At 70.4% G+C, this 98,424-nt stretch carries 80 protein-coding genes and 8 pseudogenes; 52 read left to right on the forward strand and 36 right to left on the reverse strand.

What is annotated here, in order from left to right:
* Positions 1 to 179: 179 nt before the first annotated feature.
* The 3 genes and pseudogenes from ACWGR4_RS41450 to ACWGR4_RS41460 all read left to right on the forward strand — a co-directional run.
* Positions 180 to 455, forward strand: a pseudogene (locus tag ACWGR4_RS41450) (ATP/GTP-binding protein); the annotation flags it as partial.
* A gap of 112 nt (positions 456 to 567) precedes the next feature.
* A complete protein-coding gene (locus ACWGR4_RS41455; RefSeq protein WP_452129839.1) occupies positions 568 to 1,251 on the forward strand; it encodes a hypothetical protein in 684 nt (227 codons plus the stop codon).
* A 90-nt stretch (positions 1,252 to 1,341) separates the two neighbouring features.
* Entirely contained in the window at positions 1,342 to 1,848 is a 507-nt protein-coding gene (locus ACWGR4_RS41460) for a SigE family RNA polymerase sigma factor (protein WP_395797756.1), read from the forward strand.
* On the opposite strand, the gene ACWGR4_RS41465 is transcribed toward ACWGR4_RS41460, so the two are convergent.
* Entirely contained in the window at positions 1,829 to 2,299 is a 471-nt protein-coding gene (locus ACWGR4_RS41465) for a hypothetical protein (protein ID WP_452134315.1), read from the reverse strand. The two genes, ACWGR4_RS41460 and ACWGR4_RS41465, sit on opposite strands and share 20 nt — an antisense overlap.
* Before the next feature lie 106 nt (positions 2,300 to 2,405).
* Here ACWGR4_RS41465 and ACWGR4_RS41470 point away from each other — a divergent pair, with 106 nt between their 5' ends.
* Entirely contained in the window at positions 2,406 to 3,560 is a 1,155-nt protein-coding gene (locus ACWGR4_RS41470; protein WP_452129830.1) for a hypothetical protein, read from the forward strand.
* 1,771 nt (positions 3,561 to 5,331) lie between these two features.
* On the opposite strand, the gene ACWGR4_RS41475 is transcribed toward ACWGR4_RS41470, so the two are convergent.
* On the reverse strand, positions 5,332 to 6,384 hold the full coding sequence (locus ACWGR4_RS41475) for a hypothetical protein (RefSeq protein ID WP_452129829.1): 1,053 nt from the start codon (positions 6,382 to 6,384) through the stop codon (positions 5,332 to 5,334).
* The gene (locus ACWGR4_RS41480; RefSeq protein WP_452129828.1) at positions 6,381 to 7,004 is read right to left on the reverse strand and encodes an RNA polymerase sigma factor; all 624 of its coding nucleotides are present in this window, start codon (positions 7,002 to 7,004) and stop codon (positions 6,381 to 6,383) included. The genes ACWGR4_RS41475 and ACWGR4_RS41480 overlap by 4 nt, the downstream gene beginning before the upstream one ends.
* A gap of 39 nt (positions 7,005 to 7,043) precedes the next feature.
* Between ACWGR4_RS41480 and ACWGR4_RS41485 the strand changes: the two genes are divergently transcribed.
* Both ACWGR4_RS41485 and ACWGR4_RS41490 read left to right on the forward strand, forming a co-directional pair.
* Entirely contained in the window at positions 7,044 to 7,529 is a 486-nt protein-coding gene (locus tag ACWGR4_RS41485) for a hypothetical protein (protein ID WP_452129827.1), read from the forward strand.
* A 202-nt stretch (positions 7,530 to 7,731) separates the two neighbouring features.
* On the forward strand, positions 7,732 to 8,049 hold the full coding sequence (locus ACWGR4_RS41490; protein ID WP_452129826.1) for a helicase associated domain-containing protein: 318 nt from the start codon (positions 7,732 to 7,734) through the stop codon (positions 8,047 to 8,049).
* On the opposite strand, the gene ACWGR4_RS41495 is transcribed toward ACWGR4_RS41490, so the two are convergent.
* The gene (locus ACWGR4_RS41495) at positions 8,024 to 8,896 is read right to left on the reverse strand and encodes an AAA family ATPase (protein WP_452129825.1); all 873 of its coding nucleotides are present in this window, start codon (positions 8,894 to 8,896) and stop codon (positions 8,024 to 8,026) included. The two genes, ACWGR4_RS41490 and ACWGR4_RS41495, sit on opposite strands and share 26 nt — an antisense overlap.
* Before the next feature lie 494 nt (positions 8,897 to 9,390).
* On the opposite strand from ACWGR4_RS41495, the gene ACWGR4_RS41500 reads away from it, so the two are divergent.
* The 4 genes from ACWGR4_RS41500 (at position 9,391) to ACWGR4_RS41515 (ending at position 11,691) form a co-directional block, all read left to right on the forward strand.
* Complete coding sequence (locus ACWGR4_RS41500; protein ID WP_452129824.1) at positions 9,391 to 9,741, forward strand: hypothetical protein; 351 nt, start codon at positions 9,391 to 9,393, stop codon at positions 9,739 to 9,741.
* The gene (locus ACWGR4_RS41505) at positions 9,738 to 9,998 is read left to right on the forward strand and encodes a hypothetical protein (protein WP_391588453.1); all 261 of its coding nucleotides are present in this window, start codon (positions 9,738 to 9,740) and stop codon (positions 9,996 to 9,998) included. Before ACWGR4_RS41500 ends, ACWGR4_RS41505 begins: the two co-directional genes overlap by 4 nt.
* Positions 9,999 to 11,020: 1,022 nt before the next feature.
* Complete coding sequence (locus ACWGR4_RS41510) at positions 11,021 to 11,296, forward strand: hypothetical protein (protein ID WP_452129823.1); 276 nt, start codon at positions 11,021 to 11,023, stop codon at positions 11,294 to 11,296.
* Entirely contained in the window at positions 11,293 to 11,691 is a 399-nt protein-coding gene (locus ACWGR4_RS41515) for a hypothetical protein (protein ID WP_452129822.1), read from the forward strand. The genes ACWGR4_RS41510 and ACWGR4_RS41515 overlap by 4 nt, the downstream gene beginning before the upstream one ends.
* 405 nt (positions 11,692 to 12,096) lie before the next feature.
* Here ACWGR4_RS41515 and ACWGR4_RS41520 read toward each other — a convergent pair.
* Positions 12,097 to 13,107: pseudogene (locus ACWGR4_RS41520) on the reverse strand (ATP-binding protein); the annotation flags it as partial.
* Positions 13,108 to 13,321: 214 nt separating this feature from the next.
* Between ACWGR4_RS41520 and ACWGR4_RS41525 the strand changes: the two are divergent.
* Positions 13,322 to 13,987 (forward strand): annotated as a pseudogene (locus ACWGR4_RS41525) (transposase); the annotation flags it as partial.
* Positions 13,988 to 14,285: 298 nt separating this feature from the next.
* On the opposite strand, the gene ACWGR4_RS41530 reads toward ACWGR4_RS41525, so the two are convergent.
* Positions 14,286 to 15,614 (reverse strand): NADH-quinone oxidoreductase subunit D, encoded by a 1,329-nt coding sequence (locus tag ACWGR4_RS41530; RefSeq protein WP_452129837.1) that lies wholly within the window; start codon positions 15,612 to 15,614, stop codon positions 14,286 to 14,288.
* Positions 15,615 to 16,374: 760 nt separating this feature from the next.
* On the opposite strand from ACWGR4_RS41530, the gene ACWGR4_RS41535 reads away from it, so the two are divergent.
* Entirely contained in the window at positions 16,375 to 16,719 is a 345-nt protein-coding gene (locus ACWGR4_RS41535) for a hypothetical protein (RefSeq protein WP_452129821.1), read from the forward strand.
* An 869-nt stretch (positions 16,720 to 17,588) separates the two neighbouring features.
* Here the strand turns inward: ACWGR4_RS41535 and ACWGR4_RS41540 are convergent.
* Genes ACWGR4_RS41540 through ACWGR4_RS41550 form a run of 3 tightly spaced genes read right to left on the reverse strand, consistent with a single transcriptional unit; the run spans position 17,589 to position 19,521 of the window.
* Positions 17,589 to 18,326, reverse strand: a complete 738-nt coding sequence (locus ACWGR4_RS41540; protein WP_452129820.1) for a hypothetical protein — start codon at positions 18,324 to 18,326, stop codon at positions 17,589 to 17,591.
* A 2-nt stretch (positions 18,327 to 18,328) separates the two neighbouring features.
* Positions 18,329 to 19,306, reverse strand: coding sequence for a hypothetical protein (locus ACWGR4_RS41545; RefSeq protein ID WP_452129819.1), 978 nt, complete (start codon positions 19,304 to 19,306; stop codon positions 18,329 to 18,331).
* Positions 19,306 to 19,521 (reverse strand): hypothetical protein, encoded by a 216-nt coding sequence (locus ACWGR4_RS41550; protein ID WP_452129818.1) that lies wholly within the window; start codon positions 19,519 to 19,521, stop codon positions 19,306 to 19,308. The genes ACWGR4_RS41545 and ACWGR4_RS41550 overlap by 1 nt, the downstream gene beginning before the upstream one ends.
* 182 nt (positions 19,522 to 19,703) lie before the next feature.
* Between ACWGR4_RS41550 and ACWGR4_RS41555 the strand changes: the two genes are divergently transcribed.
* On the forward strand, positions 19,704 to 21,008 hold the full coding sequence (locus tag ACWGR4_RS41555; protein ID WP_452129817.1) for a helix-turn-helix domain-containing protein: 1,305 nt from the start codon (positions 19,704 to 19,706) through the stop codon (positions 21,006 to 21,008).
* Between the two features lie 64 nt (positions 21,009 to 21,072).
* Here ACWGR4_RS41555 and ACWGR4_RS41560 read toward each other — a convergent pair whose 3' ends face one another.
* A complete protein-coding gene (locus ACWGR4_RS41560) occupies positions 21,073 to 21,273 on the reverse strand; it encodes a hypothetical protein (protein WP_452129816.1) in 201 nt (66 codons plus the stop codon).
* A gap of 449 nt (positions 21,274 to 21,722) precedes the next feature.
* Between ACWGR4_RS41560 and ACWGR4_RS41565 the strand changes: the two genes are divergently transcribed.
* Positions 21,723 to 24,422 carry an NACHT domain-containing protein gene (locus ACWGR4_RS41565; protein WP_452134316.1) on the forward strand — a complete coding sequence of 900 codons (2,700 nt, stop codon included), beginning with the start codon at positions 21,723 to 21,725 and terminating at the stop codon, positions 24,420 to 24,422.
* On the opposite strand, the gene ACWGR4_RS41570 is transcribed toward ACWGR4_RS41565, so the two are convergent.
* On the reverse strand, positions 24,399 to 24,836 hold the full coding sequence (locus ACWGR4_RS41570) for a hypothetical protein (RefSeq protein ID WP_452129814.1): 438 nt from the start codon (positions 24,834 to 24,836) through the stop codon (positions 24,399 to 24,401). The genes ACWGR4_RS41565 and ACWGR4_RS41570 overlap by 24 nt on opposite strands.
* A 131-nt stretch (positions 24,837 to 24,967) precedes the next feature.
* Between ACWGR4_RS41570 and ACWGR4_RS41575 the strand changes: the two genes are divergently transcribed.
* Together ACWGR4_RS41575 and ACWGR4_RS41580 are read left to right on the forward strand one after the other, a co-directional pair.
* On the forward strand, positions 24,968 to 25,195 hold the full coding sequence (locus tag ACWGR4_RS41575; protein WP_452129813.1) for a hypothetical protein: 228 nt from the start codon (positions 24,968 to 24,970) through the stop codon (positions 25,193 to 25,195).
* 118 nt (positions 25,196 to 25,313) lie between these two features.
* On the forward strand, positions 25,314 to 25,817 hold the full coding sequence (locus ACWGR4_RS41580) for a DUF6461 domain-containing protein (RefSeq protein ID WP_452129812.1): 504 nt from the start codon (positions 25,314 to 25,316) through the stop codon (positions 25,815 to 25,817).
* Positions 25,818 to 27,180: 1,363 nt separating this feature from the next.
* Here ACWGR4_RS41580 and ACWGR4_RS41585 read toward each other — a convergent pair.
* Positions 27,181 to 27,669: a MarR family winged helix-turn-helix transcriptional regulator gene (locus ACWGR4_RS41585; RefSeq protein WP_380001988.1), complete on the reverse strand. Its 489-nt coding sequence runs from the start codon at positions 27,667 to 27,669 to the stop codon at positions 27,181 to 27,183.
* Positions 27,670 to 27,863: 194 nt separating this feature from the next.
* On the opposite strand from ACWGR4_RS41585, the gene ACWGR4_RS41590 reads away from it, so the two are divergent.
* The 7 genes and pseudogenes from ACWGR4_RS41590 (at position 27,864) to ACWGR4_RS41620 (ending at position 33,163) form a co-directional block, all read left to right on the forward strand.
* Positions 27,864 to 29,084: an MFS transporter gene (locus tag ACWGR4_RS41590; protein ID WP_452129811.1), complete on the forward strand. Its 1,221-nt coding sequence runs from the start codon at positions 27,864 to 27,866 to the stop codon at positions 29,082 to 29,084.
* Between the two features lie 33 nt (positions 29,085 to 29,117).
* Complete coding sequence (locus ACWGR4_RS41595; RefSeq protein ID WP_452129810.1) at positions 29,118 to 29,540, forward strand: GlcG/HbpS family heme-binding protein; 423 nt, start codon at positions 29,118 to 29,120, stop codon at positions 29,538 to 29,540.
* Positions 29,537 to 29,686, forward strand: coding sequence for a hypothetical protein (locus ACWGR4_RS41600; RefSeq protein ID WP_452129809.1), 150 nt, complete (start codon positions 29,537 to 29,539; stop codon positions 29,684 to 29,686). Before ACWGR4_RS41595 ends, ACWGR4_RS41600 begins: the two co-directional genes overlap by 4 nt.
* Positions 29,687 to 29,719: 33 nt before the next feature.
* Positions 29,720 to 30,547, forward strand: a pseudogene (locus ACWGR4_RS41605) (aldo/keto reductase).
* Between the two features lie 132 nt (positions 30,548 to 30,679).
* On the forward strand, positions 30,680 to 31,690 hold the full coding sequence (locus tag ACWGR4_RS41610; protein ID WP_452129808.1) for an aldo/keto reductase: 1,011 nt from the start codon (positions 30,680 to 30,682) through the stop codon (positions 31,688 to 31,690).
* An 87-nt stretch (positions 31,691 to 31,777) separates the two neighbouring features.
* A complete protein-coding gene (locus ACWGR4_RS41615; protein ID WP_452129807.1) occupies positions 31,778 to 32,197 on the forward strand; it encodes an SRPBCC family protein in 420 nt (139 codons plus the stop codon).
* Positions 32,198 to 32,353: 156 nt separating this feature from the next.
* Positions 32,354 to 33,163, forward strand: coding sequence for a ferritin-like domain-containing protein (locus tag ACWGR4_RS41620; RefSeq protein WP_452129806.1), 810 nt, complete (start codon positions 32,354 to 32,356; stop codon positions 33,161 to 33,163).
* 267 nt (positions 33,164 to 33,430) lie between these two features.
* Here the strand turns inward: ACWGR4_RS41620 and ACWGR4_RS41625 are convergent, their stop codons facing one another.
* The 3 genes and pseudogenes from ACWGR4_RS41625 to ACWGR4_RS41635 form a co-directional block, all read right to left on the reverse strand.
* A complete protein-coding gene (locus ACWGR4_RS41625) occupies positions 33,431 to 35,251 on the reverse strand; it encodes a hypothetical protein (RefSeq protein WP_380001972.1) in 1,821 nt (606 codons plus the stop codon).
* A gap of 735 nt (positions 35,252 to 35,986) precedes the next feature.
* Positions 35,987 to 36,193, reverse strand: a pseudogene (locus tag ACWGR4_RS41630) (fused response regulator/thioredoxin-disulfide reductase); the annotation flags it as partial.
* A 168-nt stretch (positions 36,194 to 36,361) separates the two neighbouring features.
* A pseudogene (locus ACWGR4_RS41635) lies at positions 36,362 to 36,547 on the reverse strand (transposase); the annotation flags it as partial.
* Positions 36,548 to 36,932: 385 nt separating this feature from the next.
* On the opposite strand from ACWGR4_RS41635, the gene ACWGR4_RS41640 reads away from it, so the two are divergent.
* The 3 genes from ACWGR4_RS41640 (at position 36,933) to ACWGR4_RS41650 (ending at position 40,468) form a co-directional block, all read left to right on the forward strand.
* The gene (locus ACWGR4_RS41640; RefSeq protein ID WP_452129805.1) at positions 36,933 to 37,418 is read left to right on the forward strand and encodes an SHOCT domain-containing protein; all 486 of its coding nucleotides are present in this window, start codon (positions 36,933 to 36,935) and stop codon (positions 37,416 to 37,418) included.
* 464 nt (positions 37,419 to 37,882) lie between these two features.
* Positions 37,883 to 39,763: a serine/threonine-protein kinase gene (locus ACWGR4_RS41645; protein WP_452129804.1), complete on the forward strand. Its 1,881-nt coding sequence runs from the start codon at positions 37,883 to 37,885 to the stop codon at positions 39,761 to 39,763.
* Between the two features lie 42 nt (positions 39,764 to 39,805).
* On the forward strand, positions 39,806 to 40,468 hold the full coding sequence (locus tag ACWGR4_RS41650; RefSeq protein ID WP_452129803.1) for a hypothetical protein: 663 nt from the start codon (positions 39,806 to 39,808) through the stop codon (positions 40,466 to 40,468).
* Here ACWGR4_RS41650 and ACWGR4_RS41655 read toward each other — a convergent pair.
* Positions 40,449 to 43,865: a BTAD domain-containing putative transcriptional regulator gene (locus ACWGR4_RS41655; RefSeq protein WP_452129802.1), complete on the reverse strand. Its 3,417-nt coding sequence runs from the start codon at positions 43,863 to 43,865 to the stop codon at positions 40,449 to 40,451. The genes ACWGR4_RS41650 and ACWGR4_RS41655 overlap by 20 nt on opposite strands.
* A gap of 1,106 nt (positions 43,866 to 44,971) precedes the next feature.
* Between ACWGR4_RS41655 and ACWGR4_RS41660 the strand changes: the two genes are divergently transcribed.
* From ACWGR4_RS41660 to ACWGR4_RS41685, 6 genes are all read left to right on the forward strand, one after another.
* Entirely contained in the window at positions 44,972 to 45,601 is a 630-nt protein-coding gene (locus tag ACWGR4_RS41660; protein ID WP_452129801.1) for a maleylpyruvate isomerase N-terminal domain-containing protein, read from the forward strand.
* Positions 45,602 to 46,433: 832 nt separating this feature from the next.
* Entirely contained in the window at positions 46,434 to 46,877 is a 444-nt protein-coding gene (locus tag ACWGR4_RS41665; protein ID WP_452129800.1) for a hypothetical protein, read from the forward strand.
* A 305-nt stretch (positions 46,878 to 47,182) separates the two neighbouring features.
* On the forward strand, positions 47,183 to 47,626 hold the full coding sequence (locus ACWGR4_RS41670; RefSeq protein ID WP_380001958.1) for a DUF6325 family protein: 444 nt from the start codon (positions 47,183 to 47,185) through the stop codon (positions 47,624 to 47,626).
* A 47-nt stretch (positions 47,627 to 47,673) separates the two neighbouring features.
* On the forward strand, positions 47,674 to 47,958 hold the full coding sequence (locus ACWGR4_RS41675) for an SHOCT domain-containing protein (protein ID WP_380001956.1): 285 nt from the start codon (positions 47,674 to 47,676) through the stop codon (positions 47,956 to 47,958).
* A 305-nt stretch (positions 47,959 to 48,263) separates the two neighbouring features.
* Positions 48,264 to 49,508: a hypothetical protein gene (locus tag ACWGR4_RS41680; protein WP_452129799.1), complete on the forward strand. Its 1,245-nt coding sequence runs from the start codon at positions 48,264 to 48,266 to the stop codon at positions 49,506 to 49,508.
* 411 nt (positions 49,509 to 49,919) lie between these two features.
* Complete coding sequence (locus ACWGR4_RS41685; protein ID WP_380001952.1) at positions 49,920 to 50,303, forward strand: SHOCT domain-containing protein; 384 nt, start codon at positions 49,920 to 49,922, stop codon at positions 50,301 to 50,303.
* Between the two features lie 65 nt (positions 50,304 to 50,368).
* Here ACWGR4_RS41685 and ACWGR4_RS41690 read toward each other — a convergent pair whose 3' ends face one another.
* Positions 50,369 to 51,985, reverse strand: coding sequence for an MFS transporter (locus tag ACWGR4_RS41690; protein ID WP_452129798.1), 1,617 nt, complete (start codon positions 51,983 to 51,985; stop codon positions 50,369 to 50,371).
* A gap of 175 nt (positions 51,986 to 52,160) precedes the next feature.
* On the opposite strand from ACWGR4_RS41690, the gene ACWGR4_RS41695 reads away from it, so the two are divergent.
* Positions 52,161 to 52,814 (forward strand): GAP family protein, encoded by a 654-nt coding sequence (locus tag ACWGR4_RS41695; RefSeq protein WP_452129797.1) that lies wholly within the window; start codon positions 52,161 to 52,163, stop codon positions 52,812 to 52,814.
* Positions 52,815 to 52,853: 39 nt separating this feature from the next.
* Here the strand turns inward: ACWGR4_RS41695 and ACWGR4_RS41700 are convergent, their stop codons facing one another.
* Positions 52,854 to 53,435: a TetR/AcrR family transcriptional regulator gene (locus ACWGR4_RS41700; protein WP_380001946.1), complete on the reverse strand. Its 582-nt coding sequence runs from the start codon at positions 53,433 to 53,435 to the stop codon at positions 52,854 to 52,856.
* A gap of 77 nt (positions 53,436 to 53,512) precedes the next feature.
* Between ACWGR4_RS41700 and ACWGR4_RS41705 the strand changes: the two genes are divergently transcribed.
* From ACWGR4_RS41705 to ACWGR4_RS41730, 6 genes are all read left to right on the forward strand, one after another.
* Complete coding sequence (locus ACWGR4_RS41705) at positions 53,513 to 54,379, forward strand: NmrA family NAD(P)-binding protein (protein WP_452129796.1); 867 nt, start codon at positions 53,513 to 53,515, stop codon at positions 54,377 to 54,379.
* A 132-nt stretch (positions 54,380 to 54,511) separates the two neighbouring features.
* Positions 54,512 to 54,787: a hypothetical protein gene (locus ACWGR4_RS41710; protein ID WP_380001942.1), complete on the forward strand. Its 276-nt coding sequence runs from the start codon at positions 54,512 to 54,514 to the stop codon at positions 54,785 to 54,787.
* 41 nt (positions 54,788 to 54,828) lie between these two features.
* Positions 54,829 to 55,128 carry a hypothetical protein gene (locus tag ACWGR4_RS41715; RefSeq protein WP_452129795.1) on the forward strand — a complete coding sequence of 100 codons (300 nt, stop codon included), beginning with the start codon at positions 54,829 to 54,831 and terminating at the stop codon, positions 55,126 to 55,128.
* Between the two features lie 324 nt (positions 55,129 to 55,452).
* Positions 55,453 to 55,869: a phage holin family protein gene (locus tag ACWGR4_RS41720; RefSeq protein ID WP_452129836.1), complete on the forward strand. Its 417-nt coding sequence runs from the start codon at positions 55,453 to 55,455 to the stop codon at positions 55,867 to 55,869.
* On the forward strand, positions 55,866 to 56,333 hold the full coding sequence (locus ACWGR4_RS41725; protein ID WP_452129794.1) for a DUF3618 domain-containing protein: 468 nt from the start codon (positions 55,866 to 55,868) through the stop codon (positions 56,331 to 56,333). Before ACWGR4_RS41720 ends, ACWGR4_RS41725 begins: the two co-directional genes overlap by 4 nt.
* Positions 56,330 to 56,596 (forward strand): DUF4235 domain-containing protein, encoded by a 267-nt coding sequence (locus tag ACWGR4_RS41730; RefSeq protein WP_452129793.1) that lies wholly within the window; start codon positions 56,330 to 56,332, stop codon positions 56,594 to 56,596. Before ACWGR4_RS41725 ends, ACWGR4_RS41730 begins: the two co-directional genes overlap by 4 nt.
* 17 nt (positions 56,597 to 56,613) lie before the next feature.
* On the opposite strand, the gene ACWGR4_RS41735 is transcribed toward ACWGR4_RS41730, so the two are convergent.
* Together ACWGR4_RS41735 and ACWGR4_RS41740 are read right to left on the reverse strand one after the other, a co-directional pair.
* Positions 56,614 to 57,384 (reverse strand): phosphotransferase, encoded by a 771-nt coding sequence (locus ACWGR4_RS41735; RefSeq protein ID WP_452129792.1) that lies wholly within the window; start codon positions 57,382 to 57,384, stop codon positions 56,614 to 56,616.
* Positions 57,385 to 57,586: 202 nt separating this feature from the next.
* Positions 57,587 to 59,251 (reverse strand): aspartyl protease family protein, encoded by a 1,665-nt coding sequence (locus tag ACWGR4_RS41740; protein WP_452129791.1) that lies wholly within the window; start codon positions 59,249 to 59,251, stop codon positions 57,587 to 57,589.
* A gap of 320 nt (positions 59,252 to 59,571) precedes the next feature.
* Here ACWGR4_RS41740 and ACWGR4_RS41745 point away from each other — a divergent pair.
* The 3 genes and pseudogenes from ACWGR4_RS41745 to ACWGR4_RS41755 all read left to right on the forward strand — a co-directional run.
* Positions 59,572 to 60,134: pseudogene (locus ACWGR4_RS41745) on the forward strand (response regulator transcription factor); the annotation flags it as partial.
* A 40-nt stretch (positions 60,135 to 60,174) separates the two neighbouring features.
* Positions 60,175 to 60,549, forward strand: coding sequence for a hypothetical protein (locus tag ACWGR4_RS41750; protein WP_452129838.1), 375 nt, complete (start codon positions 60,175 to 60,177; stop codon positions 60,547 to 60,549).
* Positions 60,550 to 60,714: 165 nt separating this feature from the next.
* Entirely contained in the window at positions 60,715 to 61,320 is a 606-nt protein-coding gene (locus ACWGR4_RS41755; RefSeq protein ID WP_452129790.1) for a hypothetical protein, read from the forward strand.
* A 730-nt stretch (positions 61,321 to 62,050) separates the two neighbouring features.
* Here ACWGR4_RS41755 and ACWGR4_RS41760 read toward each other — a convergent pair.
* The 7 genes from ACWGR4_RS41760 to ACWGR4_RS41790 form a co-directional block, all read right to left on the reverse strand.
* On the reverse strand, positions 62,051 to 62,557 hold the full coding sequence (locus ACWGR4_RS41760; protein ID WP_452129789.1) for a peptidase inhibitor family I36 protein: 507 nt from the start codon (positions 62,555 to 62,557) through the stop codon (positions 62,051 to 62,053).
* A 674-nt stretch (positions 62,558 to 63,231) separates the two neighbouring features.
* Entirely contained in the window at positions 63,232 to 64,302 is a 1,071-nt protein-coding gene (locus ACWGR4_RS41765) for a ferritin-like domain-containing protein (protein ID WP_452130561.1), read from the reverse strand.
* Positions 64,299 to 64,478: a hypothetical protein gene (locus ACWGR4_RS41770; RefSeq protein ID WP_452130562.1), complete on the reverse strand. Its 180-nt coding sequence runs from the start codon at positions 64,476 to 64,478 to the stop codon at positions 64,299 to 64,301. The genes ACWGR4_RS41765 and ACWGR4_RS41770 overlap by 4 nt, the downstream gene beginning before the upstream one ends.
* 412 nt (positions 64,479 to 64,890) lie before the next feature.
* Positions 64,891 to 65,640 carry an SDR family oxidoreductase gene (locus ACWGR4_RS41775; protein ID WP_452130563.1) on the reverse strand — a complete coding sequence of 250 codons (750 nt, stop codon included), beginning with the start codon at positions 65,638 to 65,640 and terminating at the stop codon, positions 64,891 to 64,893.
* A 34-nt stretch (positions 65,641 to 65,674) separates the two neighbouring features.
* A complete protein-coding gene (locus ACWGR4_RS41780; RefSeq protein ID WP_452130564.1) occupies positions 65,675 to 66,454 on the reverse strand; it encodes a sigma-70 family RNA polymerase sigma factor in 780 nt (259 codons plus the stop codon).
* Between the two features lie 705 nt (positions 66,455 to 67,159).
* Positions 67,160 to 68,422: a PP2C family protein-serine/threonine phosphatase gene (locus tag ACWGR4_RS41785; RefSeq protein WP_452130565.1), complete on the reverse strand. Its 1,263-nt coding sequence runs from the start codon at positions 68,420 to 68,422 to the stop codon at positions 67,160 to 67,162.
* Between the two features lie 191 nt (positions 68,423 to 68,613).
* The gene (locus ACWGR4_RS41790) at positions 68,614 to 70,302 is read right to left on the reverse strand and encodes an FAD-binding protein (protein WP_452130566.1); all 1,689 of its coding nucleotides are present in this window, start codon (positions 70,300 to 70,302) and stop codon (positions 68,614 to 68,616) included.
* Between the two features lie 214 nt (positions 70,303 to 70,516).
* On the opposite strand from ACWGR4_RS41790, the gene ACWGR4_RS41795 reads away from it, so the two are divergent.
* Positions 70,517 to 73,372 carry a helix-turn-helix transcriptional regulator gene (locus tag ACWGR4_RS41795; protein ID WP_452130567.1) on the forward strand — a complete coding sequence of 952 codons (2,856 nt, stop codon included), beginning with the start codon at positions 70,517 to 70,519 and terminating at the stop codon, positions 73,370 to 73,372.
* 570 nt (positions 73,373 to 73,942) lie between these two features.
* Here the strand turns inward: ACWGR4_RS41795 and ACWGR4_RS41800 are convergent.
* Both ACWGR4_RS41800 and ACWGR4_RS41805 read right to left on the reverse strand, forming a co-directional pair.
* The gene (locus tag ACWGR4_RS41800) at positions 73,943 to 74,728 is read right to left on the reverse strand and encodes a DUF427 domain-containing protein (protein ID WP_380001909.1); all 786 of its coding nucleotides are present in this window, start codon (positions 74,726 to 74,728) and stop codon (positions 73,943 to 73,945) included.
* A 112-nt stretch (positions 74,729 to 74,840) separates the two neighbouring features.
* Positions 74,841 to 75,455, reverse strand: a pseudogene (locus ACWGR4_RS41805) (alpha/beta hydrolase); the annotation flags it as partial.
* Positions 75,456 to 75,800: 345 nt separating this feature from the next.
* Here ACWGR4_RS41805 and ACWGR4_RS41810 point away from each other — a divergent pair.
* Complete coding sequence (locus tag ACWGR4_RS41810; RefSeq protein WP_452130568.1) at positions 75,801 to 76,274, forward strand: carboxymuconolactone decarboxylase family protein; 474 nt, start codon at positions 75,801 to 75,803, stop codon at positions 76,272 to 76,274.
* A 75-nt stretch (positions 76,275 to 76,349) separates the two neighbouring features.
* On the opposite strand, the gene ACWGR4_RS41815 is transcribed toward ACWGR4_RS41810, so the two are convergent.
* A complete protein-coding gene (locus ACWGR4_RS41815; RefSeq protein ID WP_380002082.1) occupies positions 76,350 to 76,754 on the reverse strand; it encodes a cupin domain-containing protein in 405 nt (134 codons plus the stop codon).
* A 294-nt stretch (positions 76,755 to 77,048) separates the two neighbouring features.
* Here ACWGR4_RS41815 and ACWGR4_RS41820 point away from each other — a divergent pair, with 294 nt between their 5' ends.
* The 4 genes from ACWGR4_RS41820 (at position 77,049) to ACWGR4_RS41835 (ending at position 80,933) form a co-directional block, all read left to right on the forward strand.
* Positions 77,049 to 77,945 (forward strand): RNA polymerase sigma-70 factor, encoded by an 897-nt coding sequence (locus ACWGR4_RS41820; RefSeq protein ID WP_452130569.1) that lies wholly within the window; start codon positions 77,049 to 77,051, stop codon positions 77,943 to 77,945.
* A 238-nt stretch (positions 77,946 to 78,183) separates the two neighbouring features.
* Positions 78,184 to 79,914 (forward strand): L-aspartate oxidase, encoded by a 1,731-nt coding sequence (locus ACWGR4_RS41825; RefSeq protein WP_452130570.1) that lies wholly within the window; start codon positions 78,184 to 78,186, stop codon positions 79,912 to 79,914.
* 67 nt (positions 79,915 to 79,981) lie between these two features.
* A complete protein-coding gene (locus ACWGR4_RS41830; RefSeq protein ID WP_452130571.1) occupies positions 79,982 to 80,170 on the forward strand; it encodes a hypothetical protein in 189 nt (62 codons plus the stop codon).
* Positions 80,171 to 80,357: 187 nt separating this feature from the next.
* Positions 80,358 to 80,933: a hypothetical protein gene (locus ACWGR4_RS41835; protein ID WP_380001899.1), complete on the forward strand. Its 576-nt coding sequence runs from the start codon at positions 80,358 to 80,360 to the stop codon at positions 80,931 to 80,933.
* 114 nt (positions 80,934 to 81,047) lie between these two features.
* Here the strand turns inward: ACWGR4_RS41835 and ACWGR4_RS41840 are convergent, their stop codons facing one another.
* Positions 81,048 to 82,394 carry an NAD(P)/FAD-dependent oxidoreductase gene (locus ACWGR4_RS41840; protein ID WP_452130572.1) on the reverse strand — a complete coding sequence of 449 codons (1,347 nt, stop codon included), beginning with the start codon at positions 82,392 to 82,394 and terminating at the stop codon, positions 81,048 to 81,050.
* A 75-nt stretch (positions 82,395 to 82,469) separates the two neighbouring features.
* The gene (locus ACWGR4_RS41845) at positions 82,470 to 82,808 is read right to left on the reverse strand and encodes a low temperature requirement protein A (RefSeq protein WP_452130573.1); all 339 of its coding nucleotides are present in this window, start codon (positions 82,806 to 82,808) and stop codon (positions 82,470 to 82,472) included.
* Positions 82,809 to 83,028: 220 nt separating this feature from the next.
* Here ACWGR4_RS41845 and ACWGR4_RS41850 point away from each other — a divergent pair, with 220 nt between their 5' ends.
* Positions 83,029 to 83,901, forward strand: coding sequence for a class I SAM-dependent methyltransferase (locus tag ACWGR4_RS41850; protein ID WP_452130574.1), 873 nt, complete (start codon positions 83,029 to 83,031; stop codon positions 83,899 to 83,901).
* 29 nt (positions 83,902 to 83,930) lie between these two features.
* Here ACWGR4_RS41850 and ACWGR4_RS41855 read toward each other — a convergent pair whose 3' ends face one another.
* The 3 genes from ACWGR4_RS41855 to ACWGR4_RS41865 form a co-directional block, all read right to left on the reverse strand.
* Positions 83,931 to 84,623, reverse strand: a complete 693-nt coding sequence (locus ACWGR4_RS41855; protein ID WP_380001893.1) for a response regulator transcription factor — start codon at positions 84,621 to 84,623, stop codon at positions 83,931 to 83,933.
* Positions 84,620 to 85,723: a sensor histidine kinase gene (locus tag ACWGR4_RS41860; RefSeq protein ID WP_380002080.1), complete on the reverse strand. Its 1,104-nt coding sequence runs from the start codon at positions 85,721 to 85,723 to the stop codon at positions 84,620 to 84,622. The genes ACWGR4_RS41855 and ACWGR4_RS41860 overlap by 4 nt, the downstream gene beginning before the upstream one ends.
* Positions 85,724 to 85,830: 107 nt before the next feature.
* A complete protein-coding gene (locus ACWGR4_RS41865; protein WP_452130575.1) occupies positions 85,831 to 86,373 on the reverse strand; it encodes a hypothetical protein in 543 nt (180 codons plus the stop codon).
* Between the two features lie 579 nt (positions 86,374 to 86,952).
* On the opposite strand from ACWGR4_RS41865, the gene ACWGR4_RS41870 reads away from it, so the two are divergent.
* Genes ACWGR4_RS41870 through ACWGR4_RS41880 form a run of 3 tightly spaced genes read left to right on the forward strand, consistent with a single transcriptional unit; the run spans position 86,953 to position 89,897 of the window.
* Positions 86,953 to 87,723: an AfsR/SARP family transcriptional regulator gene (locus ACWGR4_RS41870; protein WP_380001889.1), complete on the forward strand. Its 771-nt coding sequence runs from the start codon at positions 86,953 to 86,955 to the stop codon at positions 87,721 to 87,723.
* A gap of 33 nt (positions 87,724 to 87,756) precedes the next feature.
* Complete coding sequence (locus ACWGR4_RS41875; protein ID WP_380001887.1) at positions 87,757 to 89,673, forward strand: HAD-IIIC family phosphatase; 1,917 nt, start codon at positions 87,757 to 87,759, stop codon at positions 89,671 to 89,673.
* The gene (locus tag ACWGR4_RS41880; protein ID WP_439677891.1) at positions 89,673 to 89,897 is read left to right on the forward strand and encodes a phosphopantetheine-binding protein; all 225 of its coding nucleotides are present in this window, start codon (positions 89,673 to 89,675) and stop codon (positions 89,895 to 89,897) included. The genes ACWGR4_RS41875 and ACWGR4_RS41880 overlap by 1 nt, the downstream gene beginning before the upstream one ends.
* Before the next feature lie 75 nt (positions 89,898 to 89,972).
* Here the strand turns inward: ACWGR4_RS41880 and ACWGR4_RS41885 are convergent.
* On the reverse strand, positions 89,973 to 98,424 hold an 8,452-nt coding region (locus ACWGR4_RS41885; protein ID WP_452134317.1), incomplete at its 5' end, for an SDR family NAD(P)-dependent oxidoreductase.

Below are 98,424 nucleotides of genomic sequence, written 5' to 3' on the forward strand. Positions count from 1 at the left end.
GACGAGTTCGCGGATCGCCCGGCTGCCGTGGTCGACCTGGTCGGCGCGGACCCCGGTCGCCCACCCGAGACGGTGGGTGACGCCGTCGAGGACGGGAGGAACGCCTGGCCTACCATTCCGCGTTCGTAACCGTCCGCACCCCGCCCATCGACACACTCGCCACGAACATACGCACGCTGATGATCCTGGGCCGCCACCAACAGACCACCGCCCGAACGGCGTTGATCGTCACCGGCCCGCCGCCGCGGGCAAGACCACCGCGCTGCACCCGCGTCGGGCGTGCCTGCCACCTCGCCCACACCCGCCGCACCCCGGCGCCGCCCGGGCAGGCCCACCCACGCGTGCCCGTCGCGTACGTCCTCGTGCCACCGGCCGCGACCGCCAAGGCCCTCGCCGCCGAGTTCGCCCGCTACCTCGGCGTCCCCGTCACGGCCCGGATGACACAGGCCCAGATCGCCGAAGCCGTGTGCCACACCTACAACCGGGCCGGCGTCCGCCTGGTCCTCATCGACGAGAACCCGCCGCCTCAACCCCCGCACCACCACCGGTGCGGAGACCGCGGATCTGTTGAAAGACCTCACCGAACGCATCCGGGCGACGTTCGTGTACGCGGGCATCGACGTGACCGCCACGCCGTTGTTCGCGGGTGTGCGCGGGGCGCAGCTCGCCGGACGGGCCTGTCTGGTCGAGTGCGGGGCGTTCCCCGCGCGGCTCGGCACACGTGAACCGTTCAAAGAGTTGATCGCCGGCGTGGAAACCGCCCTCGACCCGAAGCGCACACCGCACCGCACCGCACCGGGACACTCGCCCGCCTCGCGCCCTATCTCCACCAACGCACCGCCGGCCGCATCGGCAGCCCCCTCCCGCCTCATCCGCCAAGCCGCCATCACCGCCATCGACGACGACACCGAACGCATCACCACAACCAGCCTCGACACGGTCCGCCTCGACCACACCGCCGAAACCCGACACCACCCACCACCACCGGGCCCCGCGCACCCGGGCGATAGACACATCCACCTATCCGCGACCACGCGAAACCCTGTGACCAGCACAAACACGATCCGGGCCTTTAGACGCACAGGCTATGTGCAACACACCCACGCATTCTCACCACAACTACGACACCCCCAGGCCAAACCCCGCACGGCCCTCACCCGGACGGCCACAAAACATTCTCATCCCACCTGCAACACCCCAGCCCACACCACCAACCGGACACCAACCAACCACCCCCAGGCTCAGCAGTGACCTGGATCACAGCGGTCCGGCGCATAGTGCGATGGGGGTCAAGGCCTTTCCGACGGTGTGGGGTTCGGGGAGACAAGAGGAACGGTGTCGATGGAGCAGTCTCGAACGGAAGGGTTCGACCGGTTCGTTGCGGCCCGCTGGTCGGCACTGTGCCATCTCGCGAGTCTGCTCACCGGTGGTGATCGACACAGAGCCGAGGACTTGTTGCAGGACGCCTTGGTCAAGCTCTGGTTCGCCTGGCCCAGGGTCGGCGAGCAGGCCCCGGAGGCGTACGTTCGCCGGGTGTTGGTGCGGGCCGCCGCTCGTTCGGCGCGCAGGCGGTGGCGGGGCGAACGTCCCGTCGAGTACGTGCCCGAGGTGGCCCAGGCCGGCGATTCGGCCGCTGCGGTGGACGAACGCACGCGGTTGGAAACCGCGCTCGCGCAGTTGTCGGCCAAGCAGCGGACGGCGGTGGTGCTGCGCTACTACCTCGATTTCTCCGAGGGCCAGGTCGCACAGACCATGGGCTGTCCCCTGGGTACGGCACGTTCGCATGCGACACGGGGCGTGGCCCGCTTGCGACGGATCCTGGGTGAAGTCATCGAGCCGGTGGGGTGAACGACGTCATGGACGACTTCGAGAAGGAACTGGCGCGGATGATGCGCGACACCGAGAAGGGCAGACCCTTCGATTCGCAACACCGAACCCGCCTGAGGGCGCGAGTGCGAGGCCGCCGGCAGGCCCGGACGGCATGGGCGGCGGGCGGCGCCGCGGCGGCGATCGTGGCGCTGGCCGCAGGGCTGTTGTTCCTGCCCGGCGCGTCCGCCGACGAGGACCCGGCCGTTCCCGTTCCGACGGCCCGGCCGACCCATGCCCCGGCGAGCGCGACACCGCCTCCATCGTCGCCAACCACCGCCCCGCCGGTCACGACGCCGCCAATCCGCTCGTCATCGACCACCGGGGCGCCGATCACCGGCGCACCCACCACGCGCCCGCCGGGCGCGCCGGGCAACTGACCACTCCCTGCCACGACGAAGACAAGGGTGGAGTTCGTAAAGGCGGCAAGCACGTGGCCCCGCCCCGGGGATCTCCCGGCCGGCTCCCCGCGCGGCACCGTTCCACCACAAAACCGACGGAATCGACGGGGCCTCGCCCCGAGTCTGGAGCCATACACCATGAATCGGATCACCGGCAGCACCCGCGCGCTGCTCGCAACCGCCGCATTACTCCTGGTCGCCGGCACGGCGAGCACGGCCACAGCCGACACCGGCCGGTGGACGAGCGAGCAGCTGCCGCCCGGCAACGTGAGCCTGGCCGGCTACGCCAAACCCGATGCCCACACGACCTGGGCCGCCGGTTTCGGCATCACCGAAAGCAGCTTCGCCCCGGTGCTCTACGCGAAGGACGACCACGACGACCGGGGTTGGGTCGAGGTGCCGACCGCGCCCGGCTACGCCGGACGCATCAACGCGGTGGCCGCCTCCTCGGCACGCGACGCCTGGCTCGTCGGCGACAAGGCCCGCAACGGCACCGCGATCGCCACACAGCACTGGGACGGCACCTCCTGGAGCGTGGTCGCGGCCGACGCTCCGGCCGCGGCGAGCAGCGCCGGATACCTGAGTGTGGTCGCGCGCAGCCCCACCGACGCCTGGGCCGCCGGCTGGGCCACGATCGTGGACGGCGTCACGACGGACCCGAACGGCGAGCCCACGCAGGTGATCCACCGAGAGGGCATCGTCGGACGCTGGAACGGCACCTCCTGGCAACGCATGACCCTGCCGCAGCCGTACCCCAGTTGGAACCTCAACGCCATCACGGTGGTGACGGCGAACGACGTGTGGGCTGTGGGCAACGGCACCAATGACGACGACAAGCCGGTCACCCTGCACTACGACGGCCACGCCTGGTCCATCGTGCCCACGCCCGCCTTCACCGGCCTGTACGGCGAGCTCTACGGTGTCGTCGCGCACGGCCCGAACGACGTGTGGGCCGTGGGCCGTGCCGTCCTGGACCCGAACGACGGGGGGCACGCGCTGATCATGCGGTGGAACGGCCACGCCTGGCGCCAGACCTCCGTTCCGGCCGAAGCCGGCGCCTTGGTCGGTGCCGCGACGGTCCCGGGAGGCATCGTCGCCGTCGGCCAGAAGGCCACCTCCGATGCGGAACCGTACGGCCTGCACATCACGGCGGGTCAAGCCCACTCGCTCGACCTCCCGGCGCCGAGCCCTGGCGGGGCCTACTACCCATCGGCGGTGGGCGTGGACCGTGGCCGTGTCACGATCGTCGGTTCCGGCGCCCAGCGGGCCCGGATCCTGACCGGGCACCTGTGATCTCACCCCCGGGGATCGCCGCGGCACCGCGGCGCCGGCAAGACGGGCCGCCTCGGCCGAACGATTCCACGGGGACCGGCTGACCGTCGGTCCCCGGGCTCGGGCGTCGGCCGCGGGACTGCGCGGCAGACCCGGCCGCGGCGAGATGGTGCCACACACGGGGCGGCCTCGGGTGTTCCGGCGCACTGACCGGGTTGCCGGACGAAGCCACGGTTCGTGTCGGCCCGCCCGTCGGAGAACCACCGAAGGGTTCTCCGGCGGGCGACCTCGGGGCCGAGGTCACCCACGGTCATTCGGCGCCTGGAAGAGCACGGGACCGAGACCGCACCGGTCGTGCCGTGCAGGACAACCATCGAGAGAGATTTCATGCGAGATGCACCCATCGGATCGATGGGGGCAGCCGTGGCACGCACCCTGGCGTCGGCTTCCTGTGGGGGTGGTGCGTCGGACGCCACCCGGCTCCCTCCTCCGCGTTCGGCGACGCGGGAGCCGCATGCCGGCGAGCCGGGTCCGACCCGGCCGGGAACACGAGCGGCGTTCGGACAACCGGCCTACCTCACGTACGACTACGGGGAATACGGCGGCAGCGTCCGGTTCACACCGACCCACATCGAGCAGGGCTCGATCACGGATCTGGAGTCCGCCGGACTTTCGATCGCGGAAGGCACGGACAGCGTTCCGTACTGCGTCCACTTCCGCATACGCGACGAATCCCCCTGTGATCTCTCGTACTCCTCACCCGGGTCGGAGCTGCGACTGCTCGACGCGGCCGGCGATCCCGCCACCCTGGTGATCGTCGCCGAGGGATTCGACAAGTGCCCTTCCCTGCGAGAACTCCCCGCAGGAAACGAAGCGCAGGCCTGCCAGGTTCCGGCCGCCAAGCCCGCAAGTCGCCCGCGAACCATCGGCAGTCGCCGGATCACAGGATCAGTGCCGGATCCCGAAAATGTCTGCGGGCTTTGCCAGTCGGTGTCATCGGTTCCCCCATGAGGTTCGTCAGCGGGGATGCCGTGGCCGGCGGCTGCGATCGGTGGGCAATGGCTCGTCGGGGCCGAACGGGTCAACCACTCGCCCGCTCGAGTGGTGTGGGTGGTGGCGGTGCGCGCGGGAGGGGATGCACCGGAGTGGCGAGCGCCGGTCCGGTGCTCGCCACCCCCTCTCGGGTGGCAGGGCTCGCTGCGGTCGGGCCTCCTTGCACGCCCGACCCGATCAGGGGGGATCGACATCACGCCCGACGCGACCACGGTCAAGACACACGACAGCCGCGCCCACCGCGCGTGCCGGGTGTGGGCGGTCCCGCGGTGGGCTCGGGTCCTACGTCGAGGACGACGGGGGAACCCGGGTCGACGCCGTGCAGGCGAGCGGCCCGGACCAACCGCACGGCGTCCGGGCGTCGGGGGCGCGTGTCGTGGCCTGCGGAGCAGCGTGCGGTCACCACGGGGCCGGCGTACACCGACGGCGCCTGCGTCAGGGATGTGTGCTTCGGCATCGCCCCGCCCTGGAGTACCGGCTCACGTTCGAACGGACCCACCTCGCCTGCCTCCCCGTCGCCGAGACCGGCGACAGCGACGCCCCCAACCACTGCCGCACAACCCGCCTCCAGGCCATGCGCGCGCTGATCACCGCCGACGCCGACAGCGCCGCCGACAGGCGAGCCTCGACGTCGCCGTCAGGGCCGCCCTCGCGAACGAGGCGAGCGGCGCCTCGGGTTGGGCGGCCCCGATCGGATCCGGCGCACCGGGGTGATCCGGCTCATTCCTGCCCGACTTGCTCAGCGGGCCTGGGGATCGCCCGGTGCCCAGCGCGTCGCCTGGCGGCACTTCGGCAAATCCTTCGGACCGTTCGCGTCGTGCGGGGACGCGGAAGGCGTGCGGCCGTCGGGAGTGTGGACGCAGTCGTCCGCACTCCGAGCCGTGCCCGGAACGAAGTCCCAGAGCAGCGCACCCGACGCGTCGTACGCGCGAAGCCGCTCGTCGTCGTTCACGGGTTCGTTCGGACGACGCGACGAAGCCGAGACGTACCAGACCCCGCCCGCCATCAACGCGTCCTGCTCGCCTCGACCGACGTCCATGGTGATCCGGCTGACGGCACCGGTGTATCGGCCCCACGCGCTGGTCGTCCAGTTCCCGGCGAGCGAGTTGCCTCCTCCACCACCGTAGTCGACCGGGCCGTCGATCCAGGTGGTGTCCCGAGGGTCGCCCTCCGGGGACGGAATCGACGTCGGGTCCGCTTCGCCTCCGCACCCCACGAACCGGGCCCGGTCGTCGACCGCGATCGCGAAGTACTCGTCCGGCCGACCCGGCCTTGCCGTCCGCACCGCCAGGTAGGGGCGGAACCGTTCGGCCATTTCGGTCTGTGGACGGCCCTCGGGGTTCGGCACGGTCCGCACGCAGTCGGCCACGAACTTGCGGGCGAGTGGTTCCGGCATCGCCCGGTCCGCCGGTACCGCAAGCATGTTCCTCGACAACTCGGACAACTTCGAGGTGCTTGCGGCGGGAGACGGGGACGCCGCGACGGAAGCCGCAGTCGACCCCCTGTGCGGTCGCACATCGCCGTGGGGCAGGGCCACGGCGACACCGGCCGCCACGGCGGCGACCGATGCGGCGGCGATCAGGGGGACACGGTGCCGCACGAGGAATCCTCGCCGGGGCGCGCCGGAACGCCGCGGGCCGGCGGCGCCGATCTCGACGGGGACGATCGTGTCGACGAAGGCGTCGGCGTCGTCGAGGCCGTCCGCGTCGTCGAGCAGGGCCAGTACCTCGGCCCGGCGTGCGGCGTGTGCCCGCAGATCCCGGTCGGCGGGCGGGTGGTGGGGGCTCGTCATCGGGACACGTCCTTCACGCGCGAAGACGGACGATCGGTCGCGGCGGGATCGCCGGCGGGCGGAGGGAGCGCGGCCACGAGGTCGCGCAGGCGGGCGCGGGCCCGGTGCAACCGGGACTTGACCGTGCCGGCGGCCACGCCCAGGGCCGCGGCCACCGCCTCCTGGGACAGACCGCTCCAGACGCACAGTTCCAGCACCTCGCGTTCGCGTTCGGGCAACGCGGCGACGGCACGGAGCACGCTCGCCATCGCGCGTTCGTCGTCGAGTCGCGCGGCCACCTCGTCCGCGTGATCGGGAGCAGCCGGCGGGGGTGGGAGTCGGGCCTGCAGCGCCCGGTAACGCAGCAGCGCCCGGCCGCTGTTCGCGGCCATGTTGCGGGCGACCCCAAGCAGCCACGGCAGCGCACTGTCCTGAAACAGCACGACCTCCGCCCGGATCCGCCACGCGTGCAGGAACACGGCGGAGGTCAGGTCCTCGGCGTCGGCCCACGAGCCGGTGCGCCGAAAAAGGAAATTGTGCACCGCGCGGGCATGGCGATCGAACAGGTCACCGAACGCGCAGCGTTCGCCCGCGCAAGCCCTGTCCCACAAATCGCGGTCGGTCTCGGTGGAGATGTTCACACCCCTACATGTGCGCGACCCACCCGGGAGTTCCCACTGTTGTGCCGGAAAAGATCAGGCACCCGCCGCGAAGGGGTTCTCGCCGCGGCGGCACGGCCGGGCGGGCCTCGCGACGGCCCCGGAGGCCGCGACCCGGACGCGCCGAAGATCGACCCACCCGACCACACCGACACCACCGACGGGCCGGCACCCGCCGAGGGCGGGCTCGCGGCAGCACTCGCGAACGCGATCGTATCCGTCGACTCGCGCGGCGACGTCGGGCAGGCCGTCACGATTTCGGCAGGCGCGACATCCCGCGAGGACCCCGCCGCGACGCCCGCCGGACAGGCCGAGGCACACGCGTACCTCACCGAACTTCACATCCGCCTCGACGACCTCGCCCGCGCCCGCGCCCGCGAACAACCGGACGAACTCGCACGCCCGCCCCTCCCGCCGACCCACCCCGAAGCCGCCGCACCCGCACTCGCCACAGCCCGAGAACTCCGCGCGACCACCGCCGCCGTCCAGTCCGATTCCGATCGATGACAGCACCCATGAAGCCCACTCGGCCGACCGACCGCAAGACATGCGGCCGCGGGGCCGATGTCGGGCGCGTGCGCATGCCCGGGACGGTGCGGCCCCCCACGCCGCCTTCGAAGGCGGTCTGACCCCTACCCCGCGCCGGACACAACGCCACGGACCCACGTTCGCCGCCCTACAGGCAGTCGTCCAAGGCGGCGGGAGGGGCGTGGAGGAGAGTGGTGCGGTTGCGGGCGGCGACGGGGCCGGGGCTGCCCGGGCGCCCGGGCGCGGGCGGGGCGCGTGGGAGACCGCGTTCACGGCGGCCGTCGCCTACCGCCAACGCGAAAAGGACCTCGAAGTACCCCGCGCGCACGTCGAGACCGTGGCGGTGGAGACGGCGGCCGGGGCCGAGAGTGGCGGGGGCGATGGCGGCGGGGTCGTCGAGCTGCGGCTCGGCAAGTGGGTCGACAACCAACGCACCCGCCGGAGTTCGCCGAACGGGGAACGGGTCCGGCTCCTCACCGAACTCGGCATCCGCTGGTGAAGGGGCGGGGGCGGCGGGTCGGGGGGTTCATGTTCGGTGGGAGTGAGGTCGGGGGTGTCGGTGGAGGTGGTGGCTGGGTCTGGTTGCCGAAGCCGAGACGGCCGAAGGCCCAGCGGAGCACCTCTTGGTCGACGTGGGTGCGGTCGGTGCGTTCGAGGGCGGTGTGGGTGTGGGCGGTCGGGCGAGCCCGGTCGCGGAGGTTGCCGTGGGCGGCGTGTTGGTCCGCGTCGGCGATGTCGGCGGGGTCTGCGTGGGCCCGGATGGGGTGGTGGAGCGGGATGACGTCCTGGATCTCGTCGGGGGTGAGGCGGGTGAAGCGCTGCCGGATGAAGATCCCGGAGGACGGCATCGGCTCCTTGCGCAGGGTCTGGTGGCGGCCTTCTCCTCCCACGAAGACGATCGCGAGCCGGGTGTACGGGTCGTCCCGGAGGTAGCGGACGTATTCCGGCAGGGAGCCGCTGAGCCACTGGGCCTCGTCCAGGACGAGGGTGCGGGGGTGGGCGGCGAGTTCGGTCTTGAGGAGTTGGTCGAACTCGCCGACGTAGTGCGGGGGTTGGCCCGGTAGTTCGAGGGCGGTGAACAGTTCCTGGCGCACCGTGCGGAGGGTGGGGCGGGTGTGGAAGGTGATGCGGTGGATGTCCTGGTCGGGTTCGAGTTCGCGCAGGCAGCTGGTGACCGCGACGGTCTTGCCGAGGCCGGCTCCGCCGTGGATGCGGGTCATGGCGCGGGCGGCGATGGTGTCGGCGAGGTTCTCCCGGGCGGTGAGCAGGGCGCGGGTGGTCACCGAACGTGCGTCGGGGAGCGTGACGTAGTGGTCGGTGGGTGCGGGTGGCAGGTGGCGGGTCATCCGGGGGTCCTCGCGGGCGGTGGGCGGTTCGGGTGTGGCGGGTACGGCGGATCCGGCGTTGGTGGAGTTCTTCAGGGAGCCGGGGGTGGCCCAATCGGCCGGGGGCGGTGCGGGCGGGATCAGGTCGGGCAGGGCCGGTGCGGCCGGGTCGCCCTCGTGGTGGTGGGCCGGTTCCCGGTCTGCCTCGCCGGCGGTGACGGCGTCCAGGCGGTGGGCGTCGGCGAGGAGCGCGGCGGGGGCGAAGCGGTCCCGGCGTAGTTGTTCGGCGGCTTTGGCCTCGGCGCGCAGGCGGCGGGCGCGGGCCGCGCGGGCGCGGCGCAGTGCGGTGCGTTGTTCGTCGGTGGCCCGGTCGGCGGGGTGGGCGGTGCCCAGGCGGCGGCCGTGGAGGGTGGTGTGCGTTGGCCGATCCGGCGGCCGGTCCGTTGGATGCCCTGCCGGTGGGACGTCGGCGATTAGAGTGGGGCGGTCGGGTCGTCGTGAGGGAGGGGTGTGGGGTGACTGCCGAGCCCGAGTATTCGACTCCGGTGATCGCGCGGCCGGAGTGCACGATCGAGGGTGTGCGTGCGGCGATCGCGTTGTTGGCGCCGCACTGGCTTCCCGAGATGGACCGGTCCCAGCGCGAGGCGACCGCGAAGGCGTTGGAGGTCGACCGGCTCGATCCGTTGCGGGGCTGGTTGCGGCACTGGGCGGCGATCGCGGAGATCGAGCGTCACCCGGATCTGGCGTTCCGCTATCACCATGCCGAGCAGGTCGACACCGTCAGCGACGACCCTAGGGTGCGGGCCCGCGGTGTTCGGGTCGCGGGTGAGTTGTTGCGGGCCGCCTACGCAGCGGTGGGCGTGTGAGCTGGGGCTGGGAGTACGAACCCGACCAGGCGAGCGTGGTGGGCGGTGCGCCGGAGGCGTTCGTCGCCCTGGTCGAGACCGCGGTCGCGGAGATCGTCCGCGCGGCCGAGGCGCTGTATCTCGACGGGACCCTGTACGAGGGCCCCAATCCCCGTGCCGCAACCGCCTACATCGACGACGGCATGTTCGTGTACCTGATCGTGGTACGCAGCGAACGCGTCTACGTCCTGCAGACGACGTACCTTCCCGCCCACTGACACCTTTACGTCCGTATCCGCACGCCTTGGGTGGCCCGTGGCCGGACAGAGCGGCTGACGGCATCCGTTCCCCGCAGCGGTTGAGGTTCTCGATGCCACCTTTCGGGTGGGGGCTGTAGGGCGGGAGGACGGTGATGTTCGCGTCCACTGCGGTGGGCGCGGTGGTCACGGTGCGGGAGAGGAAGTCCCTGCCGCGGTCGAACCGCACGTGCTCGGGCAGGCCACCGAACGGGCCGTAGGGGGTGGTGCGCACGATCGCGGAACGCAACGCGAACGTGGCCGGGACCGAGGCCCGCGTCGGACAGCCGGGCGTGACGGCGACGCCGGTGACCGCGTTGGTCGCGCAGCCGATGAACCAGGTGATGTACGGGTGGACGAGGTCGCCGTCGGCGGCCACACGTAGGGAGACCTGGACGTGGTCGGCCTCCCGCACATGGTTGCGCCAGGTCCGGGGGGTTTGGCGAACACGTCCAGCGCCCGGGCGGCTTCCGGGCCCTTGCGGTGGCCGACCCGCTCCCCCGCGGTCAGGTCCCGGCGGAGCGCGCGCAGGAACGTCGACAACGACGGCACCGGAACCAGCACGGGCACTGCGGCCGACGGCGCGCCGCCGGGGAGCGGCGTCCCGCTCGACGGGGGCGGTGGTGAGGCGGGTGCGGCGGGGTCGCCAGCCGGCGTCCCCGGACCGGTGGCCGTACGGGCGCGGGCGACGAGTTCACGGTGGACCGCGGAGGCGTTGCCGTGCCAGCAGGCCGGCAGCAACCGGATCTGAGGGGTGATCTCGAACGGTCGCCGCGGCGGGCCCCCGGGTGGGCGGCGGCGGTGTGGGGTGTGGTGCCGGCGTCGGCCGGCCGGCGCCACACCGAGCGCTCCGACGCTCCCAGGCATTGCGCCGTGGTGTGGACATGCGCGCGGGTGAGGCGGGGCTGGGCTCCATACGGTGTGATCGGAAACGGGTGGCGGGATCCGCGTCGGGGATGGGGGAAGTCGCGGAATCCGCTCTGCAGCGTGTCTATAGTGATGCTATGACATCAACGACGATCCAGGTGCCGCGCGAGACTCGAGACCATCTCGCCGAACTCGCCAGGGAACGCGGACTGAGCATCGGCCAACTGGTCGAGGCGTTGGCCGCCGAGCAGCCCACCGCCGCCCAGCGGGCCGAGCGCCTGGCCGCCGACCGGGAGACGGTGCGCTCGGTGATCGGCGTCCCGATCACCGACGAGGAATTCGACGGCGCGCCCGACATCCTCGCCAACATCCACCGCATCGCCGCCGACAAGGCCCGGAAGACCCACACGTGATCATCCTGGACACCGGCGCCGTCAAGGCACTCGCCACCGGCCACAAGACCCTGGGCCTGCTCGCCGGCAACATGGCCCGCACCCCCGGCGACCACCTCGTCGCCCCCGCACTGTGCCTCGTGCAGGCCGAGGCCGACGCACAGGGTGTGGCCCGTCGGGTCCTGGCACTGTCAAGTGTGAGTGTCGATCCCCTGGAGACGGTGGCGTCGGTGGCGGTGGGGACGATGATCCGCGACGGCCTCGGCGGACCGGACACCTGCCACGCGCTGTACTGCGCCCTGCCCCGGGCCGAGTTCACCGGCATGTCCATCCTCCTCACCACCCGCGAGGACGCCTACCCACCCGGCATCGCCACCGTCGACATCGACTCCCCCGGCATGCTCGGATTCGGGTGACGACGACGATCCCCTCGGACCCGCCGGCCGCAGCCGAGGCCGCATCGGTGAGGAATCCGTCGGCACCCACGTCGAGCGCGCGCCGAGGCGCCGCGTGCGGCCGGGACAAGCGATCGAGGCGTAGCACGGCCGGCACGGCGAGCACGCGGAGAAACTCGCGGATTTATTCAGCGAGGACCTCGCGTGAGGCCCGCGCACGGCCAGGCCCGGAGGATCCCCCGCGCGCCTGCAGTCGGCGTAAAGCAGGCCCTCGTCGTTCGCGACGTCCCACAGGGGATGCAACAGCCTCGGCACGCGCGGGACTTGGGAGACGTCGAAGCGCGGTGTGTGCTGCCGGCTCAGCACACGTGAGGCCAACGCGGGGGCCTTGGCGAGAGTGCGTTCGGCGCCTGCGCCGCACAGCACCAGGCCGGTGTGGGTGGCGGGGGGCGTCGACCAGCGGGCGCAGGTGGTCCAGCGCGGGGGCGGCGACGCGCCGGCGTCGTCGATCACGAGCACGCCCGGGGGCACGAGGGCCTCGAGGAGCGCGCGGTCGGCCGCGTCCGTGCGGTTCGTCGAGGAGGTGGCCGGCAGGCCGAACGCGGTGAGCAGCGCGGCCCGCAGTTGGGGCAGGGCCGGTTTCACCGGCGCCGGCGCGCGGTGTGCCGGGACGCGGCGCGGGAGCAGGCGCAGGGCCTGGTGGAGTGCGATCGTCCTGCCGTGTCCGGGGGCGCCGTACACGCACAGGATCCCGTGGGCGGCGACGGTGTGGACGAGGGCTTCGGTCACCGCGCCGAGTCGGCGCGTCGACACCGGGTGCGCGCCGGGTGTGTACAGCCGCACGCCATCACCCGAAGGTACCGGCCCTGTGATCGGATCGGTCCCCCGAACGGCTTCGGCCGCCGGAACCGGCGGTGTGGGCCGGCCCTGTTCGTCCACCATCCCCGGGAGTGCCAAGTCGGCCAGGGCCTGGTCGTATTGGTCCGCGCCCGATCCGCGAGTCGGACGGGCGATCCGAAGCACACGTGGCGAGCGAAGGTCGCGACGTACCGCGTGATAGAGCGTCGCCTGCGACACCGGCGGCGTTCCCGGCTCGTCCTCGGCGCGGGTCGCGGCCCGATCGCTCATCCAGCGGTGCAGGGCTCTCACGTTCCCGCCCAGGTCCGCCAGGCACGACCAGAGCGCCTCGTCCAGCGTGAACCGGTCACGTCCCGGCGGGTCCACACGACCCGACCCGCGCGCCGCCGCCAACCACCGCCACACCGTGCGCTCCGACACACCCACCGCGTCCGCGGCGACCGCCACACGCGCACGGGAGACACCACCCGCATCCGCCACCACGAGCAGACCCCGCAACACCAACGGCCGCAACACCACGGCCGCGCTCGGCACACCAACAGAAGGATCCACCGACGACACCGGCCGACTCCTCGCCATGCCGGCCGGCACACACCGCGCCCCGGATCCCGAACACAGGAACGGGGCAACCCCCGCGACAGAACAACCCGCTCGTGTCAGGCACCCGACATCAGTCGACGGTCACCCCCGTGACAATCGAAACGATCACGGCCATCCACACCCCGACCAGCACACAAACACCCCCACCACACCCGCACCCCACTGACGACCAACCACCACCACACACACTCACACGCGGCTCGATGTCCTGGCCCTGTTCGAGGACGGCACGGTGGGGCGGCCCGAACTCACGATCGCCGTCGACGTCGCCACCAGGGCCATCCTGGCGGCGGTGCTGTGCCCGGGCGGAACCAGGGCCGTGGACGCGGCGCTGCTGCTCGCGGAGATGGCCGTCCCCCACCCCGCCCGGCCCACCTGGCCCGACGCCCTGCGTTTCGCCCGCACCCGGCTGCTCTTCCGTGACCGGCTGGTGTCGCTGGACGAACGCCTCGCGGGCGCGGCGGCGCGGCCGGTCGTGGTTCCGGAGACGATCGTCGTGGACCGGGGGAAGGTCTTCGTGTCGGGGGCGTTCACCGCGGCCTGTGAGACGTTGGGGATCAGTGTGCAGCCCGCCCCGCCGTTCGCGCCGACGGCGAAGGGCATCGTGGAGCGCACCTTCGGGTCGATCAACTCCCTGTTCTGCCAACACCTTCCCGGGTACACCGGCTCCGACGCCGGCCAACGCGACACAGACGCCGAGCGTGAGGCGTGTTTCAGTGTCGCCCGGTTGCAGGACCTGCTCGACGAATGGCTCGTGCACCGGCACCACCGCCCCCACGAAGGACTACGCCATCCGGTGATGCCCGGGGTCGCGTTGACGCCGAACCGGATGTGGACCGCCCTGGTCGCGGCGTGCGGACCAGCACAAACACGATCCGGGCCTTTAGACGCACAGGCTATGTGCAACACACCCGCGTGTTCTCAACAAAACCGCCACACACCCAGGCCAGGGCCCCACAGCCCTCACCCCGACGGCCACGAAACGTTCTCAACCAACCCGCAAAACCCCAGCCACACCACCGTCCACACACCAACCACCACCCCCGGAATCACAGGTGCCGACCCATCCCGCCACCGGCGGTGTCCGGGAACCCGGCCGAACACCGTGACCGGCAGCGCGGATACATGGCCGCGCGGCCGTAGTCCTCGCGCCGCCGTCAGCGGTCCACGCCGCCCAGGACCGGGTCGGTGCTGGCCAGGGCCGCGACGACATCGGCGACCAGGCCGCCTTCGACCATCGCGGCGACCGCTTGCAGGTTGGCGAACGAGGGGTCCCGCAGGTGGACACGGTACGGCCGGGGCCCGCCCGTCGAGACCAGGTGGCAGCCGAGTTCACCACGCGGCGATTCCACGGCGGTGTACGACTGGCCCGACGGCACCGCGAAGCCTTCGGTGACCAGCCGGAAGTGGTGGATCAACGACTCCATCGACGTGCCCATGATCGTGGCGACGTGCTCCGGCGAATTACCGAGCCCGTCGGGCCCCAGCGAGAGTTGCGCGGGCCACGCGATCTTCTTGTCCGCGACCATCACCGGGCCCGGCCGCAACCGGTCGAGACACTGCTCGACGATCCGCAGCGACTCCCGCATCTCCGCAACGCGCACCCGGTAGCGGTCGTACGCATCGCATCCGTCGCGGGTCGGCACGTCGAACTCGTAGTTCTCATAGCCGCTGTACGGCTGCGTCTTGCGCAGGTCGTGCGGCAGCCCGCTCGCCCGCAGGATCGGCCCGGTGACGCCGAGCGCCATGCAACCCGTGATGTCCAGATACGCCACGCCGACGGTCCGAGAACGGAAGACCCCGTTGTCGTCCAGGAGTTGCTCGTAGTCGTGCAACCGTCCGGCCAGGACTCGCAGGAGATCACGGACTTGCGCCTCGGCCCCGCCGGGCAGGTCCTGCACGAGACCGCCGGGCCGGACGTACCCGTGGTTCATCCGCATCCCGGTGATCGCCTCGAAGACGTCGAGGATCAACTCCCGGTCGCGGAAGCCGTACGTCATGACGGTCAGCGCACCCAACTCCATCCCACCGGTGGCGATGGCGACCAGGTGCGAGGAGATCCGATTGAGCTCCATGAGCATCACCCGGACCACCCGGGCACGTTCGGGGACCTGGTCGGAGATGTCGAGCAGGCGTTCGACACCGAGACAGTAGACGACCTCGTTGAACACCGGCATCAGGTAGTCGGCACGCGTCACCAACATGACCGACTGGGTCCAGTTGCGGTACTCGCAGTTCTTCTCGATCCCGGTGTGCAGGTATCCGATACCGAGCCGTGCCTGCACGACCCGCTCGGCGTCGAGTTCGAGGACGAGTCGTAGAACTCCGTGCGTCGACGGATGCTGCGGCCCCAGATTGACGACGATGCGCTCGTCCGGTGCGGCGCCGATCTCGGTGACCGCGTCAGCCAAATCCTGCCCGCCGTCGACGAAAACCTCGCGCGCGGGTGCCGCATCGTCGGGATCATCCTTGCTGCGGTGCGCCATGGCCGGCTCCCGGATCCGATGTCGGATGTTCACCCCCGCCGCTTTCCTGTCCACACCCACGAAGGACGAGCCGAACTCGATCACGGAACGGCGACGCCCTGCGACCGCCGCCCCCGTCCGAAGGCGCCCCCGGCTCGCCGCTACCCCTTCCTCACCGGCGCGAATCGCGATCAAGGCGCACCCCCGGGCGGCCAGGCCGCCCGGATGTCCCCTGCCGGGCAAGGACTGCGCACTCCTAACGACATGAGGACCGGCCTGGGGGCGGCCGACAACAACCAGGAGCACGGACCGCGCGCCACAGGGCTCACCCGCGTGCCACCTCGGCCGCTGTGGATCGCCGTCCCCGCCGTTTCCGCTTTCGCATCGGTCGTTGACGCCATCCTGTTCCCGCGACATCCCCCGGCGACCTGCCGCGCCACATCGCGGCACCGATCGTGGCCGACTGCCTCCGCCCACCTCGACCACGTTCTCCGCGTGTGCCCACGCCGCGTGGCCGCACCCCGGCAAAACGAAGGGGCAACCGTGACCGACCTGCTCAAAGCCGCCTCCCACCCCCGTCTGTCGAACGACCCGACACGGCGGCGATGGCGCCGAACGTGTCCTCGCCGCCCACGGCGTGCCACCGGAACACCCGATCGTCGCGGCTCAACCGGCATACAGGTGATTTCATGCAAAGGGATTATATTTATCTATTCGATCCACTCTGTGGTGCATCACATGGAACATTGTGAGCAATCCGACTTCAAGGAGATGGGTCGACATGAAGCATCATATTGCACTGTTTGTCGCCGTTGGGTGCCTCGCCGGAGGGCAGTTGTTGCTGACGTCCCCGGCTCAGGCGGCGCCTTCCGCGGTCTGCTCCGGCAGCCACGTCATCACCACATCCGGCGGGCACCTTTCCTACACCGAGTGCACCGAGGGAAACTCGTCCCGGGTCTACGGATACGTCAAGGACACCGATGCCGACGGGCAGTGCGCCTATGCGAAGGTGCAGATCGGGAATTGGGTCAAGAGCTGGAAGGCGTGCGGACAGGGTGCCGTGACCAACTTCGACACCGGCTACCACGCCGGCCGCAACGCCAAGGTCTGGCTGTCCGAATCGTGAAACGTCGTTGCGCCGAGGGGTCGAGCGAGGCTCGCTCGTAGCGACATATACGGTCTTCGCCGTGAGCCAGTCGGCGGCACTACCGGTGAGCCACATCTGCCCCCTTCGCGGCGCGGCCTGGTCACCAGCGACCGGTAGCTTACGGCGGAGGCCACCAACCCTTGCACTGACGTGCACACCACCACGCGACCGACCCGAGTTGGCCAACAGTCGGCTGGGTCCTCGATACCGGGAGGCTCCGCAACCGCCCTCCCCCGTCCGCCCGATACGCCGGCGCCACACTCCGCCGCCGGTGGCGGAAGCCCGACAGCGATCCGCCGCGGAGGCGGCCGGCCAGAACACCGCCACCGCACCCGGACAGCACATGGCTCTTCCCCGGCCGCCGCACGAGGCCCCGGGCACCATGCGCGACGGCCTCCGCACACCGACCTCGGCAAGAGGTTCGACAACGCCCGCGATCTCAACGCCCAAGCGCTGTATCCGACCTGGGCCCTGCTCAACGATCGCCTGCTGCGGGCCGGCCCTGTGGCGCGGTTTGGCGGGGGACGCGGCCGGAGTCGCCGGCGCCTACGGAGAACTCGCCGCATGTTGATCGGACAGGGGCATGTGAGGACGCGATCGCGATCCACCGACTGCCGAAACCGCCCGTTTCGTGACCAGCGGACGATCCCCGGGACGCCCCGTCCGACGGACCCCCGCCCCCGTGATAGGCGGGTGCGCGGCGCGGACGACGCTCGGCGATGTCTGTCGTCGGTCGCCTGCGGAGGGGATTCCGGGGGAAGGGTGTACGACCCGACGGGGGTCGGCTTCGAGTCGGGCGGGTGGACGGTTCGGCGGGTGTGTCCACGAATCGGGTCCGCGTGTCCCGATCAGTCGGGTGCGGTTGCGTGTGCGATGAGGGCCTCGAGTTCCGAGGCGGGCCATGGGCGGGCGTCGGCGAGGGGGACGTGGTGTCGGCCGGTGGCGATGTCCTCGAGGAGGTCGTCGAGGGTGACGCCTGGACCGACGTCACGGGTGGTGGCGGGGGTGAGACGGATGTGGGCGTCGGGAGGGCTGTGCAGGAGTCGGCGGGCGACGCCGGGTGTGGTGGCGTGGTCCATGCCGCCCCGGTAGGGGCCCTCCGGTGGCAACAGGCCCGCGTGGTGGGTGTATTCGTGGTCGACGAAGACGGGCTCGTCGCCGGGGCCGATCAGGATGTTCCAGGGTTGGAGGTCGCCGTGGCGCCATCCGGCGGTGTTCAGGCGCTCCAGTGCCGTGAACACGCGGTGGGCGATCGTGGTCAGGCGGGGTGCGAAGTCGGGCGGGGGGTCGGGGAGGCGGCCTCGGGCGCACCACTGCCACAGGTCGACGCCGGGCAGGAACTCCACCGCGGTCCAGATCCCGTCGCCGACGCGTGCGTGTCGGCCGTCGGCGGGATGCAGACCCCGGGCGTGCAGCAGCCGTACGGCGTGGGCCTCGTGCAGGAGCAGGGTTGCGGCCTTCGGTTCGGTCGTGGTCTTGATCTTCCAGCGGCCGGCCCGCCAGGCGTCGGTGTGGTGTGTGGTCAGGGGGTGGGGCTCGTCGGTGACGTCGAGGTCGGCGAGGGCGGCGGCGAGCAGCGGGTCCATCGTCACATCCTCACGCGCACGGGTGCCGTGCGGTGTCGGATGGCGGTGGTTGCGCGGGTGTCGTGCGTGAGGAGGCGGGCGATCTCGGTGGAGATCGGCAGGCCGGTCAGGGCCTCGATCCAGCCGAACTCGCCCGCGCAGTTGGTCTCCAGGTAGGTCCAGCCGTCGGCGGTGACGACGAAGTCCAACGCGGCGTAGACCAGGCCGAGTTCGCGCACGTGCTCCACACAGGCGCGTTCGACGTCGGCGGGGGGCGTGATCGCGGCGTGGCGGCAGTCGGCGGCCGGGACGGTGCGCCAGTCGAGGGCGCCGTCGGTGGCGATCGACGCGGCGAACACCCGATCCCCGACGACCGTGACGCGGGCGTCGAACAGGCGGTCCTCGACGAGGGCCTGGAGGTAGTGGACGGTGCCGGTGATCGCGTCGAGGTCGTCGCACGCGCGCAGGCGGGTGGTGGGGATCAGGGTGGTGTGGCGTTGGGTCAGGGCCTTGACCACGACCTTGTCGTCGTGGTCGGTCACGAACGCCCGGGCCGCGTGCGGGTCGCAGGTGAACAGCGTGTCCGGTACGCGCAGTCCACAGCGTGCCGCGCAGGCGAGCTGGGTGGGTTTGTGCTCGGAAACATCGACCACGAGCGGGTCGTTGATCCACAGGACGGGATGGGCGCGGAGCAGGCCCAGGAGAGCGGTGGTGTTCTCGTCGGCGCGCCAGTGTTCGTCCGCGTCGGGGTGGGATGCGGGGCGGGTGGGTTTGCGCCAGTACACCGAGGTGGTGGGCCCGATGGTCACGGCCCGCCGGCCGTCGTCGATCGTGGTGGTCCAGGTGCCGGTGGCGAACCGGCCGCCGGCGGTGACGGTTTCGCGCAGGCGGCCGGGGTCCAGGCGGATGAACGCGTCGCGGTCGAGGCGGCTCGCCACCAGGTCGGCGGTGAGGTCGTCCTCGGCCGCGACGACGATCACGCGGGTTTCGCGAGGCCGCATTACTTGGGGTCGTCCTTGCGGCGCACGCCACCCTGGTCCTGGGTGCTGGTGTAGTTCGCCACGGTCGCCGGATCGGCCGCCTCCACCAGCAGGCGGCCGTCCGCGACGACGTTCGCGCCGACCAGCGGGTCGTAGCGGTGCTCCGGCAAGGGCAGCGAGCGGCCGTTCGGGGCGGGAATCGGGAGTCGGCGGGTCAGGAGCAACGGAGTTGCCACGGGAAGTCCCTTCGTGTGTGGTGCGAACCGTCGTCGTTTCCAGGACATCGCGTCGGGGCGGGGGTGGGAAGGCGGTGTGCGGGGTGTGCATGCGGTGTGCGTGTTGTGCACATGGCGTCGACGCTGGGTGATTCGCCGGCTACGGTGGGGGCGGACATCGTCTGCGCGCCCAGGGGGTCGTGATGGTCGAGCTCCGTCCGCCGTGGGATACGCCGCGGGTGCGGGTCCTGGCCGCGCGTGGTGATGTCGGGGGCCTGGTGCGTCTGGGGCGATTGGCGCGGAACTGGCGGCAGCGCGACCTGGGTTCGATCGTCGGCTACTCCGCGTCGACCGTCTCACGCCTGGAGTCGGGCGCGCGTTCGGGTCGGGACGTGGCGGTGTTGCGCAGGTTGGCCGCCGCGGTGGACATGCCCGTCGGGGTGCTGGGCGCGGCACTGGGCGTGAGCGCGCCGCTACCGGCTAGGGTGGGCCGGACCGCCGCGCGGCGGGACGAGGAGGACGATCCGATGCGCCGACGCCGCCTGCTGACCGCCTCCCTCGCGGTCGTCCCCGTCACCGCGCTCGGCGGGATCGACCAGGCGCTCGCGTCCATCCCCACCCGCTCCTCCCCCACCACCGGGAACGACGTGCTCGCCCTGTTGGCGCGGGCTCGCGGGTGCTACGACGGCGGCGATCACGCCCGACTGGTCGCGGCGTTGCCGGAGTTGCTCGCGGCCGGCCACACACACGCCGACACGGCAGGCGACGCGGCGGCGTTCGCGCGTCTGGCCGCGTGCTACGACCTCGCCACCGAAACCCTCTCCAAGATCGGCCGGTACCAGCGGGCGCGGACCGCGGCCGACCGGGCGACGGTGTACGCCCACCAGTCCGGCTCGCCGCTCGCCGCCGCGTCGTCGGCGCGGATGCTCGCCGTCGTGTTGCGCCACCAGGGGCAGGAGGCCACCGCGCAGCGCGTGACGCTGGAAGCGGCCGGGGGCGTGGAGGCCACCGGGTTGAGCACCCCGGAACAGGCCGCCGCCTACGCGCAGATGCTGTGCACCGCCGCCTACACCTGCGCCGGAGCCGGGGACCGGGCGAACGCGCTGGAGTTGATGGCCGACGCCAAACGTGCCGTCCGGCGCGTGCCGAGCGGGCCCGAGGCGCGGACGGTGTTCACGGTCACGCCCGCGTCGGTGGGGCTGTACGAGGTCGGGGTGCTGTACTCGCTCGGCGACGCCGGCGCCGCCCTGCACGCCGGACGCAACCTCCACCCCGGGCAGTTCCCCACCCCCGAACGGCGCGGACGCCTGCACACCGACCTCGCCCGCGCCTGGTGGCAACTCGGCAAACCCGAACAGACCGCCGCCGCTCTCACCGCCGCCCACCACAAAGCACCCGGCGAGGTCCGCGACCGACCCACCATCCGCCACATCGTCACCGAACTCGCCGAACGACACCCCCACGCCATCGGCGTCCGCAACCTTCTCACCACCACCGGGATCCGTTGAGGGTATCGGCCCGCGTTCCTAGGGGTCGCTCGCGTGTGCGTCGACACCCTCCTCCGACGCGCGTTCACGGGTTCCCGATGGCATCGATGATGTGCGAGGCGGAGGCCAGGCGCAGTTGGGCCGGCTGGAACTCGCCGGGTCCGGGTGTGGTGTAGCCCAGGACCACGACCCGAAGGCGGGTCCCGTCCGGGTGCCGGCCGTCCGTGTCCCGCCACACCGGCTCCGCGTACTCCGGCTCCGGCAGCCCGACCTCGCCGTTCGGCATCTCGACCATCATTCCGAAGGGGCGGTGACGAACCACGACCGCATCCACCACCGTGCCCCGCGCATAGCCGTTCGGCATCGGTTCCCCAGCCCCTCGTCGGAATCCCTCGCCGTACGATCCACGAACGCCACGACAGGCCCGGGACGTTCCCGGAAGCGAATCCCCAATCGCGCAACAGGTGATCACCGCATCACATCAAGATCAGCACCCTCAAGACGACCCCAACCTCCACCCACGGGTTTTCCCAACGGAACCGACCATCCGTCCCAGATCCTGCAAAACCAACGGTCAACACACGATCAATCGACAAGAACTTTCAAACAGCCGGGACGGAGCAACCGGGATCCGGGACGTCGGTTGTCGTGCGTTTCGACCTTCGGTGACGGAGGTTGCGCCTATCTTGTGGCTCCGGCGCGGTCGGCGTCCGGAGCTTGAGGCGGGAGCGTGTGGTGAGCGGTGACGGCGGTCAGTCGTGGCGGTATCTGTACGAGCGGCTGGGCGAGAAGCCGTTCCAGCAGTTGGTCGGCGCGCTGCTCGCCCGTGATAAGCCGGACATGCGGTGCTATCCGGTGGGGCACTCCGACGGAGGCCGGGACGCGGTCGACACCACCGGTGACCAAAAGGTGGTCTACCAGGTCAAATGGTCGGCGAACGCCGTGAAGAACCCAGTGACGTGGTTGAAAGCCACCATCAAGGAGGAGGAGGCCAACATCCGGCGGCTCGCCGCCGAGGGTGCCCGCGACTACTACCTGATCACGTCGGTGACGGGTACCGCGGTGCCTGGCAAGGGCAGCATGGACATCCTCGACACCGTCCTGGCCGACTTGGGCGCGGACTTTGGCGTCACAATGCGCGTGTGGTGGCGCGCGGACGTGGACGCGCGCGTGGACACCGCGCCCGTGGAACTCAAGTGGGCCTACGCGGACATGCTCGCCGGACACGACCTGATCCGCTACCTGATCGAGAGCGATCGGATCGCCGCCCACGAGGACGCGTTGCGCGGCCTACTGCTGCGGGTGATCGCCACGCAGTGGGACGAGGACGTCAAGGTGAAGTTCAAACAGGTCGAGCTGGACACCCATCGTCTCGAAGACCTGTTCGTCGACGTAGAGGCGATACGGATCGCCGCACCGGAAGACTCCTTCGGCGGTCCCTGGTCGGGCCTTCGGGAGGAGTTGGGCGGCGCCGCGGGCTACCTCGCGAACGCGGCCCGACCGTTCGCTCTGGTGCGGGGGGAGCCGGGGCAGGGAAAGTCCACGCTGGGCCAGTACCTGTGCCAGCTACACCGCTCTGCGTATCTGCCGGACGGCGTCGCAGCCGGGGCGCCGGCGATCGAGCAACCGCGGATGCCGTTGCGGGTGGATCTGCGCGACTACGCCGCCTGGTTGGCCTACCGCGACCCGTTCGGCGACGAAGATGACGGTCCCCGGGCCGACGTGGGCATGCGCGCGGGGGGCTCCTTGGAGACATTCCTGGCGGCGTTGTTACGGGCGTGCAGCGGCGGCCTGGCCGCAGATGCGAGCACCGTGAGCGACATGATGCGCCGTCTTCCGCTGTTGGTGGTGCTCGACGGTCTCGACGAGGTCGCGGCCAGCGACACGCGCGCGCGGGTGGTCGAGGAGATCGACGCGTTCACCGCCCGTCTGCGGGTGTGTCCCTTCACACCGCAGATCGTGGTGACCACCCGGCCCAACGCCGCCAACCTCGCCGAGCCGTCCGCAGACCGCTACGAAACACTCGTGCTGTCCCGGCTCAGCCCGGAACTGCGGGCAGCGTATCTGCGCAAGTGGGCCGACGCCAGAGGCATCCGAGGCGCGGAGCGCCGGTCCCTGGAGTGGGTCTTCAGGCAGCGTTCGGCCGAGCCGCACATCGCACAGTTGGCGGACAACCCGATGCAGTTAACGATCCTGCTGTATCTGATCCAAAAGCGCGGGAACTCCGTGCCCACAAGCAGGACCGAGCTCTACAGCTCCTACATGGAGACGTTCCTGGACCGGGAAGCGGAGAAGACGCGGGCGGTGGACGAGCACCGCGTGGTCCTGGAAGAGGTCACTGCGTTCCTGGGCTGGCTCCTGCAGTCGCGGGCCGAGGCTCGAGAGGGCAACGGTCTGATCGCCACCCACAAGCTGAAGAGGGAGATCGCGGGTTACCTGTTCGATGTTCGGAAGGAGACATCGCTTGTCGAGGACTTGTTCACCGGTGTCACCGCTCGGGTGTGGGCGTTGACCAGCAAGGTCGAGGGAACTTTTCAGTTCGATGTCCAGCCGCTGCGCGAGTACTTCGCAGCCCGCTATCTCTACGCGTTCGCCGGCGCGGACCTGCCCCGGTTCGACAAGATAGACGTACTGCGCGAGTTGGTGCGCCGCCCGTACTGGCTCAACACCACCAGATTCTACGCGGGCTTCGCGCAACCGAACGAATTGGGCGGATTGATCGAGGGCCTGACGGAGGAGTGGGACAACCCGACCCGGTTGCGGCAAGTCCGTTTCACCGCGTGGGAGCTGCTCGGGGACGGGGTGTTCCGCTGTCGCACCCGGTCCCAGCAGAGCGCCGCTGAGCTCTTCGTCGACCCGCTCAGCGTTCGTCTGATCAACCACGCACTCGACGCGGGCGAGATTCCCTCCCTCGGCTGGGAGTCGGGTGCGAACGATCTGACAGCTGCGCTGCTCGACCGGGTCGCCGTGGACCCGCATTCGGCCGCCACACGCGAACGGCTCGCTCTCACCGAGAAACTCCTAGACGAGAAAGGCGTCTTCGACACGTGGTGGCTCCCCCACATGCGCACCGCAATCGGCACAAACGACGAACTCGCGTGGTTGACGATCGGCGCCACTCTCGCCGCTGCGTCCCGGACCGATCCCTCGGACCTCGAAGGCCTGAACCTGGATGATCCGGAGACCGCCGCCGCAGCCCTCGCCACCGGAATTCCCGTAGAAGTCGGCTCCAAGGCGGAGAAGACCCTTGGTGCGCGCCATACTCGACGGGCACTGCTCGGACGTGGACCCCACCTCGCTCACCGGCTTCGCCCACGATCTGCTCAGAGTCACGGCGCCGCAACACTTCCTGCGCAAGCAACAACTCTTCCGGCGCAAGGCAGCCCTGGAGATCGCAGGTACGCAGGGTCGTCAGGCCCCAGGTGTCGCCGCTGACGCGTGGCAGTCGGTAGCCCCGGCGTCCGAACGGCAGGTGCGGCCAGCACGGTCGGCTGTGGACGCGGCGATCACGCTCAGGATGTGGAACCGGGTGGTCAGGGGTATCGAGCCGCAGGTGGTGGGAACCATGGCGACGGCGATCCAGTGCTTGCCCGGGTCGAGGTCGGCGTCACCGTCGTGGCGGATGGTATCGATGTGGGCTTCGTCGGCGGTGGTGGTGGTGCCGGGGCGGACGGGGAAGCGGAAGCTCATGTCGTTGCCTTCGGCTCCGACGAAGCCGTGGGGTGCCTGGACACTGCGCGGTACGGCGATCGTCCAGTAGTCGCGGCCCGGTTGTTCGTTCGAGGGGATCCAGCGGATCTCGGTGCCGTGGATGACGGGTTGGATCCAGTTGGCCAGGACCGCCCGCACCCATTCCTCCGCGTGGCCGGAGTGAAATGGGGCATGGACTGCCGGCGGCCAGGGCGTCGATACCGGGCATAGCGGCGGGCCAGGCCGTTGTGTGCGCTGAATTCGGGCCGGTGCCAATAGTGAACGACGGTATGGCCCGCCCGTCACAGCCGTCCTCGCCCCTGCCCAGGGAACGCGGCCGTGCGGCCAGGCCGCTCACGGACGCCGAGGCGGTCACCGTCGTCCCGGGCCTGCACCCGATCTGGGCGGACACCACCGCCCGTGAGATCACCGGCCTGAACCGCGACGTCGGCGGGACGTTGCGCGGATGGCACCGGGTCACCGCACACCGACTCGCCGCATCCGCCGCGGGCCCGTAACGCGCACGTGCGGACCATCGTGCGCCCTGGGCCGCCTTGGAGGGAGCGGGGTCGTGTCGGGTCGCTCGGGTAGCTTGCCGAGTCCCGCGACGGTCGAACTATTCGAAGGAGTCGAGCCGTGAGTGGCGACACTGTCGAGTGGCTGCAGGACTCCTACTTCACCGAGTTCGGGTACTGCGTGACCTCCGCACGCGGGCTGTCGGCAATGGAGTTGCTGGGGCGCATGGGCTGCGATATGACGCGCACGGCCCGCAAGAGCGTGATCGACGCGAACCACTGGATCGAGGACGTCGCCGAGGAGTTCGGCCACGCCGCGGTCGCGGACAAGGAGGGGGTGATCCGGGCCGGCGATGCCGACGGGTGGGCCTTCGCCTTCGAGGACGCCCGCAGCCGCGGCACCCACCACGACGTCCTCGCCGCGGTGTCGGCCGGCACGGTGGCCCTGAGCACCTTCGAGAACATCAACGCGCTCGCGATGTTCCACTACGCGCAGGCCGGGGACGTGGTGTGCGGGTTCGACCGGCCCCGGGACCGCTGGGGCACCGACCCCGATCGGCTGGTGCCGCACCTGACCCGCGCGGGCCTGCTGCCCGGAACCACGTCACGGCTTCAATCCCAATAGTTCAGAGGAGCGTCGCCGACCTGCGACGGATCCGTCGTGACCGGATTCAATCAGCCACGTCCTCGGTCCGTGGGAGCGACCGGTCGATCGGCAGTTACGTCTTCGATCGCCTCGAGGACCGCGTCGAGTCGCGAGGGTAACGATGTAGGCGCGGAGTCGGTGGCCGCGGCAGGCGGCGGCTCGCCGCGCGGGCGCCGTGGATGCCGCAGACTGACGAGCAAGTGAACGGCAGCCTGCGACGGATCGTTCGCGTCCTGTCGGCGCGGGTTGTGTCCGGGCAGGGTCGACACAACGGCGCGGGAGTTCGCCGTGTCGGGCAACTTCGGGCGCTCGTGTGCACCGGAGGCGAGGCTGTCGCCGGGACCGCGTCACGGGTCCCGGTGTGACGGGGTGCGGTCGCCGTCGGGAGGGAGCGGCGGCGTTGCGGTGTCCTCGTACCGCCGGGTGCGGTGCTGGTCGTCACAGCCGAGCAGGCGCACCTTGGGCAACGGGGTCGCTCGCCTTCGTGCCCGGTCCCGCCCTCGGATGTCGCTCGCACGTTCAGGCTTGCGTTGTCACGAGGGTGCCGGGTGTCAACCGCCGAGGTCGAACACTCCCCATGCGGTGAACGGCTCGGCCTGGACGTGATCCTGCTTCCTCGGGCGACGACGCGTCGGGGGCCGGGGGCGGAGCCGTCGGGCAGGGTGAGCAGGCCGACGTCCGTCGGCTCGACGGACGCTTCGGTGAGCTCTGCGTGGGCGAGTCGGTCCCGCTCGTCGCCGTAGCCGCCGTAGAAGGCGACCCGGTCGCCGTGGACGGCCACCGCGTGGGCGCCCCGGACGCTGTTCGCCCGCACCGTCACCGGCCGGTCGGGGCGGTCGGGGCGTATCTCGACGAGGGGGAAGTCCGTGTACGGGCACGCCCAGGCCGTGGTGCCCGACACGTTCAGGGAGTAGCAGTCGAACAGGCCGGGGATCCCGGCGCCGTCCGACGTCCAGGCGAGTCGGCCCGTGGGGCTCCAGCGGCGGATTCCGGCCGGGTTCTCGTCGAAGTGTGCGACCCAGAGGTGGCCGCTCTCGTCCGCGAGCAGGTGTTCGATGGCGTCCCCGACAAAGAACGATGTGCTCTCGCGGCCGAGCGCGTCGAAGTCCTCGTTGCGGCGGGCGTGGGTCGGCGTCGACGTGGTGGGTGGCGAAGACCATCGGCATCGCCAGCCAGAAGTTGCGCGCGGGCTCGTCCTGCGCCACCGCTTCGTCGTCGAGCGGGTGGTGGGCCGTCGTTGTCGCCGCTACGGGGATGCCGTCGTTCGACGGTCCCTCGCATACGTCCGCCTACGCCACGCTCGTGTCCGTGTGTGCTTCGGTTCCGGTCCGGTGTGCGGTCGCTACGGTCGGGTGGTCGGCGCCGCCGGTAGGCCGCCGGCGGGGTTGACCGCTTCGACCGCCTTGACCAGTGGGGCCAACTCGGGGTTCCTGGCCGCTTCGTCGAGGGCCTCGCGCAGGGCGGTGTCGTTGGTCGGCCGGGCCTGTGCCAGAAGCTTCAGGCCGGCGTCGCTGACGTCGGTGTAGATGCCGCGGCGGTCGGTGGGGCACAGGTAGCGGGCCAGCAGCCCGCGGTCCTCGAGCCGGGTGACCAGGCGTGTGGTGGCGCTCTGGCTGAGTACGACCGCGTCGGCGACCTGCTTCATCTGCAGGTGGCCGCCCTCGCCGTCGTGCTGGCGGCTGAGCACGTCGAGCAGCGAATACTCCCGCACGCTCAGGTCGTGCTCGGTCTGCAGCGCGCGTTCGATCTGCGCCTCGATCCGGCCGTACAGGACGTAGAGCGCGGCCCATCCGTTGGCGAGGGCGGTCAGTGCGGGATCCGTGGCGGTCATGGGCCCGAGTCTCCTTCCGGGTACGACAGGCAGGCGTTCAGGATACTCCATTTTCTGAAATACCGGCTGCCGCATGTATGGCGCCCATGCAAGCATCCTCGATGGATGACTACCGGCATTTGCACTTATAGCGCGTATGCAACTATTGTCGAGGCTCGTAAGGAGCACCAGCAATCGTACGAAGGGTTCGCATCATGCCTCTCGCGCTCCTCGCCCTGGCCATCGGGGCGTTCGGGATCGGCACCACCGAGTTCGTGGTCATGGGCCTGCTGCCCGAGATCGCGGACGACTACGGCGTGTCGATCCCCACCGCCGGACTCCTCGTCACCGGTTACGCGGTCGGCGTCGTCGTGGGTGCACCGCTGATGACCGTGCTCGGCAACCGGATCGGGCGCAAGACGATGCTCATGGCCCTGATGGGCCTGTTCGTCGTCGGCAATCTCGTCTCCGCACTCGCGCCCACCTTCGGCGTCATGCTCGCGGGGCGCATCGTGGCCTCGCTCGCCCACGGCGCCTTCTTCGGCATCGGCTCGGTGGTCGCCGCCGGCCTGGTCGCGCCCGACCGGAAGGCCGGCGCCATCGCCACCATGTTCACCGGACTGACCGTCGCCAACATCGTCGGCGTACCGCTGGGCACCTTCATCGGTCAGGCCGTCGGCTGGCGGGTCACCTTCGCGGGCGTCGCCGCGCTCGGCGTGATCGGCCTGCTCGGCATCGCGAGGCTGGTGCCGGCCATGCCCCGCCCCGAGGGCGCCCACCTGCGCCGGGAGCTGACCGCGTTCCGCAACCCGCAGGTGTTGCTCGCGATGGCGATGACGGTGCTCGGCTTCGGCGGTGTCTTCGCCGCCATCACCTACATCGCCCCGATGATGACCCACACGGCCGGCTACTCGGACGGCGCGGTAACCTGGCTGCTGGTGTTGTTCGGGGTCGGCATGTTCCTGGGCAACCTGCTCGGCGGCCGGTTCGCGGACCGCGCTCTGATGCCGATGTTGTACGTCACTCTCGGCGGGCTCGCCGTCGTGCTGGCGCTGTTCACCGTCACCGCGCACAACAGGATCCTGGCCGCGGTGACCATCCTGCTGGTCGGCGCGCTGGGCTTCGCCACCGTTCCGCCGCTCCAGAAGCGGGTTCTCGACCAGGCCCACGGCGCGCCCACCCTGGCCTCCGCCGTCAACATCGGCGCCTTCAATCTCGGCAACGCGCTCGCGGCCTGGCTCGGCGGGATGGTCATCTCCGCCGGACTCGGCTACACCGCCCCGAACTGGGTCGGCGCCGTACTCGCCGGCGCGGCCCTGGTCCTCGCCTTCTGGTCCGCCGCCCTGGAGCGTCGCACCTCGGCGCGCGAAACCGAGGCGGCCGAGCCCCCGGTCGTCCCCCCGACCGCCGACGTCCGCGTCCCCGTCCACCACTGACCCCCATCCCCCTCACACAGGAGCAGCACCACCATGAGCACCACCTCCATGACCCCGTTGACCACCGCCGACGCCGAGACCCTGATCACGGCCGCCCGTACCGCCGCCGAGGCGGCCGGAGTCGCGGTCGGCGTGACCGTCCTGGACGCGGGCGGGCACCTGCTCGCCTTTCGCCGCGACGACCGGGCCGTCCTGATCGCCGGCGAGACCAGCACCCGCAAGGCCTACACCGCCCTGCAGCTGAACGCCCCGACCGCCGATCTGGTCGACCTCGTCAAGCCCGACGGCCCGTTCCACTCGCTGACCACCGCACTCGACCGCCCCCTGCTGTTCATCGCCGGCGGCGTCCCGGTACACCGCGACGGCCGGCTGATCGGCGCCGTCGGCGTCGGCGGCGGCGCCCCCGAGCAGGACCACGGCTTCGCCACCGCGGCCCTCGCGAAGCTCGCCCGATGACCCGCACCCCGCAGCAGACCTTCGCGGACCACGGACGGCGCCTCGACACCGGAGATCTCGACCTGATCACCAAGAGCGGGTCACCGACGGAACGGACACCGTCGAACATCCCCGAAAACTCCCGAACCTCCCGACTCGGTCTGTAGCAGACCCCCATCAACCGAGAAAGCGGCACCACCATGAGCACCACCGTCCCCACCGTGAAGCTGAACAACGGCGTCGAGATCCCCCAGCTCGGCTTCGGCGTCTTCCAGGTCCGCGAGGACCAGACCACCACCGCCGTCGCCGGCGCCCTGGAGGCCGGCTACCGCAGCATCGACACCGCCGCGATCTAGGGCAACGAGACCGGCGTCGGTCGGGCCCTGGCCGACTCCGGACTCCCACGCGAGGAACTGTTCGTCACCACCAAGCTGTGGAACGCCGACCAGGGCTACGACCGCACCCTTCGCGCCTTCGACACCGCCCTCGCCAAGCTCGGCCTCGACACCGTCGACCTCTACCTGATCCACTGGCCCGCCCCCGCGCGCGACCTCTACCTCGACTCCTGGCGCGCCATCGAGCGCCTCGCCGCCGAGGGCCGCATCCGCGCGGCGGGCGTGTCCAACTTCCAACCCGCGCACCTCCGACGCCTGCTGGACGGCAGCGACCTCGTGCCTGCCGTCAACCAGATCGAGCTGCACCCCGGCCTCCAGCAGGCCGAGTTGCGCGCCTTCCACGCCGAACACGGCATCGCCACCGAGGCATGGAGCCCGCTCGCCCAGGGCGCCGTCCTGAACGACGAGGCGATCACCACCATCGCGGCCCGCACCGGCAAGTCCCCGGCGCAGGTGGTGCTGCGCCGGCACCTGCAACTCGGCAACATCGTCATCCCGAAGTCCGTCACCCCGGCCCGCATCCGCGAGAACCTCGACGTGTTCGACTTCGCGCTCACCGACGAGGACATGGCCACGATCGCCGCCGGCGACCGCGACCTGCGCACCGGCCCGCACCCGGACCACCTCGACTGAGCACCCGGCGAGGCCGTCCCGGCTGACCCCAGCCCACCCGGAACGGCCCGCCGCGCCCCGACTCCCCGCATCGGGGACACCCCACACCCCCCACCGGCAAAACACCCGTCGAACATCGAAAGAGGCATCCCCATGTCCCTCCGCGAATTCCTCCCCGGCCGACTCGGCTTCGGCACCGCCCCCCTCGGCAACATGTTCCGCGCGATACCCGACGACGAGGCCGCCGCCACCGTCGAGGCCGCCTGGGACCAGGGCATCCGCTTCTACGACACCGCCCCCTTCTACGGGGCCGGCCTCGCCGAGGAGCGCCTGGGTGCGCTCCTGGCGACCAAGCCCCGCGACTCGTACGTGCTGTCCTCCAAGGTCGGCCGCGTCGTCCTCGACGAGCACGAGACGGGAAACCGCGAATTCGGCGAGAAGGGCGGCCTGTTCGAGCACGGCAACGCCAACCGCATGCTCCACGAGTGGACCGCCGACGCCACCGAGCGCTCGATCGAGGGCAGCCTGAAGCGCCTCGGTGTCGACCGCCTGGACATCGTCTGGGTCCACGACATCGCCCAGGACTTCCACGGCGACCTGTGGTTGCACAAGTACGAGGAGGCCCGTACCGGTGCCTTCCGGGTGCTCTCCCGACTCCGCGACGAGGGTGTGATCAAAGCCTGGGGACTCGGCGTCAACCGGACCGAGCCGATCGAGTTGACCCTGGCCCTGGACGAGCCCCGACCCGACGGATTTCTGCTCGCCGGCCGCTACACCCTCCTGGACCACCAACACGCCCTCGGGCGCCTGTTGCCGATGGCCCAGGCGGCGAACGTCGACATGATCGTCGGCGGACCGTACAGCTCCGGCGTGCTCGCCGGCGGCAGCCACTTCGAGTACCGGCAGGCCCCGCCGGAGATCGTCGAGCGGGTCGGGCGGCTCAAGGCCCTCACCGAACGGCACAACATCGGCATCAAGGCCGCCGCCCTCCAGTTCTCCCTGGCCCACCCCGTGGCCGCCGCCGCCATCCCCGGCGCCACCCGCCCCGGTCGCATCGCCGAGGACGTCGCCGCCCTGAACGCGAACGTCCCGACCGCGTTCTGGCACGACCTGCGCTCCGCCGGCCTCGTCGCCCCCGATGCCCCGCTCCCCCAGGGCGCCTGACCCCGAACGACCACCCGACCGGACCCGAAACACAAACCCGACCCGAAACACCAAACCGAACAGAGAAACACGAACAGGAGAAAGACCATGGCATCCACGTCCGTGAGCCGAATACTGCCCGCCCCGCCGCAGCGGATATGGGACCTGATCGGCGGATTCGACACCCTGCCCGACTGGCTCCCCTATATCCCCGAGAGCACCGCGCTCGAAGGCGGCCGGGTTCGCCGCCTGACGAACCCGGACGGCGACGTCATCGTCGAACGCCTGATGGACTTCAACGAGACCGAGCGCCGGTACACCTACGCCATCCTCGAAGCACCCTTCCCCGTGACCGGCTACCTCTCCACCCTGCGGGTCCGCCCGGTCCCCGGCCGAGAGCACGTCGCCGAGGTGCAGTGGTCCGGCCGCTTCACCCCCGACGGCGTCGAGGAAAGCGAGGCGGTCGACCTGTTCACCGGCATCTACCGCGACGGCCTCGACGCGCTGCACACCACGCTCACCGGGTGAGCCCACGCACTCGGCGGCGCGACGACCTCGCGCGACCGCGCGGTTTCACTTCGTGGACAGGTGGTATCCGGGCACTTCCGGCGACTGTGCCGGTGTCCGGTCCCGTGGTGGGGTTCGGCGGTATCCGCAACGCCTGTGGGAATGGAGGGCTCTGTCGTGCTCGGTCCTCGCGACATTCTTCGAGAGATCCATCGGGACGACGAGGCGTTCCGCCTGTTCTGCAGCATCGCGGCAAAGGGCGAGAGCCAGGGCGGGTGGGAGAACGGGCGGATCGCCGCCCTGGCCCGCGACCCGGAACTGGCGCCCAAGATCGCCCGGCACGGCGCCGACGAGGACAAGCACGGGCGCATCTTCAACGCCATGCTGCACCGCCGCGGGCTCGATCCGGTCGACGTCCCGCCCGAGACGGACTACTGCATGCTCCTCGAACGCCGGGGACTGGGCCTCGCCCACGATCGGCTGCGCCGGGACGAACCGCTGACCGAGGACGACATCGTCGAATACCTGGTGCACAGCCGCGTGACCGAGCAGCGCGCCGCGGAGGACATGCGGATGTTGCGTCGATACCTCGGCGACGACCCCGACATCGGCCGGGGCATCCGGATGATCTGCGAGGACGAGGAGAATCACCTCGCCTACTGCCACGAGGAGTTGCTGCGCCTGTCCGTCCGCGACGGCCGGACGCACATCGGGCGGGCCCTGCGCAGGACCGCCCGCGCCGAAATCGAGGTGAACCGCGACGTGAGCCTCGCGGTAATGGACCGCATGGGCCGTCTGCTCGGCTGGTCGCGCGCCCGGCGCCTGGCGCTGCGGGTCGGCATCCGGGTGACGTACGCCTACGACAGGGTGTGGGGCACCCGCCGCATGGTCCGCCTGCGCCCGCCCACACGGGCCGACGCCATGGGCCCGCGGGGCACCGATGGGGCCACCGCAGGCCCTCCTCCGGAGCAGGGTCGGACAAGCTGACCCGACGGCGGGCCAGGCGACAGGGCCGGGTAGCCGTCGCGGCGGCCGACACCGGGCAGCCCTGCCCAGGAAACGGAAACGGGAACGGAAACAGACGCGGGCGCCGACGCGGACTCAACCGACCATCCGTGCCAGATCCTGCAAACCCAACGGTCAACACATGATCAATCGGCAAGATCTTTCAAAACAGCCGGGACGAAGCAGTCGAACCGTGACGAGCCGCCGGAGAATCCGACGGCCCGTCACGAGGGTCGAGGTGGCGGATGTCTATGCTTCGAGGACGGCCAGAATGTCCTTCGAAAGATTCGCATTCGAGTCCCACCACGCACGAAGCCGTGGCAGGTCGTTGGAATTCTCGGCGGTCAGTTTATCGATCGCCGAGACCAATTTATCACCCACGGCGCTGCCGCCGGCACGGTTCTTGATCTTGCCGTTGAGGGCGGCGACGATTTGCACGATATCGGATGCCCGTATTCCATCGGTGGAGGGTGCCGCGATGTTCCAGATATTGCCATTGCCGAGGGGGATCTTGGCTCCGAATTTCTGAATGGCCCGCTGCGCGTCTTGGAAAGTGAGCCCGTAGCGGGTGGCGCTCAGGCACGCATCGTATTGGGCGATGTCGTTGTCGTTCACATTCCTCGGATGGTCATCCGTGAGGCGGTGGCTCGCACCTTGTTCGAACTCCATGCCACCCGCCACGATATATGCAGGTCGGATGTAGTTTGCTTCATGGCCCGTCGCGCCTCCGGCCGGGTGGGTAACGCCCCAGATGGTGTCTTGATATGCCCAGTATGTCGCATTCTTGACCGCCTCCGGGGAGTCACTTTCGCCGTTCTTGAGGTCCAGCCACAGAAGCTTGCGGAAATTTGGCCCGGTGAGTACTTTGGCGGTCGCCTTCGCGACCGTGGTGTCGTCCGCCCCGCTGCCCTGGCTCTGGAATTGTTCCCGTAGCCTGATCAGGATTTGGGTCGCGGCGCCCCGGTCGAATCCGGACGATTCCAGTGCGTTGTAGGCCTGCCGATTGTAGGTTTGCAGACTGAGATCCTCACCGACGGGAGGGGTGACGGTCCACAGGTAATACCCGAGGCCCTCCGGATGGGTGAGGTCGCCGACGGTTCCGTCGGAGTCGGGGAAGATTTTCGCCTCGGTGACGGTCCACGTGATGTTCGGGGCGGACGTCATGTGCGCGATCTTCTTCGCGTCCTCCGTCATGACGTACATGTCGAGGGTGGGGAACCCGGCCATGCCCGCCAAGCCACTGACACCCGGAACGTTGACGCCCTGCAGCAGGTTGCCCAGCTTCTCCAGGAAGCCACTGGTCGGCTTGTTCGTCCCACTGAAGACGATGGCGTTCTCGATGTAGTTGGCCTCCGAGAGCTTTTCCGTTTGCCCCGGCCGGATCACCTGGGCTTCCCTTTTGATCTGGCCGACCAGCTTCTGAGTGAAGGGATCGTTGTCGGCGAGGGCACTCTGGGTGTTGGTCACCCGGTCAAAGAGGCTGTTGTCGCCGAAGAAGACGGCATCGAGGACGGTCTTCAGGTCCCCGTTCAGGTCCCTGCCCTTCTTCACCGTGGCGACCACGATGTTGGCCAGCGCTCGGGGGACGCCGATCTGCCCTCTCTTCACCTTCAGGTTCTCGGCCTCGATCTCGGTTTTGAACCACTCCTGCCATTCCCCGGCCGCCTTCACCGCCCCGCGCATCACCGCTTCCGTCACCACTCCCCCGACGCTCGCCGACGTCAAGCTGGCGAGCGCGGCCGACATGTCCGCCAGCACGAACATGGCGTGTGTCCGGTGGAGCACGTACACGTTCTGGTCGAGGTTGTTTTTCATACTCAGTGTCTGCGTGACGCCGGGGCGCGCCCAGTCCAGCATCGTGGTCCTCTTGATGAGGGATTTCAGGACCGGAATGTTGGTCTGCCCGGGGACCCATGTGCTGTATTCGCTGGAGTTGTATGTGGCGGCGCCGGCGGGGGCGGCTGCAATGAAGGTGGGTGCGAATCCGACGCCGAGCGAGAGAACCGCGGCGACGGCCCCCTTGGTCACCATCTTCGCCGACCTGTGTTCCTTTTTCTTGCTCGCGGACATTCGATTCCTCCCGGCAGAGCGCTTGAATGGGAAAGCCGTCCGGACCGTCTCCCGATTTCCCCACGACGCGTGTACGTACGAGGCCCGGGTCAGCCGACGGGGATGACGAGTCCGGGGTTCACGGACGGGTGCGGAGGGGTCCGCACACATCACTGACCCCCTCGATCACGACCGGCGTCCCCCGGCGTTCGGAGCGCCGATCAGCCGGTCCGCGAGGGGCGCCCGGGTGTCGCGTTCACCCAGTCGGCCGTCGTCCGCCCGGCGTGGCACGCTTCCGCCGACTCGGCGGGGCTCGGGAGGCCGAGTCGTTCCCGGCTGCGCCGGCCGTCTTGGAGATACTTCACGAGCTCCGGGTCCGCTCCGGGCCTCCCGGCGGTGTCGGCGGGTGCCAAAGCGGGGCCGGTCCGGGCCGGCAGGGCCTCGACCGGACTCTTGCGACACAAGGCGCCGGTCCCTCCATGCGGCACTGAACGTGCTCGGTCACACCGCGTTCCCCTCCCCGACCGGCGGCACCCACGTCGCGGGGCTCCCACCCACCGGCCAGTTGACGGCTCCTGCAACCTAGACGGATCCGCATCACCCCCACCAGAACAATTCAGGACATCCACAGCATCACCGGAATCTCGTATTCCGGCGGGCAGTGCCGACCGCTCCGACACCCCGCCGCGCCCCCCGTGTCGCGACGATCGAAGACCGCGACAGGGCGTGCACCGCGGCGTCCGACGGGCCGCCCCACCGACGAAGGAACTCGATGCCGTTCATCCGCGGCATCCGGTGGTCGGCCGGCAGCACCGCGACGTGGCTGTCCTGCGGCTTCAGCTCCCGCAACGCCGCCGACGCCGAGTCCTCGGACTCCGCACGCACCATCCGGTACCGGTCGCCGTACCGCCGCCGCAGGTCGCGGGCGACGGCCCGGGACGCCGCCGGATCGTCATGCGGCGTCGTCGCAGGTCTTCGCGGCAGGGCCCGTTTCCGTGGGCCTTGTCCGCGGCGAGGCTGTCCGGTCTTGGTGCGTGACGTGCCCGGTCCGGTCCGCGGGACGCGGATCTTCTTCGGGACGGGCGCGAGTTGCGTGCGGTCGGCCCGCTGTCCCGGTGTGACGATCAAGTCGTAGACCGTCTTCCAGGGGCCGAACCGTTCGGGCGGATCACGCCACCGAACCCCGGTCCGCACCCGATGCACAAGCCCGTCGATCACCTGCCCGTGATCCCGCCACCTGCCACAACGCCCGTTGCTCACCGGCAGGAACGGCCGCAATCGCTCCCACTCCGCATCCGTCGGATCACCCCGCCCCATACCCGGACCGACGACTCGACCGCGAGATGGTCACATGACCGACCGGACGTGTCCTAGTCGGTCGCAAGTCCACCGCAAGGGGGCGGAGGAGAGTTGGCTCAGCCGGGGGTTCGTCCACCGGAACGGGGCCGGCCGAAGCCCGGAACCACGCGGGCGGCGTCCGTGCCTTCCGTCTTTCGCGCTTCCATCGGCCCGAACCCATCAGCGCGGAAGGGACTGTTCGTGACACTACGGCTGAGCCTCGCGGTCGTCGTCGGCGACAGCATCGGCGGCACGCCCGCCGCCCGCGTGCCGAGCGAATTCCGTCCGTGAGCCGACCGATGTGGACGGGACGCCGGCGTCCGTCGCCGGCTCGCAAGCCACGCCTTCAAGGGAATCCGGGATCATGAAATCCTTTCTGCGCGCCGGTATCGGTGGCCTTTTTCTTCTCATCTCGCTGGCAGTAGCCGCGTACAGTTTCTATCAATTGATGCGCACCGGTAGTTGTTCGTCCGGTGGGGTTTACGTGTCGAAGCGTGAATGCCCTGCGGGAACCACTCTATGGGCGTTCGCGCTGCCGATATCTTCGATCACGGGAATCCTGAGCGCCTTTCTGCTCGCGGCGGGCCTTCGGGGTGAACCCCTGGATCCGTTCGCGCCGGGCCGCGGGATCACCGGACCTCGCCCCGCCCGCTCGAACGCCGTGGTGACCGGGCGGGCCGTGGGCATATTCCGCCACCTGCAGATGCACCGGGCCCTCGCGGACGAGTCTCTGGCAATGTCCGGCGATGCACTCGTGCGGCTGGAACGCCTGCAGGCGCTGCTGATCTCGGGTGCCCTGACGCCTGTGGAATTCGAGCAGGCCAAGGCAAGGCTCCTGGACGAGCTCTGACGGGCTCCGTCTGCCGCGGCCGGACCGTGGTGCCGGCACGGGCCGTCGCCGGTTCGGCCCTCCCCCGGCACACAAAATGGCGGACGCCGCAATATCGACTGCACCGGAATACGCCCGGCACGATCATTTCCGAATGACGGCCGGAACGCAGCAATAAGCACCGGGACGAGAAGGCAACAACAAGCGCCGATCAGGGCAGGCCCACCGAGCCGTCCCCGTCCGGAATTCCGGACGTTGCGAAGCGGATGCAAGCCGGCCGCAAGACCGGCAGCGAACCATGTGCAGGAGGGCAACTCACGCACATCCGACAGAACGAGGACGGAAGAAATGCTGAATCCGACGGTCGTCGGTGCCCACCGCGGCGGCGTGCTCCAGGGGGCGCCTGTTCACGGCCCGCGCCGCGCGTGGGGATCCCGGGTGTCCGAGGCGCTCCTCGGCGGCCTCGCCGTGGATGGACGTGTCGCATGAGCGGGCCGCAGGTCTTCCCCGTGGCCGACGGACCCGGCGCGGACCCGTGGATGATTCCCGGATACACGCCGTCGAGGGAGCTGGGTTCGGGCGCGAGTGGCCGGGTGATGCTCGCCCGGCACGACGGGACCGGGTCGCCGGTGGCGATCAAGTACCTGTCGGAACGGCTGCGCGGCGACAGCACGTTCCTCGCCGGGTTCCGCGCCGAGGCCAAGCTGCTGGGCACCCTTCGGTCCCCCTATGTGGTCGAGTTCTACGAGTACGTGGAGACGTCCCTCGGTGCGGCGATCGTCATGGAGCTGGTGGACGGCATTCCGCTCCGCGCGCTGCTCGGGCAGGAGGGCGCCACCGAGCCCGAGGCGGCACTCGTTGTGCTCAAGGGATCGCTGCTTGGCCTTGCCGCCGCCCATGCGGCGGGGGTGGTACATCGGGACTACAAGCCCGACAACGTCCTGATCGCCGCCGACGGGACGTCCAAGCTGGTCGACTTCGGCATCGCGGTGCCCAGTGGGGAGGCCGGGGAATCGGCCGGCACCCCCATGTACATGGCGCCCGAGCAGTGGACCGGCCGGCCGGCGAGTCCCGCGACGGATGTGTACGCGGCGACCGCCACGTTCTTCGAGTGCCTCACCGGCGCCAAGCCGTACGCCGGCGAGACCGTCAGGGAACTGGCGATGCAGCACATGGGCGCGCCCGTCCCGGACGAGCTCGCCCCCGAGCGGGTGCGTCCGTTGATCCGCAGCGGTCTCGCCAAGACGCCCGGGCAACGTCCGGCCACCGCTGCGGACTTCGTAGCCGAACTCGAAGTCGTGGCGACAGCCGCTTACGGCGAGGACTGGGAGGAACGGGGGCAGCGCAAACTCGCCGCGCTGGCGGCCCTGCTACCTCTGCTGTTCCCCCGGGCCAACCCCGGCGGCGCCTCGGACACCACGGCGCTGGCCACCACCGACCTCGGCCCCGGCCCCGGCCCTGAATCAAGCGCCACCCCCGGCTCCGGGCCCGGACCGGGCCGGGGCAAACGCAGTCGTCCGCCGCTGAACCGCAAGGGAAAGGCCCTGGCCGGGGTGGCCGCCGGCGCGTTGCTGCTCGGTGGGATCGCCATGACCGCGGTGGCCGTGGGCAGCGATCACCCGGTGAACGAACCGGTGGCGATGTCCGCCCCTTCGACGTCCGGTTCGCCATCCGGCAGTGCTTCCGCGAGCGCAACCGCGAGCGACGAGCCGTCGACGACCGGAGCGCCCAGCGTGTCCGCTTCGGCGCAGGAGACGACCGACGAGCCGTCGGCCCCGAGCAAGGCACCGCCGGGCACGGACAGCCCGGCGGGCCATGACGACCTCTCCGGTGGTTCGTCGAGTGGCGGGGGAGGCGGTAACTCGTCCGGTTCCGGCACCCCCGGCGGTGGCACCTCGGGCGGGCCGTCGGGCGGATCCGGCGGAGCGTCGGGCGCAGGCACCAGCGCCTCGGGAAGGACGAGCAGCGGCAGTTCCTCGGGCGTGGGCACCACCGTGCCGCCCGTCACCCCGGCACCGGAACTCCACGTCGTCTCCGTGAGGATCGACGCGAGCGGTCCGCCGGCGTCCGGGTGCGCCCTGGTGGCTTCCGTGACCGTACTGACCGACGGGGCCGCCGACGGAACGCTCCACCTGACCTGGTTCACCGGTTCCTCCGCCAGGGCGGTCGGCCCGGTGGTCGCCACGGACGCGGTCGCCCTTCCCAAGGGGCGGACGCAGGTCTCCGGCAGGTACACCCACACGTTCATCACCCCGGAACGCTCGCCCTACCTCGGCGTCAAGGTCTCGACCGGCCCGGCCGCCGATTCCGGCAACGGTGCCTTCGTGACCGTCTCGGCGCCCCGCGGCTGCAATCCGCCCCGCTGAGAGTCCGGGGATCCACGCCGTACGAAGGAGAGGAGATGCCGGATGACCACACCTCAGGACAAGCCCGACGAGAGCACCGTGCGCCTTCCCCACGTGGACGAGGTCGGCACCGTACGACTGCCGCCCGCCGCCCTCGCCGCCACGCTCCACACCCCGGAACCCATCGCACCCGAGTCGGAGGAGGCGCCGCGCTTCGGCCCCGGAGTGCCCACCCTGAGGGACCCCGCCGACGGCCGGGTGGCGAGCGTCTGGCACGGCACCCCGTCCCCGGGCCCGACGCCGCAGGACGTCCCACGCCGACGCCGACCGCGCAGGAGCATTCTTGGCGGCCTGCTGTTGCCGGCGCTCGTACTGATCGCGGTACTCGTCTACCTCGCCTGGCAGCGGTACGCTCCCGCGCTCGCCGTGACCGGAGCCACCGTCCACGCCGATGCCGCGGGTCCGGCCTGCGACGGCACCGCCACGGTCGTCGGCACCCTGCACACCAACGGCCGTGCAGGCACGGTCAACTACCGCTGGAAGCGCAGCGACGGCACGGTTTCCGGCGTTCTCCGGCAGCGGGTCGCCCGGGACGCGCACCGGACGGACGTCGTCCTGCGCTGGACCTTCGACGGCCACGGGACCGTGCAGGCGACCGCCACCCTGGAGATCCTGTCGCCCGACCCGGCGGACGCGTCGGCCACCTTCACCTACGCCTGCCCATGAGGTCGCCGATCGACCGCAGGAGGCCGGCGGCCTCGCAGCGCTCGGCGATGGGGTACGCCCGGCGCAAGGCGGACTCGGCCTCCCGGGCGGGGCCGTGGACCGCCAGGGAGTACAGGGCACGGGCATGTTCGAGACGGGCGGGGCCGGGCGCGAGCAGCGTCACCGCCTCCCGGAGTTCGGGCACCCCGTGGGTGCCGCGCAGCTCGCCCAGCACCCGCAAGGACCGACCCACCATGCTCGGCGCGCCCCATCGGCGGGCCAGCGCGAGCTCCTCCCGGGCAAGGGTCTCCGCCTCGGCCCGTTGGCCGACACCCGCCAGCGCCTGCACGCGCAGCGGCGCCCACGGCCGCCAGGCGTGGTTGACCACGGACGGCCGTAGCTGCCGGGCGGCGTCCAAGCCGGTGAGCGCCTCGTCGTGACGCCCTTCCGCGATGAGCACCCGGGCCTGCGTCTCCCTGGTGAGGAGGTCGCCCTCGGCATCCCCGGCCAAGGCGCGCATGCGATCCAGGCACGCGCGGGCACCGGCGGTATCGCCCAGATCCAGCAGAACCCCCGTCAAGATGTCCCAGCCGCGCGAGGCACCGGGTGCGAGGCCCCACGCCTGGTGCAGCTCCACGGAGATCGTGAGGGACTTGAGTGCCGCTCGGAGATCTCCCCGGTCCCACTGGGTGAAACCCCGCCACATGTGGGTCGAGAGGACGGAGAACAGCGAGCCGCGCTCGTCGGCGCGGGCCAGTGCCGCGCCCCACAGCTCTCCGACCTCCTCGTCCGCCAGGTGCAGGACGATGACGGCGGCGTACCAGAGCAGCTCTTCCCCCGCGTCCAGCAGTACACCGTCGGCGACGGCGGAGCGGGCGAGCGCGACGGCCCCGCTGCGTTCGCTCCCGTCCTGGGCTGCTTCCCAGGACAGGTAGGCGGCGAGCATCCGGGCGCCGGACCCGTCGCCGTCGATGACGGCGTCCTGCGGGCTGCGCCACGGCTGCCGGTCCAGGCCGTGCATGTAGGCGCTCATCCGCTCCAGCGCCAGCAGGCCCTGCCGTTCGTCCTTCAGTTCGGTGGGCAGCCGGGCCGCGGCACCCCGGGCGAACTCGGTCGCCTGCCCCTGCCTGCCGGCGAAGACCAGGATCCGGGACAGGAGAAGCGCCGCAACGGCCCGGCGCGGCGGGTCGGTCAGCGTCTCGTAGGCCTGACGCAGGTGTTCCACGGCGGCGGGACCGTTGCCGAGGGTCTCGGCGCGGCCGAGTTCGAGGAGCACCTCGGGCTGTCGGGCGGGGCCGGGCGGCTCCCGCAGGGCGCGGGTGAGGTAGGTGGCCGCGGCGTCGGCGGCACCGCGGCCCGCGGCTTCCCGGGCGGCGGTGCACAGCATGTCGACGACCCAGGGGTCGCCGCGGTGCGGGGTGAGCAGCAGGTGGGCCGCCGTCTGCTCGGGGGGTGAGGCCGCGGCGTGCAGGATGCGGGCGGCCCGCTCGTGCCGCAACTGTCTTTCGCCGGGCGGCAGATCCCGGTAGATCGCGTCTCCCACGAGGGGGTGCACGAAGCCGAACGGGTAGTGGTCGCGGATGATTTCGGCCCGGACCAAGGGCGCGATGGCGTCCGCCGCCTCGTTCTCGGACACTTCCATGACGGCGGCGACGTCGGGCAGTGTCGCGCCGTCGCCGAGAACGGCGACCGTTTGGGCCGCGACCGTCGCGTCGGCGGGCAGCCGGGCGAGGCGGCTGAGGACCAACTGGGAGACGGCCCTGGACCCTACGGAGGTGACGGTGCCGGCGTGGGCGGCCTCGGGCCGGATGCCGCCTGACTGGAGCGCCCGCACCAACTGGCGCAGTAGCAGGGGGTTGCCGGACGTGGCCCGGTGGCAGGCGTCGGCGAACGTCGCGTCGGGGGGCTCGCCCAGCGCGTCGCGGACCACGTCGGCCACGCCCGCCGGCGTGAGCGGAGTGGGGTGGATCCGCAAGGCCGCGGTGTTGTCGGCGAGTTCGGCCAGCAGCTCCCCGTCGTGGTGCGGTTCGCCGGTACGCAGGGTGACGGCGATGAGGATGGGAAGTCCTTCGAGGCGGCCCGCGAGATGGGCCAGGAAGCGGAGCGAGCCGGTGTCGCACCACTGCAGGTCGTCGATGGCCAGGAGGAGGGGGCGTTCGGCGGCGAGCCTGAGGGTCAACTGGTGGAGGCCGTTCAGGACCGCGTAGCTGTCGGGCTGGTGGCCGGGGTCGGCCGCGTCGGGGTCGAAGACCGCGGTGGACGCGGCGGCGGCTCCGGTCATCAGTTCGCCGCCGCGTCTGACGACCAGGCGTTCGAGGAGTTGGCGCACGGCGCCGTATCCGTAGTCCTTCTCACGCTGGCTGCCGCGTGCGGTCAGCGTCAGCACGTCATGTTCGGCGGCCATCCGGCGGACCTCGGCGAGGAGACGGCTCTTGCCGATACCGGCGGGGCCCTCCACGAAAACCAAGCCGGCCCTGCTCTTCAGCGCACCGGCCAGACAGTAGCCCAGTTCGGTCAGTTGCCGGTCCCGGTCCACCAGGACGTCCGCGCCCCGGGAAGCCGATCGGGCTGCGCCGGCGGGCTGTATTCGCGTCCCCTCCGGGGCCGCGGTCGCTGTCTCTCGGTGCGCGAATCCGGTAGACACAGGCCGGTCGAGCGCGGGTGACTGGGCGAGAACGTCCGCTTCGAGGGTGCGCAGAGCGAAGCCGGGATCGGTTCCGAGTTCCTCGGCAAGGACCTGTCTGGCGCGCCGCAACGCGCTCAGCGCGTCGCCCTGCCGGTGCGAACGGTAGAGGGCCAGGGCGAGCAGACGCCAGCGTTCCTCGCGCAGGCGGTCCTGTCCGATCAGTGCCTCGATCTCCGGCACGAGGACCGCGTCCTCACCACGCTCGAGACGTGCGGCGAGCAGCCGCTCACGAGCCACCTCACGCAACTCCGCCAGCCGTGCGGTCTCCCCCCGGGCCCACAACTCCGCCGAGTACTCGGCGAACGCCGGTCCTCGCCACAGCGCCAGTCCGCCCTCGAGGACCCGCACCACCTCGGCCGGGTCGGTGATCGTGGCGGCATGCCGCAGTGACTGTTCGAAGCACCACGCGTCGACTGCCTCGTCCGGTATCCGCAGGACGTATCCGGAGCCCTCGCTGACGATGAAGCCGCTGCGGGACCTGGCCTCCCGTCCGGGTTCGAGCCGGCGTCGCAGATGCGAGACGTACGCGTGCAGGGCGCCTTGTGCCCTCGGCGGCGGCGATCCGCCCCACACCGCGTCGACCAGCCGGTCACTGGTGATGATCCCGCCCCGTGCCACCAGCAGGAGGGCCAGCACTGCGCGCTGCCGAAGCCCTCCCAGGTCCACGACCTGGTCCTGGAACGTGGCTCTCACCTCGCCCAACACGCTGATCTGCAGCCCGTCTCGCATCATCGCCCCCTCTCGTGATCCACACATGGTGACACGCCACAGGGGGCAACGACTGCGCCCGTTCGAGCACGGGGCGGCGAGCTGCCGGAGGTCGTCCCCTCCCGATGTCCGTTGCTGGAACGTACTGTTCGGCACGAGGTGCCGGATCGTGCCGGGACGCGGTGTTCTCGCTGGTCGGCGGCGGATCGTGCGATCGGGGATCAGGGATCGGGGCGATACGGAGGACGGCTTCGGAGCGGCCGGGCAGACCCTCGTCGTCACGGGCGCAGACATCGACGGAGGCCGCGCAGGCGGGCGGCGAACGGGCGGCCGACGAACGGGCGGCCGTGGAACCGCTCGACCGCCCGCGACTCCGCTCTGCCGGAGCCCGTACGGGGACTGCCGACGGCCGTACGGGGACTGCCCGGATCCGTGCACGGACTACCGAAGTCCGCGCAGGGACTGCCGAAGTCCGCCGGGACCACAGGCAGGTCGATGATGCGTGGTACCGGCAACTGCGGTTCGGCCGGCCGGCTGTCGACGGCGCCCTGCGACGTGGACGGCAAAACGGCCCCTGCGGCCATGAGCCGTCCGGCCGATCCGGTCCGGGGATTGTCGGCCCCCGGACCGGCCCAAGTCCGCGCAATCTGCGCAGTACCGCCACGGCATCGAACAACTCGAGGCCCACGGAATCATCACGTTCGCGTCCTTCGTCGTCGGCTTCCCGGGCGAGAACGCGGACACCGTCCGAGAGACCATCGACTTCCTCAACACCGCCGCGCCGACCTTCTTCCGCGCCGAACCGTGGTGGTACAACCACCGATCGCCGATCCACGCCCGGGCGGCGGAACTGCGCGCCTTCGGCCAGGGTTACGACTGGCGGCACGCGAGCATGGACGTCCACGGGTCCATGCCCCACCTCGTCGGCAAAGGCATGCGCCATGCGCTGGAACGACCACTCGGGCCACCCCGAATCCCAGGCGGCGAGCACCGAGTTGGCCCGCCTGTTCGAAACCGTGAAGATGACACCGGCCAAATACACCGCGCCATCCACTTCCTGACCGCCCCCGGCCAGAACGCCCGACTCGCCTCCGCACACCGGGTGCGCAGCGTGTCGACATAATCACGCCATGGATGCGAAGATGCTCTCGGCCGCTGCCGCGACCTGCCGGGCCGCCCTCGACGCGCACACGCAACACGTCTGGGACCGGCCGATCCCGGACATGACCTGGACCGTTGCGCAGACCGTCGCGCACGTGAGCGACACCCTCCTGTGGTACGCCACCGACCTCGCCGGCGGTACCCGGGAGCTGAGCACCATGGACCTCACCGTCCGCCCCGACACCCCGCCCACCGACCTCACACGCACCCTGAAAACCTTCGCCGACGTCCTGGCCCGCGTCGTCGACACCACCCCTGCCGACGCCCGCGGCTTCCACCCCTACGGACTCGCCGACGCCTCCGGCTTCGCCGCCATGGCCTGCGACGAGATCCTCGTCCACACCCACGACGCACTACGCGGCCTGGACCAGGAATTCACCCCACCCACCGACCTCGCCCACGCCACGCTGGAACGCCTCTTCCCCTGGGCCCCGGAACACCCCGACCCCTGGCAGACCTTGCTCTGGGCCAACGGCCGCTGCAACCTCCCCCGAAGCCCCCACCAAACCAATTGGCGCTGGCACTGCGCCCCCCTGGCGGAATGGGACGGCGCCAACCCCGGTAACCCGGACCGGGAGCCGCAGGAGGCCACCTTCTGACGTCCGAGGACATCGCGTTGATACCCGGGCATCGCCGGTCGTCTCTTCGTGTATGCCCGGCGGACCGCCTGTGGTGCGGGGTGAGTCGGCGCGGTTGTCGCCCTCTATGAGTGGCCGGCGGGCGAGCACATCTCATTCGCCGCGTGGACGTGCGCACGTATGCGGCGCACCTCGAGGTCAGACAATCGGGACCTTCGATCCAGCGGGCCGGACCCGGTCTATGCGCTTTTTCGACAATCACGGCAGCTGCGTGGCCGGGTGGGCAAGCGTCGGCGAGGACGGTGTGAACATTCGCGGGGAGACGGGCGACGTGGTGATCGCCGAAGACGGCGACTGAATGACGGTCGGTCTTCCCGGGGCTTCCGGCCGTTCCCGGTAAAGGTGCCACAACACCATCGTGCTGTGCGCGTCCATCCGTACACCTTTGTCGGCTTGTTCGGCTCCGGCTCGGGTCCGGGCGAGGCGGTGGCAATCGGTGCGGTCTCGACGGGGGCGCCGCCGATCCGGCCGAAGTCGTGGGGCAAGCGCAGCTCCGGCCGGGTTCGCAAGGTGGTCGGGACACCGAAGCGGCTCGTGTCACCGCCGGGCACGCTCGGGAGCGGGCCGGGGCCGGGTCTGCTTCGGGTGGTGTTGGAGCGTGCTCGGTCGGGGCGTGGCCCGTACGGATGATCACGCAGCAACCGGCCTCGCGATCACGGTTCGGCCGCGGGGGTGACAGGCGGGGTTCGCTTTCGGCTTTTACTGTGAAGCCATGGCCCGCTCCCACGAACCGTCCGAGAGGTCGCGAGGCTCGGGCGCGACGCGCACGAACCGGACCGACTATGCCGGTGCCGTGTACGGATCCCTGCTCGCGGCCTCCGTGGTGGCCACCGCCGGGACCCTGGGCGACTATCCACGACTGCAGCTGAGCCTCCTGCTCATTGTCACCGGTCTTGTTTTCTGGGCCGCCCACGTCTACGCGCGCCTGGCCGGCGAACGGCTCCACGGTCAACGACCCGACTTCGTCGAGGTGCGCCGCGTCGCGCGCCACGAGCGGTCCATCGTCGAAGCAGCCGTGCTCCCCGCCGCGGTTGTGGCCGGGAGCCCTCTCCTGGGCCTCGGCCTCGGCGCCACCGCGTGGCTTGCCCTCGGTATCGCCGTGGCGCAACAGGTCGTCTGGGCTTCCCTCGGTGCCGTCGCCGCCGGGGCCGGTCGTATGCAGGTGGTCGCCGAGGGGGCCGTGAACCTCCTCCTCGGGCTGATCATCGTTGCCGCGAAGGCGGCGTTGGGCCACTGACCGCACCCGAGGGGACTCCGTTGCCGGCGGTGTCGCCGTTCGTGGTCTTTCTGCACAGTCGGACGTACGCCTGGATGGCCCCGCGAGGTGACGATGTCCTCCGCGTGGAGCACCGACCTCTCGATTCTTGCGTGCGGCTCCGGAGCGGCCGGGGGGTCACCCCGGACCGGGGAGTCGATCGCGAGCCGAGATGCGTCGCCGGCCGTCCGCTGCTGAAATGACGAAGGCGACGGTCACTGTCGGCCCCGGCGCCATGGCACACCGTGAATGCACACGTCGACGACCCGAGCGGACAAGGAGCCGACATGAGTGACGAACCCTACGAGCCCGGCCCGATCGACTATTTGGTGATCGAGTTTCCCGGGAGTCGGATGACCGGCGAGGGGCTGCCTCTCCTGGTCGATCTGGTCGACCGTGGCATCATCCGGGTGCTGGATCTGCTCTTCGTCCGCAAGAGCGCGGACGGATCGGTCCAAGGGGTCGAACTCGCCGACCTGACCGGCGACGACAATCTCGACCTCGCCGTCTTCGAGGGGGCCTCGTCGGGACTGCTCGGTCAGGACGAGATCGACGACGCAAGCAAGGTACTGGAGCCCGGCAACGCGGCGGCCGTCCTCGTCTACGAGAACGTGTGGGCGGGCCCGCTCGCAGCGGCCCTGCGACGTGGCGGAGCCCGGCTCGTCGCCAATGGACGTATCCCGGTCCAGGAGATTCTGGCATCGCTCGACGCCGCCGAGAGCTCGGCCTGAGTCACTTTCCACGAACGCCGTTCCCGCACCAGCAGAGGAGACAGATCATGCCAGGGCTTCTTCGCGGCATCGCCCGGACCGCCGTCGTCGCCGGAACCGCCACCGCGGTCTCCAACCGAGTCTCCCGGCGCCAGGCCGGTCGCTGGGCCCAACAGGAACCGCAGCAACCCGCACCCGGACCCGCCTACGCCGCCGAACCCGCACCATCCGCACCGGCGGACGACATGAGCAGCAAGCTCGCCCAGCTCAAGGAGTTGGGCGAGCTGAAGCAACAAGGCGTACTCAGTGAAAGCGAGTTCGAGGCCCAAAAGGCCGCGATCCTCGGCTCCTGACTCGCTCGACACGAACGTCGGGCGGAACAGGATTCGGACCGCCCGAGAACCGCCCGATCCCCCGTCCCGCGCGGAAGACACCTCAACAGGCGAATCCTGCCCGAAAGCTTGGCTTCGACCGCCGGTAGGCGTAACTCAACGTGCGCGATCCCACATGCTTTGCGCATATTCGACTCGTATGGCAATCCTTCCACCGTCGCTCGGAGAGTGGTATGAGCACGCCGTCGGAGCCGCCCAACACCGGGTCTGCCCGGGTCGTCCGCACGCCGGTCCATCATCGGGGCTCGCGTGCGGGGCGAATCGTGATGAGCATTGTTTCGGCCGTGTTGATCACACTCACCTGCGTCCTGGTGCCACTTTCACTGATCACCGTGTGGGTGCACGACATCGTGCTGGACACCGACAGGTACGTCGAGACGGTCGCCCCGCTCGCGTCGAACCCCGCGATCGAATCCGCCGCGGCCGACAGGATCACCAAGGCGGTCGACGTTCGGGTCGACGGCAAAGAGGTCACCGCGGACCTCGCGGCCTGGTTGGAGTCCCAGGGGTTGCCACCTCGAGTGGGCAACGCCGTGAAGTCACTGGCACCGCAGTTGGACGACGCCGCGACCCAGGCCGCCCACAAGGCGGCGACCCGCTTCACCCAGAGCGACAGATTCGAGACGGTCTGGAAGAACGCCAACCGGGCCGCCCATTCGGCGCTCGACCACGCGCTCACCGGCAAGGGCCGGGGCGCGGTCGGGGTCAACGAGGGCACCGTCACCCTGGATGTCGGCGCCGCGGTGGACACGGTCAAGCAAGACCTCGTGAACGCCGGGGTCAGCCCCGCGGACAAGATTCCCGACGTCGACAAGCAGATGGTGCTCGTCCAGTCCGACAAACTGCGGAAGTTCCAGAACGCGGCGCACGCGCTCGACGTGCTCGGCAACTGGTTGCCCATCATCGCCGTTCTGCTCGGCGCGATCGGGGTGTTCCTGGCCCGGCGTCGTCGCCGGGCCCTGGTCACCACCGCCCTGGGTGTCGCCTTCGGCTGCCTGGTCGTGGCCATCGCCCTGGTGATCGCGCGGCGCTTCTATCTGGATCACCTGCCCGCCCAGGTACAGTCCCCCGCCGCCGCCTCGGCGATCTTCGACACGCTGCTGCGCTTTTTGAAGAACAGCGTCCGCACCGGGATCGTCCTGGGTCTGGTCGTCGCCCTCGGCGCCTACCTGTCCGGGACGGGCCGTCTTCCGCGGGCCGTGCGCGGTTCGATGGAGCGCGCGGCCGACTCCGTGGCGCGGTGGGCCGACACACACGGGCTGCACACGGGAAGGACGGGCACCTGGGTGGCCGCCCACCGGCGGTGGCTGGCCGTCGGCGCGCTCCTCGTCATCGCCCTGTGGTTCGCCCTGTGGAATCGCCCGACCGCGTTGACGATCCTGCTGCTCGTGGCCGTACTTCTCGCCCTGCTCGCGATCATCGCGCTGTTGGCCGCGACGGGACGAACGACGCTCTCGCGGACTCACGCCCAAAACGGGCGGCCGGGTCCGGTCGGTGGCGGTGTGCCGTGATCCCCTCGCCCCGGAGCCGGTCCGATCATGCGTGTGACGGCCCGTCGGGCAACTCGTCGGTGCGCGCCGGATGAGGCGATCGGGTGAGGTCCCGCCGTAAACTGGAGGTCGGACCACCGTGACGGTGCGGACATCGGGTGCAGCACCCCTGGCCCGTTGCCGACACGCCGAGGAAGGCGCGGCTCCGAGGTGACATCCGGCGGCGTGTCCCACCGATATCCGCCGCCGTGCCGGTGGGTGGTGGTCGCCGATCGCGGCGCGCATAGGTTCCGCGCGGGCGTCGTGCCTCCCGTATGGAGAGGCCACGGTCCCGGTGCTCCCGGCCCCACCCGCAACGGTGAGGTGGGCGGCGGCTCCGCCGTCCCGGACGGCCCCGCGGCTGCCGTCGGGATTGATCGAAGGAGATCGATCATGGACTACCCACTTCTCAACGCGTTCTGGACCATGCTCTGGTTCTTCTTGTGGATCCTCTGGATCATGCTCCTCTTCCACGTATTCGGGGACATCATCCGCGATGACTCGCTCAGCGGATGGGGCAAGGCGGGCTGGCTGGTTCTGTGCGTGGTGCTGCCGTACCTCGGCGTCTTCGTGTACTTCATCGCGCGGGGGCGCGGCATGGGCGAACGCGACCGACGCAGGGTCGAGCAGCAGCAGCAGGAGTTCCGCTCATATGTGCGGGAGGCGGCCGCCACGCCTGGCACGTCCGACGAACTGGCCCGCATCGCCCAGCTCAGGAACGACGGTGACATCACCGTCGAGGAATACGAACGAGCCAAGGCCAAGATCCTGGCCTGAGATCGCGCGATCGGACGTCCGACACCGGATGAACACGTCCTTGGGTTCGCGTTCGTCCGCCGTCGCTACTTCCGGGCCGAGCCGGGTTGGGTCGTGGGGATGCGTCCGGTGAAGAACAGGGCGAGGAGGGCGCAGAGGGCGAGGACGGCGAGTGCGGCCCGCAGGCCGTCGAGTCTGGCCGCGTCGTTTGCCTCGATGGCCGCATGTTTCACCTCCGTGCTCGTGCCGGCTTTGTCGAGGGCGGAGGTGAGCTGCTCGTCCGACAGGAAGGGGACGCCGCCTTCGAGTTCCACGGTCGCGTGGCTCGCGACGGATGCCGGAATCGCCGGATTATGTTCGATGGCGCTCAGGAACGACGAGGTCATGGCGGCGATCAGGAGCGATCCCGCGAGCGCCGTCCCGATCGAGGCACCGAGGTTGGTGACCGCGTTCTGCACGCCGCCGACCTCCGCGCTCCGCTCGTCGGGGACCGCGGATACCGTGACCGAGCCGAGCTGCGACGCCAACGCGCCCATACCGAGTCCGATCAACAGCAGGGGCACGGTGACGATCTCGGGGCCCGCGTCCGCGTCCAGCGCGGCCATCATGGCCACCGCCCCCGCGAGCAGCGCGAGGATTCCCAGTCGCACCACGCGCCGCGGCGAGACGTCCGGCAGGAACCGCGGGATCAGGATCGCGGCCGCCAGCAGCGTGAGCGAGAGCGGCAGGATGCGGGCGCCGGTCGCCAACGCCGACAGGCCCAACGCGATCGACAGGTAGAGCGGAACGATGAAGAACACGCCCATCTGCACGAGGTACTGGAAGAAGAACATCGTCAGGCCGCCGGTGAGTTGCCGATTGCGCAGCATCGTCGGGTCCACGAGCGGATCCCCACCCCGGGCCGACAGGCGGGTCTCCCAGGAGAGGAAGAGCCTGACGAGGGCCATTCCGGACAACATCAGCCAGACGACCAGCGACACCCCCAACCAGGCGGGCGCTTCGGGTTTGGGTCGAAACCACCCCCACTCGGCCGACTTGAGCACTCCGAACACGAAGAGCCCGAGCCCACTGGCGGACAACACGGCGCCGACGACGTCCAGGCGCTCTCGCGCTGTGACGGGAGCGTCGGCGACCCGAGCCGCGAGTACCAGGATCACCGCCACGAGCAGGACTTCGCCGGCGAAGACCCAGCGCCACGAGAAGTACGTAGTCGCCACGCCGCCGATCAGCGGACCCGCGGCGATCGCCACCGCCCCCGCGGCGGCAACGAGCCCGTATGCGGAAGGGCGACGCTCCGCCGGGAAGTTTCCCGCCACCAATGCCACGATCGCGGGCAGGATGAGCGCCGCACCGACTCCTTCCAACACCGCCCAACCGAGCAGCAACACCGGCAGGTTCGGGGCCAGCGCGGTGGTCAGCGAACCGCACCCGTAGATGCCACAACCGATCATGAACCCACGCCGACGACCGATGAGCCCGCCGACCTTGCCCCCCGGAATCATGAGCATCGCCATCACGAGCGTGTAGGCCGTGATCGCGCCCTGGATGCCGGTCACCGTCGTGCCCACGTCCTCGGCCACCGTCGCGATCGACACGTTCATGACCGAACTGTCCAGGGCCATCAGGAATTGCCCCAGGACCAGCGGGACCAGCACCAGGCGTGTCCCTGGGGGACGCACCGGCCTGTCCATCGCGGCTGTCATGACCACATGGTTCCAGCGCCCGACAAAAGCCCCGATCCGCCGCGCCGCAACGTCAGCCGGATGGCGGGCACCGGCACCGAAATGTTGTGTAGCGGGACCCGACGGGTGGTACCGAGTGCGGTGACACGCGCTCGCACGACCCCGATCCGCATTCACCCACATGAGGACAGCAACCATGGTCCTTGATCTCGTCCTCATCGGAACGGCCATCACCCTGGGACCGATGCACAACTCCGCGTTCATCCTGTTGCTGTCCGCAGACAAAGGGTTGTTGAAAGGGCTTGTGTTCACCCTGACCTGGCTCGTGGAACTCGTCGTGGTGGTCGCGGGGGTGTTGCTGTTGACCGGGGGCGTTCCGCCGACGAGACACAGCGCGCCCTCCACGGCGGGTCTCGTGGTCAAGCTGACCATGGGCATCGCGCTGGTGGTCTACGGCGAACACAAACGACGCCGAGGCGCCACCCGTTCCCGGGGAGAACCGAGGTGGATGGCACGGCTGGATCGTGTTTCCGCTTGGACCGCGGCCGGCCTCGCCGTCCTGCTCCAGCCGTGGGCGATGGTCGCCGCGGGTGGGGCCACCGTGATGAACGCGGACCTTTCCTCGGCCGCCACGTTCGTGGCCCTGATGAGCTACTTCCTGCTCGCCTCGGCCACTTTGTTCGGGATGGAGTTGTACGCCACGTTCGCGCCGACGCGGGCACACATCGAGCTCGAGCGGTTGCGCACGGCCCTCAATACACACCAGGACCAGGCGATCGTCGTGTTGTCGCTGCTGCTGGGCCTGTGGTTGGCCGCGAAAAGCACGTACGAACTCGTCACGCTCTCGTAGAGGTCGCCGCCTCGAACGTCGTCGGGTTCCGCAACACGTTCAGCGCGTCGCGTCGTCACCCGCGCGCAGGCCGCGGATCAGCAGGGCCGTCAAGTGATCGGCTTGCTCGGGCGGCACCTGCTCGCGCAGCCATGCTGCGGCGTTCGTCAGCGCGTGCACGTCCCCCGCGGTGACATCGTCCCGGACCGCTCCCGCTTCGCGTGAGGTCGACAGCAGGCGTTCGGTCGTCGCCGCCAGGTGTGCGCACGCGTCGTGCAGCTCGGACGCCTCGTCGGCGAAGCCCTCCATCAGCAGCGTCGCCAGCCCCCGGTATGCCGCGGCGTGCACCGAGACCGCGCCTATCCACGCCGTCAGGGCCGCCAACGCCGTTTCCTGTGCGGGCAGTTCGTCGCCGAATGCGAACAGGGCGGCGTGCTGTTCGCGCAGCAGTGCCGCGGACAGCGCGCCCCGGTTCGGGAAATGCCCGTACAGCGTTCCGATCGCTACGCCGGCCTGCCGGGCGATGCCCTCCAACGACGCGCCGGTGCCCTGCTCACGGAACGCCTGGTCGGCCGCCGCGAGGATGCGTTCCCGATTGCGTCGTGCGTCGGCGCGCGGCCGACGCGTTCCCGTACCGCTCATGCATGACCCCTAGACAAGTTGAGGGGTCCTCGGATTAATATTCCGAGGACTCCTCATCTTAGCCGAAGGGGCTTCCCATGATCTTGGTCACCGGGGCAACCGGATCCATCGGCAGGCACCTCGTCCGGCGGCTCGACGAACTCGGGGCGCCGTTCAAGGCCCTCGTGCGCAACGCCGATCAGGGCCGCGCCCTCCGCTGCCCGTACGTTGTCGGCGACTTCGACGACCCCGAATCGATCTCGGCGGCAGTCGTCGGTATCGATCGGATTCTGCTCAACGGCGCGGGCGCGGTCCCCACCGCCGACGACCGCCCGCAGCCCATGGTCGGGCAGCAGAAGACCGTCATCGACGCGGCCGGCCACGCCGGTGTACGGCGAATCGTCAAAGTCTCCGTGTGGCATGCCCACCAGGGCGGCAGGCTCGCGCAGGGGGCGCACTGGGAGATCGAGCGGCACTTGAAGGCGTCCGGTGTCGAATGGTCGCTTCTGCACCCGAGCGGCTTCATGCAGAACTTCCTCACCGGCGCGGGCACGTTCAACGACGACGGGAACCTCATCGCCCCGGCGGTCGATGCGCCCGTCTCCTACATCGACTGCCACGACATCGCCGCGAGCGCGGCCGTACTGCTCACCGAACCACGCGGCGCGGGCGAAACCTTCGTCCTGACCGGTCCGGAAGCACTCACCATGCGCGAGGTCGCGGGCCGGCTCGAGGGTCCCCTCGGCAGACCCGTCGGTGTCGTCGCCCTGGGAGCCGAGGACATGGCGGCCAGGCTCGAAGCCCAGGGCGTACCCCGGCGGTTCGCCGACGACGTCGCCCACCTGTGGGCCGACGTGGGCACCGGCTCGCTGGCCGCGACCACGCCCGAGTTCGAGCATCTGACCGGCCGCGCACCCCGGACCTTCGCCGCGTTCCTCGCCGCCAATGGGGGTGCCTTCCGCTGAGATCGCGTCCCCACGCCGGTCGGCTCGATGACGCCGGGTCGCGGGTGGTGCGTGGGGAAGTCCCCGTCGCGTCGCGGCCGTGCCGGCTGGGATGTTGATCTCACGGACGTGTGGTGCGAGGGAGGGAGCGTCGTGGCAGGACTCGGGTGGAGGGTCGTACCGTGCGCGCTGGCGGGTGTGTTGCTGTTGGCGGGGTGTGCCGGGGACGACGACGAGCGCGGCAAGGGCGACTCGCCGGTCGCGAACCAGCGTGGCGACGACACTCCGGCCCAGGTGTTCAACTTCCCCGACGGCTTCGGGAACCTCGCCACCAAGTGCGTCGGCCACGGATTCCGCGCCTACGTGACCACGAACGCGAGCGGCCCCTCCAACGTGCAGGTCGTCCCGGACGCGGCGTGCGCGGGGTGAATGCGACGCGACGGACGAACCCGCTGCGCCCATCGCACACGATGCGATGGGCGCCGATCGTGTCGGTGTTCCTGGTCCTGGGCGCCGTCGCCGGGTGTTCGCAGGAGTACTACGACGAGCGCGGCAAGGCGGACGCCCCGGTGTTCGGTGACCGGGGCGAGAACAGCCCTGCGGAAGTGTTCAACTTCCCCGACGGGTTCGGCAACCTCGCCACCAAGTGCGTCGGGCCCGGCAAGCGTGCCTACACCACGACCAAGGGATCGGTGTCGATCGACGAGGACGTGGTGATCATCCCCGCGAACGCGGTGCTCGTGGACGACCCGGCCTGCCCGAAACACTGACCCGCCGGCGAACCGACGAATCATCGATGGTTCAGGGCCCGTAGGGCGTTCCTTGCCGGGGCGCCGTGGCGAAGGATGACCGCCGCGGACAGGGTCCCGCGGGTGCGAGCGCGCATGACGCTCGCGTTGGATCGGTCCGCCCGGAAGACCGTGTGGATTTTGTGCCGACGATGTACGCGGCCCCGCGATGGGAGCCGTGGTCGGCGAGTGACCTGCGGGTTGTGGGGTAGCCGCGCCCGTAAGCCCGATCACCCGGGAGCGAGGTCGTTGGCCGCAGTCGCGCCGAAGAGCCGCAACGAGCGCGGGGAGGAAAGTGAGGATTCCATGAGCACCGTTGGACAGCCGAGCCGCGGCAATTCCCAGGAGTCGATGGGCAATCTCGTCTCACGAGCGTCGCAGCAGATTTCCGAGTTGGTCCGCGAAGAAATGCAGCTTGCCCGGGCGGAGATGACTCAAAAGGGCAAACGCTTCGGGGTCGGCGGTGGCCTGTTCGGCGGCGCCGGCCTGGTCGGCGTCCTGGCCGCGCAAGCCCTCGTCGTCACCGTGGTCGCAGCCTTGGCCCTGCTTGTGCCGGTGTGGGCTTCGGCCCTGATCACCGCTGCCCTGTTGGCGGCCGTCGCCGCGGGAATGGCCGCCGCCGGGAAGAAGCAGATCGCCAGGGCCGGGATTCCCGCACCCGAACAGACCATCGACAGCTTCAGGGCCGACGTCGCCGTAATCAAGGAGAAGGCACACCGATGACCCACCAGCCCCGGGACAAGGAATCCGCGCCCACACGCGAGCAGTTGCGCGAAAAGATCGAGGACACCCGCGACGAACTCGGCCGTACGGTGGAGGCACTGGCGGCCAAGGCCGACGTCAAGGCCCAGGTCAAGGCCAAGGCGGCCGTTATCGAGGAGCAAACCGCCGAGAAGGCCGCCCACGTCGGCGACCGACTCCGGGACAAGGCGGCGGAGGCCACCGAGTCGGTCAAGGACAAGACGCCCGACCCGGTTCTCGACAAGGCGGCCCATACCGCCACCCACCTCCGCGACAGTGTGGCCCGAGCCGGACAGCTCGCCGCCGACACGACCCCCGACCCGGTCCGCGAGAAGGCGCACATGGCCGCGACCACGGCAAAGGCCAACCGCACCCCGCTGATCGCAGCGGCAACCGTGGCACTGGCCCTCGTGCTGCTGGTGCGCCGAGGCCGGAGGCGCCGGTGAAGGCGTCCAACGTCGCGTACAAGCCGGTCGGCCTGGTGCTCGGTGCCGCCGCCGGCATGATTGCCGGCGTGGTCTTCAAGCAGTCGTGGAAGATGATCACCGGTGACGACGACGCCCCCGATGCCACCGACGAGGACCGCACCTGGGCCCAGGTTCTGCTTGCCGCGGGCTTGCAAGGCGCAATCTTCGCCGTCGTCAAGCCCGCCGTCGACCGAGCCGGAGCGGCAACCACCCGGCGTCTGACCGGCACCTGGCCCGGCTGAAGCCGGTGGGGGCACGGTTATCCCGCCTCGAAGGCGGTGCGCAGGATGTCGCGATGGGCGCGGACATGGCGGATGTCCGCCTCGTAGAGGTCGGCGTGGCCGTCCGCGATGTGTTGCCGGAACGCCTCGTTGCCCTGCGCGGCCTGGTCGCGCATGAAGTCGATCAGGGCTTGCAGACGGTCGGGGACGGTGTCGATGACCTCGGCGCCCACGCCCGGCCCGTACGCGCGGCAGAAGGCGGCGACCCGGTGTCCCTGCTCGTGCGGTGTGCCGAAGCTCTCCGGGTTGTCCGGCGCCTGCAGTGGCGCGAACCGGTACACGGTGTAGGCGACGTCCCAGACGCGTGGCCCCGGGTGCGCGGCATCGAAGTCGATGAAACCGACTGCCACGCCGTCCTTCACCACGCAGTTGTACTGGGCGGCGTCGCCGTGGCACATGACCTCGGCCGGCTGCCGGACCGGGAACAGCCAGGGGTCGGCGGGGTCCGGCCGGAACGTGGCGCTCGCGTCGTGGAGGTCGCGCAGCAATGTGGCCGCGGAGGTGAGGAGTTCGGGGCTTCTGAGGTCCGGGGTGAGCGCGTTGTGTACCTCGCCGTCGAGGAAGGTGAGCATCTCGTTGCCGTCGGCGTCGAAGCCCCGTGGCTCCGGTACGCCGTGGAAGCCCTGGTCGTGGATGTGGCGTAGCAGCCGGTGGATCGCCGGCGTCGCCGGGGATGCCGGCCGGTGGACGACGTCACCGTGGCGGCGCACGATGTTCACGCCGCCGCGGAGTTCCTGCCATTCGGTCATTCGTGCCTCACTGTCGTCGCGCATTGAACAGTCTGTGGGTCGTGGGTCGTGGGTCGTGGGTCGGGCTGCCGGGCTTGCCAGTCGTCGCGGCGGTCGGCACGCATTCGGCCGGCTGGGAACGTCATTGGATTCGAGCAGCACCGTCGGGGTGGCGGTGCGTGGATGGCCCATATAGCGCTGCCGCCGCGCATCGGAGGGGGTCTCAGCCCTGGGTGATGGAGAGTTTCATGCCCGCGTAGTCGAAGCTGACCGCGTACGGCTTGAAGAACTCGTGGGTGAAGTCGGCGATCAGGTCGAAACCGAATTGCGCCGACTGTCCAGGGCCGGGAAATCCGGGAAAGACCTTCTCCGCGCCCATGCCTTGGACGTTGTGTCGGACCGCACCGCCGAGACTGATCCGGTCGGCGGTGATCGGATAGAACTTGATCCCGAACCGCTCCCTGGGATGGGCGTGGTCCACGGTGAGCCCGTACCGCTCGGCGATGGACACCGTGGTATCCACAGCACTGGCGATGCCGCCGGTATCCACTGTCACCATCCTGGGTTCGCGCTGCCCGAGGCTGCCCAGTGTGCACGGGAAGTGGTCACCGGCCAGCCACAGCGGCAACCGGGCGAGTTCGTCGGGCGAAGGACGGGCGACCGTGCGTCGTCGCAGGAGCAGCGCCCGGTGCGCGTAGTCCATCGTGGTCAGGAAGTGGTAGAAGATCGTCGTACCGAACACGCCCGCCGCCTGGGACCCGTCGGGGAGCGGTGGGCGTGGTGTGTCGTTCCACTGCACCGGGATGTTGCGGATCTCGATCTCCCCGATTTTGAAGGAGTCCAGGACGCCCACGTGAATCACGACGGGGTGGCCGTCCACGACTCCGCCTTCCCAAGTGGCCAGTGCCCGCAGTCCGGCCGTGTGCGCCGCCTCCGTCGACAGGTCGAGCGTGCCGTAGGTGTCGAGATAGAACTTCTGCGGCTCTCCGCCGTTGACCCTCGCCTCGACCGACGGCACCGGGTCCAGGGTGTGGAACGGCACGCGGGTGTCGCGGGCGCCGGAGATCTGCCATGGGGTGCCATCGATCCGGGAGTAGGCCTCGGCAAACGCTTCATCACGCGGCCGGCCGGTGCGGCGCATCACCGGGACGGCGCGCGAGAGTTGGTCCTGTCGTACGAAGCACTCCGCAAGGCGCTGGGTGGAGGAGACGTCGTCGGGTGCCAGGGCGAGGGCCTCGGACAGGTGCCTCTCGGCGGTGCGGAACCGGTTGGACAGCAGTGCGATGTAGCCGATCCGGGCGTGCGCGTTCGCGTTGCCCGGATCGTCGCGCAGAAGGCATCGGTAGCCCCGCTCGGCATCGGCGAACCGGCCTTGCCGAAAGAGCTGATCCGGGTCGGCCGCGGCAGCGAGCGCGGAGGGCGCGGAACCGAGCAGAGGAAGGGCCGCGCCCACCGCCGCGGCCGCACCCGCTCGCTGCAGGAACGCTCGGCGGTCGAGACCTTGGCCGACCTTTCGAAAAGACATGTCGGACTCCTGGGATGACGAGGGATGCGTAATCTGCGATGTGCGGGATGTTGGGTATTCCCGGTGACGGTGCGGCACTTCCGCCGTGCTGTGGCTGTCACCGCGACCGATGCTGCTGTGCACGATCAACACGAGGAGGCGTTTCGTCGGCGTTTCCGCTGCGGAGGGGACGGCGTCGAAGGCCGGGTGCCGCTCGGTGGCGGCGTTGAGCCAGGTACCGCTGCGCACCGTGGCGCCGATCGCCGTGAGCAGGTCGGGCCGCGCGGCGTACGCCCCGATGCCGTTGGTCTCGGCGGCCGGGATGCGATCGGTGCGGTACACCTTGGCGTCGCCGATCCGGCCGACCGAGGACACCGTTTCCATCGGCGCGATGCTCGCCACCATCGCGTATGCGCACACGGCGGGGCAGGCCGGCCGCGACGTTGCGCGACGCCGAGGTGCGCGGCGCGAGGGTGAGGTCGGCCTCTTCGGCCTTGGTCACCGTCTGCTTCGGCACGCTGCCGTCCAGCTTCATGGTCACGCCCTGGGCGGGCAACGGGTCCTCCGTCGAGACTCCGTTCTTGCGCGCGTTTCCGTACCCGCTTCGCGCCCGGGTGTCGACGGATGGCGGTGCTCCTTACGCCGCGGAAACGGCCCGTCCGCGAGCATCGACGCGCGCGAGCCGTGGGGGAAGGACGACACACATGCGGGTATTGGTGGTCGAGGACGAGCCGATGCTCGCCGACGCGATCACGGAGTGGTTGCGCGAGGAGGCCCACGCGGTGGACGTGGCCTACGACGGCGAGCGGGCACTGGAATGCCTGAGCGTCAACGGCTACGACGTGGTGGTTCTGGACCGGGACCTGCCGGCCGTACCGGGCGACGATGTGTGCCGCGCCGTGGTGGCCTCCGATTCGCCGGTGCGCGTGCGCTGATGCTCACGGCCGCCGCCGGGATCGTCGACCGGGTCGCCGGGCTGGGCCTGGGCGCCGACGACTACCTGACCAAGCCCTTCGCGTTCGCCGAACTCGCGGCGAGGGTACTGGCGTTGGGGCGACGATCCCGAGCGGCCATGCCGCCGGTGTTGCGCCGCGCCGGCATCACGTTGGATGCGGCCCGACGCGAGGTGTACCGCAATGGACGCTATGTGCCGCTCTCACGTAAGGAGTTCGCCGTCCTGGTCGAACTCCTGCGCGCCGACGGCGCGCCGGACACCGCGACCGACCGACGGCGGGGCCCGTGGCGCCCGCCGCGGGCGCCCCGAACGGCCAAGGGACCCGGGGCACTTCGCGGTCCTGCCGCGCCGGATGGGGCTGCGCACCCGGCTCACGGTGATCTACGGCGTGATGTTCCTGGTGGCCGGCGTACTGCTGCTGACCCTCACGTACACCCTGTTCACCCAGCAGCTCGACCGGCGGGGCGCGAGGGTGATCGCCAAGGTCGGGCCGGAGGGTTCCCGTGTGCTCGTCTCCGTGCCGGGCAAGGGCGAGACGACCCTTGCGCCGGATCCGGCCCACACCCTTGCGGCACAGGGGCCCATGACGCCGGATACCGACGTCGAGCGGTGGTTCGAGGACCAACGCCGGGAGTTGCGCGATGCCGCCGCCCATTCGCTGATCACGCAGGGCGGCATCGCGCTGTTGGCGATCGGCGGCGCGGCGACCGCGGCACATGCGCTGTAGTTCTTCGTCGCAGGTGAGGTTCCGGTAGCGGCCGCTGCGGCGGGACAGCGCGAGTTCCGCCCGGATGCGGGGCAGCGCCGGGGCGGCGGCCGATCCCATCCGGTTCAGGCACGCCAGGACGTGGTTCGAGGTCGCGTCGTTCCTCTCCCAGGCCGCCGACAGGCTGTGTACGACGAGGTCGGCTTCGGCCTCGCCTGCGATATCCCACAGCGCCGCCGCGGCGTGGACGCGGGTCCACTCGTGTCCGTCGTGGGCCATGGCTCGCAGACGCGGCAGTACGGCCCTCGCGGGCGCACCGATCCGGCCGAGGACGTCGATCGTGTCGTGGCTTCGATGGCTGTCGAGAAGCCGCTCCAGGCGTGGCACGACGTCGGCCGGGTCGCGTTCGATCGCCCACAGGGCGGCGGTCGCGGCCGCGCGCACATTCACGTCCGGTGCGTCGGCCAGGGGGCGAAGCATCGCCGAAGCCGGCGCGGCGTCGGTGTCGAAGGACGCGAGCGCCGTCAGGGCCGCGGCCACGGTGCTCCACTGCTCGTGGCGGACCGCGGCGCCGGTGAAGTCGGTGATCGCGTCGACGGCCGCCGGGTCGCCCAGTTCGGTGAGGGCGCAGACGATGGCACGCGCACTCATGGCGGACCGCTGCCGCGCGGGGTCGATGCCGGCGAGGCGGCGGGACAACCGCGGCACCAGGTCGTCGGCGGCCCCGCGCAGATGTCCGGCGACCTGTTCGGCGCGCCAGGCGTCCACGTCGTCGTCCAGGGCCGTCAATAGCGCGGAAGAGACCGAGTGCCTCGATCGCCGCGCTCCGTACCCGGATATCGGGGTCCGCGGCGTAGGCGACGAAGGCATCGGCGTGTTCGCGCATCAGCGCGGCGCGGTCGGGCGTTGTGGGATCGTCGGCCATGTCGAACAGGAACGGAAGGCTTGCTGCGGTACACGGGTACACGTCGCCCTGGTGGTGGGCCGCGCCGTAGAAGTCGTCGAGTGCTCTGGTGCGGGTCTCGGGGTCGGGTGAGGTCATTGCCCGCAGCCATACCGGGACGTCGTCGGCCGGACCTTAGGCGTGGCCCATCGACGACCAGGCGATGGCATCCAAGTCGTTGATCATGCGCGGCACCATGTCGCAGGGCACCGACACCGCTCCACGACTCGGGGGCAGAACGGGGCTTGCCTGGGCGCGAGTTGCGCAGTCGTGGCTCGAGGCGTAAGGCTCCACCGCACTTCCGCGGCTGCGGCGAACGATGCGTTCCGCTTCCGGTCACAGTGCCTTCGGTGGGATTTCCCTGCTCGGACAGGGTGGCGGTCGATCTTCGGGTGGGCTGAGGGTCGCAACGGCGACGACGGCCTCGCAGAGAACAACGCCCTCACGTCGATCCTCGACGCCTGCTGATCCGGGTGGGCCCAGCGGCCCGCCCGCTGCTCGGAGCGGCGGGCGGGCCCACGGACTCACGGACTCACGGACTCCATGGTGTCCGTCGCATCGCAACCGACGGGTGGATCGTCAGTAGCAGTCCAGACTGGACGCCGCGTCGTTCGACTGCACGTTGGACGAACTCGCGCCCGGCAACATCCTCCAGATGCGGCCGCCGCCGGCGCCATAGTCGTTCCAGACGTCGACGAACCTCGACGGGGAGTTGTCCGCCCAGGCCGATGCCTGGTCGTTGAAGCCGTAGTCGGTCAGGTTGATGATCAGGCCCGAGCAGATCGCCGGGATCGCGTTCCAGGCGAGCATGCGCCCGCCGAAGCCGCTGTGCTCCCACAGACAGAACTGGTTGTAGCCGCAGTCGGCGACGCCGCGCAGGCCGGCGAGCTTCAAGGTGACGGCGCCGTTCTGCCAGGAGACGGTGTCCGTGCCGGTCTGCACTCCCCCGGGGTGCTCGGCGAGCACCCGGGCCATCTGCGTCCGTAAGGATTCCGCCGTGGGCGCGGCGTCGGCGACGCCGGTGCCGACGGGTAAGCCGAGGCCGACGACGACCGCGGTGACCAGTGCGGCTGACTTGATCTTCATTCGATACCCTCGCTGTCCGCTCGCATGGATACGTTCGGTACGTTCGCGCGGTTCGATGGATCGAGGAACGGGGCGGCGGCGGTGGGTTCCCGATGGACCCTGGCGGACTCTCACGCGTAGGGCAGGAAGTGCTCACCGGGCCGGTTCTGCTCCGCGCCGCTCCCGTACCCATTAAGTCAATCCCGGGGCACCCAGGCAAGCAAACACGATATGAACTCCCGCCCCGGACATGGCAATTGCCAACCCCGGAACGGCATTGGCCGGCACGCCAAGCTCACACGCGAGACGCTGACCGCACCGAAGTGACAGCGGGTGGCCCTCTGGCGGGTGTGTGCCCTGTCGCTTCCATGTGCGACGGCCCCGATCGGCCCACCCCCGGGGTCGCCGGGCGGGTCGCGGCCGGGCGCCGGCCGGCGCAACACCGGCGCCCGGCCCGCGACCGGCGAATGACGGGTAACGGCAACGTGTGGATCGTGCTCCGCTTTCGGTGGATGAATAGTGACCCTCCTCGTGAGCTTGTGATCGGTCCGGCTCCTGGGGAGTCAGGAAGAAGAGGTGATCGAGGTGGAGGACCGGATCGAGATTCGGCGGCCCGCGCCCCTATGGGCGCCGCCACGCCGGGGTGCACCTTGTCGACCCTCGGTCCGGGACCACGGCTTCGTGGGGCTCGGGATTCAGGCGCGCAGTTCGGGCGGGACGTAGTCGAACGTCGGGCCGGCCGTCGTGTCCGACCCGTCGGGCATCGCCATCAGGGCCTCGGCTTGCGTCCGCAGACGGTACATGGTGCCCGTGGCGGCCGGGAGCATCTGCGGGCTGCCGTTGAACGTCTCCTCAAGTTGATGCAGGAGGGTGCAGTACGTGCGGTTGAACCCGTCCTGCGCCTCACGGATCGGGCTGCCCGGCAGGTGGTCGTCGAGACGCGGGTTGCGCCGCATCCGGCGTATGCCTTGGGGATCCACGCGCAGCGGTTCGCCGGTCGGTCCGGACCGTGGCGTGTCGCCGCGTCGGTAGCGGCGGCCGACCCTGAGCTCCTGGAAGCGGTAGTAGTGCGCCACTTGTTCGCGCTCGAGGTGGTGAACGTCTCGGTCACCGTCCCATACTCGGCCGCGCAGCAGGCCCTCGCCCTGGTCGACGATCTCTTCCAGGGCAGCCAACGCCGATGTCAGATCGGTGACTTCGACCAATCGGCCGGCGGTGTACCGGAAATGGCAGTCCCGCACCTGACGGGCGCTGTCGCCGCGGAAGACCTCCTCTTCGCCGAGCCGGGCGCACAGTTCGCGCAGTCCTTCCTCGATCGCGGCATAGAACTGACCGATCGTCGCATATCGATCCGACTGTGCCGGCGCGTCCGGCGGCGCGGGCTGCTCCAGTCGGAGGAACTGGTCGAGCGCCTCGCGCCCGAACGGAAGCAATGACAGTTCCAGTGATGGGTCGCCGTGCGGCAACCGTCGCGGGTGCGGCTGCAACATGCGCGGTGTGTCCAGTTCCGGCCGACCGCCCACCGCGTTGAGCAGGTTCGCGGCCAATGCCAGGTGCAGCATCTCTTCGACGAAGACACCGGTCACCGCCCGAACGGCATCGGGGTTTCGCTCCTGCTCCAGCGAGTACAGCGCGCACAGGTACGGGGGCAGGGTTGCGTGCTCCAACTCGATTGCCCACTGCAGGTGTTCGTGCAGATCGTCCAGTGTGGCGATCTGCGGCGTGGCGGAGACATCGTCGGGGTGTTGCCGCACCGGGTGGTTCACAAGTTCCTCGTTTCGCCGGTCGTCGGGTCGGTTTCCATCGGTGCGGACGGCTCGGCGGAGATCCGGTCGCACGCTGCCTCCCCGCCGTCGAAGAGAGCGCCGATCAGGCCACCGAGTGCCATCTGCATTCCCACGTCGAACTTGTCGTCTTCGTCGTCGCCGGTGACGGTGGTCATGTTTCGCCTCCACGGGTGGAATCTGGTCGTCGTCTCGCGTTGCGACCGGTTCGCCGATCGCTTGAATCAGCTGTATGGACGCCTGCCGGACGCGAACAGGCGGGTGAAGATCTCGTTCCGGTCGGCCACCAACGCGTAGGCGGTGTCGCCACGGCGGCGGGCGGCGTCGATCGGCCCGGACGGCAGTGGCGTCCGTCTTCCGTCCGCGCGGGGGATCGTCGGACCGAGAATCCGAGCGGCGGCTCGCCCGACTACTTTGCGGCGACCGCGGCCCGCCCGCGATGTCGCCGGACACGGCCGCCGTTTTTTATGCGGTCATGGCCCCTCCTCGGCTCCGAGGGGGGGAACCGGCCGATACGGCGGGCAGGCGGCGCGCCGTATCGGCCGAGGTGCCATTGGGGCGTACCACGTGCTAGACGGTGGCCTGCTTCAGCCAGTCCTTGTAGGTGATCTCGGCGAGGATGGCGCCGTCGACCGGAACGAGCGTGAGTTCGTCGGGTACCGCGCCGAAGTAGTGCGCCTGCGAGTCGGTGACCACCTCACGCGGGTCGCCCCACGCAGCCAGGGCCCTCCGGAAGAACTCGTCCATCCGGTACCGCGTCGGCCCGGCGATCTCGACCATCGCGTTGCTCGGTGTGCCCACTGCGGTCCGGCCCACCAACTGCGCGACGTCGTCGCCGGCGACCGGTTGGAAGGCGACCGGCGCGATGTGCACCTCGTTGCCCGTCGTCGCCTCGTCCGCGATGCGCCGGCCGAACTCGTAGAACTGCGTCGCGTGCACGATCGAGAACGGGATGGGAGATTCCTTGACGAGTTGCTCCTGGGCGATCTTCGCGCGGAAGTAGCCGATGTCGGGTCGGCGGTCGCTGCCCACCACCGACAGCACCACGTGGTGCCCCACTCCCGCCTCCTCCTCGGCGGCCAACAGGTTGCGGGTGGAGGTGGTGAAGAAGTCCAACACCGCGGCGTCTTCGAACGACGGCGAGTTGGACACGTCGACGACGGCGTCCGCGCCCTTCATCACCTCGGCCAACCCCTCGCCGGTGAGGGTGTTCACTCCGGTGTTCGGCGCCGCCGCGACCGCTTCGTGCCCGTGCTCGCCCAACTTGCCGACGACCTTCGAACCGATCAGGCCGGTACCACCGATGACCACGATCTTCATGCCGGATCCTCCCTGTTTCCCGGGGACCTCGTCGTCACCCGGACGACAGATAAGACCGGGCACCCCGTGCGGATGTGACAGATCCGGATCCGCCGAAACCATTTTCGGCTGTCGGACCGCCTGCACGGGTGTCACCTCGGCGTCGGCTGCCGGAGACGGATGACCGCGCGATCGAAGCAGGGAGCGGGCCGACGCCGGCGGGGGTGAGGAGTGCTTCCAGGGAGGCGACGTCGCCCGTCCGGGCCGCTGAGACGAAGGCTTCGAACAGGTGTCGGTGCTCGGCGGCGTCGACGTTCTCGCGCTGTTCCTCGAGCAGGTGCCTGCGGGCCCGGCTCACGATCTTTCGTACGTTGACGGAGCTGAGCCGGAGCATGTCCGCGATGTCCGTATAGGTGTAATCGAATGCCTCCCGCAGGACGTACACGGCCCGTTCGGTGGGGGCCAGTTTCTCCAGGACGAGGAGCAGGGCGAGTTCGAGCGCTTCGGCCCGTTCGGCGCCGGCCGCGGGGTCGCTTGCGGTGTCGACGGGTTCGGGGAGCCAGGGGCCGATGTAGGTCTCACGGCGGACCCGGGCGGACCGGGCCACGTTGATGGCCAGGCGGGTGGTGGCGCTGGACAGGAACGCCGCGGGGCTGACCACCACCGAACGATCGGCCCGCTGCCACCGCAGCCACACCTCTTGGACCACGTCCTCCGCCTCGGCCGTACTGCCCAGCATCCGGTACGCGATACCGAACAGGCGTGGGCGCAGCTCCACAAACACGGCAACGGCCTCGTCCAGCGTGCCTTCCGTGGGGGAGAACTCCGAATGCATGAGCCTGTTGTCTCCGTTCCTGCGGGTATGGGTGCGATGACTCGCGCGGCCAAGGGACATCGGGCAACCGGTCCCCGGGGCAATGGGCTCGAGCCCCCGGGCCGATCGGCCACGACGTCCGCCGATCCGGCTGTGTTCACCGTCGTCCATCGCCCCCTCCGTGGCACCCCGGGGAATGCCTGGTCCACCCCCTGGTCACTCACGGGCCATCCCCCGGGGTAACCGGGGGGTGGACCGGTGCCGCGACACCTCGCAAGCGCTGCCGGCGGCGTCCGACGGCGCAGCCCGAACCGGCGAACTCGACATGGGCGGCACGCGGACGGCCGGCGTCCGAAAGGGCGGAGACCGCGCCGCTCAACCCATGTGCGCGGTCTTGCGGACGGGCACCGGCTCGCCCGGGCCGTGTTGCTGCGCGGTCAGGTCTTGTTCGCCTGCGAAAGCTCCGGCGGCGCTCCGCCACTGTGCGATGCTCACCGCACCGCCGGGGGCCGTCACCCGAGCGCGGGGACCTGCTCCTGCGGGGCCTCCCGCAATCACCGTCGACGGTCACGCGGCGGGAATGCCCATGGCGCGCAGGGCTCCGGACGCCTTCTGCACCAAAGAGTCTCCGGCGGGGGAAATCCTCTCGGCCGGTATCCGCTTGGCGCCCGCATGGGCTTCAACGTCTGGGATTTCCAGGGCAGTACGGACGAGGCCGGCCCGCTCTCAGCGCCGCGACGGTGACGTGGGCGGGTTCCAGCCCAGATGGAGAACGGCCACGTCGTCCGCCAGCCCTCCGAAGGGAGCCGCCATCGAGGCGACGCCGCCCACCAGGGCATCGACGAACTCCTGGGACGGCAGATGGGAGTAGTGGGTCGCCAGGCGCAGGAGTCCGTCCTCACCGAGCCGTGCGGAAGGTTCCGTCCTCCCCTCGAACAGGCCATCGGTGAAGACGACCACACGGTCCAGCGGAAGAAGTTCCAGCTCGGTCTCCGACCAGTCCGCCTGCCCGGGAAAGAGCCCCAGCGCCGTGCCTGTTCGTGGCTCCACCCATCGCAACTGCCCCGCCCGCCGAAGGAGAAAACCGGAGTGTCCGGCGCTGACTGCCCTCACGGCGGTGCCCCCGGAGGGAAACACCAAGGACATGACGGTGGCATAGGTGTCGCCGTCCGGTCTTTCACCGATCAGGATTCTTTCGAGAAGCCTCAGTTGCTCGAGCTGTGTCTTTCCGCAGAGAAGGGCGGTCCGCCACGCCACACGCAACTGCACCGCCAGGGCGGCTTCGGCCGCTCCATGCCCTGAGACATCACCGAGGATGACATGTACGCTGGAATCCTCGATTTGCACCACATCATAGAAGTCGCCGCTCAACAGCGCGTGAGCGCGCCCCGGCTCATATCGTGAGACCACGGAGAAATCATTCCCTCGGAGAGCCGGCACGGGAAGCAGACCCCGCTCCAGTGTGAGCGAGTCGCGAACGATCAGCGCATTGGCTTCCCTTGTGGCCGTGGCCGTCTCCATGTGCCTTCTCCGCAGAGCGCGCCGAATGACACCGCACAGCTTTTCCGGGTCGGCGCATCTTCCGTCCACGTAGGCGTGCGCAGCGCCCTCACTCGGTCCGATCGCCGCGGCCGATGCGGCGTCGGCGAGAACGACCAGAGCCGCGTGCGGGGCCGATCGGCGCAGGCGGCGGGCGGTCTCGGCCGGTCTCGCCCCGGAAGAGGAACGACCCACCAAAACACACATCGGCCCGCGGCACACGGCGAGGAACGGCCCCGCTTCACCGGCGTTCCTGTACCACACCATTGACCGAACGACTGGAACCGGCAGCAAAAGGCGTATATGGAAGGCCTCTTCCTCATCTTCCGAAATCAGGAGCACGGTGAGGTCACGGAAACGTGAATTCCCTTTCGTTGCCGCATCTCCCCGGACGTCCGCCCTGTGTCGATGGGAGTCGTGCGCGCCCGGCGCCGAGAATACGCTGGTCATGTCAAGGCTTTCCGTTGGCAAGTGAATACCCGTCCGTCCCCGGCGTTCGTCGCCGAAACGCGCCCCCTGATCGTCCTCTGTTCAGACAGGTCAGGCGCGGGAAGTGTGACATGTCAGGCGTGCGCGCAATTACGGGAGACCGTGGGGTGCGACTCCGGCATTCGGCGGGCGAGTACGGCGCCCCTCGTGCATCAACTCGGCGATGTCGGTGGGGATGGCGGGACGGGTTCGCGGCGCACTCCGGTCGTCGAGGACCACACCAGGTCGACGCTCGGATCCGGGTGCTTATCGGGGTGGTCCGACCGGTTGTGACAGCCCCGTGTTTCCCGCCGCTCCAACGCGCACTCGAGTGTCGCGCGAGCGGCGAGGACGGCGGACCTGAGGTCGTAGGCGTACGCGAGGTCCTGGAAGCCGCCGATATCGACGTGCACTCCCGCGTTCCCCATACGACCCTCGATCTCGTCCAGTTCGGCGAGCCCGGCGGCGAGCCCGCTCTCGTCCCGCACGACACCGGCGAACTCCGTCATCAGGTGGCGCACCGCGCGGGACAGCGCGCGGACGTTCTCGTCGTCGCCGGTGGCCAGGAGCCGGTTCACGTCGGTCTCCGCGGCCCGAACCGCCGCCGGCGACCGATAGTGGGCGGTGAGCCTGGCCGAGTACTCCGCCGCGGCCCGGCCGGCGAGTCGGCCGTGGACGAGTCGTTCGACGAGGGAGTTCTGCGCCGGCCGGTGCACAGCGTGCAGGGCACCGGCCGCCTCCCCGATCGCGTAGAGCCCCGTGACATCGGTGCGGTGGTCCTCGGGCCGAACCCGGACACCGCCCAAGGAGTACTGGGCGGTCGGCGCGACCTCGATCGGGTCCTGGGTGATGTCGAGCATCTGCAGGTCCAACAGGGCCTGGTACACCCGCGGCAGCCGCGTCAGGATCGTCTCACGCTGTAGGTGGGACAGGTCGAGCCACACGCCGCCCGCCCGGGTTCCGCGGCCCTCTTTGATCTCCATGTGGGATGCCAGAGCGATCCTGTCCCGGCTGCCGAGGTCCGATCGCTCGGTGTCGTAGCGCGCCATGAACCGCTCGCCGAGGTTGTTGAGCAGGACCCCGCCCTCGCCGTGTACCTCCTCACCGACGAGCACGCCGGCCGCGTGCTCGGGCCCGATCAGCCCGAAGGGGTGGAAGTGCACCAGCTCGGGGTTTTGCAACCGGGCGCCGGCCTCGACCGCGAGGCGGAAGGCGTCGCCGGTGTTCTCGTGGCGAGCCGAGGACGTACGTCTCCAGGTGCGCGTGTGCCCTCCGGTCGCGAGGATCACGGAGTCGGCGTGCACGAGGTAGCGCGAGCCGTCGACGAGGTCGAATCCGTGGGCGCCGAACACCGTCCCGTCGTCCACCAGCAGACGGGTGACGTACACACTCGACAGGATGGGAACACCGAGCTGCTTCGCGTGTTCGCGAAGCGCACGCCGCACCTCCGGGCCGGTGTACTCGCCGGCGGACGCGATGCGGCGGGAGGTGGGGTCACCGAACCGGCGCCGGGTGGGGCCACCGTGATCCCGGTGGTCGGGACGCGTACCGGAGCGTGCCATGGTGTGGAACTCCCGCTGTGTGTAGCGGGCCACGATCCGCGCGGTGCGTGGGTCGGCCGGCAAGAGGCTCTCCCGCAACGAACCGGCTGAACGCCGTTCTCCCGGGTCGCTGCCGATGGTGGCGGTTGCCCTCTCGAAACCTTCCGGCGCCATGACGGTGTGGACATCGTCGGTCATACGTCGATCCACCGCGATCACCGCGACACCGGACTCGGCGACTTCGACGGCTGCTCGAAGGCCTTCCCCACCGGCTCCCACCACGAGCACGGACGTGGCGAGCTGGTATCCGAACGACGACATGGGACCTCCTGCGACAGGGCGGGCGAGAGCATAGGCAGTGGTCGACCGGATAGCGGGGCCGAATGTGACAGCCTCGTGGCATTTCCTGACGTGGAATCTGTCACAACATCCAAACGCAAGGTGTTGACACTGTTTCCGATATCGTGGCAAAGACCATTCCAAGAACCGTTGTGGGAGCTTTCCGGGCCCTGATTCCCCTAAGGAGTCATGTCGCATGATCGCCAGTCCGCTTCCGGACCTGGTCGGCCGACATCGCGAATGCGCGGCCCTCGACGAGCTGCTGATCGGCCTGCGCCACGGCGCGTCCCGAGTGCTGGTGGTCCGTGGCGAAGCCGGCATCGGGAAGTCGGTGCTTCTGGAATACCTGGCGGCGCGGGCGTCAAGGGTGACGGTGACCCGGGCGTACGGCATCGAGGCCGATATGGAACTGCCCTACGCGAGCCTGCACCAACTGTGTGCACCGTTCCTGGGCGAGCTCGAAAGGCTGCCGACACCCCAACGCGATGCCCTGCGCGTGGCGTTCGGAATGGCGGCCGGAGACCCGCCCGACCGCTTCCTGGTCGGCCTCGCCGTGCTTACTCTGCTCACCCGAGCCTCGGAGACCCGACCGGTTCTCGTACTGGTCGACGATGCCCAGTGGCTGGACCAGGTATCCCTGCAGACGCTGGAGTTCGTAGCCCGGCGGCTGCTCGCCGAGGCGGTCGCGATGGCGTTCGCGGTACGCGACCCCGAGGGACAGGCCGCACTCGACGGTCTGCCGGCACTGCGGATCGGCGCTCTCGACCCCGCCGCGGGGGGCGAACTCCTCGAGGCCACCGTCGGCGGACGGCTGGAGAAACGGGTCCGGGACCGGTTCGTGGCCGAAATGCACGGCAACCCGCTCGCGCTGCTCGAATTTTCCCGCGGCCGCAGCGCCGCCGAGCTGGCCTACGGCCTGGACTCGTCGAGTCACCCGAGCACCCGGGTGCCGATCGCGTGCCGTGTCGAACGGGACTTCGTCATCAGGCTCGGTGCCCTGCCGGCTGCGACTCGGACACTGCTGCTGATCGCCGCGGCGGAACCGAGCGGTGACGCGCGCCTGTTGGTCCGCGCAGCCGCCTCTCTCGAGATCACCACACATGCCGCACCGGCCAAGGCGGCCGGCCTGATCGAATTCGGCGAGTCCATTCGGTTTCGGCATCCGCTGGTGCGTTCGGCGGTCTACCACGGAGCCGAGCCCGAGGAACGCCGAGCCGTGCACCGGGCGTTGGCCGAGGCCACCGACCCGGTCCTGGACCCCGACCGGCGGGCTTGGCACGCCTCCCAGGCCGCCGACGGGCCGGACGAGGAGGTCGCCGCGGGGCTGGAGCAGGCGGCCGACCGCGCGCGGCAGCGCGGCGGCATCGCGGCCGAGGCGGTCCTGCTGGAACGCGCGGCCGAGGTGACGCCGGACCGGTGGCCGCGGGGCCGCCGAGCCCTGGCCGCCGCCGAGGCGCACTTCTCGGCCGCCGCGCCCGACCGGGCGACGGAACTCGCGACGCTGGCCGAACTGTGTCCCCTCGGCGCGCTGGACCGCGCGCGCCTGGCACGGCTGCGGGCCCGAATCCTCTTCGCCCGCAGCCGCAGCGACGAGGCGGCACCTCTCCTCCTCGAGGCGGCGGCACAGTTCACCGCCGCCGGGTCGACACTGGCGCGGGAAACATACCTGGAAGCGATCAGCGCGACCATCTTCGCGGGCCGGGTCCACGGTCCCGCAGGCGCCCGCGCCGCCGCGATCGCGGCCCGCGGCTCCGGGGCACCCCCGTCCGGCTCCAAGGCCGCAGACCTGCTCCTGGACGGTGTGGCGGCACTCCTCACGGACGGACCCGAGACCGGTGTCCCGGCACTGCGAGGCGCGTTGGAGCTACTCGCACACGAGGAGCTCGGTACTCGGGAGTCGACGATGCGCTGGCTTTTGCTGGCCCCGGTCGCGCTGGAGGCGTTCATTCACTACGCCTGGGACTTGCACGCGTGGGACGCGCTGTCGAGTCGCGCGGTGCGCCTGGCCCGCGACATCGGAGCGCTGGGCGCGCTGCCACCCGCCCTCATCTACGCGGGCGGGGTGCACATCCACTACGGCGACTTCGGCGAGGCGGCCAGGATGATCGGCGAAGCCGACGCGCTCGCCGACTCGACCGGCCACGCCCCGCACAAGTACGCGACGCTGGTCCTGGCCGCGTGGCGAGGCGAGGCGGACGTCGCCGCCGCCATCATCGAGGAAGCCAAGCAGCGGGCCGACCAACAAGGCGAGGTGTCGCTGCTGGGCGCCATGGGCTACATCCAAGGGGTGCTGTTCAACGCCCTGGCACGCTACGAAGAGGCATTGGAGGCCGCACGCACGGGCATCGAGCACGACGGGTTCAACTTCACCGGGCTGTCGCTGGTCGAGCACATCGAGGCCGCCACCCGGTGCGGTGAACTCGACCAGGCCCGCGCCTCGCTGGCCCGGCTCGTCGAACTCACTCGCGCCGCCGATTCGGGTTGGGCTCGTGGCGCCGGCGCCCGCAGCCGGGCTCTGGTCACCGAAGGTGACGAGGCCGACGGTCTGTACCGGACGGCGATCAAGGAGTTCGGCCGCGGCGGGGTGACCGTGGAGGTGGCGCGCACCCATCTGCTGTATGGCGAGTGGCTGCGCCGCAACAACCGCCGAGCGTCGGCCCGGGAGCACCTGCGCACAGCTCACGAGATGTTCGACGGAATGCGGGCACATGCCTTCGCCGAGCGGGCCCGCCGCGAGTTGCTCGCCACCGGCGAGCACGTCAGGGCGCGGGAGGACAAGCCGGCGAGCGCCCTCACCCCCCAGGAGTCACAGGTCGCCGGGCTCGCCGCCGACGGCATGACGAACGCGAGGATCGGCGCGGAGCTGTTCATCAGCCCCCACACCGTGGAGTGGCATCTGCGGAAGGTCTACACCAAGCTCGGCATCAACACACGTCGGGCGCTGCCCGACGCCCTCGCGAGCACTTCGGCCGGGGACACCGGAGGCCAGGAGAGCCGGTGCGGGACCCCGGGGTCCCCACGGACTCGACCACGTGGAACAAGGGCGCGATGAGGGGTGCCCGGGACCGGGGCCGAAGACGTGGTCCAGGAGGTGTGGTTGCGTCGGCAGCTCGCCCACCGGGCGCAGATCAGGAATCCGGCCGCGTTCCTGACCACGGCAACGACTCGTCTGGCCATCAACGTCATCCGGTCGGGGCGACACCGCCACGAGACCCCGGCCGAGCCGCAGTCGGCCGACCTCGGCGACCGGACCGCCCAGGATCCCGTACTGCGTGCCGAGCAGGCCACGGCCGTCGAGGCGGCCCTGGCCCTGCTCATGGCGAGGCTGACGCCGGTGCGGCTTGCCGCCTACGTGCTGCGGAAGGGCTTCGGCTACGCGTATGCCGAACTCGCGGAGTTGCTTCGGATCAGCGCCCCGAACGCACGGGTGGTGGTCCACCGCGCGCAGGCCGGCCTCGAAGGCGGCCGTGAGCGACCGGTCCCCGTCGAGCAACACCGCCGCCTCGTCACCGCGTTCCGGACCGCGGCCGGTACCGGGGATCTGGAAGGCCTCGTGCGATGTCTCGTCCCCGAGCCCCGTCGACCGCTTGCGGCCGCGGTCGCGCCGATCGCCCGGTCCGGCTCACCTGCCCGCCTGATGGGGGTCGGTGGGCCTGGGCAGCAGGAAGCCGTCGACGTACATATCGACATGCTCGTTGTGGAACGCGGTGAGCCCGGCGATACGATTGGCGTGGATGGTGGGGAAGTCGTACGTCCAGGCGATGTCCTCGTGGGAGGCGGTGTCGCTGTCGAACGACCAGTAGGCGCTCGTCGTCCCCTTGTACGGGCATCGGGTCACGGTGTCCGAGCGCCGCAGCCGGGCCCAGTCGATATTCGTGCGGTCGAGGTAGTAGCGGGTCGGCAAGCCGGTCTCGAACAGTTTCACGCAACCGGTGGCCTCCGCGAGCACGACGCCGTCCGACTCGACGCGTACGGTGCTGCCGGATCGCAGGGCGTCCACGCGGGAGTAGGGGCTCCGGGGATGCACGAAGACCGGCTCGTCCTCCTCGAACCAGGAGTCCAGCGCCTCCCACTCGAAGCGCACGGTGCCGTGCAGGGGCGCCGGGGCGCCCTCCGCCCAGACCCACGCACTCGCCGCACGGACGTTCGGGCCGACCTGCAGGGTGTGGCGGTGCGCGGGGCCCGCACCGAGTTGCGCCGTGTGCTTGTCGTCGTGGAGCACACCGTCCACCAGGTCCTCGATCGGGATGCTGAACTGGGGGTAGGCCCGCCATTCCCACACGTACAGAGCACGGCGGGTGTCGAAGGCCACCCGGCCGTCGATGATTCCCCGGATGCGGCGGGGAACGGGCTCGACGTGCCCGATCGGAACGATGAGGCTCGGGTGCAGGACACTTTCGGTTGCCATCATGATCTCCTTGTGTTCGCTGATGATGTGCCGGCCGGCGCGTGTCATGGGCGCGCTGCCCGCCGGAGGGCGGGTGGCCGTGTCGCCGACCCGCCCTCCGGCCGGTCCGCAGTCAGCGAACCGGCCGCGCCGCGCTCTCGATGATCCGCGCCACCTCGTCGGGACGCGACACACTCACCGCGTGCGACGCACGCACTTTCACCGTGTGCGCACCCGCCCGCTCGGCCATGAAAAGCTGGGCCTCGGGCGGGATGTTGAGATCCTGCTCGGCGACCAGCACCCACGACGGAATCGTCTTCCAAGCCGGCTCGGAGGCGCCCTCCTCCAACGCGGCACTCGTCACCGGACGCTGGGTCACCCCCATGACATCCGCCGTACCCTTCGCGACATCCGCCGCGAACTGGTGACGGAACTTCCCCTGCTCGATGTACAGATCCGTACCCGCCGTCCCGTTGGGCAGCGTGACCGGAACCGGGCGCAGCGCCTCACCGAGCGTGCTGCCCGGGAACTTCCCCGACAACTCGTCAGCGCTCTCCCCCTTCTCCGGAAGGAAGGCCGCGATGTACACCAGCGCCTGCACATTCCGCGCACCGTACGCGGCGTTACTGATGACCGACCCGCCATAGGAATGACCGACCAGCACCACCGGCCCCTCGATCCCTGCCAGAACCTCCTTCAGATACGCGGCGTCGCTGTCGAGCCCACGCAGCGGATTGGCCGCAGCCACCCCACATCGGGCTTCTCGATGGGTGCCGCCTGCAGATCGTCGAGGACCTTCCGCGCACCCTCCGCACCCGACTCGTACAGAAACGGCGGATTGGCTGTCGCCTCCGCGAGTTCCCGAGCAGCGGACTCGAGTATCGGATCATTCACGGCTGTGCTCCCGGTGTGAGTGGAGATGTGTACTGCCTTCACACCTATGACAGCCCACCCATGAAAGGTGTGACACGCACCGCCCGGCTCGATGCGACGCGGCGCAGCCCACTGTCCGCGCGAATCCGCGCTTGTGTCACAGATGCATGGGTCGCCCGGTCAATAGCGCGTATCCGAAAAACGACGAGGAGAGCACACCATGCATGCACGTCTCGACTACTTCGGCAATTCCGTCGGTGGCAAGGCGCTGAAGCATCTCAACTCGGCCAACAAGGTGGTGTCGGACTCGACACTGCCGGGCACGACGCAGGAGTTGGTGAAGATTCGCGCGAGCCAGATCAACGGCTGCGGCTTCTGCACCGACATGCACACCAAGGACGCCGCCCACGCGGGAGAGACCCGGCAGCGCCTCGACCTGGTGGCGGCCTGGCGGGAGGCCACGGTCTTCACCGACGCGGAGCGCGCCGCGCTGGAACTGACGGAACAGGGCACCCGCATCGCGGACGCGGCCGGCGGCGTCACGGACGAAGCCTGGGCGAACGCCGCCCATCACTTCGACGAGGACCAGCTCGTCGCGCTGATCTCGCTCATCGCCGTCATCAACGCCTACAACCGCATCAACATCATCAACCGGCAGCCCGCCGGGGACTACCGGCCCGGCCAGTTCGGCTGAGCCGTCCGGAGCAGCGGACCGCCTCCGGGGCGGCACGCCGAGAGGGGCGGTGGCCACCGCCCCTCTCGGCGCACATCAGGAGCGGACGACGGGTCGGGCGTTGGGCCGCGGGGCGCGCAGGTGGGCCCGCTTCTCCAGCTCCTCCGGGTCGACCAGTTCGAGCATGGGCCTTCCGGGTGCGCACATCATGGTGACCACGAACCGGGTGCGCGCGTCCGACAACGCGTTGCCGTCCTGGTAGTGGATCGCGTCACCGCCCGGCTCCCAGAACGTCCCGCCGGCCTCGACCACCCGCTCGGGCTCGCCTTCGAGCTCGAACCGGACCGCGCCCTCGATGACGTACCCGAACGCCGGCCCCGAGTGACGGTGCGGAGGGGTCCCCGGGTCTCCGGGCTCCCAGTCGACCTGAATGGTCATGGCCGAGGCGCCCTCGGGGACGGTGATCGGCGACGCGTCCTGCAGCATCTTCGCCGCCGTCATCCAGCCCTTCGACCCCGCGTGCTCCCCCGGCCCGTGTACGTGTGCTGAGTCCTTGATCGACACTGTGTCGACACCTTCCGTATGTCCGCCGCTTCATGGGACGGATACGCCGTCCGCCGGAGGCGTCATCGCGCCCCGACCCATGACTGTTCGCAGTGATGACCGGGTGCCGCGTGGATCTGTGACAGTGGCGTTCGCCGGGGTTGCCCCCGCCTGCCGGCCGGGTGGCCTCGCCATGTCGGGCTCGACCACACCGGCTTGTAGCATGGCGGCGCCGAAGTCGAAGGGACGAACATGCACGCTGGCGCCGACACCGATTCCCTCGACCAGGCGGCAAGGGACTTCCTCGCAGCGCGCCCGCAGCTCTTCGGTGTCGCGTACCGGGTGCTCGGAAGCGCCGTGGAAGCGGAGGACATCGTCCAGGAGGCGTGGCTGCGGTGGCAGAACGCGGATCGTGCTCACATCCTGGAGCCGACGGCCTTCCTGACCACGGTCACCGCTCGTCTGGCCATCAACCTGGCCCAGTCCGCCAGGGTGCGGCGGGAGTCCTACGTCGGCCCGTGGCTTCCCGAGCCGGTCGACACCAGCACGGATCCGCAGGTGGGTGCCGAACGGGCCGAGGCCCTCGAACTGGCGGTTCTCTTCCTGCTGGAGAAGCTGAATCCGATGGAGCGCACCGCGTACGTCCTGCGGGAAGCCTTCGACTACCCCTACGCGCAGATCGCCGACATCCTGGAGACGAGTGAGGCCAATTCCCGTCAACTGGTGAGCCGCGGGCGCAAACACCTGGCCGCCGAGCGCAGGGAACGCGTCAGTACGACTGATCACCGCCGCCTGCTGGAGGTGTTCCTCGCCGCCGCGCAAAAGGGTGATCTGGCAGCGCTGGAGAACGTCCTCGCCGCGGATGTGGTCAGCTACACCGACGGCGGAGGGCTGCGCGGTGCGTCGAGGATCCCGGTCGTCGGACGCCTGCGCGTCTCCAAGTACCTCGTGGCCTTCGCCCCCCGGTTCTGGCTCCGCACGGAGGTGCGGTGGGTCGAGGCCAACGGTCGTCCCGCTGTCGTCGTCTCCTCCGGCGGGGAGGCCGTGGCCCTTGTCTCCATCGATGTGTCCACCGAGGGAATCGACCGGATCATGTGGATCATGAATGCGGCCAAGCTGTCGCCCTACGTGGCATCGCTGGGCGGGTGAACACCCTTCGCCACACCGACCGGCCCGGTGCCACGGCCGCGCCGGCCACCGGGTCATTCGGGCGGGCGGGATTCTCGAAGACGACGGCGGCCACCTGCTCCGTGGCGCCGACGGGTGCACGGAGTGTCCCGCCGGCCGGCCATTTCTCCTGACGCTCCACCGCGGTACGCGAATCGGAGTGTCACAAAAAGATGAGGGGCCTGGTCGTAGTCAGTGCCCCCCATTGATCGGAGCAATCGTGGCTGCCACCGAAAAGCGCCTTTCCACAGCGGTCCTGGTGATCGGGACCGGCGGCGCCGGCCTGCGAGCGGCGATCGAGCTGGCAGAGGCCGGGCTCGACGTCCTCGCGGTCGGCAAACGTCCCAAGGAGGACGCCCACACCTCTCTCGCCGCCGGCGGGATCAACGCCGCGCTGGCCACCATGGACCCCGAGGACAGCTGGCAGCAGCACGCCGCCGACACCCTCAAGGAGAGCTACCTGCTCGGCGATCCCCGCACGGCCGAGATCGTCACCCGGGGCGCGGCCCTGGGCATCGACGACCTCGAGCGCTACGGCATGACCTTCGCCAGGGAACAGGACGGCCGTATCTCCCAGCGTTTCTTCGGCGCACACAAGTTCCGGCGCACCGCCTTCGCCGGCGACTACACCGGCCTGGAGATCCAGCGCACCCTCATCCGGCGTGCGCATCAGCTGGACATCCCCATGCTCGACACCGTGTACATCACCCGGCTCCTGGTACACGACGGTGCCGTGTTCGGTGCCTACGGGTTCGACCTCGGCAGCGGAACCCGCTATCTCGTGCACGCCGACGCGGTGATCCTCGCGGCCGGCGGTCACACCCGTATCTGGCGGCGCACCTCGTCACGCCGCGACGAAAACACCGGCGACTCCTTCCGCCTGGCCGTCGATGCCGGTGCGCGGCTGCGCGACCCGGAACTCGTGCAGTTCCACCCCTCGGGCATCATCGAGCCGGAGAACGCGGCAGGCACGCTGGTCAGCGAGGCCGCCCGCGGCGAGGGCGGCATCCTGCGCAACGGCCCGGGCGAACGGTTCATGAAGCGCTACGACCCCGCCCGCATGGAACTGTCCACACGCGACCGTGTCGCCCTGGCCGCCTATACCGAGATCAAGGAAGGTCGCGGCACACCCAACGGTGGTGTCTGGCTCGACGTCTCCCACCTCCCACGCCGGACGATCATGAACCGCCTCCCCCGCGTCTACCAGACACTGCTGGAACTGCAGATGCTGGACATCACGCGTAACCCCATCGAGGTCGCCCCCACGGCCCACTACTCGATGGGCGGGGTCTGGGTCCGCCCCGAGGACCACAGCACCGATGTACGCGGCCTCTACGCCATCGGAGAGGCGTCCAGCGGACTCCACGGCGCCAATCGGCTCGGCGGCAACAGCCTCGTGGAACTGCTTGTCTACGGCCGGATCACCGCACAGGCGGCGGCCGACTACTCCCAGGCCCTGACCGCACAACCACGCTCGGCACCGGCGGTCGCCCGGGCCCGCGCCGAGATCGACGATCTGCTCGCCGCGGACGGCCCCGAGAACGTCCGGGCCCTGCAGCGCGCCATTCGCAACACCATGACGGAATACGCGGGCGTCGTACGCGACGAGCAGGGGCTGCGCACCGGACTCACGGAACTCGCAACGATCGAGAAGCGGATGGAGAACGTCGGCGTCCATCCCGACATCGCCGGCTACCAGGACCTCGCACACGCCTTCGACCTCAAGTCGGCCGCTCTCGCGGCCCGGGCCACCCTCGAAGCGGCGCTCGAACGCCGCGAGACCCGTGGCTGCCACAACCGCAGCGACTACCCGGAGAGCGATCCCGCGCTCCGGGTGAACCTCGTGTGGTCACCCACCGCCGGGATCACGCACGAAAGCATCCCGCCCATTCCCGAAGAGATCGCCGTCCTGATGGAGGAAATCTCCACCGACGGAAAACTTGCCGAATGACCCACCACCCGATGCCCCACCGCAACAAACCCGCCGGCATCCACCCATGGGCCCATCAGGAGGCATGATGACCACGGACTCTCAGGCCCGACTCACCCTCGAGGACACCGTACGGTCGCTGACCGCCGCAGCCGTCGAGCTGGAGTCGCAGGTCACCGAACTACGCCGAGCGCTCACGGGAATCGACGAGCGGATGCGCGCCGTGTCCGACGCCCTTCACCGATTCGCCCGCCCCGGGGAACACGTCGGCGGGTGACGTGTTCCGCCTCGGCAGATTGTGCACCGCACGTCGCTTCACGGCATGGCACAACACAACACAACAACGGGGTGCCGGGACCACGCCGCATATGATGCCCAGGACACACTCGTCCCAGCGTGCGGGCAAGCGATACCCGAGGTGCGGACGGGGCGCAACAAGAACGGTTCGGGGACGAGAGGAACACATGGCTTCCGCAACCCACACGGCACGCAACATCGAAATCACCGCCAGGAATCTCCAGGAGGAGCTGGCCCGTCTGGCGATCCAAAAGCAGGCGCTGGAACGGGAACTGGCCGCGGTGGTTGCCCATCTCGGCTCCGTTCAACGGGCCGTCGACGCCCTTGAGGCCCTGATGACCGGGACCATGGTGTCGGCGGCCGCAGAGGCCGGTACCACGGACGCGGAGTCCCCGGCGGCCGTGGATCCGAAGCCGGACACGCCTTCCTCGGCCGACCCCGCCACCACGACCGGTGTCCCGGTCCGGCCGCCGGCAAGGCGGAAGCACACTCGGCAACCCGCCTCCACCTCCGGAACCGACGGCGACAGGCACAAGAACTACGGCAAACTCACCGAACAGATCCTGGAGCACTTCTCGGCGGTCAGCGACGTCGACCTGCGCGCCCGGGACGTCGCGGCCGCGCTCGGCCGGGACACCGACAGCGGCAGTATCAACGCGGTCAGGAGCACTCTCGACCGTTTGGTCGGCACGTCCCGCATCCAGCGCACCGGCCGGGGTCTGTACCGCGCTCGAAAGTCCTGAACCGCCGCTGCGGGCACGAAGTCCGCCGTTGCGTGGTCGCGCGCCGATCGGCAGGTGCGCCTGTCTCGCCGCGAGCGCCGGGTTGCGGGGCAACGGTCTTGGGAACGCGTCCGCTCACTGCGCCGCAGCGTCGGCCGGCTCGCCGTGCCGTGGGTTTCCCGCGGATACGAAGGCATCCCGGGGACGCTGCACCGCCGCAAGGGAGACGACGTCCCGTCCGTAGAAGGTCGCGGTGATCCAGACGGCGAGCACCCGGACCTTGCGTTCCCAGGTCGGAACGGCGAGCACATGGTATCCGCGGTGCATGAGCCAGGCGGGGAAACCTTTGATGACCAGGCGGCGGTACTGGAAGATGGCCCGGCCGAGCCCCAGAGTGGCCACCACGCCCAGACTGTGGTGGACATAGCTCCGGGTGGGCCGCCCCCGCAGCGTCGCCACAATGTTCTTCGCCAGACGTTTGCCCTGCCGAACGGCGTGCTGGGCGTTGGGAACCGTGTGCGCTCCCGGCTGCCCCACCGCGAGGTCGGGGACCGAGGCGTCGTCGCCGGCCGCCCAGACGTCGGCCACCATCTCCGACTCCGTGCCCACGCGAAGATCCGCCCGCACGACGAGCAGACCGCGCTCGTCGACGGGAAGATCCGTGTGGTTTCGAATGATGGGATTGGACGCGTTTCCCGCCGTCCACACGATCAGACCCGAATCGAATTCCTCCCCGTTCGACAGCACGATGTGACCGCCCGCGGCAGAGACCAGCTGCGTGTTCAAGTGCACCCGCGCTCCGCGCTTCTCCAGCGCCCGTACGACCCACGCTCCGGGCCTGTCACCGACTTCGGGAAGAATCCGGTCACGCGCCTCCACCAGGTGGAAGTCCAGCTCCTCCGCGTCGAGTTCCGGGTAGTACTTCAGCAGCGCGGTCGCCAGGGACACCAACTCGCCGAACCCCTCCACACCGGAGAATCCCCCACCCACGAACGTCACGGTGAGGAGCCTGCGTCGCTCGGGGCCGCGAGGCAGTGTCGCCGCGACATCGAACGAGGCGAGCAGCCGGTCACGAATGGCCACGGCTTCCTCGACATGCTTCAACCCGAAGGCCTCCTCGGTGACGCCCGGTATGGGAAACGTCCGGGTGACCGCTCCCGCCGTGACCACGAGGATGTCATAGGCCAGCTCGTACTCCGCCCCCGTCTCGGACCGAACGGTCACGGTCCGCGCGCTGTTTCGGATCTCCGTCACCGTTCCCGCGATCAGCCGGGTGCGGCGCAGGTGCCGCCGCAGCGAGACCGCCGCGTGGCGTGCCTCCACCGACCCGGCCAGTACCTCGGGAAGAAATGGCTGATACGTCATGTACGGGCGCGGGTCCACCACAGTGACACGTGCCTCGCCCCGACCCAACTTCTTCTCCAGGCCCCAGGCGGTATGGAAACCCGCGCACCCGCCGCCGACGATCAAGATCTCACGCACTGTGTCCTCTGTTTCTCTGGGTTGCACCCATGGAGACCGAACAGAGCCGCTGATTGTGACACCGTCCAGTGGGGTTCACGGGGTTGCGTTTCGGCGGGTCGCGGCGAGGGTCGGCACCCCGGCCATCTGCACCATCGTCGGCAGCCGGTAGGCGGCGTCGTCGGTGTCGTACGAGGACGCGAACCAGGTGAAGTTCATCCATGCCCACCACACGGCGAAGAAGACCTCGAGGAACGGAACGACTCCGGACAGGGCGTGCCCTTCGGCGATGTCGCGTGCGAACTGGGCGGTGACCGCGGCGACCGCGACCACGAAGGTGAGGTCGAAGAGCAGTTCGAGCGGGCTCGCGGTGCGGTGCGGCTCGTCGATGGCTCGCGCGGTCATCCGGATCCGGTACTGCGCTGCTGGTGGCACGGGCTCGCTCCCTCCGTTTTCCGGGGCGGGCGCCCGTCAGCAAGACCGGATTGGGCCTGCGCCTGTGACACGGGTGTCCGAAATTCGCGCATCGGGAATTTCCGTGGAGCTGTCACAGCGGCACGGGCGGCGCGGTCGTAACCGGCAACCGGGCGGCGACGACGTGTCGAACTCCCCGCACGCGCAGCCGGACCGTGTCCGGATCCGAGGAGGGGCCGCCATGACGGCGTTGGCAATGGAAGCGGAGTTCGACGCCGTCGCGGGGTGGACCGCCGACGCGGTCGAGCAGTTGGGGGAGCGATATGCGATCCCGGCGGCCTGCCGCGGCAGTGCGAGCCCGGCCGCGTTGGCCTGGTTGGCCGAAGCGTGCGAACTTAACCCCGGGAGTGTGCTGTTGGACGTGGGCGCCGGCCTCGGCGGTCCCGCGGCATGGGCGGCCCGGCGCTTCGGCGTACGGCCGATCCTGCTGGAACGGATGCCCGCCGCGTGCCGGGCCGCGACCCGGATGTTCGCGCTGCCCGTCCTGATGGCCGACGGGTGCCGGATGCCGCTGCGGTCGGAATCGATCGACGCCGCCTGGTGCCTGGGGGTACTGGATACCGTCCAGGACAAGGCGGCGCTGCTCGGCGAGATACGCCGGGTGCTCAAGCCCGGAGCCTCACTCGGGCTGCTCGTGGTCGTCGCGCGAGATCCCTGGGTCTCCCCCGTTCCGCAGGGAAACCATTTCCCGGCCCAGTGGGAGCTTTCCGAACTCCTCGCCGGAGCCGGATTCGACCTCGTCGAACAAATCGAACGCCCCCGTGACGTACCGCGATCGTGGTCCCGACGCGCCGCGCGGGCCGCCGAGTTCGTCGCGGCCCGGCACCACGGCGATCCCGCCTACGCACTGGCCGCGGAGCAGCACGAGAGCTTCACTCACCTGTTCGCGTCCGGGCAGGCCTCGATGCAGCTGATCCACGCGGTCCGCCAACCGGATCACGGGAGCCGACCCCATTGTCCCGATGGAGGCGTGATGACCCCGGTCACCGGCGACGACCATCCCGTCCCAGCGGCGGACGCGGATCCGACAAGCGGCGAAACGAGAGACCAGTGAATCGCACCGCCGACGATCCGGCGTCCGCGTCACAGGCCCGCTGCGATGGCTCGGCGTACCGCTTCGGCGCGGTCGCGGATGCCGGCCTTGGCGAACAGGTTGTTGATGTGGGTTTTGACGGTGGCCTCGCTGATGAAGAGTTTTTCGGCGATGGCCCGGTTGGGCAGGCCCTGGCCGATGAGGGCGAGGACTTCGCGTTCGCGGGGTGTGATGTCGTCGGGGAGGGTTTGGCTCGGCGTCGTGGCCCGGGTGCGGACGGTGGCCAGCAGGCGGTCCTGGACCTCGCGGTCGAGGACGGACTGGCCCGCGGCGGCGGCTCGGATCGCGCGGACGATGTCGCGGCGTCCGGCGTTCTTGGTGAGGTAGCCGCGGGCACCCGCGCTCAGGGCGGCCAGGATCGAGTCGTCGTCGGCGAAGGTGGTCAGGACGACGACGGCCACCTCGGGGTGTTCGTCGGTGAGTCGGCGGGTCGCCTCGATGCCGTCGGTGCGGGGCATGCGCAGGTCCATGAGCACCACGTCCACCGGGCCCGCGGCAGCCGCGGCGAGCACCTGGTCCCCGTCCTCGGCGGCCGCGACGACGTCGATGTCCTCGGAGAGCGCGAGTACGGCCGCGAGCGGTTCGCGCACGGCGGCCTGGTCGTCGGCCACGACCACTCGCAGTCGCCGGGGCACCTCGGCCGACGGCGCGTCGTGCCGCGTGGTGTCGCCTGTGTCGCTCATTCCGGGATCACCGCCTCCACCTGCCAGCCGCCTCGGTCCGGTCCCTCGGTGATCGGTCCGGCGGTCAGGGTTCCGTCCACCATGGCGATGCGTTCGCGCATCCCGATCAGTCCCATGCCGCTGCCGGCCCCGGCCGCCTCCCGGGCGGCGGGGCCGTTGCGGATCCTCAGTGTCGTGGATGCGGCGGCGAAGGTCACCTCCACCCGTACGTCGCCTCCGGGCGCGTGCCGAGCGGCGTTGGTCAGCGCCTCCTGCGCGATCCGCAGCAGGTGCTGGACCACGCGGGCCGGTGGTTCGCGTACGGTGCCGTCGACGGTGAGCGCGTCCCGATGGCCCGACGACTCGATCATGGCGGTCAGGCTCCCCAGCAGCGGCAGCGTGTCCTCGCGCAGCGCGTGAACGGTCCATTGGGCCTGTTTCAGACTCTCCTTGACCAGGCTGTGCGCCCGGTCGTTGGCCTCGCGGATCCTGGTCAGGTCGCCCGTGTCGAGGAGGGCGTCCACCAGTTCGAGTTGCATGTTGATGCCGGCCAGGGAGTGCGCGAGGACGTCGTGCACGTCCCGGGCGATGCGGCTGCGCTCGGCCAGGGCGGCCGTGCGGGCCTCGGCGCGGGCGGCGCGCTCGGCGGATTCCGCGGATTCGATCACGGCGTCGATCGCCCGCTGCCGACTGCGGCTGACGATGCCCACCACCACCGGCAGGGCGGCGCACAATCCGACCCCCCAGGACAACGACTCGTGACCCGGGCCCAGGTGTAGATACAGCACTCCCCCGCAGAGCCCACCGGCCAGTGCCGCGAGCGGGACGGCCCATACGGGCGGGAGCCGATAGCCGATGTGGCCGACGAGAAAGAACGCGAACAGGTAACCGGTCCCGGTACGGGCGGCGCCGATCAGGGAGGCCGCCGCGACGATGCCCAGCGACGCCCATACGACGACCACCCGTGCGGGGACCCGGTCCTGGGGAACGTTGCGGCCCAACAGGAACAGCGAGTTCACCGCGACGAGGACGACGACGGCCAGGCCGCGACCGCTGAAGCCCATCGGGCGGATCGTCGCGATTCCCACGACGATCACGCCCAGGGTGAAGGCCCACTGCACCCGGGGGTCGTGCCGGACCATCGCTCGCGGACCGGGACCGCGCCCCGAAGACGACCCGGCTACGGGAACGCTCTCGGATACGGGCACGGCGCGACCATATCCCACCGTCAGGCCACCCGGTCCAGGGACGACGCCGCACGCGCCGCCGTGCCCGCCGACCGTACGGAGCCCACCATCCGGCTCCGTACGAAGATCGTGGCCACCCGCGTGACGACCTCGGTGAGCGCCATCAGCACGAGCGCCGCCACCCACGCCTGCTCGGTGGTGATGTGGTGGGCGAGGCTGAAGCGGGCGACGTCGTCGGCACCGCCGTGGTCGACCCACACCTGGAAGCCCATCCGCGCGCCCATGCCCAGCACCCACAACACCGCGGACACCGCACCGGCCTTGATCAGCAGATGCCCGCCGGCGGAGCGGATCCGAGTGAAGACGCCGCCCGCCACGCCGAGCACCGCGCCGATCGCCATCAACACACCGATCAACACCGTGTCATTGCCCGCGGTGGGAATCGTGTGCAGGTACTTCCACGCCACGAAGGCCACGATCCCCAACGGGATGAGGAACGTCTTGCGGTCCAGCCGGTCTTCCCGCAACTGCCGAAAGACGATGAGAACGAGAAGGATGTCGGTGATCCAGTCTGTGGTGTTCATGTCCCCAGACTGTCGCCGTCACCCGTTCCGCACCTGGACCCACGGGTGGAAACCCGGGTGGAGACGCGGGTGGATCCCGGTGTGGGTCGGCTGACGGCCGTGCGGACGTACCGGCCTCTTGCGGAGTTCCGGTTCGAGGGGGCGCCTGCCGTCGGTGTGATGCGGGCACTGCCGGTGGCGTCCTCCACGAGGATTTGCACCTGCACGGTCCTGGGGCAGGTGTTTTCGAGACGGAATGATTCGGCGCACGGGGCGGATCCGACCGTGTCCGGGTTTCGGGGGATGTATCGGGAAGCGGAGCGTTCGATTCCCCGCGTCGTAATGTCGTTCGTGGTGTCGGGGATTGTTTCGCGGCGGTTAATCTTCGGGGTTTCGTGGGTGCGCCGAAGCGGGCATCTTTCCGGGGTCTACGCGGGGCAACCGCTGGTCGTGAGCATGATCGAGATCGCGCCGAGGGCTTTCGGGACGGTGGTTTTCGGTCGACGGGGGACTCTAAGTAGTTTCACCGATGCGCCTGGTGCGCGACTCCCCAAGACTCGAAGGGCATTCGCAATGTGGTCTCTTACGGGGAGAATGCCCATGCGTTATGAACTGCTCGGCCCCTTGCGCGTCTCGGGTGAGCGCGGCCAATCGATCCTCAGTGCGCCCAAGACCGAGGTGTTGCTGGCCGCCCTGCTCATCGGAGCCGGGCGCGTGGTGACCAAGGACCAACTCATCAACGAATTGTGGCGGGAGAATCCACCGCGGCGGGCGACTCCCGCCCTGCACGTCTATGTGTGCCAGCTCCGCAAGTTGCTCACCGCCGTGGGTGGGCGCGCGGATGCCATCGCCACTCGGATCCCGGGGTATCTGCTGCGGGTCGAGGACGGCGAGTCGGACCTGCACGACTTCCAACGCGCCGCCGACAGCGGACGCGCCCATCACCGGGCGGGACGCTTCGCCGATGCCGTGGTCGATCTGGAGAAGGCGTTGGCGCTGTACCGGGGACCGGTCCTGGACGGTGTGGGCGAGGGTCCCATCGTCAGTGGATTCGCCACCTGGGCCGAGCAGGAGCGGCTGGACTGCGAGGAGATGTGCATCGACGCGTACATCGCGCTGGGCCGCCATCGCGAGATCCTCAGTCGGCTCTCCAGGCTGACCGCGCACCATCCCCTGCGTGAGGCGTTCTACCGGCAGTTGATGCTGGTGCTGTACCGCTCCGAGCGGCAGGCCGAAGCCCTGCAGGTCTACCAGTTGGCGCGTGGGGTGCTGCATTCGCAGTTGGGGTTGGAGCCGTGCCGGTCGCTGCGCAATCTGCACCAGGCGATCCTCGTCTCCGACGATGTCCTCGACGAGCCGGTGGCCAGCTGATCGCGGTCGCACGATCGAAGGGTTGTCTCTCACATGAACCGCACCGCGGCCGCGCCTGTGGGCGATCCGCTCGAATACACCTTCCGAGACCTGCATCGACAGCACCGATTGGCCGCCGAGTATCCCCGGATACCCGGCCTGCTGCGTGACTTACCGCCGCCCGAACTCGTCGACGCGGGCCGGGTGTTGTCCCGGCTTTCGGTGGACGAGGTGGTGGAACTGCATCCACGGACTCCGGTGGTTTCGGTCGCGGTCACCGGCCACGGCACCGTCACCGGGGTCACCCCGTCGCTCACCGCCGAACTAGCCCGACACGGGCTGCTGTTGCGTCCGCACATCACCGATTTCGACGCCTACGTCTTCGAACTGTCCGATCCGAACAGCGCGCTGTACGCGGCCCGCCCCGACCTGGTGGCCTGTCTGCTCGACCACACGGTCGTGTTCGACGAGGTGCCGGTGCCCTGGGGACCGGAGCACGTGGAATCGGCGCTGGCGGCCACCGAGCGCCGGTTGACCGCGCTGGCCGACACGTTCGAGGCGGTGGGGCACGGCACGCTCGTGTACAACACGCTGCCGCTTCCCCGAGAGTACGTCGCGCAGTTGGTGGACCACCGCTCACGGGCCCGGCTGGGCGCGCTGTGGCGCGAGGCCAACGCGCGGGTGTTGCGCCTGATGGAGGACCATCCGCGGTTGATCGTGCTCGATCTGGAACCGTTGATCGGCTCGGGGCTGCCCGGCCGGGACGTACGGCTGAGCACGTACACCGGGACGCACCTCTCCCCCGAGTTGACCGCCGGCTACACCCGGGAACTCGCCCACCTGGCCCGGGGCCTGTCCGGACGGGCCCGCAAGTGTCTGGTTCTCGACTTGGACAACACCGTGTGGGGAGGTGTGCTCGGTGATGACGGACCCGAGGGGATCGAGGTCGCCGGGAGCTATCGGGGCGAGGCGTTTCGCGCCGTGCAGCGCACCGCGCTGCAATTGTCCGCCCAGGGCGTGCTGCTCGCCGCCGTCAGCAAGAACGATCTCGAACCGGTCCGGGAGGTGCTGCGCGAGCACCCCGAGATGACCCTCGGCGAGGAGGACTTCGTTCGGATCGTGGCCGACTGGGCACCCAAGCACGACAATCTGCGCTCCCTGGCCGCCGATCTCAACATCGGCCTGGACAGCCTCGTCTTCGCCGATGACAGCCCCTACGAATGCGGGTTGGTCGCCCGGGAGTTGCCCGAGGTGGCGGTCGTCCGGCTCGACGGCGATCCGGCGACGCACGTACAACGCCTGCTCGCGGACGGCTGGTTCGACGTCCGCGAGGTCACCGTCGAGGACGTCGCCCGCCCGGCCAGATATCGCGAGGAGTCGCAGCGCAAGGACTTCCTCGACAGCTTCGCCTCGATCGACGACTACCTGGCGGGCCTGGGCATCGAAGTGGAATTCGCCGAGGTGACGCCGACGCAGGTGGCGCGCGTCGCGCAACTGACGTTGCGCACCAACCAGTTCAACCTCACGACCGAACGTCTGGGACAGTCAGACGTGGAAGAGCGTGCGGCGGCGGCGCGGACACTGGTGCTCGGCATCCGATCCGGCGACCGGTTCGGCGACAACGGGCTGGTCGGCGCGGTGTTCGTGGACCGGTTCGTGGACCGGGACGAAAGTGTCTGGCGCATCGAGAACTTCCTGCTCAGTTGCCGGGTGTTCTCGCGGGGCATCGAGTCGGCGTGCCTGGGCGCCCTGCTCGAACACGCCCGCGCCGAGGGCGCGCGACAGGTGCTGGCGACCTACCGGCCGTCCGCGAAGAACGACAAGGTGCGGGACTTCTACCCGCGCAACGGCTTCGAGACGGAGAGTGTCGACGACGACGGCACGATCCGATTCCGGCACGACCTGATCCATGTCCCCGAGCGGCCGCGACACCTGCGGCTGAGCGGAAGCATCGGGAGGACGCAACTGTGATGACCCTCGACGACTTCGTCCTGGTGCTCCGCGACTCGCTCGGCCTGCCGGTCACCGCCGAGGTGGTACGGGAGGACTTCGACCAAGTGCCGGGCTGGGACTCGGTACACCTGCTGGCCCTGGTCACCGTGTTGGAGCGGGAAACCGGCCGCCAGGTATCCCTGCCGGACGCCCTGGAGGCGCGAACTCTGAAGGACATCTACGACCTCGCCACCGTCGGCTGATCCGACGCCGGCGAGCATGACTCGCCGGGCCGCACCCACGTTCACGGGTGCGGCCCGGCTTCGTGTACCCCCTCCTCAGTCCCCCGTCGACACGCCCAGCTCGTCGTCCAGCGCCCGGAACAACTCGTCGTCGCCGACGTCGGCCAACGCGCTCTCGTCGTCCGTGTCCGCCTCGCCGATCGGTGTCGTGCGATCCCACACGCGCAGCAGACTCCGCAGCCGGGACCCGATCCGGGCATGCTCCTGCCGGTCCACGCCGGTCCGCGCCAACAGCGCCTCCAGGCGGTGCAGTTCCTCCGCCAACACCTCTGCCTCCCCGGGCGCGGCCTCGGGGGTCAGCAGCAGGCCCACCCTGGCCGCCAGCGCCGCCACGTTCGGATGGTCGAAGACGATCGTGGTCGGCAGCCGCAGTCCCACCCGCGCGGAGAGCCGATTGCGCAACTCCACCGCAGTCAGCGAGTCGAGTCCGAGGTCCTGGAGTCCGCGTCGCGTGTCCACGGTGCCGGGATCCGGATGGCCGAGCACGTCCGCGACCTCCTGTCGGACCATGTCGATCAGCACCGACTCGCGCTGCTCGCCGTCCAGACCCGCGAGCACCGGCCCCGCCGGCCCGGCCGCCTCGCCGGCGTCCGCCGCGCGGCTTCGCACCGGCGTGCGCACGGCCCGGCGCAGGATCGTGGGCAACCCCGGGAACCCGGACTCGTCCGCGCCACCGGAGGTGTCCAGCCGCGCCGCGACCAGCGTGGGCTCACCCGCGCCCAGGGCGGCGTCGAACAGCGCCAGCCCGGCGGCCGCGGACATCGGCGCGATGCCGGAGCGGGCCAACCGGGCCCGGTCGACGTCCCCGAGCGCACCCGCCATCCCGCCCTCGTCCCACAGGCCCCAACCGATCGACAACGCGGGCAGCCCCTCGGCGGCGCGTTGTCCGGCCAACGCGTCCAAAAACGCGTTGGCGGCGGCGTAGTTCGCCTGCCCCGGCGTGCCCACGGTGGCCGCGATCGAGGAGAAGAGCACGAAGGCCGACAGGTCCCGTCCCTCGGTCAACCGGTGCAGGTTCCAGGCCGCGCCCGCCTTCGGCCGCAGCACCGCGTCGAGCCGGGGCCCGGTCACACCGGTGAGTACGCCGTCGTCCAGGACACCGGCCAGATGTACGACGGCCGTCAGCGGATGCGCGGCCGGCAGCGTGTCGAGCAGCCCTGCCAGCGCCTCGGCGTCGCTCACGTCGCACGCCGCCATCGTGACCTCGGCCCCCGCCTCGACGAGTTCGGCGAGCAGCTCCCGCGCGCCCGGGGCCTGCGGCCCTCGACGGCCGACGAGCAGCAGATGACGCACGCCGTGCGCGTGCACCAGGTGTCGGGTGAGCAGTCCGCCCAGGAGCCCGGTGGCGCCGGTGACCAGGACGGTGCCCTCGTTCGGGAACGACACCGCCTCGCCCCGGGCCGGTTCGGGACGCCGCGCCACCAGGCGGGGCGCGTACGGCACGCCGCCGCGCACCGCGATCTGTGGTTCCGGGGACACTGCGGCCGCTTCGATGCCGTCCGCGGTCTCGGCTCCCGCTTCGAGGTCGAGCAGGGTGATCCGGCCGGGGTGTTCGGCCTGCGCGCTGCGCACCAGTCCCCACACGGCGGCGACGACCGGATCCGCCACCTCACCGGGATGCACCGCCACTCCCCCGGACGTCAGCACGACCAGGGGAACATCGGATGCGGCGTCGTCACCGAGCCACTGCGTCAACCGCTCGACCGCGACCAACGCCGCGGCGCGGGTCCGCTCGGGCGGTGCGCCCCGACCGGCCGCCGACTCCGATCGCAGGTCCACGACGGCGGCGGGCCGGTCTCCGCGCCCGGCGAATCCCGCTACCGCACTCCACTCGACCCGGTACAGCCCGGCGCCGTCCGCGCGGGCCGGGCCGAGTGCGTCGGCGGGCAGCGCGCGCAGCACCAGCGCTTCGGCTCGGGCGATCAACGCGCCCTGCTCGTCGGCCAGTTCGACGCCGACGGAGTCCTCCGCGTCGCCGGGCGCGATCCGCACGCGGGCCTCGACGGCACCACTCGCGTACAGTTCCACCCCGCTCCACGCGAAGGGCAGGCGTACCCGGTCGGCCTGTGCCGGCCCGGATTGCGGATCGCCGAGCGCGAGCGGTCGCAGCGCGGCGTCCAAAAGTGCGGGGTGGATCCCGAACGTCCGGGCCTCCGGCGCGGTCTCGGCGGGCAGCCGAACCTCGGCGTAGGTACTTCCGTCCGGGTGCCGCCACACGCCCCGCACCCCCTGAAAGGCGGGCCCGTAGTCCACACCCGCGTCGACCAACCGCTCGTCCAGGTCCCGGAGGTCGAGCGGTGTCGCTCCCGGCGGGGGCCACGCGGCGGTGAGCGTCGTGTGCGGCTGCGCCGCCGTGCCTGTGACGGCGCGCGGCGCGAGTACGCCGTCGGCGTGCCGCGTCCAGGTCGGCGCGTCGGGCCCGACCGACGCGCCCTCGGGGCGGCTGTGCACGGTGATCGAGTGCCGACCCGCCTCCAGGGCCCGAACCACCACCTGCAGCCGCACGGTGCCCTCCTCCGGGAGGATCAGCGGTGTGTGCAGGGTGAGTTCCTCGATCAGGGCGCAGCCCACCCGCTCTGCGGCACGCGTCGCCAGATCGACCAGTGCGGAGGCGGGCAGCAGCGCGAGGCCGTGCAACCGATGGTCGCCCAGCCAGGGGCGGTCCGCGAGCGAGAGCCGCCCGGTCAACAGGAGTTCGCCGCCGTCGGCGACCTCGATCGCCGCGCCGAGCAGCGGGTGGTCGGCGGTGTCCTGCCCGGCCGAGGCCGCGTCGGCGGCGGCGGGCTGGTCGAGCCAGTACCGCGTGCGCCGGAACGCGTAGGTCGGCAGCGGGATCGGCCGGGCCCCGCGTCGGGCGAGGGGCACGGCCCAGTCGACGGCGCCTCCGCGCAGGTGTACCGCGGCCAGCGCCCGGGTCAGGGTGTCCCCTTCCGGCCGACCGGCGCCCAGCACCGCGACGGATGTGGGCCCCTGCTCGTCGAACGTGTCCCGGACCATCGCCGTGAGCACCGGGTCCGGACCCAACTCCAGGCAGGAGTCGACGCCGTGCTCGCGCAGGGCATGCAGCCCGTCGTGGAAGCGGACCGTTTCCCGAACGTGCCGCACCCAGTGTTCGGGGGAGGCGAGTTCCTGCGGGGTCGCGATCCGGCCGGTGAGGTTGGAGACCACGGGGATGGCCGGGGTGCGGTAGTCCACGCCCTCGGCGACCCGGCGAAACGCCGCCAGGATCGGGTCCATGTGCGGCGAGTGGAACGCGCGGCCGACCCGCAGCCGCTTGGTCCGTATCCCCTGCGCCCGGAACGTCCTGGCCAGGGCGTCGGCGGCCTCGGCGTCGCCGGAGACCACCACCGCCTCGGGGCCATTGACCGCGGCCAGGCTCAGCGACCCGGCGTACGCGTCCAGGTGGGGGCGCACGAGGTGTTCGGCGGCGCCGATGGCGAGCATCGCACCGCCCTCGGTGGCGCTGTGCATCAGCCGTCCGCGCGCCTCGACCAGGACGCACGCGTCCCGCAGCGACAGCACCCCCGCGACGTGCGCGGCGGTCAGTTCGCCGAGCGAGTGGCCGATCACCGCGTCGGGGGTGAAGCCGAAGTGCTCCACCAGCCGGTACAGCGCGGTCTCCAGGGCGAACAGCGCGGGCTGGGCGTAGCGGGTCGATTCGAGCAGGGCCGCCTGTGGGCTGCCGGGTTCGGCGAACACCACCTCGCGCAGGGGGTGGTCCAGGAGCGGGTCGAGTTCGGCGCGGACCGCGTCGAACGCCGCGGCGAACACCGGCTCGCTCTCGTACAGTTCCCGCCCCATGCCCGGACGCTGGCTGCCCTGGCCGGTGAACAGCACGGCGGTGCGACCGGGCGGCCCGGCCACGGCCCGCAGTACGTCGGGCGAGCGTTCGCCACCGGCCAGCGCGCTCAGGCCCCGGAGCAGTTGCGCGTGGTCGGTGCCGACGACGGCCGCGCGGTGTTCCAGGAGTGAGCGGGTGGTGGCCAGCGACAGCGCGATGTCGGCCGGGTGCGGCTCGGGTTCCTCGGCCAGCCACTCCAGCAGCCGTTCGGCCTGGGCCGGCAGCGCCTCGGCGGTGCGGGCGGACAGGATCCAGGCCGATGTCGCAGGGGCGGGGTCCGCGCGCGGCGGGGCCGGTCGCGGGTCCTGCGCGGCCTGCTCGACGATCACGTGGGCGTTGGTGCCGCTGATCCCGAAGGAGGACACCGCCGCACGGCGCGGGCGGTCCGCGGCGGGCCACGGCTGTTCCTCGGTGAGCAGGCGGACCGTCCCGTCGGACCAGTCGACGTGCGGCGACGGCCGGTCCGCGTGCAGCGTGCGGGGCAGCAGGCCGTGCTGCATCGCCGACACCATCTTGATCACCCCGCCGACGCCGGCGGCGGCCTGCGCGTGACCGATGTTGGACTTGAGCGAGCCCAGCCACAGCGGCCGGGCATCGGTGTGCTCGCGGCCGTAGGTGGCCAGGATCGCCTGGGCCTCGATCGGGTCGCCGAGTGTGGTGCCGGTGCCGTGTGCCTCGACCGCGTCGACGTCGGCGCCGCTGAGCCCCGCCGCGGCCAGCGCCTGCCCGATCACCCGCTGCTGCGACGGGCCGTTGGGCGCGGTCAACCCGTTGCTGGCGCCGTCCTGGTTGACCGCCGTGCCGCGTACCACGGCGAGCACCGGGTGTCCGTTGCGCCGGGCGTCCGAGAGGCGTTCGACCAGCAGCATGCCGACGCCCTCCGACCAGCCGGCGCCGTCGGCGTCCGCCGAGAACGACTTGCAGCGGCCGTCGGGCGCCATCCCGCGCTGGCGGCTGAATTCGATGAACACACTGGGCGTCGACATCACCGTCACCCCGCCGGCGAGCGCGAGCGAGCACTCCCCCTGACGCAGTGCCTGTACCGCCAGGTGCAGCGCGACCAGCGAGGACGAGCACGCGGTGTCGACGCTGATCGCCGGCCCTTCGAGGCCGAAGGTGTACGCGACGCGGCCGGAGGCGACGCTGTGCGCGCTGCCGTTGCCCAGGTATCCCTCGAAGCCGGCCGGCGCCTGCCTGATCCGCGAGCCGTAGTCGTTGTACATCACGCCGACGAACACTCCGGTACGGCTGCCGCGCAACGACGCGTGCGGAATGCCGGCGCGTTCGAACGCCTCCCAGCCGGTTTCCAGGAGCAGGCGCTGCTGGGGGTCGGTGGCCAGTGCCTCGCGCGGGCTGATCCCGAACAGGTCGGCGTCGAATCGGTCCGCGTCGTGCAGGAAGCCGCCTCGGGTGGAGTAACTCTTGCCCGCCCGGTCGGGGTCCGGGTCGAACAGTTCGGTCGTGTCCCAGCCGCGTCCGCGCGGCCATTCGCCGATGGCGTCCACGCCGCCGGCCACGAGCCGCCACAGGTCCTCGGGGGAGGTGACGCCGCCCGGGTAGCGGCACGACATCGCGACGATCGCGATGGGTTCGTCGGCCCACTCGGCCGGCCGGGTCGGCGGTGTCGCCCCGGCCGGGGCCGGCCGCGCGTCGACGACCGACTCCGCGAGGTGGCGGGCCACCGCGTCCGGGGTGGGATGGTCGAAGACCAGCGTCGCGGACAGCCGCAGTCCGGTCGCGGCGGCGAGGCGGTTGCGCAGTTCCACCGACGTCAGCGAGTCGAAACCGGCCTCCTTGAACGCCCGTGCGCCGTCGACGCGACCGGCGTCGGTGTGCCCGAGCACGGTGGCCACGTTCGCGCGGACCAACTCGCCGATCTCGGCGAGCCGATCGGCCGGCGCCAACGCGGCGACGCGGCCGGCCCAGGTACCCTCGGCGCCCGCCCGGGCGGCCCGCCGCGCGGGGATGCGCACCATCTCGCGCAGCACGGCCGGAAGCAGCCCGGCGACGGCCTGGGCGCGCAGCGCCGACCGATCCAACACGGCCGCCACCGGTGCGGGCCGGTCGCCGCGCAGCGCCGCGTCGAACAGTGCCAGGCCCCGGTCGGCGGGCAGCGGAGCGATGCCGTTCCTGGCCATCCTGGCCGTGTCCACCCGATCCAGGTGGGCGGTCATGCCGCCGGCCTGCGCCCACAGGCCCCACGCGAGCGACAGCACCGGGCCGCCTGCCCCGTCGTGGTGGGCGAGCGCGTCCAGGAACGCGTTCGCGGCGGTGTAGTTGCCCTGCCCGGCGCTGCCGAGCGTCGCGGTGACGGAGGAGAACAACACGAGCGGCACACCGTCGAGACGGCGGGTCGCCTCGTACAGCCACCACCCGGCGTCGACCTTGGGCCGCAGCACCGTGTCGACCCGCTCCGGGGTGAGCGCGTCGATCGTGGCGTCGTCCAGGACGCCCGCGACGTGTACGACGGCGCTCAGCGGCTGCTCGGTCGGGATCCCCGCGAGCAGCGCGGCGAGTTGCGTACGGTCGGCCACGTCGCAGGCCACGACGTCGACCTCGGCGCCCGCTTCGGCGAGTTCCGACACCAACTCGCCCACGCCGGGCGCCTGCCCACCGCGCCGGGCGGCCAACACCAGCCGGCGTACGCCGTGTTCGGCGACCAGATGCCGTGCGGTCAGTGCGGCGAGGGTGCCGGAGCCGCCGGTGATCAGTACCGTGCCGGCCGGGTCGAAGCGCACCGGTGGGTGCTCCGGCTCCGGCCCGGACGCGGTGGCCCGGACCAGCCGGGGCACCCGGATCGTCCCCGCGCGCAGGGCCAGTTGCGGCTCGTCGACGTCCGTGAGCGCGCCGGTCAGGCCGCCGGCGGACGCCTCGTGGTCGTCCAGATCCAGCAGCACGAACCTGCCCGGCTGCTCTGCCTGCGCGGAGCGGAGCAGGCCCCACACCGCCGCGCCGGCGAGGTCGCGCACGCGGTCGTCGGCGCCGGTGGCCACCGCGCCCCGCGTCACGACGACCAACCGGGCCTCGGCGAAGGCGGGTTCGCGCAGCCACGCCTGCGTCTGCGCCAACACCTGCCGCACGACTGCGCCCACGCGCGCCGGGACATCGAGGCCCGGGTCACCCTCGGGCACCGCGAACAGCACCGCCGCCGGGAGCGCGGCTCCCGCACCGACGGACTCGGCCAGCGCGGCGACGTCCGGGTACCGCCCGGGCGGGTCTGCTTCCGTAGCCGGCGCCGCGAGCGCGGCCGTTCGCGGCTCGTCGTCCCCGAGCACCGCCCAGGACTCGGGTGGTCGGCCTCCGCCGCCGGACCGGGCCGGCCAGTCCAGGGCATACAGGTCGTCACCGACCGATGCCGCCGTCAACTGCCCCGCCGGCAACGGCCGCAGCGCGAGCGAGGCCACCGTGGCGACGGGTGTGCCGTCGGTGTCGAAGACGTCCACCCGCAGTGCGTCGGTACCCGTCGGGCTCAGCCGCACCCGCAAGGCCGTGGCCGTCGAACCGTGCAGGCGCACGCCGCTCCACACGAAGGGCAGCCGGGGTGATCCCGGTCGGGTCGAGGTGTCGTCCGCCGGCACGAGCCCGGCGTGCAGGGCCGCGTCGAACAGCGCCGGGTGGAGCACGAAGGCCGGTTCGGCGTCGGCGTCCTCCTCGGTCCGCTCGATCTCGGCGAACACGCGGTCCCCGAGCCGCCAGGCGGCCCGGACCCCCTGGAAGACGGGCCCATAGCCGTAGCCCGTCGCGGTGAGGTCACGGTAGAGCGCGTCGACGTCGAGCGCCCGCGCGTCCGCCGGGGGCCAGGCATCGATCGGCGCCACGGCAGGGCCAGGATCGTCGGCGGATTCCGGCTCCACGATCGCCGTGGCATGCCGGGTCCAGGGCACGTCGGCCGCGGCATCGCGCTCGCTCGGCTCGGACCGGGAGTACACGCTCACGGCCCGCCGCTCGTCGTCCTCGCGCGGCGACTCGACCACGAGTTGCAGTTGCACCGCCCCGGTGCCGGGCAGCGGCAACGGCGCCTCCAGGGTCAGCTCCGCCACCCGATCACATCCGACCCCGGCACCGGCGAAGACGGCCATCTCGACGAAGGCCGTGCCCGGCAGCAGGACGGTCTCGTGGACCGCGTGGTCGGCGAGCCAGGGATGGTCGGCCGTGGACAATTGCCCGGTGAGCACGAGCGCGCCGGTGTCGGCAATGTGCACGGCGGCGTCGAGGAAGGGATGACTCGTCGTACTCCGGCCCGACCCACCCGTGTCCCGCCGCCGGGGCGCGGTGAGCCAGAAGGTGTCCCGCCGAAACGGGTAGGTGGGTAGATCGCCGTCCGGCACGGCGGAGGTCGGCGCGATCGCGTCGGCGCCGAGTACGTGGGCGTGTGCGAGGGCGGTGTGCCATTGGCGCAGATCACCCTGCCCACGGCGCAGGGTGGCGACGGTGGCGGCCCGGACGCTCGGAGTGCGCGCCTCGATGGTCTCGTCGATGGCAGCCGTCAGTCCCGGGTGCGGGCTGGTCTCGATGAAGAGCGTGTGTCCGTCGGTGAGGAGGGCTTCGACGGTTTCTTGGAAGCGGACTGTGGTGCGGAGGTTGGTGTACCAGTGTTGGGGGGTGAGGTGGGTGCCGTCGATGGGTGTGGTGGTGACGGTGGAGTAG

The sequence above is a fragment of the Embleya sp. NPDC055664 genome, from assembly GCF_053618075.1.

Bases quoted from the DNA above. Each gene is read 5' to 3' on its own strand.
- ACWGR4_RS41625 (WP_380001972.1), bottom strand. From the start codon at position 35,251: ATGTCCGCGAGCAAGAAAAAGGAACACAGGTCGGCGAAGATGGTGACC.
- ACWGR4_RS41740 (WP_452129791.1), bottom strand. From the start codon at position 59,251: ATGGAAACGGTGTCCTCGGTCGGCCGGATCGGCGACGCCAAGGTGTAC.
- ACWGR4_RS41690 (WP_452129798.1), bottom strand. From the start codon at position 51,985: ATGACAGCCGCGATGGACAGGCCGGTGCGTCCCCCAGGGACACGCCTG.
- ACWGR4_RS41695 (WP_452129797.1), top strand. From the start codon at position 52,161: ATGGTCCTTGATCTCGTCCTCATCGGAACGGCCATCACCCTGGGACCG.
- ACWGR4_RS41560 (WP_452129816.1), bottom strand. From the start codon at position 21,273: ATGCCGAACGGCGAGGTCGGGCTGCCGGAGCCGGAGTACGCGGAGCCG.
- ACWGR4_RS41545 (WP_452129819.1), bottom strand. From the start codon at position 19,306: ATGCGGCCTCGCGAAACCCGCGTGATCGTCGTCGCGGCCGAGGACGAC.
- ACWGR4_RS41700 (WP_380001946.1), bottom strand. From the start codon at position 53,435: ATGAGCGGTACGGGAACGCGTCGGCCGCGCGCCGACGCACGACGCAAT.
- ACWGR4_RS41750 (WP_452129838.1), top strand. From the start codon at position 60,175: ATGGGGCTGCGCACCCGGCTCACGGTGATCTACGGCGTGATGTTCCTG.
- ACWGR4_RS41675 (WP_380001956.1), top strand. From the start codon at position 47,674: ATGCCAGGGCTTCTTCGCGGCATCGCCCGGACCGCCGTCGTCGCCGGA.
- ACWGR4_RS41830 (WP_452130571.1), top strand. From the start codon at position 79,982: ATGACCACGGACTCTCAGGCCCGACTCACCCTCGAGGACACCGTACGG.
- ACWGR4_RS41810 (WP_452130568.1), top strand. From the start codon at position 75,801: ATGCATGCACGTCTCGACTACTTCGGCAATTCCGTCGGTGGCAAGGCG.
- ACWGR4_RS41475 (WP_452129829.1), bottom strand. From the start codon at position 6,384: ATGACGAGCCCCCACCACCCGCCCGCCGACCGGGATCTGCGGGCACAC.
- ACWGR4_RS41780 (WP_452130564.1), bottom strand. From the start codon at position 66,454: ATGCATTCGGAGTTCTCCCCCACGGAAGGCACGCTGGACGAGGCCGTT.
- ACWGR4_RS41820 (WP_452130569.1), top strand. From the start codon at position 77,049: ATGCACGCTGGCGCCGACACCGATTCCCTCGACCAGGCGGCAAGGGAC.
- ACWGR4_RS41585 (WP_380001988.1), bottom strand. From the start codon at position 27,669: ATGACCGCCACGGATCCCGCACTGACCGCCCTCGCCAACGGATGGGCC.
- ACWGR4_RS41705 (WP_452129796.1), top strand. From the start codon at position 53,513: ATGATCTTGGTCACCGGGGCAACCGGATCCATCGGCAGGCACCTCGTC.
- ACWGR4_RS41590 (WP_452129811.1), top strand. From the start codon at position 27,864: ATGCCTCTCGCGCTCCTCGCCCTGGCCATCGGGGCGTTCGGGATCGGC.
- ACWGR4_RS41865 (WP_452130575.1), bottom strand. From the start codon at position 86,373: ATGAACACCACAGACTGGATCACCGACATCCTTCTCGTTCTCATCGTC.
- ACWGR4_RS41460 (WP_395797756.1), top strand. From the start codon at position 1,342: ATGGAGCAGTCTCGAACGGAAGGGTTCGACCGGTTCGTTGCGGCCCGC.
- ACWGR4_RS41600 (WP_452129809.1), top strand. From the start codon at position 29,537: ATGACCCGCACCCCGCAGCAGACCTTCGCGGACCACGGACGGCGCCTC.
- ACWGR4_RS41715 (WP_452129795.1), top strand. From the start codon at position 54,829: ATGCGATGGGCGCCGATCGTGTCGGTGTTCCTGGTCCTGGGCGCCGTC.
- ACWGR4_RS41510 (WP_452129823.1), top strand. From the start codon at position 11,021: ATGACATCAACGACGATCCAGGTGCCGCGCGAGACTCGAGACCATCTC.
- ACWGR4_RS41575 (WP_452129813.1), top strand. From the start codon at position 24,968: ATGGCCCGCCCGTCACAGCCGTCCTCGCCCCTGCCCAGGGAACGCGGC.
- ACWGR4_RS41870 (WP_380001889.1), top strand. From the start codon at position 86,953: ATGCGTTATGAACTGCTCGGCCCCTTGCGCGTCTCGGGTGAGCGCGGC.
- ACWGR4_RS41645 (WP_452129804.1), top strand. From the start codon at position 37,883: ATGAGCGGGCCGCAGGTCTTCCCCGTGGCCGACGGACCCGGCGCGGAC.
- ACWGR4_RS41470 (WP_452129830.1), top strand. From the start codon at position 2,406: ATGAATCGGATCACCGGCAGCACCCGCGCGCTGCTCGCAACCGCCGCA.
- ACWGR4_RS41555 (WP_452129817.1), top strand. From the start codon at position 19,704: ATGGTCGAGCTCCGTCCGCCGTGGGATACGCCGCGGGTGCGGGTCCTG.
- ACWGR4_RS41530 (WP_452129837.1), bottom strand. From the start codon at position 15,614: ATGGCGCACCGCAGCAAGGATGATCCCGACGATGCGGCACCCGCGCGC.
- ACWGR4_RS41875 (WP_380001887.1), top strand. From the start codon at position 87,757: ATGAACCGCACCGCGGCCGCGCCTGTGGGCGATCCGCTCGAATACACC.
- ACWGR4_RS41770 (WP_452130562.1), bottom strand. From the start codon at position 64,478: ATGACCACCGTCACCGGCGACGACGAAGACGACAAGTTCGACGTGGGA.
- ACWGR4_RS41835 (WP_380001899.1), top strand. From the start codon at position 80,358: ATGGCTTCCGCAACCCACACGGCACGCAACATCGAAATCACCGCCAGG.
- ACWGR4_RS41790 (WP_452130566.1), bottom strand. From the start codon at position 70,302: ATGTCGTCGTTCGGATACCAGCTCGCCACGTCCGTGCTCGTGGTGGGA.
- ACWGR4_RS41540 (WP_452129820.1), bottom strand. From the start codon at position 18,326: ATGGACCCGCTGCTCGCCGCCGCCCTCGCCGACCTCGACGTCACCGAC.
- ACWGR4_RS41640 (WP_452129805.1), top strand. From the start codon at position 36,933: ATGAAATCCTTTCTGCGCGCCGGTATCGGTGGCCTTTTTCTTCTCATC.
- ACWGR4_RS41655 (WP_452129802.1), bottom strand. From the start codon at position 43,865: ATGATGCGAGACGGGCTGCAGATCAGCGTGTTGGGCGAGGTGAGAGCC.
- ACWGR4_RS41775 (WP_452130563.1), bottom strand. From the start codon at position 65,640: ATGAAGATCGTGGTCATCGGTGGTACCGGCCTGATCGGTTCGAAGGTC.
- ACWGR4_RS41880 (WP_439677891.1), top strand. From the start codon at position 89,673: ATGACCCTCGACGACTTCGTCCTGGTGCTCCGCGACTCGCTCGGCCTG.
- ACWGR4_RS41760 (WP_452129789.1), bottom strand. From the start codon at position 62,557: ATGAAGATCAAGTCAGCCGCACTGGTCACCGCGGTCGTCGTCGGCCTC.
- ACWGR4_RS41800 (WP_380001909.1), bottom strand. From the start codon at position 74,728: ATGGCAACCGAAAGTGTCCTGCACCCGAGCCTCATCGTTCCGATCGGG.
- ACWGR4_RS41735 (WP_452129792.1), bottom strand. From the start codon at position 57,384: ATGACCGAATGGCAGGAACTCCGCGGCGGCGTGAACATCGTGCGCCGC.
- ACWGR4_RS41720 (WP_452129836.1), top strand. From the start codon at position 55,453: ATGAGCACCGTTGGACAGCCGAGCCGCGGCAATTCCCAGGAGTCGATG.
- ACWGR4_RS41495 (WP_452129825.1), bottom strand. From the start codon at position 8,896: ATGACCCGCCACCTGCCACCCGCACCCACCGACCACTACGTCACGCTC.
- ACWGR4_RS41855 (WP_380001893.1), bottom strand. From the start codon at position 84,623: ATGAGCGACACAGGCGACACCACGCGGCACGACGCGCCGTCGGCCGAG.
- ACWGR4_RS41795 (WP_452130567.1), top strand. From the start codon at position 70,517: ATGATCGCCAGTCCGCTTCCGGACCTGGTCGGCCGACATCGCGAATGC.
- ACWGR4_RS41615 (WP_452129807.1), top strand. From the start codon at position 31,778: ATGGCATCCACGTCCGTGAGCCGAATACTGCCCGCCCCGCCGCAGCGG.
- ACWGR4_RS41815 (WP_380002082.1), bottom strand. From the start codon at position 76,754: ATGACGGCGGCGAAGATGCTGCAGGACGCGTCGCCGATCACCGTCCCC.
- ACWGR4_RS41650 (WP_452129803.1), top strand. From the start codon at position 39,806: ATGACCACACCTCAGGACAAGCCCGACGAGAGCACCGTGCGCCTTCCC.
- ACWGR4_RS41785 (WP_452130565.1), bottom strand. From the start codon at position 68,422: ATGACCAGCGTATTCTCGGCGCCGGGCGCGCACGACTCCCATCGACAC.
- ACWGR4_RS41725 (WP_452129794.1), top strand. From the start codon at position 55,866: ATGACCCACCAGCCCCGGGACAAGGAATCCGCGCCCACACGCGAGCAG.
- ACWGR4_RS41535 (WP_452129821.1), top strand. From the start codon at position 16,375: ATGAAGCATCATATTGCACTGTTTGTCGCCGTTGGGTGCCTCGCCGGA.
- ACWGR4_RS41660 (WP_452129801.1), top strand. From the start codon at position 44,972: ATGGATGCGAAGATGCTCTCGGCCGCTGCCGCGACCTGCCGGGCCGCC.
- ACWGR4_RS41685 (WP_380001952.1), top strand. From the start codon at position 49,920: ATGGACTACCCACTTCTCAACGCGTTCTGGACCATGCTCTGGTTCTTC.
- ACWGR4_RS41680 (WP_452129799.1), top strand. From the start codon at position 48,264: ATGAGCATTGTTTCGGCCGTGTTGATCACACTCACCTGCGTCCTGGTG.
- ACWGR4_RS41610 (WP_452129808.1), top strand. From the start codon at position 30,680: ATGTCCCTCCGCGAATTCCTCCCCGGCCGACTCGGCTTCGGCACCGCC.
- ACWGR4_RS41850 (WP_452130574.1), top strand. From the start codon at position 83,029: ATGACGGCGTTGGCAATGGAAGCGGAGTTCGACGCCGTCGCGGGGTGG.
- ACWGR4_RS41595 (WP_452129810.1), top strand. From the start codon at position 29,118: ATGAGCACCACCTCCATGACCCCGTTGACCACCGCCGACGCCGAGACC.
- ACWGR4_RS41670 (WP_380001958.1), top strand. From the start codon at position 47,183: ATGAGTGACGAACCCTACGAGCCCGGCCCGATCGACTATTTGGTGATC.